Source organism: Nocardia sp. NBC_01329 (assembly GCF_035956715.1).
In the GTDB taxonomy this organism is placed as follows: domain Bacteria; phylum Actinomycetota; class Actinomycetes; order Mycobacteriales; family Mycobacteriaceae; genus Nocardia.
The window spans coordinates 1,436,545-1,551,887 of sequence record NZ_CP108381.1 but is presented as its reverse complement, the minus strand read 5'-3'; the positions used below and the strand labels follow the sequence as shown (position 1 = coordinate 1,551,887).

Sequence of the window (115,343 nt, the reverse complement as noted above, 5' to 3'; positions counted from 1 at the left end):
CCTCTTCGCTCATTTCCAGAGTCGGAGCGGGGCTGGAGATACCGGCATTGGCGACCACGATATCGAGGCGGCCGAACGCGTCCACGCCCGCGGCGACCGCCGCGGACAGGGCGGTGAAATCGCGAACGTCGGCGTCCCGGGCGACGATACGGCGACCGGTGGCCTCCACCAGCCGCACCGTTTCCGCGAGGTCATCGGCACCGGCCAGCGGATAAGGGACTGTGTCGACCCGGGCGGTCGTATCGACGGCGACGATATCGGCGCCCTCCTGAGCGAACCGCACAGCATGCGTCCGTCCCTGGCCCCGCCCGGCGCCGGTGATGAAGGCGACTTTGCCGTCCAATTTGCCCATGAGTTACTCCGTATCCGCACCGAATGCTGATCGTCTACCGTAGAACCGACGATATGACAGCCACTGCCGAAAGTCGATGGCCCGCTGTGCCCACGAGCGGCAACCCGGGCGCAACCTTTCCGGCGCCGAATCACCTATGCTCTCGGTGCCCGCAGCGCAGCGGAACCGGCCGAACCACCACCCGAGCCGACGCTTCTCGATCGCCCCTGCCGTTATCTGCCGAACTGCTTGGAGCAATACCATGAACACGCCGCCCGACCCCGTGCCCCCGCAGGTGCCCGGACGGGGCGACGAACAGCGTGTCGCGCTGTATTCCGCCGAATTCGCCGCCGATCCACACCGCGGGTACCGGGAGATGCGGAAGCGCTACGGCGCACTGGTTCCCGTGGACCTGGCACCCGGAGTACCGGCGACACTGGTGATCGGCTACCGCGCCGCACTGCGCATTCTGAACGACCCCGCACGGTTCCCCGCAGATCCCCGCCGCTGGGAGAAGACCGTCCCCGCCGACTGTCCGGTACTGCCGGTACTGCAGTGGCGCCCGAACGCTCCGCGCAGCGCCGGCGCCGAACACGCGCGCTACCGGGGCGCCACCACCGCCGCCCTGAACGGGGTCGACCTGCACGCGCTGCGCGGTACTGTCGAACGCTTCGCGGTACCGCTGATCAATTCGTTCTGCGCGGCCGGTTCGGCCGATCTCGTCGCCCAGTACGCGTTTCCGCTGACCTTCGAGGTCATCAATGCGATGCTCGGCTGCCCGCCGGATATCAGCGCCCGCGCCGCCGCCGCGACCGCCGCCATCTTCGACGGGGTCGACGCGGAGAAGGGCAATCTGATGTTCGGGGAGGCGGTGCAGGAACTGGTGGCCGCCAAGAGGACAGAACCGGGCGACGATGTCACCACCCGGTTGCTGCACCACCGGGCCGGACTCGACGAAACCGAGATGACGCACCAGGTGGTCGCCCTCTACGGCGTCGGTATGGGTCCGATGCAGAGCCTGATCATCAACACACTGTCGCTGATCCTCACCGACGACAGATTCGCCGACGAAATGCACGGCGGCGCGCTGGCGACCCGGGACGCCCTCGACGACGTGCTCTTCGACGACCCGCCCCTGCCCAATGCCAGCGTCACCTATCCCCGCCAGCCGATCCTGGTCGACGGTGTCTGGCTGCCCGCGCACCAACCGGTGGTGATCAGCCTCGCCGGATGCAACGACGATCCGGAGATCCGCGCCGGCGACCATACCGGTAACCGGTCCCATCTGGCCTGGGGCGCCGGGCCGCACGCGTGCCCGGCGCAGCCCACCGCCTACCTGATAGCGCAAGAGGCCATCGACCAGTTGCTCGACGCACTGCCCGAGATCAGGCTGGCGGTGCCGGCGGACGAGCTGGTCTGGCGGCCGGGCCCACTGCATCGCACCCTCGTGGAATTGCCGGTCACCTTCCCGCCGACACCACCACTGCTGTTCGGCTGAACCCACAGGTCATCTGGCAGCTACCCCGCCACGACCGGGAATCAGCGTCAGGACGGCCACGGCCGCCGCGCCCGCCGCACCCCAGAACAGCACGGATAATCCGGCCCCGTCCAGGACCACCCCGCCGAGAAACGACCCCAGCGCGATACTTCCGGTGAAAGCGCCGACGAACAGGCCGGTGACAGCTTCCCGCCGATCAGGTGCGGCCTGAACCGCCCAGAGGGTGGCACAGACCGAGACACCGCCGTAGGACAGCCCCCACAGCACCAACACCGCGCCGGCACCGAACGGAGCTTTCCCCACCGCTGGTAGCGCCAGCAGCGCACCGGTCATACCGATCGCCAGCACGAGCAGTGTCGGCCGGACCCACCGCGCCGCGGCGGCGCCGGCGGCGAAGTTCGCAACGATCCCGAAAACCCCGTACACGAGCAGCAACAACGAGATACCGGAACCGTGCACACCCGACAGCGTTTCCAGCGCGGGCCGCACATACGTATAGGCCGCGAAATGCGCGGAGACCACGAGGATCACCGCGATCAAACCCCACCGGACCGCCGGAATCGCCAGCAGTGAACGGAAGTTGCCGGTTGTCCCGGCGCCATGTTGCCGCGCCAACGGCGGCAGAAGCGCCGCGAGCCCTGCGGCGAGCACGACAGCGGCCAGCGCAAGCGCACCGAAGGCGCTGCGCCAGCCCGCGATATCGCCGAGGAAGGTGCCGAACGGGACCCCCAGAACGGAGGCCACCGCGACACCGCCGGTGACCGTGGACACCGCGAGACCTACTCGGTCCGCCCTGACCAGCCGGGTGGCGGACGCTACCGCCAGTGCCCATACGGTGGCCATCGCGAAGCCGACGATGATACGGCCGAGCGCGAGCACCGCGAAACTCTGAGCTGCCGCGGTGATCAGATTACCGGTGGCCAGCACAAGAGCCGCCGCCACCAGAACACCACGCCGGTCCAGCCCGCCGATCGCCCGAGGGACGAAGGGAGCCGCGAACGCGGCCACGACACCGGTGATCGCCAGGCTGAAGCCCGCGGTTCCCGGCGAGATACTCAACCCTTCCGACATCGGGGTCAGCACGCCGACCGGAAGCATCTCCGAGGTGACGACCATGAAGGTGGCCAGGGCCAGCACCACGATCGCGGGCCAGCGGTCGGTGGGATCGGCGGGGCGTGCCCGCGATTCACTCATAGTGGACATGAATCCAGTCAAGAGCGACCGCCGTCGCGGAACAACAGCGATCATCTCATTGTTCGATCAGTTGAACTGATCGATCCCGCGACGGAAGGAGCGGCATGCCGGACCTTCCCGTGCGTGAGCTGGAGTGCCTGCTGATACTCGCCGAAGAACTACACTTCGGCCGGACGGCACAGCGACTGCGGGTCTCGCAGAGCCGGGTCAGCCAACTCGTCGCCGCGCTGGAACGCAAAATCGGGACGCAGCTCGTGGACCGCACCAGCCGCCGGGTGGCACTCACCGATGCCGGCGCCGAATTCGTGGACCGGATGGGCCCTGCGTACACCCGGTTGGCCGAGGTAGTCGACACTGCGCGGCAGCACGCCGTGCGGGCCGACCCGATCCGCATAGGTTTCCAAGGCATCGCCTACGAGACGATCACCGCGGGTCTGACCCGCTTCGGCCGGGAGAACCCGGATGTGGCGCTCTCACTGCGAGAGCTACCGCTCGGCGATCCCTTCGGGGCTCTGCAACGCGGTCACATCGATGCCGCCGTAGCGCTGCTGCCGGTGCGGGAGCCGGAGCTTTCGGTCGGCTACATCTTCCCGCCCGCGCCCCGGATGCTGGCCGTCGGGAACGGTCACCCCCTGGCGGGTGTGGAGCGTATCGACGCCGAAGCGCTGGCCGCTGTCGATCTCGTAGCGGTGGACGGCCCCGCCCCCGAATACTGGCAGGATGTGCACTTCCCGCGTTTCACGCCGCTCGGGAAACCGATCACCGGAACGGTCGATGCGGCGACGCTCCAGGAAGGGCTGACTCTTGCCGCGACCGGACGGTACGCGATGCTCGTCTGTAGCCCGGTCGCCGAGCGGAACCCGCGGTCCGACCTGCGCTACGTCCACGTCACCGGATTCGACGAAGAATCGCGACTCGCGTTGATCTGGCGGACCACACCCCCGTGCGCGCACCTGACGAAGCTGGCGGCATTGCTCCGGAAACCGATGCGTACACCCGGACCCGGGCAGCTCGCCACGGCCGGCGCGGTACCGTCGGCCTCGGATAACGGCCACCGGCAAGATCCGTGAGCGGCGCGTACCGATCGGCGTATGTGACGTCGTACCCCATTCACACGTATTCGGCCCGGATCCGGCCGGCTACCGCACCGTAGCGGCGTCGTATCGATCACGAGTTCCCCGGCTCAGTGCGTACTCGTCCGCACCGGCACGGCATCGGCAACGCCCCGTGCCGGTGCGGGGACGAACCGCGGAATGTACCGGTACATCACCGCCGCACCGGTCGTCGACACCATGCCCAGCCCGACGACCGCGAGCCCCAGTGCGACCACCGTCGCGGCGACGCCCGCGGCCAGTGGACCCAGGAACATTCCGAAATCGTGGGTGAGCCGCCAGGCCGCCAAGAATTGCGCGCGGGTGGCGGCGGGTGCGATATCTGCCCCCAATGTCATGATCACGCCGTTACCGAACCCGTTACCGATACCCATGATCACCGCGACCGCACCGATAGTCCACACATTGTGCGAGATCGGGAGCAGGAAATAGGACAGCGCGATGATCAGCAGCGAGGGCACCGCGATGAACCGGCGACCGTAGCGGTCCATCAATTGCCCGGCCGGATACGAACAGAGCAGATCGAACGCGGCCCCGATACCGAACACCATGGAGGCCGAGGCGGCGTCCAGGCCGATATGGTCGGCCCACAACGGTAACGCCGCTTCCCGTGCCGCCCGGGCCGCCCCCATCAGCATCGATCCCGCGCCCAACGTCACCAGCAACCGGCGATGCCGGCGCAGGATCGTCCCCAGCGAGACCCCGCCCACCGGCGCATCGTGGGCGCGGGACGGGTCGGGAACCCGCGACATCAGGTAGCCGGAAATGACCACACCGGCCAGTTGAACAGCGAATCCGCCGCGGGTCCCGATCCCGAGGATCACCAGCGCACCGGCGAACGGCCCGATGAGAAAGCCCAGCCGCCACATGAGCGCGAATGTCGCCATGGCCCGCGCCCGCATGGGTACCGGTACCACTTCGGCGAGATAGCTCTGCCGCGCCAGTCCCCACACCGCGTTCGACACCCCGGTCAGCAGGGCGCCGAGCGCCAGCACCACGGGCGTCCACGCCAGCAGCGACAGCAGCACACCGACGGTGCCGATCATCGATCCCGCGATGATGGACCGTCGCTCCCCGAACCGGGCCACCACCCGGCCCGCCGGAAGATCGCCCAGTACCGCGCCGAGACCGACGAGGGCCACGATCACTCCGGCCACACCCACCGAGGCACCGAGATCACGGGCCGTCAGGGCGATCACGGGGGAACCCGCACCCTGACCTATCCCGAATACGGCGGACGGGAGGAAAACAGTGGGTAGCAGTGGTCGCAGAGTTGTCCAGGTGGAGGTCATATGTTCTGCTCGGTCGCTGCGCTCTCCACCTCGCCGTTGCGGACCAGTCAGTCGATCCACAACTGGATCTCCCGCTCGCGCGTGACACCACCGGATCCGGCGACACCGGTGCTCTTCCAGTAGTTCGCCTTGTCCGGGCTCTCGCCTTCGCGTCCCCGCCGGGTGATGATGTCCTTGAATTGCGCGACCACCTGATCGCCCGGTGTGGTCTGCGCCCAGCGGATCGCGCGGGCGGTGCCCTGGGTCAGATCGGCCACGGCGTCGCGGTGACGGGCGAAATCGTCGCGGACGATATAGGTGCCGTGGCTGAAGGCACCGGTCGTCCTGGCTTCCGACGAGGTGCCGCACGCCGAAATCGAGGAGACGGCCGCGAGCAGCGCGAAGAGCAGAGCCTGCACACGTTTAGGCATTGCGTGATCATGACGACACCGCCGAGCGGCAACGAGATTTGCGCTATTCGCGATTCCAAACGTTGTCCGCCTGCGCTGCCCGGTGCAGCCTGGCATTCGTCACTGTGACCCGCGCCGACGCGGCAGTCGCTCATAAACAAGGGGTTCGAATGACGGATGCGCACGACTCGAGCACCGATGTTCTCGTGATCGGCGGTGGCCCCGCTGCCACCTGGGCCGCCCTGCGGGCCGCCCGCGCCGGCGCGGACGTGGTGCTCGCCGACAAGGGCTACTGCGGGACCAGTGGCGCCACCGCCTCTGCCGGTACCGGCGTCTGGTATGTCCCGCCGGACCCCGTCGAACGTGAGGCCGCTATCGCGAGCCGTGAGAGCCTGGGTGGCTACCTGGCCGATCGACGCTGGTCGGCGCGGGTGCTGGACGAGACCTACGACCGGCTGAACGAACTCGCCGAGCAGGGCCGCTACCCGTTCCCGGTCGGGCCGGACGGTAGGCAACTTCGCAACGGACTGCAGGGCCCGGAATACATGCGCCGGATGCGGATTCGCGTCCATCGTGCCGGTGTGCGGATCCTCGACCACAGCCCGGTCACCGAACTACTCGTCGATGCGGCGGGTGCCGTCGCGGGAGCCGCGGGCTATCGGCGGCAAGCCGGGGAGAATTACCGGGTCCGGGCCGGCGCGGTGGTACTGGCGACCGGTGGCTGCGCCTTCCAGTCCAAGGCGCTGGGCTGTGACGTGAACACCGGTGACGGCGCACTGTTCGCCGTGGAAGCCGGGGCCGAACTGTCCGGGATGGAATTCTCCAACGCCTACGGCATCGCGCCGGAGGGGACCTCGGTGACGAAGACAGCCTTCTATCATTTCGCCACCTTCTACCGTGCCGACGGTAGCGTGCTCGAAGGCGCCAGCGGACGCAACCGCTCCCCGATCGCCGCGGAGCTATTGCACGACAAGGTTTTCTGCCGTCTCGACCGGGCCGACGAACCGGCCCGCGCGGCCATGCGCCGCGCCCAGCCGAACTTCTTCCTGACCTTCGACCGGCTCGGAATCGACCCGTTCGCCGATAAATTCCCGATCACGCTGATCGCCGAGGGCACCGTTCGCGGCACCGGCGGGATCCGCCTCGTCACCGACGAATGCGGCACCAGCGTGCCAGGTCTCTACGCCGCCGGTGATGCCGCGACCCGCGAACTGATCTGCGGCGGCTTCACCGGCGGCGGCAGCCACAATGCCGCGTGGGCGATCTCCTCGGGCACCTGGGCCGGTGCGGGAGCCGCCCGATACGCGCTGGCAGTCGGCGCCGGCGCGGCGGGCCGGCGGCTTACCGGAATCGGAACGGCCGGTGCCCGGCCGGAGGGCCGCCGGATCGACCGCGATCCACGCCGCGTGGTGGAGGCCGTACAGCGGGAGGTCCTGCCGTACGACAAGAACTATCTGCGCCGCGGCAGTGTGCTGACCGAATCGCTGACGACACTGGACACGATCTGGACCGATATCCGCGAATCCCTGGGCGGCGACGGTGAAGAACGCGTGCGCACCCGGCAGGCCGCGGCGATGACCGCACACGCGCGGTGGATGTACCGGGCGGCACTGGCGCGCACCGAGACCCGCGGAATGGCGAAACGACTCGATTTCCCCGACCAGGATCCCGGTCAGCACCATCGCCTGATCACCGGCGGACTGGACCGGATCTGGGTCCGCCCGGAGCAGGCGGCGATCCCCGTGGCGGTGGCGTCGTGATCGAACTCGTCTCCGCGCAGCGTTGCATCGCCTGCGATAAATGCGTCATGGTCTGCCCGACCAATGTCTTCGACCGCGGCGCCGACGGTATCCCGGTGATCAGCCGGCACAGCGATTGCCAAACCTGCTTCCAGTGCGAAGCGAACTGCCCGGCCGACGCCTTGTTCGTGTCCCCCCGCACGACCCCGGAACCCGAATCCTCGACAGCCGGTGATCAGGAAGAAATGGTCCGCAGCGGACTGCTGGGCAGCTACCGCGCACAGATCGGGTGGGGCAAGGGCCGCAAACCCGGCACCCTCCAGGCGCTCGGCCCGGCACTCCAGCCCAACGGGGCACCGCTCACAAGTTGATCGCTTCGCTCTGGATACGGTCGAACTGCGCGGCCATCGCCTCGGCCGACGCTACCGGGACCCTCCATTCACGTCACTGGGCCAGCCGGCGAACTCCCAGCGGCCGTCGACGCCGAGACGGAGCACAGGGAGCGGGTCGCCATCATCGTCGTGCGTCGAGTTGGGGTAGCGGATGATGTCGTCGGCGAGGGGGAGCGTCCACGCACGATCGAGAAGGGCAGGCGGGAGGTAGTCCGAGGCGACGGTGAGCGGGAGACCGCGATCGGTCGCGAAGCAGGCCAGTGCGAGCAGATGCCAGGCGACGAAACCGGCTGATATCAGGCTTCTTTCGCTCGTTCCCGAGAAGCTTCTGTACTGCCGCAGGGCGTCGACGAACGCGGTGTTGAACTCGGTTGGCGTACCACCGACGGCAGCCTGTAGCGCCTGGATCGCCGGAGCCGCGCAGAGGGTGGCATACTCGTCGCGCGCCGCCTGGGCGGCATTCTGGGCTGCGTGCAAAGTGTCGTGGACTGCCGGGTCGCCGCAGTGGATTTGTTGCCACGCCAGCCCCCACAGACTCGCGTAGTCATTCGTCTCAGCGAGCGGGTAGCCGGGGTGGTCTGCACTGCCCAGCAGAAACATCAGCAGCCGTGGGTTGCGTGTGACAACGCTGATCCACAGGGCGGACAGAAAATCCGAGGCCGGCAACGGTGGTGACGCGCCGCCCGTAGCCGGGATCTGGAATACGTCGTCATCGATGATCATCGAGACGTAGCCGGCACCTACCGGCCGGCGCGCCGACTGTAACCGGGCCACCAACGCGTTGGCGGCCGAGTCAGCGTGGGAACGGACGATTCCCGAGCCATCACCGAAATCGCCGCGGCTGAAATACCCTGCGAGACCTAGGAAATGGGGGGCGATGTCCCGCAAGGCGGTGAGCGGGCTGTCGGTCAAGCGCTCGGCCAGAATGGTTCGGGCGGTCAGCTCGGAATCGACCACTTGGCGGTACACAATATCGGTGACAATGTCGCTGGTATCGACGAAACGGTCGTAGTCGGTTGTCGAGGTCATGTGGTCCCCCGATGTCGCAACGCTCCGCGGGTCCCGATCCATCGATTCGGTCGCCACAGCCGCCTCGGAAAGGCGGGACCATGCAACAGGGTCGGGCCAGTCGACCGCACTGTATCGAGTCGGCCGAAGCCCGGGGATCGGCGTGATGCCGGTGATCTCCACCGCGGCCTGGAACGGAACCATGAGTGTCTGTTCCCTGTCCTCACATACGAAAGCGATGTAATCCGCCTCGGGCAGCGACGCGTGTGCCCCTTCGCCCCACACCGTCACCATCTGCGGCGAACCATCCTCCTTCTGTTGGCCCACCACGATGTCGGCGACAAAGAGAGACTCAGACTCGTTCAAGTCCCCGTCCATCACCGCGTCGGAGTTGTATTTCTGCTGCAGCCAGTCGCGCTGCGCTCCGTATCGGGTGTAGGCCAGCAGCGTCCGGGCTCGGTCGACGACGGGCGGCAACGGTCCGGTGATCGCCCGATCCAGTGGGACCACCATCCCGTTGTCGTCGACGGTGTAGGCCTGCGGTGACAGAGGTCGGGCGGCGTCACGGACTTCCTGCTCCACGGTCTGATACAGATGCTCGAGCAGTTCCGGATCACCTGGAGCGACGATCAACGACGTGTAATCCGGAATGAATGCCACCGGCCGATGCCGGTAGCCGCGGGTACACGCCGCCAGCCAACCCGGGACGAGCAGCCACGACGGGAGATAGCTCGGGTCGTCTACGACGATACGGACTACGGCATCCTCGTCGAACTCGGTGGTGAAGACCGTTTCAGCGAGATTCCGCCGCGCGGCCTCGAACACCTCCTCCGCGCCCACGCCCCATTCGACCAGCTGCTGTTGTGCCGGGAGTACGATCCGGCCCGGCTCATCGATTGCCACCATCTCGTCGATGAACGGAAAAGCCGGCCGCCGCAACCGGGAATCTGAATCTTCGAGCATGTGCGTGCAGGGCCGCAGAACGGGTCGCAACAGCGGACGGACCTGGTCCCAGCTCGACAGTGCCGGAGCTGGGGCGAGCATCGCGGCGGCGAACCGCTCCACCTCGACCTGTCGTTCCGCGGCAGAGAAATCCCGCACCTGCTGGAAGATGTTGCTCAGATCGAGCACCACGCCGTCGTTGTATCGGATGACGAACTCATCCGGGTCATACGCCACCGCGCTGGCGCCGACCTTCATCATCTCCTGATAGACCTGCAACGCGAACTGCCGTTGCGCAGTCTGCTCCGAGACTGTCGACATCCACACCTACCTTCACGCGACACCCACCGACCCACCCGTAAGCAGATCCCCACCCCGTCGGGGCGAACATTCCGAGCTGCCATGTCGGCACGACCTCAGGTATCCACTTTCCCGCCTCCGGAAACCAACTGGCGGGGCGGGCTCGAGGAAGTCGACAGTGGGACACGCGACCTCACCAGTCCGGAACGACGACGCGAAACCATCCGTGATCACCTGCGTAGGTGATCTGACCTGACCAGGCTCCGCTACCGCTGTTTTCGCCAGATCACGCGTCGAGGGCAGGATTGCGGACCGGGATTGCCGCGGCGGGCGATTCTTCGCGTGCGGCGGTGGCCGGGTGGGCACGCAGGACGATCGCGCCGAGCAGGGCGGCCGCCGCACTGAAGCCGGCACTCACCCACGCTCCGACCGATACTGCCTCGGTGAAAGCGGTCTTCGCGATATCGGAGTACCCGAGTGTGAATGCCGCGCCGATGGATTCACGAGCCGCCGAGGGTGCGTCGGCCGGCATCTGTGTGGTGAACACTCCGGCCAGCACACTGCCCAGGATGGCGATACTCAGTGCCATACCGACCTGTTGGAGGGTGTCGTTGAGCGCCGAGCCCACGCCCGCGTGCCGCAGCGGTATGGCGTTCATGATCGCGGTGTAGGCGGCCGGACCGGCCAGACCACCGCCGATACCCATGACCAGCATGCTCACCAGGACCCACAGATATCCGGTGCCCGTGGCCAATATCGCGAAGGCGACCGACATCACGGCCAATCCCGCGACGATCAGCGTCTTGTTCGCCAGGTTCTTGCCCAGGGTCGCACCGAGCCCGTTGAACACCGCCCCGGCCAGGGCATAGGGCAGTAGCGCGAGACCGGCTTTCATCGGACCGTAGCCGAGAACGAACTGCAGGTATTGGGTGAGCATCAGCATCACCGCGCCCATACCGAACACCATGAGCAGCACCGTAGCGCAGGTACCGGTGAAATCGCGGTTGGCGAACAGTCCCAGCGGCAGCATCGGATGCTCCTGCCGCCGCTCCCACAGCACGAACGCGCCGGCGGATACGACCGCCAGGACGAGCACCGCGATATTCCACTCCCGCTCGATGACCAGGTACACGGTGGAGGCGAGCGCGAGGACGGACAACACCGCTCCCACCCCGTCGATCGGGCGTTGTTCACCGGTGGTCTCGGGCATCAGCACGAGTGCGGCGACGATCGCCAGCACGGCCACCGGAATGTTCAGCAGGAACACCGATCCCCACCAGAAATGCTCCAGCAGCAGACCGCCCAGGGTGGGGCCCGCGACGATACCGAGGATCGAGACGGTGGACCAGGCGGCCAGCGCCATTCGGCGTTCGTCCTCGTCGAAGGTGGTCATCAGGATCGACAGCGTCGAGGGCATCAGCAGCGCACCGCCGACGCCCATGACGGCCCGGGCGCCGACGACCTGCCAGGGCTCGGTGGCCAGCACCGCGGCCAGCGAGCCCACGCCCAGGACCGTCAGGCCCAGGATCAACATCAGCCGGCGGCCGAACCGATCGGACAGGCTACCCGCGGTGAGCAGTAGTCCGGCGAAGACCAGCACATAGGAATCGAGGATCCACTGGATATCGGAGGGGGTGGCGTCGAGTTCGCGGATCAGGGACGGGATGGCGATGTTCAGCACGGTGCTGTCGATCATCAGCACCATCAGCGCCAGGCAGAGCGCGGCGAGAACGAGCCAGCGGCGCGGGTCTCGTACAGTGTTCGAGTTCACCCGCACACTGTACGATGAAATCGCACACTGTGCGACACAGGTTAGGATCGAGAGGTGACCGACCAGTTCAGCAGCGTGTGGACCCGCCCGCCGCGCAAACCGAGGACCGCGGGCCTGGACCGGGAGCAGATCGTGCGGGCCGCGGTCGCGATCCTGGACAAAGAGGGCCTCGACGCACTCAGCATGCGCAGACTCGGCGCCGAACTCGACGCGGGCGCCACCAGCCTCTACTGGTACGTCGCGAACAAGAACGAACTGCTCGAACTCGCGCTGGACGAGATCTGGGGGGCGGTCGACGGCGCGGGCCTGGAACACACAGCCGGTTTGCGCGAACTGCTCAGTACCTTCGCCTACAACTTCCGCGGCGCGCTACTGGCCCACCCGTGGTCGGCGACACTCATCGGCCGGATACCGAGTGTCGGTCCGCAAGCTTTCCGGCTGACCGAACGGCTACGGCAGGCGTTCACCGAGGCGGGCTTCCGAGGATTGGACGTCTACCTCGCCAGCGGCACCGTCACCAGTTTCGTACTCGGCCAGGTCGTTCCGTTGATCGCGATGGAGCAGGCCCACGGCGGTTCCGTCGACCGCGACCAGGTGATGCGGATGCTCGACGAACTCAGCGCGGACTATCCGCAGATGCGCGCGGACTACCGGACACTCATGCCGGAGGATTCCGCCGTCGGCAACGCCATCGGCTTCGATTTCGGGTTGCTGTGCCTGCTGGACGGGCTCGAGGCCCGGCTACGCGCCCAGGGAACCCCGGAACCGGCGGGTGCCGACCCCGTCACCGCAGACGAATCCGACCACCCGTGACAACCGCCGGGCCGATCCGGCAGATATCGGAAGGAAACGTGCTCCCCGACAACGAATTCGCGGCATCGGTCGCCGACCGTCTCGCCGCACTGCCGAACGTCGTCGCCGTCACGCTGGGCGGATCCCGGGCGCAGGGCACCCACGCGCCCGACAGCGATTGGGACTTCGCGCTCTACTACCGCGACCGCTTCGAACCTGCCGACCTGCGCGCGGTGGGCTGGGCCGGAGAGGTGTCCGAGCTCGGGGCATGGGGTGGGGTGTTCAACGGCGGCGCATGGCTGACGATCGACGACCGCGCGGTCGATGTGCACTACCGGGATCTGACCGTGGTCGAACACGAACGCGCCGAAGCGGAACTGGGCCGATTCCGGTGGGAACCGCTCGCGTTCCACCTGGCGGGGATTCCGGCCTATCTGGTGGTGGGCGAACTCGCGCACGCACAGATGCTGCGGGGCAGACTGCCGCGACCCGGATTCCCGGCGGCCATGCGGGAGATCGCACCACCGATCTGGCGCAGACAGGCCGCGCTGACCCTGCACTACGCCCGGACCGCCTACGTCCCGCACGGGCGGCTCACCGAAACCGCCGGCGCGCTGGCCACCGCGGCGATGCAGACGGCGCATGCGATCGCGGCCGCGCGCGGTGAATGGGTCACCAACGAGAAACGGCTGCTGGATCGGGCCGGGTTACGTGATATCGATGAGATCGTGGGCGGGTTGACGAACGACCCGGCAGTCCTGGCTCGGGCAGTGGATGCGGCCCGAGAACTCTTCGCCGCGGCCGACGGCTCCTGATCGCCCGGCCCGGGTCACGGTATGGACTCGGCAAGATCGAAAATCACATATTCGCGAAGTTCCGTTTTCCGGGATGCGGGGGTAGCCGGCTGTCTTCTAGGCTCGCGGAGGGCCGCCGCCCGAGTACCCGGTACCAGGAAGCGGCTCATCGGGACGCGTCGTTCCCACGGCGCCTCTCGCAGCGCCCGGCCAACGGCGTGCCGGTACCGATATCGCGCCCGAGGGCCGACGACTCCGAAGGATCCACGTGAAAAAGACCGTCATGGCCGCCGCTGCCGTCGTTCTACCGCTGTTCTCGGTCACCGCCGCGGTCGCCGAGCCGGTACCGGTGCTACCCGGACCGCCGTCGGCGGTCGCCGAGGATCCGGTTCCCGCCGGACCGCTGGGCACTACGTTTCCGGTCCGCACCGGGGGCGATATGGCGGTCACCGTCCGGCCCGCCGAAACCGAGGTCGCGCCGCGCGCCGACGGTCAGCAGGTCCTGGTCTACGACGTCGCCGCCGAACAGACCGCGGGCAACCCCTACTTCCTGCCGACGCTCGACCTGCGCATGGTGACCGCCGACGGCACGACGGTGTATCCGTTGACCGACGTGCCCGGTGCGTACCCGTCCGGATTCCTGGAGCCCGGCCGACCGCGCCACGGACTGGTCGCCTTCGGCATCGACAACCAGCAGACAGCGGCGAAGATCCTCTTCGCCACCAGCGACTACTTCATCCAGAGCAGCTGGACCCTCTGACGCGTACCGGCGCCTATTCCAGTTCGCCCTCGGTCTCGAGATACACCTGGCGCAGCCTGTCCAGGGTCTCCGGTTCCGGGCTCGCCCACAGTTGACGTTCGGCCGCTTCCAGCAGCCGTTCGGCGATACCGTGCAACGCCCACGGATTGGACTGCTCCATGAACTTACGGTTGGTCTCGTCGAAGACATAGCTCTCGGCGAGCTTCTCGTACATCCAGTCGGCGATCACATCGGTGGTCGCGTCGTAGCCGAACAGGTAGTCGACGGTGGCCGCCATCTCGAAGGCGCCCTTGTAACCGTGCCGGCGCATGGCCTCGAGCCAGCGCGGATTGACCACCCGAGCCCGGAACACCCGGGCGGTCTCCTCCGACAGGGTGCGAGTACGCACCGCGTCCGGGCGGGTGCTGTCACCGATATAGGCCTCCGGGTTCTTCCCGGTCAGGGCGCGCACCGTGGCGACCATGCCGCCGTGGTACTGGAAGTAATCGTCGGAATCGGCGATATCGTGCTCGCGAGTATCGGTGTTCTTCGCGGCGACCGCTATCCGGCGGTACGCGGTGCGCATATCGTCGGCCGCCGGTGCGCCGTCGAGATCGCGCCCGTAGGCGTAGCCACCCCAGGTGGTGTAGACCTGCGCGAGATCGTCGTCGGTGCGCCAGCTCTTGGAATCGATCAGCTGGAGCAGGCCCGCGCCGTAGGTACCCGGTTTCGACCCGAAAATACGGGTGGTGGCCCGGCGTTCGTCACCGTGCTCGGCGAGATCGGCGCGGGTGTGGGCGCGCACGTAGTTCGACTCCGCGGGTTCGTCCAGTTCGGCGACGAGCCGCACCGCGTCATCGAGCATCGCCAGGACATGCGGGAACGCGTCGCGGAAGAAACCGCTGATCCGCACCGTCACATCCACGCGCGGGCGGCCCAGCTCCGCGAGGTCGATCACCTCGAGAGTGGTGACCCGGCGGCTGGCCTCGTCCCAGACCGGGCGCACCCCCAGCAGCGCCAGCACCTCGGCGATATCGTCACCGGAGGTCCGCATCGCCGAGGTACCCCAGACCGAGAGGCCCACCGAACGCGGGTATTCGCCGTGATCGGCGAGGTAGCGGTCGAGCAGTGATTCCGCCATGGCCTGGCCGGTTTCCCAGGCCAGTCGCGACGGGACGGCCTTCGGGTCGACGGAGTAGAAATTGCGGCCGGTGGGCAGCACATTGATCAGCCCGCGCAACGGCGAACCACTCGGACCGGCGGGGATGAAACCACCGTTCAGCGCGTGCAGCACCCGGTGGATCTCGATCCCGGTCCCGCGCAAGCGCGGCACCACCTCGGTCGCGGCGAAGCGCAGCACCGAGGCGACGGCAGCGCGGTCCGCACCGGCGGTGTCGAACAATTCGGCCGCGTGCGCGTCGACGAGCCCGTCCACCGCGTCGGGCGCCCACTCGGCGGCCTGCAACGCGACGACCAGTTCCCGCGCCCGCGCCTCGACGGTATCGACCCGCCCCCGGGCCTCGCCACCGGCTTCGCTGAGCCCCAGCGCTTCCCGCAGACCCGGCACCGACATCTCCCCGCCCCACAGCTGCCGCGCCCGCAGCATGGCCAGGACCAGGTCCACCTCACTGTCACCGGCCGGGGCGCGGCCGAGGATATGCAGGCCGTCGCGGATCTGGACATCCTTGATCTCGCACAGCCAGCCGTCGACGTGCAGCAGCATGTCGTCGAAGGTTTCCTCGTCCGGACGTTCGGCCAGGCCCAGATCGTGGTCCATTTTCGCGGCGCGCATGAGGGTCCAGATCTGCTGCCTGATCGCGGGCAGTTTGGCCGGGTCCAGCGCGGAGATATTGGCATGCTCGTCGAGCAACTGTTCGAGCCGGGAGATATCGCCGTAGCTCTCGGCGCGCGCCATCGGCGGAATCAGGTGATCCACCAGGGTGGCGTGCGCGCGGCGTTTGGCCTGCGTACCCTCCCCCGGATCGTTCACGAGGAACGGGTAGATCAACGGCAGATCCCCCAGGGCGGCATCCGTACCGCATGCCGCGGACATACCCAGCGTCTTCCCGGGCAGCCATTCCAGGTTGCCGTGCTTACCCAGATGCACCATCGCGTCGGCGCCGAAACCGCCGGCCGCGGGATCGGTGGAGAGCCAGCGGTAGGCGGCCAGATAGTGGTGGCTGGGCGGGAGATCGGGGTCGTGGTAGATCGCGACCGGGTTCTCCCCGAAACCGCGCGGCGGCTGCACCATCAGCACCACGTTTCCGAAACGCAGTGCGGCGATAACGATTTCACCGCGTGGGTCGGTGGACCGGTCGAGGTACAGCTCACCCGGCGGCGGACCCCACGCCGCCACCACCGCGGTGCGCAGTTCCTCGGGGAGGGTGGCGAACCAGGCGGTGTAGACCTCGGCACCGATCCGCACGGGATTGCCCTCGAGCTGTTCGGCGGTGAGCCAATCGGGATCCTGACCACCGGCCGCGATGAGGGCGTGCATCAGGGCGTCGCCGTCGCGTTCCTCCAGGCCCGGAACCTCGCCGACGGCGCCGAGATCATATCCGGCGGTGCGCATTTCGGTGAGCAACGCGATAGCGCTGGCCGGAGTATCGAGTCCGACGGCATTGCCGATCCGGGCGTGCTTCGTCGGATAGGCCGACAGCATCAGCGCCAGCCGTTTACGTTCCGCGGGGATATGCCGCAAACGAGCGTGGCGCACCGCGATCCCGGCGACCCGGGCGGCGCGCTCGGGATCGGGAACATAGGTGGACAGCCCGTCGGAGTCGAACTCCTTGAAAGAGAACGGCACCGTGATGAGACGGCCGTCGAATTCGGGCACCGCGACCTGGGTCGCCACATCCAGCGGAGACAATCCGTCGTCGTTGGCCTCCCACTGGGCGCGACCACTGGTCAGGCACAGACCCTGCAGGATCGGTACATCCAGTTCGGCGAGGGCACCGATATCCCAGGCCTCGTCGTCACCGCCCGCCGAGGCGAGTGCCGGTTTACTGCCGCCGGCGGCCAGTACGGTGACCACCAGTGCGTCGGCCTGCCGGAGCGTGGCCAGCAGATCGGGTTCAGCGGTGCGCAGCGACGCGCAATAGACGGGGATCGGTACCGCGCCGGCGTCCTCGATCGCCCCGCAGAGGGCATCGATATAGCCGGTGTTCCCGGCCAGATGCTGAGCCCGGTAGTAGACGACGCCGACGGTCGGCTTCCCGGCCACCGATTCCGGATACCGGACAGCGCGTTCCAGCCGGCCCCAGCTGGGCAACTGCACCGGCGGTTCGAATCCGTGCCCAGTGAGCAGGACCGTATCGGACAGGAAATTGTGCAGCTGCCGCAGATTCTGCGGGCCACCGGCCGCCAGATAGTTGTGTGCGTCGGAGGCCACACCCACCGGAACGGTCGAACATTCCATGAGTTCGGCGTCGGGAGCCATCTCACCACCGACCGCCACCACCGGCACACCGCTCGCGCGCACCGCGGCCAGACCGTCCTCCCAGGCCCGCTTACCGCCGAGAATTCGCACGATCACCAGATCGGCATCCGCGAGCAGACCGGGCAGATCGTCCACCAGCAACCGGGCCGGATTACCCCACCGGTAGCCGGCGCCGCTGGCGCGCGCGCTCAGCAGATCGGTATCGGAGGTGGACAGCAGCAGAATCACAGCGATGACCTTCCTGGGTGACGCGCCCGTGGGGGGTTGTGTGCTCGCCGGAGAGGGTCTGGCTGTATCAGTGGCGCGACCGCACCGGAGTTCCACCGGTTTCCTCGTCACCCGTCGAGCCCCCGGATGCTACCGCGACCGCCCGAGCCGGTCGTCACCACACCGGCCGGGACCGAAACCTGGACCATCCAGGTCCCGGCGATCGACCATCGCGGCACGTGCTTACTCTGATGAGGTCATGGCACGTACCGATCCCGATTCCTGCCCCGGTGTCCTGCGCTTGCACGCGGCCGCCGACGGCCCGCTGGCCCGGGTCCGGGTCCCCGGAGGAACGCTCGCTCCCGAACAGCTACAGGCCCTCGCCGGGGCGGCCCACGATCTCGGGGACGGCGCGATCGAACTGACTTCCCGCGGCAATGTGCAGATCCGCCGAGTCCGGGATGCGGGTGCACTCGCCGAACGCCTGGCCGCCGCGGGGTTGTTGCCGAGCCGCACTCACGAGCGGGTCCGCAATATCATCGCCTCCCCCTTGTCCGGACGGGCCGGTGACCACCCCGATATCCGGCCGCTGGTGTCCGCGCTGGACTCGGGTCTGCTCGGTTCGCCGGCGCTCGCCACGCTTCCGGGCCGAGTGCTGTTCACCCTCGACGACGGCCGGGGCGATGTGAGCCCGCTACGCCCGGATATCGGTCTGCACGCGCTCGGCGGCGAACGATCCGCACTCCTGCTCGCCGGCCGGGACAGCGGAATCCGCGTGACCACCGCCGATGCGGCCGAGGTGCTGCTGGCGGCCGCGCACGGATTCGTCGAACTCGCCGACGGGCAGTGGCGGCTGCACGAGATCGAGGACGGCCTCGCGCGACTGGCCGCACTGCTGGGGCTCGAACCCGGACCCGACCGGCTGGAATTCACCGGCCCCGCCGAACCGCCGATCGGCTGGATCCCGCAACACGACGATCTCGTCTCGCTCGGCGCGGGCATACGCCTGGGTTCGCTGCCCGCCCGGACCGCTGAATTCCTCGCCGCGGTCGAACGCCCGATCCTGCTCACCCCGTGGCGCAGTCTGATCATCGCCGACCTCGAAGAGGGGCCGGCCGAGCAGGTTGTCCGCGTACTGGCGCCGATGGGCCTCATCTTCGACGCCGCCTCCCCGTGGCTGCGGATCACCGCGTGTGCGGGGCAGCCCGGCTGCGCCAGATCGCATACCGATGTCCGTGCCGACGCGGCGGCCGCTGTCGAATCCGGCCGGACGGATCTCCCCGATGCCACGGCCACGGATGCTCCGATCCCCGCCGTGGCAATCACGACGGCCGGACGACAGCACTGGTCCGGTTGCGAGCGCCGCTGCGGCCGGCCCGCTGCGACGGTCACCGAGGTCACCGCTGGTCCCGAGGGTTACCGAGTCGGACCGCCGCGCACCTGAGCAGCTGTACCGCGGAGTGCCGGGGCCGCCCGGCGGACTCGCTCTACTGCTGCTGAGATGTCGAGGTCTTCTCGATGGGTCTCGAACGACGGTCTCCGTCATCCTGTTTGCCATGGCTGGCCAGCAGGAGCACGATGATCAACAACCCCATGACGCCCGCGACTGCCAGTGAAGCCGACGGCTTGCGCAATTGCTCGGCTTCCTCGCGTAACGACATCTCCTCCGGCAACGGCGGGACCGATCCGGCGGCGTGGTGTTCGGGTCGCGCCGCGGCTGCCGTGCATCGGTTCAGCCGATTCGAATCACCGGTGACGAATGACGAACTGCGTTGGGGGGCCTGAACTGTGAGCATGCGAAAATGGTATCGGTGTCCGAAAGCCGAACATTCAGAAACTTCCCAATAATGGGGAATTAACTTCGCATTACCGCGAGGGTGCTCCAGGTCACGTCTTCGCCGGTCAGCGGCCTAGAGCCGGGATCAGCAGGCCCGCAAGGCAAATCGACACGTTGTGATGTGCGGTACGCTGTCCGGCCCTTTCCCGGCCTGTGTCGAACACCATAGGTCAGCCGGCCTGGACGCGCCGGATACCCCGCATAGGCCCGAGGGGCATACCGCAGCCGGTTGGGCAGCAACGGCCAGACCGTGCGCACCATCGCCGCATTGTCGGCGTCGTAGATCATGCCCTGGATCTGCGGGAGCGACCGGATGAGGCGGTCCCACGGGCCCTGGAAGAAGTTCGAAAGGTCCCCCAGGGCGGCACCCACCGCCGGATGCATGTTCTACAGGATGCCGATACGGCCGAGGAACAGCACGTTCCGCAGATCTCCGGCATATTCCCAGGTCAGCGACCCGGGCCCGATCGGCGCCCCGACAGACGTGGTGGGGCGGCAATTTCCGGAGCAACCACGATCCGACCTCCTCGTCGAACAGTGCGAAATTCTGAGATGAATAGAAGGTGATCATCTCAGCGTCCCGACGCGTGGGGCGGCGACCGCTTGCCGAGGGTTTCCAGTACGCCCGCCGCCGCCGTGTCGTATCGTCGTCTGGACTGATGTCCATACACTTGTGCATACACCCGGGGTCGAGACCGCAGGGAGCCGGCGCCGGTAGGAGAAAGCAGGTTCACCGATGAAGACCAAAGGCGCTCTCATCTGGGAATTCGACCAGCCGTGGCATATCGAGGAGATCGAGATCGGCGATCCCCGCAAACACGAGGTGAAGGTCCAGCTGGAAGCGGCCGGGATGTGCCATTCCGACCACCACCTGGTGACCGGCGGGATCCCCATGATGGGGTTCCCGGTACTCGGCGGACACGAAGGCGCCGGCATCGTGACCGAGATCGGCGAAGGCGTGGAGGATCTCGCGGTCGGCGACCACGTCGTCCTGTCGTTCATCCCATCGTGCGGGAAATGCAAATCCTGTCAGGCGGGACTGCGCAACCTCTGCGACCTCGGCGCGCTCCTGCTCGCCGGCACCTCGGTGACCGACGGATCGTTCCGGATCCGGGCCCGCGGCCAGGATGTCTATCCGATGGCCCTGCTGGGCACCTTCGCTCCCTACCTGGTGGTGCACGAGAGCTCGGTGGTGAAGATCGACCCGTCGATCCCGTTCGAGGTCGCCTGCCTCGTCGGCTGCGGTGTCACCACCGGATACGGATCGGCCGTCCGCACCGCCGATATCCGGCCGGGCGAGGATGTCGCCGTCATCGGCCTGGGCGGGGTCGGCATCTCCGCGTTGCAGGGCGCCGTCCACGCGGGCGCCCGCTACATCTTCGCGGTCGACCCAGTGCCGTGGAAACGTGAACAGGCCCTGAAATTCGGCGCCACCCACGCCTACGCGACCATCGAGGAAGCGACGGCCGGATGCGCGGAGATCACCTGGGGCGGTATGGCCAAGAAGGTGATCGTGACCGTCGGCGAGGTCCACGGTGCGGACGTAGACAGCTGGATGGGTATCACGGCCAAAGCCGGTACCTGCGTGCTCACCGCCATGGGCAATCTGACCGACAACAAGACCACCCTGAACCTGGCCATGCTCTCGCTGTTGCAGAAGAACCTGCAGGGCACCATCTTCGGTGGCGGCAACCCGCACTACGACATCCCCCACCTGCTGTCGATGTACCAGGTCGGCAAGTTGAATCTCGACGATATGGTCACTCGGCAGTACCGGCTCGAGGACATCAACGACGGCTATCAGGACATGCTCGCCGGGCGCAATATCCGCGGCATCATCCGCTACACCGACGCGGACCGCTGATCCGGCCGACCACCGGGCCGGGAACCGCACCACGACCGAGGCCGGGACACGACCAGGAGGAAGTATGAGGTATCGGGTCGTCCAGTGGGCCACCGGATCGGTCGGCCGGGCCGCACTGGAATGCATCATCGATCACCCCGAGCTCGAATTGGTGGGCTGCTGGGTCCATTCCCCCGACAAACGCGGACGCGACGTAGGCGAACTCATCGGCCGGCCGGCCCTCGGGGTGACGGCCACCGACAGCCTCGACGAGATCCTCGCACTCCCCGCCGACGCGGTGATCTACGCGCCGCTGCTGCCGCACCCCCGAGAAGTAGCGGCCTTGCTGCGGTCCGGGAAGAACGTGGTGACGCCGGTCGGCTGGTTCTACCCCACCGACGAGCAGGCCGCGCCGCTCCAGCAGGCCTGCCTGGACGGCGGGGCCACCCTGCACGGCACCGGAATCGACCCCGGTGGGGTCACCGAAGTGTTCCCGCTGCTGCTGTCGGCGATGTCCGCGGCTGTCACCTTCGTCCGCGGCGAAGAGTTCTCCGATATCCGGACCTACGGTGCGCCCGATGTGGTCCGCCACATCATGCGGTTCGGTGCCACACCGGCCGAGGCCGCCGAGGGGCCGATGACCCAGTTGCTCGACGGCGGGTTCCGCCAATCGGTCCGGATGATCCTGGACACTCTGGGCTTCACCGGATTCCCGCAGATCCGCACCGCACACGAGATCGCGGTCGCGACCGCGCCGATCGAATCACCCATCGGCACCATCGAACCCGGGCAGGTGGCCGGTCAACGCTTCCACTGGGAGGCGGTGGCCGACGGTGAGACCGTCGTCCGGATCGGGGTCAACTGGCTGATGGGCCAGCAGCACCTGGATCCACCCTGGACTCTCGGCGTGGAAGGTGAACGCTTCGAGATCGAGATCGACGGCGATCCGGGCACTTTCGTGACCATTCGCGGCTGGCAACCCGAGCCTGGCGATCCGCCGGAGGCCAAGAATCCGGGTATCGCCGCGACGGCGGCGCACTGCGTCAATTCCATCCCGTACGTCTGCGCGGCCGAACCCGGTATCCGGACCTCGGTCGAACTGCCGATGGTGGCCGGCCGCGCCCATCCGAGGTTCACGAAGGGTCCGCGCTAGGCGCCGGATCTCAGGCGCGGCGCAGCGCCAGCACGGGGATGGTGCGGAACCCGGCCGCCTTCTGCTCGTATTCGGCGAATCCCGGATAACGGCGCGCCTGTTCGCCGTAGATCCGGTCGCGCTCCGCACCCGTCAGTTCCGTCACGGTGACCGGGTAGGTCTCCGTGCCCCGCTCCACCGTGGCCTGTCCGGCGGTCGTGAGGTTGTGAAACCAGTCCGGGTGAGTGGGGGCGCCGGCTTTGCTGGCGAATACGTAGACCAGGTCCTCCGGGGCCTGTTCATCGGCCATGTACATCATCGGCGTCACCGATTCACGGCCGGTACGCCGACCACGGTGGTGCACCAGTGCCATCGGTGCACCCTCGAACGGCCCGCCGACCCGGCCCTCGTTGGCCCGGAATTCCGTGATGATCCGGTCGTTCCAGTCGTCTGCCATACCCGGCATTATCCAGCGGGACACCGGCGGCGCCCGTACTACTGGTCACGCGGCGGGTCATCGCGGCGACCGCCTGTCTCGATTCGGAAAGTAGGCGGGCCGCTACCGCAGGCACAGCGGCGCGATATCGGTGAGACCGCCGGTGGTCGGCGAGGTCAGGTACATACACGGCGACTGGCCCGCCGCGGTGATGGCGGACTTCACCTGATCCCAGGTCGATGCGTCCAGTGCGGCCGAGCGGGAGAGCACGAACCCGGACAGCCGGGTCGGGTCGGTGACCAGCGCCCACGAGTAATCGGGCGCGAGGGCGGTGACGATGTAGTTCGTCGGGCCGTCGAGCATGTCCTGGCTCGGCACCCCGGGGAAACTGACGTGCAGCTGGGCTCCGGTCACCGGATCGTTCACCTTCGCGGTTCCGCGGATCTCGTTCGTACCGCCCGACCAGGTGGTGCAGGAGTTGTGGACGGCGATATTGCCCTGCGGATCGAGTGTGTACTCCGCGCGGGTATCGCGCGCACACTCGAGGTTGAACGGCTGAGGCACGGCGGCGAGCTGGTTCCAGACACCGAGGTACCTGTTCAGGTCCAGTGCCGGCACGGGCGCCGGGCCGGGGGGCAGTGCCGGTTGGGCGATCGCCCCGGCGCCCGAGGCGAGGGCGCCGAAGGTCATGAGGGCGGCCACGAGGCCGGCGGTGCGGCGAACTGCGCGATGTGCTGTCACGGAAAACTCCTAAGTGTTCGGCGATGTGTGACCACACTAACCAATATGGATGCATAATCGATGCGTACCCAGTCGGCACAGGAGGAACGATGGTAGCCATTGGATTCGCCCGGTTCATGGGAGCGGCTACGGCGTGTTACGGACTTATCGTGGCCATCCGCCCCGCCGTGCTGTTAGGGCCCTGCGGTTGGCACGACGACGACCCCGGCCGCCGCGCCTTGGCGCGCACCACCGCCTGCCGGGATCTCGCCTCGGGTCTCGGCATAGCCCTCGCACCCACCCCGGCCGCCCTGCGGGTCGCCACGGGCTGCCGGGTCCTCGCCGATTTCTCCGACGCCGGCGTCCTCGCCGTGGCGCTGCGCGGGCGGCCGCAACGCACCAAGGCCGTGGCGGTGGCCGCGGGCTGGGGCCTGCTGTGCGGCGCGGCAGGCCTGACCGCGACGAGGACGCGGTGAGCGCGGCCGACCGGACGCCGTTCCTACGCCGACGTCCCGGGTCGGCCCGGGACCGCGAATCGGAACAGGCAGAATAAGACGATGCCCGACGGTTCCGCCTCCGCCACCGACGCGGCCGGCTACACCGTCCGCGCGGTCGCCGGTCGGCTCGGTATCCCCACCGCGACCCTGCGCAGTTGGAACCGTCGCTACGAAATCGGCCCCACCGCGCACCGGCCGGGGACCCACCGCCTGTACACCGAAGCCGATATCGCCCAGCTGAACCGGATGCTCGAACTCATCCGTGGGGGCGCCACCGCGGCCGGCGCCGCCGCTGCGGTGCGATCCCCGGCACCAGCACCCGGCGACCCGGCCTCGCTGCTGACCGCCGCGTTCGCCCTCGACTACCGCTCGGTGACGGCACAATTGACCGCGAACCTGCGAGCGGACGGCGTGGTGGACACCTGGGAACGGCTGTGCCGCCCCGCATTCGCCGATATCGTCGCCCGCCAGCTCGGCGGCGAGGGCTGCATCGATGTCGAGCATCTGCTGTCGTGGTGCATCACCTCGGCATTGCACCGCAACAACCCGCCGGACCGGTTGCGTCCCAGGCCTATCGTGCTCGCCTGCACCGGCGGCGAAACGCACGCCCTTCCGCTGGAGGTGCTGCATGCCGCGCTCGCCGAACGCGAGATCGGCGCGCAGATGCTCGGGGCGGATGTGCCCACCGCCGCCCTGACCGACACGCTGGCCCGGCTGGACCGCCCCGCCGACCTGGTGCTGTGGTCGCAGCACGAGTCGACGGCGCTCACCTCCAGCGTGCGGGCGGGCACCGCGGCGGGGGCCCGGGTGTTCGTCGGCGGCGCGGGCTGGGACGCGGTCATCCTTCCGGCGGCGGTCGAACGCCTGACGAGTCTTCCCGAAGCGGTCCGGCGACTCGGCTGAGCCTCCCGCCCGCACGCTTCCCACCACACCCATCCGTCGCCCCGGCCAGGGCGAACCACCTCGCGGCACGGTACCCGTTCGGTCGTGTATTTGCCCCCGAGGTCGCCATCATCCATGAAACGATGCATACTCGATGCAGAGAAGCGGCCCGCGGCCGCCGAGCGGAGGAGTGTGATGGTCGAGCAGGGCAGAACGGACCGGTCCGTACGACGGGTCGCGGTGGTAGGCAGCGGCGTGGCCGGTCTCACCGCCGCCTGGGTCCTCTCCGGCTCGGCGCGCGTGACCCTCTACGAAGCCGATCCCCGGCTCGGCGGCCATGCCGACACACATTCGGTTCGGATGAGCACGGGCCGCGAAGTCGGGGTGGATACCGGGTTCATCGTGCACAACGACCGCACCTACCCGACCCTGCTCCGCTTGTTCGCCGACCTGGGGGTCCGGACCCAGGAGACCGATATGAGCATGTCGGTCCGGTGTGACGGCTGCGGCCTGGAATACGCGGGCGCCCGAGGTCTCGGCGGCCTGTTCCCCCGACCGGGCACCCTCACCAGCGGCCGGTATCTCCGGCTGCTGGCCGAAGTGCCTCGATTCCACCGGCTGGCGCGAGCCGAACTCGACGCCGACCCCACGCGAGAGCTGACACTCGGTGAATTCGGCCGGCGGGGCCGGTTCTCTGACTATTTCATCAGCCACTTCCTGACACCACTGGTCTCGGCGGTCTGGTCCTGCGATCCGGTGACCGCCCTGCGGTACCCCGCCCGCTACCTGTTCACCTTCCTCGAACACCACGGCATGCTGACCGTCTTCGGCTCACCCACCTGGCGCACCGTGACCGGCGGATCGGCCACCTATGTCCGAGCCGTCGCCGAACGACTCGACACGGTCCGCACCGCCACTCCGGTGCGTGCGGTGACCCGACTCGCCGACGGAGTCGCCATCCGCGACGACGGCGACGAGGTCGGCGTCTTCGATGCGGCGGTGATCGCCACCCATCCCGGCCAGGCGCTGCGGATGCTCGCCGAACCCAGCCCGGCCGAAGGCGCGGTCCTGTCCGCGCTGCCCTATTCGGTGAACCGGACCGTCCTGCACACCGACGACTCGGTACTGCCCGCGGCCACGCGGGCCCGCGCTTCCTGGAACTACCGCCTGCCCGGCTGCGACGCGACACCGGACCGGGTCCTGGTGAGCTACGACCTCACCCGCTTGCACCGGCTCGGCGAATCCGCCGAACCCCGATTCCTGGTCACTCTCGGCGACGAGGACCGGATCGACCCGGCCGCGGTGCTGAACCGGATGGTCTACGAACATCCGCAGTACACCCCTGATTCCGTAGCCGCTCAGCGGCGCCTGGGTGAGATCGGCTGCGACCGTATCGCTTTCGCGGGTGCGTATCACGGCTGGGGGTTCCACGAAGACGGCGCGCTGTCGGGGCTGCGAGCCGCCGAACGGCTCGGCGCCCGCTGGCCCGACCGCGCCCTACGGCCCGTATCGACGTCATGACCGCCCGGCTCGCCTACACGACCATCGACCACGTGCGCCATACGCCGGTGCGGCACCGGTTCCGGTATCGCAGCTACAGCTGGCTCGTCGATCTCGACGATCTGCCGCGACTCCCCCGCCCGCTGCGCCCGCTGGCCCGTTTCCGCGCCGACGATCACCTCGGCGATCCGGATCGCAGCCTGCGCGAGAACATCGACACCTTCCTGGACGCGCACGGAATCGAGCTGCCGGGCGGCCGGATCCTCATGCTGACCAGCGCTCGGGTACTCGGGTTCGTGTTCAATCCGCTCACCCTCTACTGGTGCCGCGACCGTACCGGCACACCGGTATGTGTGGTGGCGGAGGTACACAACACCTACCGCGGCCGGCACCGGTACCTGCTGCGGACCGACGAACACGACCGCGCCGAAATCGGCAAACAGTTCTATGTATCACCGTTCAACGATGTGTCCGGCCGGTACCGGATGGCGCTGCCCGAGCCCGACGACCGGCTGCGCCTGTCCATCACGCTGCACCGTGACCATCCGGTGCTCACCGCGTCGATGACCGGCGAATGCCGGCCCGCGACCACCCGCGCGATCCTGGCCGCGGCCCTGACCATGCCGCTGGCGCCGCTCGCCGTCGCGGCCCGTATCCGCGTCCAGGGTCTTCGGCTCTGGTTACGCGGTCTACCTGTCGTTCCCCGTACTGTCTCGCCGATCGAGGAGCCGTCCCGGTGACCACCGAACTGCCGACCACGACCCCACCGCTCACTCTCCACTGGCCCGAAATCGAGCGGCTCCCCGCAAGCACCTGGGCAGCGGTCACCGCCGCTGTAGCGCGGCGGCTCTTCCGGCGGGCGGTGTCCCGGTTGCCGCTGCGCGTCGAGTATCCGGACGGCACCGTCCTCGGTAAGGATCCCGGCGATGCGGCGGCCCCCGTGCTCGTCCTGCATCGGCCGGACGATTTCGCGGTCCGGCTCGGCACGGCCGGGCTGATCGGTTTCGGCGAGTCGTACATGGCCGGTGACTGGTCGGCACCGGATCCGGCGGCCGTCCTCACTGTGCTCGCCGGGAACATCGAGAACCTGGTCCCGCCGGTCCTGCAGACCCTGCGCGGACTCTACGTCGCGAAACACCCCCGTTCCGAACGCAATACCCGGGCCAACAGCCGCGATAACGTCGCACATCACTACGACCTGTCCAACGAGTTCTTCGGCTTGTTCCTCGACGAGACGATGACTTATTCGAGTGCGCTGTTCCTCTCCACCGAGCCCGCTCCGCGATGGCGGGACCTCACCGACGCCCAGTACCGGAAGATCGATCGCATTCTGGACGCGGCGCGGGTGGGTCCCGGTACCCGGCTACTCGAGATCGGCACCGGCTGGGGCGCGCTGGCTATCCGTGCCGCCCAACGCGGTGCTCGGGTGCGCTCGGTGACCCTCTCGACCGAACAGCGCGACCTGGCGCTGACCCGCATCGAAGCGGCCGGCGCGGCCGACCTCGTCGAGGTGGACCTACTCGATTACCGCCTGGTGGACGGTGAGTACGACGCCGTGGTTTCCGTCGAGATGATCGAAGCTGTCGGATGCGAATATCTCGATATCTACTTTCGGACCATCGAGAAGCTGCTGGCCCCCGGTGGCCGGGCGGCACTACAGGCGATCACCATGCCGGACCATCGCATGCGCGCCACCCGCAACACCTACACCTGGATCCAGAAGTACATCTTCCCCGGCGGTTTCCTGCCGTCCACCCGTTTGATCGCCGATACCGTCGCCCGCGGCACCGGCCTGCGAGTCGCGGAGCGGTTCTCGATGGGCGAGCACTACGCGCACACCCTTTACCTGTGGCAGGAGCGCTTCGATGGGTATACCGACCAGGTGAGCGCGCTCGGCTTCGACCCCGTGTTCCAGCGGATGTGGCGGTTCTATCTGGCCTACGCCGCGGCGGGGTTCCGTAGCGGCTACCTGGGTGTCGAGCAGTTCGTGCTGGCCAGACGAGATGAGGTGTGATCAATGATCCGAACAGTCGATACTCTTCTCGACCGGGCGATAGTGCCCGGCTACACCCGCCTCGGCTACCACCTGCGCAAGGTCTGCTGGACTCGCGACGATCCACCCACCGACGCGCTGGACGGGAAAACGGCGCTGGTCACCGGCGCGAACTCGGGAATCGGCAAATCGATCGCCACCCGGTTCGCGGGACTGGGCGCCCGCACCGTGCTCGCGGTTCGTGATCCGGGCCGCGGCGAGCGAGCCCGGCGCGAGATCCTCGACGCCGTCCCCGGCGCCGAGGTGGAGCTGGCTGTCTGCGATATCTCCGAACCCGCCAGCGTCGACACCTGCGTTCGCACCCTCGCCGAGCGGCACGAGGCGCTGGACGTGCTCGTCCACAACGCGGGTGTGCTACCCACCGACCGGGCCGAGAACTCCGCCGGGAACGAACTGACCTTGGCCACCCACGTCCTCGGACCGTTGCGGTTCACCGACCGGCTCACCCCGCTGCTGGCGGCCTCCGGCGACGCTCGGATCATCTTCGTCGCGTCGGGCGGTATGTACGCCCAGCCGCTGCCCGTCGACGATCCGCAGTACCGCGGCGGCGACTACCGCGGCGCCACCGCCTATGCCCGCACCAAACGCATCCAGGTGGCGTTCGGGCCGCTCCTGGACGGACGCCTGGCCGATCACGGGGTCAGCGTGCACAGTATGCACCCGGGCTGGGTCGACACCCCCGGGATCACCGCGGCCCTCCCCCGCTTCAGTTCCGCGCTACGGCCGGCGATGCGCACCGCCGACGAGGGCGCCGATACCGCGGTATGGCTGGCCACCACCGATCCGGCGCCGCTCTCCGGACACTTCTGGCACGACCGGCGGATCCGCGACGAACACTATCTTCGAAATACCCGCTATCCGGAAAGCGAACTGCTGTCGCTGTGGGAGTACTGCCTCGCCGAGGCGGAGGTGGCACTACACCCGCACTGACCGCGGCCGCGGGGCAACGCCGACGGGGTTACGCAGACCTGATCCGCTCGGGTGGTGATCCGCGGCCGGACCGGCGCCCCGATGCATTCGCTGCGAGTTCTCGTGTCGGCTGCTCTCGGCTGCGTGCCCGGCCCGACCCGCTGGTGCCACCGCCCACCCGCACCGGTCCGGCGCGTGATGCCCGGCATATGGTGTCCGCATGCCCGACACGCGCACCAGCTACGTCACCGACGCGGCCGAGATCTACCGCCGGTCGTTCTCGATCATCCGAGACGAGGCCGAACTGGCTCGCTTTCCGGCCGATATCGCGCAGGTGGTCGTGCGGATGATCCACGGCTGCGGCCAGGTCGACCTGGCCGGCGATGTGCTGTTCACCCCGGGCGTGGTCGCGGCGGCCCGGGCGGCACTGCGCGCGGGCGCGCCGATCCTGTGCGATGCGAACATGGTCGCCTCCGGGGTCACCCGGGCCCGGCTGCCCGCGGACAACGAGGTGCTCTGCCTGCTGCGGGACCCCCGCGTACCGGAATTGGCGGCCGAACTCGGTACAACGCGGTCGGCGGCGGCGCTGGAACTGTGGCGGGAGCGGCTCGACGGTGCGGTGGTGGCCATCGGCAACGCGCCGACGGCCCTGTTCCATCTGCTGGACATGATCGCCGCCGGAGCACCGAAACCCGCCGCGGTGCTCGGGATACCGGTGGGCTTCGTCGGCGCGGCCGAATCGAAAGAGGCGCTCGCCGCGAGCCGCGGAGTCGAATACCTGACGGTGCGCGGGCGGCGTGGCGGGAGCGCGATCACCGCATCGGCATTGAATGCGATTGCGAGCGAAGCGGAATGACAGTGCGTGCGGGAAAACTGTGGGGGGTCGGGCTCGGGCCCGGCGATCCGGAGCTCGTGACGGTGAAGGCGGCGCGGGTGATCACCGACGCCGATGTGATCGCCTTCCACAGCGCGCGGCACGGTCGCAGTATCTCGCACGGTATCGCCGAGCCGTATTTGCGGCCGGGCCAGCTCGAGGAACATCTGATCTATCCGGTCACCACCGAGACCACCGACCATCCCGGCGGTTATCAGGGCGCGATCGACGAGTTCTACACCGCGGCCGCCGAACGGCTGGCCGCCCATCTGGCGGCGGGCCGGTCGGTGGCGCTGCTGGCTGCCGGTGACCCGCTGTTCTACAGCTCCTATATGCATATGCACCGGCGGCTGGCCGACCGGTTCGAGACCGAGATCATCCCTGGTATCACCTCGGTGAGCGCGGCCTCGGCTGCGCTGGGAACTCCGCTGGTGGAGGGCGAGCAGGTATTGACGGTGCTGCCCGCGACGCTGCCCGCCGACGAACTCACCCGCAGGCTCGCCGACAGCGAGGCGGCCGCGATCATGAAACTCGGCCGAACCTACCCGGCCGTCCGGAAGGCCCTCGCCGATTCCGGCCGCCTCGATCGCGCCTACTACGTGGAGCGGGCCAGCACCGGACGCGAGCGGGTTCTCGCCGCCGGAGACGTGGACGACTCCCAGGTCCCGTACTTCGCGATCACCATCGTCCCGGGTCCCGAACCGACCACACCGATCCCGGCCGGACCTGCCGCGACCGGTGCCGAACCGGTCGAGCGCGCCGGCCGGACCCGGATATCCGAGGCCATCTCGGGCAGCGACGCGTCCGGGGTGGGTGAGGTGGTGGTCGTCGGTCTGGGCCCGGGCGATACCCGCTGGACAACTCCGGAGGTGACCGCCGCGCTCGCCGCCGCCACCGACCTGGTCGGCTACGCGACCTATATCGACCGTGTCCCGGTCCGCCCGGGTCAGCGGCGGCACAGCAGCGACAACCGGGTCGAGTCCGAACGTGCCGCCATGGCGCTGGACCTGGCCCGACGCGGCGGCCGGGTCGCGGTGGTCTCCTCCGGGGATCCGGGGGTGTTCGCCATGGCGGCGGCGGTCCTGGAGGAATCCGCGGACCCGCAATGGGCGGGAGTGCCGGTACGGGTACTGCCCGGGATGACGGCGGCGAACGCGGTGGCCAGCCGGGTCGGCGCCCCGCTCGGCCACGACTACGCCACCATCTCCCTCTCCGATCGGCTCAAGCCGTGGGATGTGGTGGCCGCGCGGCTCGCGGCCGTCGCCGCCGCGGATATGGCGATCGCGGTGTACAACCCCGCCTCGAGCAAGCGCACCTGGCAGGTCGGTGCGATGAAGGACATCCTGCTCGAACACCGCGCGCCGGAAACCCCGGTCGTGCTCGGTCGTGATGTGGGCGGGCCGCAGGAATCGGTGCGGGTGATGACCTTGGGCGAACTGGAACCGGCCGAGGTCGATATGCGGACCCTGCTGATCGTCGGGGCCTCCACCACCGCGGTGGTCGACACCGACGGCGAGACCAGGGTCTACACCGCGCGCCGCTATCTCACCTGAGTCCGCCTCATCCGATAGCATTCCACTATGGAATAGAGTCGGTGGAAGGACAACGTGGTGAACGGCAAACAGAAGCGGCCGCTGAACTCCACGGCCGCCTCACTTCTGGGGTTTCTACACGAGGGACCGATGTCGGGCTGGGATCTGGTGACAACGGCCCAGGACACCATCGGTGATTTCTGGACCATCACGCAGAGTCAGGTCTACCGGGAACTCGCCGCCATGGACACGGCGGGTCTGGTGGTCAAGGGCGAAACCGGTGCGCGGGAACGCACTCCGTACCGGATCACCGACGCGGGGCGCGCCGAGTTCGCCGAATGGATCGCCCGCGATCCGAATCCTGAGACCATCCGCTTCCCGCTGTTGCTGACCCTGCATTTCGGTGGTCATCTGGAGGGCGCGCATCTGACCTCGATCATCGATAGTGCCCGCAAGATCCATCAGGAACGGCTGGACCGCTATCGCGCCGAGGCAACAGTCCCGGATCTGCCCTCGCATTCCCGGGCGACACTCGAATTCGGTATCGGATACGAACGCGCGGTCCTGGACTGGTTCGATCGACTACCCGAGATACTCGGCTCGTGAACCCTGCCGTGCACAACCCGGAAACCGGTGGCGCCACCGATCATCGATCTTCGGCGCTGCCGCCTGCCGGATTCTCGGTGGTGCACGCGGACAACGCTTCTCGCACTTCCTCGACCGTGCCCGCCACGGTGACCCCGGACGGGAGGGGCGGCCGGTCCACAACTACCACCGGGATCCCTGCGGTACGCGCCGCAGTGAGTTTCGCGGTTGTGGCCGTACCGCCGCTGTCTTTGGTGACCACCACACCGATACGGTGCCGAGCCAGCAGGCCGGACTCCTCGTCGACGGTGAACGGTCCACGCGCCGAAAGGATCTCGTGCCGCGGCGGAAGCGGGCCTTCGGGCGGGTCGATGGTACGGATCAGATACCAGGGCCGGGGGTAGCCGGCGAAGGCCGCGATCCCCTGCCGGCCGATGGTCAGCAGGATCCGGTCCCCCAGTTCGGTGGACGTGCTCGCGGCGGCGGCGAGGTCGGGGACCCGGTACCAGCGGTCACCGGGCTCGGCGGTCCAGCCCGGCCGGTTCAACCGGATCATGGGGACACCAAGTTGCGCGGTGGCCTGGGCGGCATGCGCGGTCATCGTGGCCGCGAACGGGTGGGTGGCGTCGACGACGAGCTCTGTCCGATTGTCCTCCAGCCATTTCCGTAAGCCCTCGACCCCGCCGAACCCGCCGATCCGCACCTCGCCGACAGGCCGGACCGGGTCGGATACGCGACCGGCGAGCGAGGACACGATCTCGTGTTCTCGCTCGCCGGTGAGCAGTCGGGCGAGTTCCCGGGCCTCCCCGGTCCCGCCCAGCAGCAGAATTCTCAGGGCTGGCCGCTGAAGTAGGCGATGGCCGAATCCAGCAGCGGTGGGCCGCCGGCGACGGCGAGGCCGATACCCGCACCGATGATGGCACCCGGGATGAGGCCGACACCCAGGAACAGGAACCCGATACCCGCGCCGATGGCGGCACCCACGGCAGCGCCCAGCGAGGCCGCCTGCAGTTCACTCATGAACCACTGCTGGGAGCCGATGAACTGCGCCTGGGACGGTGCGCCCGCGACCGGGGTGGCCTGCGGGGTCAAGGTCAACCGGCTGTTGCCCTCGTCGATGGACGCGGCGACCGCGACCACCTGGCCGTTGGTCACCTGGGTGAGCGGGATACTGGTGAGGCGCTCACCGGCAACGTTGCTGAGGACGACCGCGTTGTTGGTGGCATCCAGGCTGAACGCACCGCCGGATACCGTAGTGACCAGGGATTTCCCGGTCTGAGCCAGCGCCAGGTTGTAGTCGACACCGCGATCGTGACCGGTGACCTCCGGAACCGCGTTCTCCTGCTGCTCGACAGCGGGCGCCGCCGGAGCGGGAGCCGCGTAGCCCGTACCCGCGGCGATACCGGTGGCCGCGGCCGCCATGATTGCGGTTGCGGCGAACTTCTTGTATTTCACTATCGATCTCCCCGTCACGCGCGAATCCGCCTGACCCACGCTAGGAACTCCCGTGACCTTACTCCCGATGCCCGATTCGTCCATTCGGGTTGTCACATACGGGAAGTCTTCCCGGACAAGCCCTTCACCACCGACCACTGGGTCACCGGTAGCTGCGGCCGCCACGTGGTGAAGCGTCCCAGCGGTTCGCCGCGATAGACCTGGAAGCGGCGCAGGCCACCGCCGTGCGCCGCCGACCAGTCCAGTAGTAGCGCCTCCGACTCCGCGGTGACCGCGTTGGCCACCAGGCGTCCCCCGGCGGGCAATCGTGACCAGCAGTGATCGAACAAACCCGGCGTGGTCAGGCCACCACCGAGGAAGATCGCGTCGGGGCCGGACAGCGCGGCGCCCCCGGCGAGTTCGGCCACGGCCTCGCCGCGCACCTCGATATCGGGGACACCGAGCCCGGCGGCATTGGCGCGGATCTGGTCCCGGCGCCGCTGCAGGATCTCGAAAGCGACCGCCCGGCAGGCGGGGTGGACACGGCACCATTCGATGGCGATAGTGCCCGATCCCCCACCGATATCCCACAGCGTTTCACCTGGTCCGGGCGCGAGCGCCGCGAGAGTGAGGGCCCGGATCTCGGATTTGGTGAGTTGCCCGTCACCGCCGTAGGCACCGTCGGGTAATCCGGGTAGCCGGGTGAGGCGGGTGCGCCCGGACTCGGCCGATGCGGTGACAGCGACGATATTGAGCGGGTCGCCCGGAGGTTCGCGCCAGGTGCCGGCGATGCCGGACACCAGGCGTTCGGACGGCCCGCCCAGCTGCTCCAACACGGTCAGCGCCGAAGGCCCGAAACCGTTGTCGCGCAGCAATTCCGCAACCTGCGCCGGCGTCGCGGCGTCGGCGCTGAGCACCAGCACCCGCCGCTCCTCGACCAGCTCGGGCAGCAGACGTTCGAGCGGCCGGCCGACAGCACTGACGATTCCCACCTCCGCGACCGGCCAGCCCAGCCGGGCGCATGCCAGTGACGCCGCCGACGCCTGTGGGAAGACCCGCAGCGAGCCCGGGCCGAGCAACCGGGCAAGGGTGACGCCGATCCCGTAGAACATGGGGTCACCGCTGGCGAGCACGCCGAGGTGGGTATCGCGATAATCGGCCAGCAGACCGGGCAGGGCGGGCAGCAGCGGGGACGGCCACGGTTCCCGGCGCGCGGTCACCTCGTCCGGGAGCAGTTCGAGCTGGCGGGCCGAACCGAACAGCACCGCGCAGTCGCGCAGTTCCCCTCGGGACCGTTCGGACAGTCCCGCCCAGCCGTCGGCGCCGATACCCACCACCGGAATCGGCGGCCCCGCCCAGGTGAGCGCGGGGTCGGCGGTCACCGCGGCAGCCGCCGCCAGACGGCCTGGGGTAGCAGGCGCATCCCGAAGAACACCGGGCGCAGGATTCCCGGAATCCACACGCGCGTGGTCCGGCGGCCCAGTGCGGTCACCACCGCGGCAGCGACCTGGTCCGGGGTGCTCGAGAACGGGGCCGGGCTCATCCCCTCGGTCATCCGGCCCGTCACGAATCCCGGCCGGGCCAGCAGCAGATGTACACCGGTGCCGTGTAGCGCGTCGGCCAGACCGGAGGCGAAACCGTCCAATCCGGCCTTGGCCGACCCGTAGACATAATTGGCGCGCCGCACCCGGATCCCCGCCACCGAACCGAACACCACCAACTGGCCGCTGCCCCGGGCACGCATTTCGTTGGCGAGCACGGTCAGCACACTGATCTGGGCGGTGTAATCGGTATGCACCACCGCCAGGGCATGGGCGGGATCGTCCTCGGCGCGGCTCTGTTCGCCCAGCACTCCGAAGGCCAGTACCGCGACCCCGATCGGCCCGTAATCGGCCGCGATCTTACCGAGCAACGCGGGATGACCAGCGGTATCGTCGGCATCGAATTCCACCGGATACACCGCGGTCGCCCCGGCGGCGGTCAGTGCCGCGGTCTCGGAGTCCAGATCCTCGCAGCGCCGCGCGGCCAGTACCACCGCCCGCCCGGGCGCGAGCCGCAACGCGACTTGCAGGCCGATCTCGCTGCGCCCACCCAGCACCAGCACCGTGCCCGGGTCGATCCCTCGTGTTCGACGCACAACCATGCGCTCAGTCTGTCATCCGCCCGAACCGGCGGAGAGAACCGGGAGACGTGCAAGGCCGGTGCGACGCCCGCTACGGTCGATCCATGACGCTGCGTACTGTCGAATTGTCCCCGGCGGCCGTCGAGTTCCTCACCGAACGGCATCTGGCCACCCTCACCACCCTGCGTGCCGACGGCACTCCGCACGTGGTGCCGGTGGGTTTCACCTGGGACCCCGGCGCCGGTCTGGCCCGGGTGATCACCGACGGCGCCTCGGTCAAGGCCCGTAATGTGCGCCGATCGGGCTATGCCGCGGTCGGTCAGGTGGACGGCGCCCGCTGGCTCACCCTCGAGGGCCCGGCCGTCGTACTCGACGACCCGGCCGCGGTGCGGGAGGCCGAACGACGCTACGCCGAGCGCTACCGGGTGCCGCGGGAGAACCCGACCCGGGTGGTACTGGCCATCGAGGTGCAGCGGGTGCTGTGCGGGGTCCGGTTACGCGAGGGCTGACCCGGTCGGCCACCGGTCGCGCGCAATCCGCTAACCGTCGGCCGGGAGGACGGTGAGCCCGTGCGGACGCTCGTTCATCGAGACACATCCGTCCTCGGTGACGACCACGATGTCCTCGATCCGGGCGCCCCACTCGCCCGGGAAATAGATCCCGGGTTCGATGCTGAACGCCATCCCGGGCCGCAACTCCAGCTCGTTACCGGCGACGATATAGGGCTCCTCGTGCACCGACAGGCCGATACCGTGCCCGGTGCGGTGCACGAACGCAGGCCCGAACCCGGCGGCTTCCAGTGGTTCGCGGGCTGCCGCGTCGACGGCCTCGGCGCGGATACCGGGACGTACCGCAGCGACGGCGGCGGCCTGGGCGCGTTCCAGTTCCGCGCAGCGGGCCGCGATCTCCGGATCGGGTTCGCCCAGCACATAGGTCCGGGTGGAATCGGAGTAGTAGCCGGGGTCCACCGGCCCGCCGATATCGATGACCACCACATCACCGGCGTCGATCCGGCGATCGGATACCTCGTGATGCGGGTTGGCACCGTTGGGCCCGCTGCCCACGATCACGAACGCCGCCTCGGTATGACCTTCGGCCACGATGGCATCGGTGATGTCCTTGCCGACCTCGGCCTCGGTGCGGCCGACCCGCAGGAACTCCCCCATCCGGGCATGCACCCGATCGATGGCGGCGCCCGCCCGGCGCAGCGCCTCGATCTCGGCGTCGTCCTTGGTCATGCGCAGTTCGCGCAGCACCGGGGTCGCCGAAACCGGGAGCCCGCTGAAAGTACGCGCCAGCGGCAGCAGATGCAGTGCGGGCATGGAATCGGCCACTGCTACGCGGGAGCCGATATGCAGCGCCGACTGGACCAGCTGGTACGGATCGACCCCGTCCACCCAGTCCAGTACCCGCAACCCGAGTTCGTCCACCGCGGAATCCCGCAGCCCGGACACCTCGAGTTTCGGGATCACCACCGACGGCGTGGCCTTGTCGGAGGTGATCACCAGACAGGTCAACCGTTCGAACGATTGGGCCGCCGATCCGATGAGGTATCGCAGATCCGGGCCGGGGGTGATGAGCAGGGCATCCAGATGGGCGTCGCGGATCAACTGCACCGCCCGCTCCAATCGCTGCCCGTAGACATCCGCCGCGAACCGTGACTCCGTGTGCGCGCTCATGATCTCGAAGGTACCCCGCGCTCAGGGGGCGGCACATCGGATACGTCGGTGGCGCCTTGTAGATTCACCGGGTGACTACGACCGAATCCACGCCGCGTCCGCTGCTGCTGCTGGACGGCGCGAGTCTGTGGTTCCGGGCCTTCTACGCGATCCCGGACAAGATCACCGCGTCCGACGGCCGATCGGTGAACGCGCTGCGCGGGTTCACCGATATGGTCGCCTCCCTCATCACCAAGCATCACCCCGCCCGGCTGGTGGTGTGTCTGGACCTGGATTGGCGGCCGCAGTATCGGGTGGACCTGGTGCCCACCTACAAGGCCCACCGCCTCGACACCTCCGCCACGGCCGAACCGGGCGCCGAGGAAGTGCCGGACCGGCTCACCCCGCAGGTCGAGATGATCCTCGAGGTACTGGCGGCCGCAGGTATCGCCACCGGCGGCGCGGAGGGCCTGGAAGCCGACGATGTGCTGGGCACCCTGGCCTCGACCGAGCGCACCGACCCGGTGATCGTGGTCAGCGGTGACCGGGACCTGCTGCAACTGGTACGCGATACCCCCGCACCGCCGGTGCGGGTGTTGTACGCGGGCCGGGGGCTGGCCAAGGCGGAATTGTTCGGTCCGGCCGAAGTCGCGGCGAAATACGGTGTGCCACAAGAGAACGCGGGCCCCGCCTACGCGGATATGGCGACGCTGCGCGGGGATTCTTCCGACGGCCTGCCGGGTGCTGCCGGAATCGGCGAGAAAACCGCCGCCACCCTGATCGACCGGTTCGGCTCGCTCGAGGCACTACGAGCAGCCGTCGCCGATCCCGGCGCGGACCTCGCCCAAGGGGTCCGCGCCAAATTGCGGGCGGCAGCCGACTATCTGGACGCCGCGGCACCGGTGGTGCGGGTGGTGCGCGATGCCGACGTCATCCTGTCCCGGCCCGATATCCTGCACCCCATTCCCGCCGACGCCGACGCCCTGCAGGACCTGGCCCGGGCCTACAACGCGGAGAGCCCGGTCGCCCGCCTGATCACCGCGCTCGCACACTGCGCCTGATCCGGCACCACACAGTTCGCGCGCCGTTCGTCGCCTTCGACGGCGGTCCGGAGGGTCCTACCGGCCCAGTGTGCTCTGGGTGCTCTGGAAGGTTCTGAATCGCCGTCCGCCACTTCTCCCACTCCGGCGAACCCGACCTGATCCATGGCGGGCCGTGCAGCAGAAAACCGCCGGAGGGCAGCGTCCGGCGGGTCTCTCGATCAGCGGAGTCAGCTGGGGCGGCCGACTTCGTAGGTACCGTCGTCCTTGGTGATCTTGACATTGACCGTTTTGGCTTCGCCGCCGACCTTCAGATCACAGGTGAAAGTGGCGTCCACGGCGACGTCCTGGCCTGCGGGGCACTGGACGTCCTTGACGTCTTCGATGCCGTAGGACTCCGACAGGACCTTCGCGACACCGGTCTGCACAGCGGCCTGATCGAGCTGGTCCTTGGCGGTGAGAGTCAGGAGGCCGACGACGGCACCGGCGACGATCACCACCGCGAGCAACGCCAGGCCGATGATGAGCCCGGTCTTCTTACCGCCGCCGGAAGGCTGCTGCTGCGGCGCCCACTGCTGCTGATTCGGCTGACCCCACTGCCCGGACTGGGCCTGCTGCTGCTGCCCCCACTGCTGCTGATTGGGATCGCTCCACTGCGGTTGCTGCTGGTTCGGATCGGCCCACTGCTGCTGCGGCGGCTGCTGGCCCCACTGCTGCGGGTTGGATTCACCCCACGGCTGGGGCTGCTGCGGCTGTGGTTGCGGCTGGCTCCACTGCTGCTGAGGCGGCGGCGCGGGCTGCCACTGCTGGCCACCCGGATCGTTACCCCACTGCTGAGTGGGCTGCGCCTGCTGCGGATCGGGCGGATTCACCGGGGGCTGCGCGGGTGGCTGATTCCCCCACTGCGGTGCCGCGCCGGGCGGCTGCTGCCCACCCCAGACCTGGGTGGGATCGTTACGTCCCTCCCCGGGGCCCGGGGCGTCGTTCGGTCCGTACGGCCCGCTCATCTGGTTGCCTCCACTCGCCTCGTCGAACACACGGTAGCCCCCCGCGTGCGGTTGAAATCAAATCACAATCGATGGTCTCACGCTGCGTCCACCGCGACGACACCACGCCGAACAGCACGGACGGCTTTGGCCGCGGTGGCCGCGACCTCGGTGTCGTCCGCGGTGCTGTGGATCTGGTCGAGCAGATCGATCACCTGCCGGCACCAGCGCACGAAATCACCGGCCGACAGCGGCGTACCCTGATCGCCGCTCGCCAGCAGCGAATCCGCCAGGGCATCACCCCGTGCCCATTTGTAGATGCCGCCGACGAAGCCGACATCGGGCTCGCGGCTGGGCGCCAACCGGTGCTCGGACTCGTCGTTGCGCAACCGTGACCACTCGGCGATGGTGTCGGCCACCGCGCGCCGGATCGGCGCGGTCGGCCCGGTGGCCCCGAGATAGCCGCCCTCCGAACGCGATTCGTACACCAGAACCGACACCACGGCTGCCAGTTCGGCCGGACCCAACCCGCGCCACAGGCCCTGCCGCAGGCATTCGGCGACGAGCAGATCGCTCTCCGCATAGATCCTTGCCAGCCGCCGCCCGTCCTCGGTGACCTCCCCGTCGTGTACGAATCCGCGTTCCGCCAGCAGGCCGACGATTCGGTCGAAGGTGCGGGCCAGCGAGTTCGTGGTGGTCGCGACCTTCTGCCGCATCGACTCGGTCTCCCGGGCCACCCGGTTGTAGCGCTCCCCGATCCGGGCCAGCTGTTCACGATCCGGCCGGGAATGGGCGGGATGAGCACGCATCGCACGGCGCAAGGCCGACAGTTCGACATCGTCGGCGCCCGCGGCCCGCTTATCGCGGCGGGGCCGGTGCGGTGCGGTGATCCCGGTACTGCGCAGAGCCGCGGCGAGATCGCGGCGGATACGCGCGGTGCGATGATCGACCCGGCGCGGCAACCGCATCCGGCCCAGCGGCTGCGCCGGAATCGGAAAATCGGCGACCGAGACCCGGCCGGCCCATTTGTCCTCGGTGAGTACCAACGGCCGTGGGTCGCCGGGGGTGGCGTCGGGTTCCAGGATCACGGCCAATCCGGCCCGGCGTCCGGCGCCGATGGCGACCACATCGCCGCGACGCAGTTCGGTGAGCGCGGCGACGCCCGCGGTCCGGCGATCGGTCCGCGTCTGCTGGTTGAGCCGGCGCTCCCGCTGCTTGATCCGTTCCCGCAGCCCGAAGTACTCCAGGAAGTCGCCGCCCTCCCCACCCAGCTGGGTGGCGAGCTTGTGCAACTGACCTTCATTGCGCTCGATCCCGCGGACCAGGCCCACCACGGACCTGTCGGCCTGGAATTGGGCGAAGGAACGTTCCAGCAGCAGCCGGGCCTCCTCGGTACCGAGCCGATCGATCAGGTTGATCGACATGTTGTACCCGGGTTTGAAGGAACTGCGCAGCGGATAGGTCCGGGTGGAGGCGAGACCGGCGACCGCGCTGGTATCGACCTCGGGCTGCCACAGGACGACCGCGTGACCCTCCACATCGATACCGCGCCGCCCCGCCCGGCCGGTGAGCTGGGTGTACTCACCGGGAGTCAGTTCGGCGTGCGTCTCACCGTTGAATTTCACCAGTCGTTCGAGCACCACCGTGCGGGCGGGCATATTGATGCCCAGCGCCAGCGTCTCGGTGGCGAATACCGCCCGGACCAGTCCTTTGACGAACAGCTCCTCGACGGTGTGCCGGAACGCGGGCAGCATTCCGGCGTGATGCGCGGCCAGGCCCCGGTGCAGTGCCTCGCGCCACTCCCAGTACCCGAGCACCTCGAGGTCGGCCCGGGGCAGCTCACCGGTGTGCTTCTCGATGATCGCGTCGACCACGGCCGGATCGGCGGAACCGCCCAGATCCAGCCCGGAGCGCAGGCACTGGGCCAGCGCGCCGTCGCAGCCGGCCCGGCTGAAGATGAACGTGATGGCCGGTAGCAGGCCTTCCTCGTCCAGCCGGGCGAGGACCTCGGGCCGCGGCATCGGGCGGAAGAACCGCCGCGGACCGCCGCGCCCGCGCGGACTGCCGCCCCAGCCCTCCATCCGGTCGGCGTTCTCCCGCTGTTTGATGTAGCGGACGAGATCGGAATCGACCAGCACTCGCTGATCGGAGGATTCGCTGTCGAACAGGTCGAACATCCGGCGCCCGACCATCACGTGCTGCCAGAGCGGCACCGGCCGGGTCTCGTCCACCACCACGGCGGTATTACCGCGCACGGTCTCCATCCAGGCGCCGAACTCCTCGGCATTCGACACCGTGGCCGACAGGCTCACCAGCCGCACCTCCGGCGGCAGGTGCAGGATCACTTCCTCCCAGACCGCGCCCCGGAACCGATCGGCCAGATAGTGGACCTCGTCCATCACCACATGCGACAGGGAGCGCAGGGCCTCGGACGAGGCGTAGATCATGTTCCGCAGTACCTCGGTGGTCATCACCACGACCGGGGCATCGGAGTTGATCGACTGGTCGCCGGTGAGCAGACCCACCCGGTCCCGCCCATAGCGCTCGGTGAGATCGGCGAACTTCTGGTTGGACAGCGCCTTGATGGGTGTGGTGTAGAAGCATTTCCCGCCGGAGGCCAGCGCCAGATGCACCGCGAATTCCCCGACCACGGTCTTCCCGGCGCCGGTGGGCGCGCAGACGAGTACCCCGTGCCCCTCCTCCAGGGCGGTACAGGCCTGGCGCTGGAAAGGGTCCAGCTCGAATGTCAGCTGGGCGGAGAACCGGGACAGTTCGGCGGTCAGCGACGCGTTCGGTGTCACGGCTCCGAGACTAATCGAGGAATCCGACACGAGTCGCGCCGATAAATTACGCGGACCGCGCGGCAGCCGTCAGAGTGTGTCCGAATAGTCGGAGGTGGACCGGCCCGTCTGCTCCGGGGTGGGCACCGAATCGGCCGACGGGATCGGGGTCGCCCGACCGACCGAACCCGGGGCCTCGATACGCGATGCTTCCTCATCGTCGAGGGCGGCCAGCTGCTTCTCCTCGATCCTGGCCCGGCGCCGGTCGTTGAACCGTGAGAACTGAACCGCCAACTCGAACAGGACTGTCAGCGCGAGCGCCAGCGCGAGCATCGAGAACGGGTCCTGCGGAGTGACGATCGCAGCGAAGACGAACAGGCCGAAGATGATGCCCCGCCGCCACGCTTTCAGCTTCTCGTAGGGCAGCACCCCGATCAGGTTCAGACCGATGATCAGCAGCGGTGTTTCGAAACTGACCCCGAAGATGATGAGCAGCTGGATGATGAAACTGAAGTACTGGGAACCGCTCAGGGCGGTGATCTGCACATTGTCGCCGATACTGAGCAGGAAACTCAATGCGTGCGCGATGACCCAGTAGGCCAGCACCGCACCACCCACGAACAGCACCGACCCGGTCACCACGAAGCCGACCGCGTACTTACGTTCTTTCGGGTACAAACCCGGTGTGATGAATGCCCACGCCTGATAGAGCCAGACCGGGCAGGCCAACACCACACCGGCCGTGAGGCCGACCTTCAACCGGAGCATGAACTGCTCGAACGGGGCGGTCGCCAGCAGTCGGCACGCACCGTCCGGAGACAGCGAGGCGCGGGTGGAATCAGGAAGCGAACAGTACGGACCGCGCAGGATCTCGCCGAGGCTCTCCAACCCGAAGAACGACTGCGAGTACCACAGGAACCCCACGATCGTCGTGACCAGCACGGCAGCCAGGGAGATCAGCAGCCGGGTGCGCAACTCCCGCAGATGGTCGACCAGGGACATGGTGCCGTCGGGGTTGGTCCGGCGCTTGCTGCGCCGGGGGTCGAACGGAATTCGCATGGTGTGTGGATGCCCTCGTATCAGCGTGCCTCGCTCCGCTCGGCCTGCGGCGCTACCCGGTGCACCGGCGGTCCCCCGCGCGGGCTACGGCCGGCGCCCGGTCGGCAGCGCCGGGTCGACAGCAATCATATCCGGGTCCGGGCACACGCCCGGACCCGCGGATACGAGCTCAGAGCGTTTTCGACTCGCTCCGGGTCTCCGAGGCCTGCGTACCCGTCTCCCGACCGGCCGGCAGTTCCGGAGCGGGCGGCGCGGTGGCGGTGCCCGCGGGCTTGCCGTCGTTGTGCATCTCGCTCACTTCGCTCTTGAAGATCCGCAGCGACCGGCCGAGACTGCGGGCCGCGTCGGGCATCCGCTTCGCGCCGAAGAACACCACGAACAGCGCCGCGATGATCAGCCAGTGCCAGATGCTCAGACTGCCCATTGTGGTTACCTCCCAAGACTGTGGTCTTTTCGATGCTACCCGGCCCAACGGCCGCATCGAACCCAACCTGGGGCAGATGCCCGCACGTCACGCGCCGGTGTACCGCTGTTCACCGCCACATCGGGTGGTAGCAGACGCAGAAGCGGCCGCCGGTTGTCAGGCGGGCTCGTCGAGTCCTGCGGCCAAGTAGGCGGCCAGGGCCGCCTCGGAGCGGTCCCGGACCGCCGCGACCAGTTCGGGCGGGCCCAGCACGGTCACCCCGGAACCGAAGCCGAGCGCCAGCCGGGCCATCCAGTCCAATGTGGCGAAACGCATGGTCGCCTCGATACTCCCGTCGCCGTGTACCGCTACCCGGTGCATCGGATACTGGTCCAGTACCCAGCCGTGATCGGCGGCGATCAGCAACCGGGCCAGCGGAACCGCGGGATCGTCGTGGAACAGATCCAGCCCCGCCTCGGCATCGCGCGCCTCACGCGGCGGGCGGGCCGGCTCGTCGAGTTCTTCCGCCGATTCGATCCGGTCGAACCGGAACAGGCGCACGCCCTCGGCCTGCCGGCACCAGGCCTGGAGATAGCTGTTGTCGTCCACGGCGACGATACGAATCGGATCGACCACCCGGTTCGACACCACATCGCGGCTCGCCGAGTAATACTCCAGCCGCAACGCCCGCCGGGCCGCCACCGCCGACCGCACCGTGGCCACCGCGGGTGCCTCCGCAGGTGGGTCACCGGCCGGACCGGCACCCGACACCCGGGCCGGCGCCGCCCCGGAGATCGCCGACTCCAGTTTCGCGATCGCAGAATGCGCGGCGGTCGGATCCACCATCCCGGGCAGATCGACGATCGAACGCAGCGCCACCAGCACCGCCGTCGCCTCGATCGAGGTCAATCGCAGCGGCCGCTCGATCCCCGCAGTGAACGTGACCTGCACACTCTCCTCGGAGAAGGACAGATCGATGAGATCACCGGGACCGTAACCGGGCAGCCCGCACATCCACAGCTGATTCAGATCGGCCATCAACTGTTTGGTCGTCACTCCCAGATCCGCGGCGGCCTCGACCGCGCTGATCCCAGGATTGGCCACGAAATACGGAACCATGTTCAGCAGCCGCGACAACCGCGCCGACAACCGGGTACTCACAACGCCACCTCCGTCCGGTCGATCACCGAACGGAGCCGCGCCACCACATCGGCCCGCAACTCCGCGGGCTCGAGCACCAGCGCGTCGGCACCCAGTCCGGTGATCAACCGAGCCAGCCAATTCTGCGACCTGACCGGCACCTCGAGCACACTGCCCGGCCGGTCACCGACGACCCGGCTACCCACCACATCGCCGATCCGGCGCAGATCCCGGCCCCGGCCCTGCGCCACCCAGATCGTCGCCGAACCGGTGACCGGCACACTCCCGGTCACCCGGGTGACGATCTCCCGCAGATCCGTACCCGCGGGCGGATGCACAGCATTACGCGGCCCGTACGCCGTGATCTCCTCCCCGATCCGCGACAGCCGAAAAGTCCGCACCGCATCCCGGTCCCGATCGTGCCCGACCAGATACCAGCGCCCCCGCAAGGTCACCACCCCCCACGGCTCGACATCGCGCATCAGATACGGCGCATTGCTCGCAGCGCGATGTTCGAACCGCACCGCCTGACCGGCATCGATCGCCGCCAGCAACTTACCCAGTACCGGCTCCGACCCCCGGGTACGCGCTGGCACCGCCGGAATGGCCGCGAACGCGGTATCGGTTTCGACGTGCACACCCCCCGCCCGCAATTTCAGCAAGGCCCCCGCCGCGGCCGCCGCCAGCTCCGGCGACTCCCACATCTGCAGCGCCACGGCCACCGCAGCCGACTCCTCACTGGTCAGATCGATATCCGGTAGCTCATAGGCGTCCCGATTGATGCGATACCCCTCGACCGTGGAAAAACGCCCCGAAGGGCCCACCTCCAGCGGTATGCCCAGATCCCGGAGCTCGTTCTTGTCCCGCTCGAACATCCGGCTGAAAGCCTCGTCGCTGGCACAGTCCTCGTAGCCCGCGACACTCTCCCGGATACGCTCCGCAGTCAGGAACTGCCGAGTCGACAGCAGCGCGATGACCAGATTCATCAGGCGCTCGACCTTGGATATCGCCACCCGAGCAGGATAATGCAGTGTTTATTTGCGGCGCCTTCGGCGCCGCTGGTCGGGGCCCTCGTGACCCCGGTTCTTCACTCCGGCGCTCAGTCGCTGCGCTCCTTCGCTCTGTCGCTCCAGAACCGGGGCGGGCCCCGACTGCGGAGGGTGACCATCCGGAGTGGAAGGGGAGGTTGCGGCGAAAGTGGGGCTGGATCACCTGGGTCGGACCACAAAACCTTCGGTGCGCAAAGGCCGCCGATCCCCGGCGAGCTCGGCCGCAGGCGCTCTTCTTCCACCGGCGGGCCCTGCCGGTGGACCGGTAACGGTTACCCGGCCATTCGGGTGCTCGGGCAAGGGAGAGGAGTTCCGGGTTGTATTCCATGGCGGGTGTGTTCTGGTGGGGCAATGTCGCCGAAATTCACACCTACGCCTCGGCGTTGCGCGCGTCCGCGATGAGCTCAGCGGGAACGAGATAGGTCGTGCTCGTCTGCGGGCGAGGCGACTTTCGGCAGACCGGCGAGATAATCGCGAACCGCCTGGGGAGAAATCGATCTCGTCCAGCTCGTCGTAGCCGGCCTCGAACCATGCGGTGTTCTCGACCCAGAACCGGTACAGGAACCGCTCGAAGTCATCGGCCACCGAGATCAGCGCGGAGCTCGGCTGAGCGGGGGACGGCACAGGTCCGTCGTCGCGATCGCCCGCAGCGACGACCCGGTGTGTGCTGTCGGATAAACAGCCACGGGGTCGGTCGATCGGCGGAAAACGACACCCGCGCCGGTCGGACCAGGTCCGACCGGCGCGGGGAGAGCCGAGCTACATCGATGCGATCAGGCGATCCACCCGTTCGTCCACCGAGCGGAACGGATCCTTGCACAGCACCGTGCGCTGGGCTTGATCGTTCAACTTGAGGTGGACCCAATCGACCGTGAAATCACGGCCGGCGGCCTGGGCGGCGGTGATGAAATCGCCGCGCAGTTTGGCCCGAGTGGTCTGCGGCGGGGTATCGACCGCGGCGTCCACCGCGTCGTCCTCGGTGATCCGCTTGGCCAGACCCTTACGTTGCAGCAGATCGAACACACCGCGACCGCGTTTGATGTCGTGGTAAGCCAGATCCAGCTGGGCGATCTTCGGATCGGACAGCTCCATGCTGTATCGGTCCTGGTAGCGCTGGAAAAGCTTGCGCTTGATCACCCAGTCGATCTCGGTATCGACCTTCGCGAAATCCTGCGATTCCACCGCGTCCAAGGTACGGCCCCACAAGTCGACGACCTGGTCGACCTGCGGATCCCGGTCCCGGTTGCGCAGATGCTCCACGGCACGGGCGTAGTACTCGCGCTGGATATCCAACGCGCTGGCCTGCCTGCCCCCGGCCAACCGCACCGGGCGGCGGCCGGTGAGATCGTGACTGACCTCCCGAATAGCCCGGATCGGGTTGTCCAGCGCGAAATCGCGGAACGAAACCCCGGCCTCGATCATCTCCAGCACCAAGGCGGCGGTGCCGACCTTGAGCATGGTGGTGGGCTCGGCCATATTCGAATCACCCACGATCACATGCAGGCGCCGATACTTCTCGGCGTCGGCGTGCGGTTCGTCGCGGGTGTTGATGATCGGACGCGAACGGGTGGTCGCCGAGGAGACGCCCTCCCAGATGTGCTCGGCCCGCTGCGACAGACAGAATGTGGCCGCCTTCGGCGTCTGCAGCACTTTGCCGGCCCCGCAGATCAACTGCCGGGTGACCAGGAACGGAAGCAGCACATCGGAGATCCTGGAGAACTCTCCGGCCCTTACGACCAGGAAGTTCTCATGACACCCGTAGGAGTTGCCCGCCGAATCGGTGTTGTTCTTGAACAGGTAGATGTCCCCGCCGATACCCTCCTCCGCGAGGCGCTGCTCGGCGTCGATGAGCAGCTCCTCCAATACTCGCTCCCCGGCCCGGTCATGAGTGACCAACTGGACCAGGCTGTCACATTCGGCGGTGGCGTACTCCGGATGCGAACCGACGTCGAGATAGAGCCGGGCGCCGTTTCGCAGGAACACATTGGAACTGCGCCCCCAGGAAACGACCCGGCGGAACAGATACCGGGCCACCTCGTCGGGGCTGAGCCGGCGGTGTCCGTGAAAGGTGCACGTCACACCGAATTCGGTCTCGATCCCCATAATTCGTCGCTGCACACTATCGAGGTTACAGCGCTGAATGATTCCTGCGGGTCAGTGCGGAAAACCCGATGTATACGGCTTGGCAACGATTCTGTATTTTCGGCGGCGCCTGCGGCGCCGCGGGTCGGAGCCCTCGTGACCCCGGTTCTTCACTCCTGCGCTCAGTCGCTGCGCTCCTTCGCTTCGTCGCTCCAGAACCGGGGCGGGCCCCGACAACGGATGGTGACCATCCGGGGTAGACGGAAGGTGGGTGGGCGGGTGAGCATCGAGGAGCATGGTCAGGCCGCCACGCCGCTGCAGAATCCGGGCGTGGCCCGATCGAGTTTCCGACCGTCACGGAGTAGAAGAAAGATCCAGCGTTCGTGGAGCCGGCGATCGCACCAGGTGTCGTCGCCGTCAGCGCCTTTGCAGAGATGAGCACGGATCGGCCGGCGGTTCACGGCACTGCGCCGATCCACGGACAGCCGAACACAAAGCCGGGTCGCGCACCGACATCCGGTGCGCGACCCGCGAATCTATTCCTAGAGACGAAACCGAACGGCTCAGTCCGGTTTTCCTCCGGTTTCCGGCGCATCCGACCCGGAATCGCCGGTCGAGGCCAGCAGTTCCTCGAGGGCAGTGCGGCCGATGCGGCGGAACGCCCGCCGCGGGCGCGCCTGCTCCAGCGTCGCCACCTCCAGTGAACCGAACCCGAGGGAGCGTTTGTCCTTGTCCGGGCCTTCGCTGGTCTGCAGTGCCGAAACCGCGACGCGTAGCGCCGCGGCCAGGTCCAGTCCAGACCGGTAGGACTCCTTCAGCGCGCTGACGATGGGCTCGGTGGTTCCGCCCATCACCACGTACTCGCGCTCGTCGACGATCGATCCGTCGAAGGTGATCCGGTAGAGGACCGACTCGGGCTCCTGCTCCGGATAACCGACCTCGGCGACGCAGATCTCCACCTCGTAGGGTTTGAGCTGATCGGTGAAGATCGATCCCAATGCCTGGGCATAGGCGTTGGCCAGCGCCCGGCCGGTGACATCGCGGCGATCATACTGATAGCCGCGCAGATCGGCCTGCAGGATTCCGCCCCGGCGCAGGTTCTCGAATTCGTTGTACTTGCCGACGGCGGCGAAACCGGTCCGGTCGTAGAGTTCGCTGACCTTGTGCAGGGTCGCCGACGGATTCTCCGCGACGAACACCACGCCCTTGTCGTAGGCGAGCACAACGACACTGCGGCCCCGGCCGATACCTTTGCGCGCGAGCTCGGTCTTGTCGCGCATGATCTGCTCGGCGGACGCATACAGCGGCAGGGTCATGCCCGGGCGCTCCCTTCCTGTGCGGCCTCACGGTCGGCGGCGATACCGCGCGCGATCTGCTCGAGCCGGGATTCGGCCACCTCCACGGCGCCCTCGTGATCGATCAGGATCGCGGTCGGGTAGATCCCGCGCAGCAGATCCGGCCCGCCCGTGGCGGTATCGTCGTCGGACGCGTCCACCAGGGCTTCGACCGCGATCCGCAGGGCACGGTCGTCATCGAGGCCCTTGGTGTACAGCTTCTTCAACGAGGTCCGCGCGAACATGGAACCGGAGCCGACGGCGGTGAAACCGAACCGCTCCTCGCTGCGCCCGCCCACCACGTCATAGGAGACGATGCGACCGGCCCGGTCCGGATCGGTGGCCTGCTGGTCGTAGCCGACCAGTAGTGGCACCACCGCCAGGCCCTGCATGGCGGCCGGCAGGTTGTCGCGCACCATCTTCGACAGTTTGTTGGCCTTGCCGTCGAAGGTGAGGGAGACACCTTCGATCTTCTCGTAGTGCTCCAGTTCCACCGCGAACAAGCGGACCAGTTCGATGGCCATGCCCACGGTCCCGGCGATACCGGTCGCCGAGTAGGTATCGGTGATATGGACCTTCTCCACATCCCGGCCTGCCAGCAAGTTGCCCTGGGTGGAGCGCCGATCACCGGCGATCAGGACACCGCCGCGATAGGACACGGCGACCACGGTGGTGCCGTGCGGTGCGATATCTCCCGCGGCACCGCCGCCGGGTTTTCCGGCGGCGGTGGGCTGGCTCAGGGCGTCGAATCCGCTACCCGGCAGGAGATCCGGTGCGTGCTGACGCAGATGTTCGGAAAAGGACGATAGGGCGTACCCCAGATGGAGACGCGAGGGGTCACCTGCGGTCACTGGCCACCTTTCTGCACGTAGGCACGGACGAAGTCTTCGGCATTCTCTTCGAGCACATCGTCGATCTCGTCGAGCAGGTCGTCGGTGTCCTCCGCCAGCTTCTCGCGCCGCTCCTGGCCCGCGGCGTCTACGCCGTCGACGCCTTCGTCATCGTCGCCGCCCCCGGCGCGTTTGGTCTGCTCTTGTGCCATCGCAGCCGACCTCCTCTGTTTCCACCGACCGGCCGCGCTCGCGGACCGGACGAATCATGAGCACCCCTGTGCTCGTTCTTCAACACTACCCAGCCGGGACGACACGTAGTCGGATTACGTCCCACCCCGGTGGCAGCGACCGCCGGGGGCACTTCGGGTGAACACTCAGGTGGTGAGCTGTCGCACCAGTTCAGCAGCGGTATCCACACCGTCGAGGAGCTTTCCGACGTGCGCTTTGGTGCCGCGGCGAGGCTCCAGGGTGGGGATCCGGACCAGCGAATCACCGCCCAGATCGAAGATCACCGAGTCCCAGCTGGCGGCGGCGATATCGGCGCCGAACCGGCGCAGGCATTCGCCCCGGAAGTAGGCGCGGGTATCGGTGGGCGGCTTGGTCATGGCGTCGAGCACCTGCTGCTCGGAGACGAGCCGCTTCATCGACCCGCGCGCCACCAGCCGGTTGTAGAGGCCCTTGTCGAGCCGCACATCCGAGTACTGCAGATCCATCAGATGCAGTTTCGGGGCCGCCCAGCCCAAGCCCTCACGGCTGCGCATCCCTTCGAGCAGGCGCAGTTTGGCCGGCCAGTCGAGCAGATCGGCACATTCCATCGGATCGCGTTCCAGCAGATCCAGCACCATCGACCAGTTGTCGAGCACATCGCGCACCCGATCGTCGTCGTTGCCCTGCTCCTCGACGAACTTCGCGACCCGTTCGTGATACAGCCGCTGGATCGCCAGCCCGGTGAGTTCGCGGCCGTCGGCCATTGCGACGGTGGCGCGGAGGGTGGGGTCGTGGCTGATGGTGTGAACCGCGGTGACCGGGCGGGCCAACTGCAGATCGGACAGATCGGCACCGGACTCGATCAGATCGAGCACCAGCGCAGTGGTGCCGACCTTCAGGTACGTCGACATCTCGGCCAGGTTGGCGTCACCGATGATGACGTGCAGCCGGCGGTATTTGTCGGCGTCGGCGTGCGGTTCGTCGCGGGTGTTGATGATTCCGCGTTTGAGCGTGGTCTCCAGCCCGACCTCGACCTCGATGTAGTCCGAGCGCTGCGATAGCTGATAGCCCGCGTTGTCGCCGGACTGGCCGATACCGACCCGGCCGGATCCACAGATCACCTGTCGGGATACGAAGAACGGCGTGAGCCCGAGAATCACCGCGTTGAAAGGGGTTTCGCGGCTCATCAGATAGTTCTCGTGCGTGCCGTAGGAGGCGCCTTTGCCGTCTACGTTGTTCTTGTACAACTGCATCCGGGGTGCGCCGGGAACGCTGGACGCGTGCCGAGCGGCCGCTTCCATCACTCGTTCGCCGGCTTTGTCCCAGATCACCGCGTCCAATGGATCGGTGACCTCGGGAGCGGAATACTCCGGATGCGCGTGGTCGACATAGAGCCGGGCGCCGTTGGTCAGGATCATATTCGCCGCGCCGACCTCGTCGGCGTCGATCACCGGCGCCGGACCGTTCATCCGGCTCAGATCGAAACCGCGCGCGTCGCGCAGCGGCGACTCGACCTCGTAATCCCATCGGGTGCGCTTGGCGCGCGGCACCCCCTCGGCCGCGGCGTACGCCAGTACCGCCTGGGTAGAGGTGAGGATCGGGTTGGCCGACGGCTCGGTGGGGGTGGAGATCCCGTATTCGACCTCGATACCGATGATGCGCTGCATGGGTTCGAGAGTAGGCGACGGACCACGAATCATCCGTCGAGTCGTACTTCCGGCCGATGCCGTGGCGAGCGGTGCGGCCGCATGCTCGCACCATGACCCGCACCGCCGCCGACCCCCGGCTCCCCGGTCCGTCCCCGTCCCGGCCGTCGCGCCTCGTAGCGCTGGATGTGCTGCGCGGAATCGCGATTCTGGGCACGCTCGGCACCAATATCTGGATCCTCACCGACCCGGAGGGCATTGTCGGATACCTGTCCCGGCTCGGCACCGCACCCGCCGACGCGTGGATGTGGACCGAGAAGGTGCTACAGCAGCTGGCGCAGGGCAAATTCCTGGGTCTGCTCACGGTGATGTTCGGGGTCGGCCTGGCGATCCAGCAAGCCTCGGCGCGGCGCGCCGGACGGACGTGGCCCGGCGGGTATCCGTGGCGGGCGGCGCTGCTGTTCCTCGACGGCCTGCTCAACTTCCTGCTCGTCGCCGAATTCGACGTTCTCATGGGGTATGCGGTGACCGGGCTGATCGTCGCGTTCCTGCTCGCCCTGGGGCCACGCGCGCAGGGCGGCTGGCTGATCGCGATGCTGAGCGTCCATCTCGTGCTGATCGCGCTGTACGCCGCCGCGCTACTGGCCGGCGGATCCGCCACCGGTGACTCGGGCTCCGAACCGCTGTCCCCGAATCCGTACGCGGAGGGTTCGTTCCTGGACCTGGTGGTGTTCCGAGCCGAGAACGCGCTGCTGTTCCGACTGGAAGCCGTTTTCATCCTGCCGCTCTCCATCGGGTTGTTCCTGCTGGGTGCACGGCTCTTCGACGCCGGCGTGTTCCGCCCCGACGGTGTCCGGCTGCGCCGGTGGCTCGTACTCGGCGGTTTCGGCGTCGCGGCGCCGCTGGACCTGCTGGTGGGTGTCCTGGGCGGCGGCGACCTCGTACTCATCACCCGGTACCTGGTCGCGCCGTTCGTCTCGCTGGCGATCCTGGCGCTGGTGGCCGAGTTCTATCTCCGCAGGCCCCGAGCCGGATTCGTAGGACGCCGGATGGCCGAGATCGGCCGGACCGCGCTCAGCTGCTACATCCTGCAGAACCTGGTGGCGTCGATCCTGTGCTACGGCTGGGGATTCGGCCTCGCCGCGCGGTTCGCACCGGAGGCCCGAGTCCCGTTCACGGTTGCCATGTATGTGGTGGTGGTCGCGGTGATCGGACTATTCGCGCATATCTGGCTGCGCCGGTTCGAACGCGGACCGGTGGAATGGTTGTGGCATACGAGCTACCAGCGGATCACCCGGGCGCATTGAACCGGCCGGGTACGGCAGAGCACGCCGGGGACGGACCCCGGACCGGCCCATGACACCGGACACCTCTGTTCCGGCCCGACCCGCGCAGTGACCGACACACCAGCCGGCCGTCCCCTTCTCTGGACGGTGAGCTGCCACGATGAAACCCGCGCGGACCCCTGCACACCGCCGGGATCCGGGACCTGTGGCATCGAGGGAGGCACGGATGGAGCCGGACAGCACCGGAGACGAACGGGGCTCACGCACCCAGACGACCGGCCGCTCCGGGGACGGCGCGACACTGGCCGCGAGCAGGCACGGGTTACGGGTATGGGCGGGCCCGCTGGTGGTCGTCACGTTGCTGATGTCGCTGCTCGCAGTCATGTACCTCGGCTACGTCGTCAACCCCGAGAAGAATCTGCACGATTTCCCGATCGCGCTGGTGAACCAGGACGACGGTGATATCCGGGACGGCACCCCGATCAACGTCGGCGATCAGATCACCGAGGGCCTGATCCAGCAGATACCCGCGGACAAGATCGACCTGCGGGTCACCGGGATCGCGGAAGCTCAGCGGCTGCTCGGCAACGGCGAAGTCTACGGGGCGATCGTGCTGCCCAGCGATCTGTCCAAACGGCTGTCGATCCTCGGTACCGGCGCGGTGGTGCCCGGGGATATCCAGCAGCCCGCCGTCACCGTCTGGACCAACCCCCGGACCGGCACCTACGCCACCCAGATCGTGGCCCTCGTGACCCGGCAGGCCCTGGATCAGGTGAACACCGAGGTGGGCCGGCAACTGACCGATACGGTGAACGCCGCGCTGACCCCGCCGCCCGGCGGCAGCGCCCCAGAGGTGTCCAGCGCCGCACGCCTGATGCTGTCCGAACCGATCGAGGTGATCACCGATCAGTACCGCCCGCTGCCCGCGGGGACCGGAAGCGGCCTCTCGGCGTTCTTCGTCACCCTGCTGGTAGTGCTGGCCGGTTTCACCGGCGCGATGATCGTGCACACCATGATCGACTCGGCACTCGGTTTCGTACCCACCGAGTACGGCCCGTGGTTCGTCCATCGGCCCACCGCTGCGCATTCCCGGCTGCGCACGCTGATGCTCAAATGGGGGGTGATCGCAGTCGCGGCGCCGATCGTCTCCGGGCTCTTCCTGGGTATCGGCACGCTCCTGGATATGCCCTTCGACTACGGCTTGGCTTTCTTCCTGTTCAGCACGCTGGCGATCATCGCGGTCGGCGTGACCGCACTGTCGGTGCTGGCGGTGTTCGGTTCTGCGGGCCTGCTGCTGAACCTGATCCTGTTCATCGTGCTGGGCCTGCCCTCGGCCGGCGCCACCATCCCGCTCGAGGCGACCCCGAAGTACATGGCATGGCTTGCCATGTTCGAGCCCATGCACCAGATCTACCTCGGGATCCGGGCCATCCTCTACTTCGACGCCCACGGCAATCCCGGACTCTCCCGCGGTGTCGGTATGTGCCTGTTCGGGCTGGCCGTGGGCCTGATCCTGGGCGCGGTGATGACCTTCCTCTACGACCGGAAGGGCCTGGTACGCGGCAGTCGGTGAGCCCGTCGCAGCAGACGAGCGTGGTGCCGGGCGACAGCGCAAAATCTGTCATGCGCGTCGCGGCCGCGATCGCGCAGAATCGGCGGGTGAGCAACCGACGTGACCACCACCGGAACCCGCGAGAGACCGATCCCGGTGCAAAAAACACGGTGCACCCGCAACCGCGCCTCGCTCGCACGGTTCAGGACACCATCGAGATCGTGGGCGCGCGGACCAACAACCTGCGCGATGTATCGGTGACCATCCCCAAAGGGCGGCTCGTCGCCTTCACCGGGGTGAGCGGTAGCGGCAAGACCTCGCTGGCGGTCGACACCCTGCACAGCGAGGCCCAGCTGCGATATCTGGAAGGGCTTTCGCCCTTCGTTCGGCAGTACATCACCCAGCGCAATCGTCCGAAGGTCGACCGTATCCTGGGACTCGGAGCGACGCTCGCGGTCGACCAGCGCCGCCTGAATCGCAACCCGCGATCCACGGTGGCCACGCTCACCGGTATCGACGGGCATCTGGGACTGCTGTACTCGCGTCTACCGGCGATCGGCACCGGGCCGGCGCAGGAAGGCGAGCGGGAGCCGCTGACGACTGCGCATTTCGATCGAAGCACACCGGAAGGAAGCTGCGCGGACTGCCACGGGGTGGGCGGGCGCTGGCAGGCACAGCAGGACCTGATCATCACCCGACCGGAACTTCCACTGTTCGAGGGTGCCTCGCCCTGGTATGCGAAATGGCGTTCCGGAGAACACGCGTTCATACCGGCACTCGCGGAGAAGCGGGGGGTCGATCTCGCTCGGCCGTGGCGGTCCCTGCCCGAGGAGTTCCGCCGCTGCGTGCTGTACGGCACGGGTGGGGAGAGAATCGCGGCGACCGTAGAGATTCCGAACAAGCACGAGACGACCCGGATGACCTATACGTCGAGCCGGCCACTACGAGGTGCACTCGCCGAGGTGGAGCGCGTGTTCGCCAAGGCCGGGACCCCCGCTGCCAAACAGCGCTACCTGGCGTACCTGCGCAAGCTTCGCTGCCGGACCTGCGGCGGCAGCGGCTACGGCCGGACTGCCGGGTCGATCCGGATAGGTGGGCTGACCTACCCCGATCTGGTCGAGGTGGAAATTCGGGAAGTGCGCGGCTGGGCACAGCGCCTCACGCGCGATCTGGAAACCCGGCAGCGGGAAGCGGGCGAGCCGCTTCTGCAAGACCTCGACCGGCGGCTCGGAATCCTCGACCGGCTCGGCCTCGCCCACCTCCAGCTCTCGCGGAGCGCGGCGACACTGTCCGGGGGTGAGTTGCAGCGCACGCGGCTCGCCGCGCAACTCGGCACCGAGTTGAGCGATATCGTGTTCGTCCTGGACGAGCCCGGTACCGGACTGCATCCGGCGGACAAGGCGCACCTGCTCGATATCGCCCTGGAGTTGCGCGCGGCCGGTAACACGGTGCTCCTGGTCGAACACGATCCCGAACTCATCGCGCGCACCGACTGGGTGATCGATCTGGGGCCGGGCGCGGGCCGCCACGGCGGTACGGTTCTGGTGGCCGGAACTCCCGCCGACGTGGCCGCCCACCCGGCGTCGGTCACCGGGCGTTACCTGGCCGGTTCGGGCCCGCGGCTGCGACGGACCCGGCGCCGGATCGGGGGCGACACCGGCTGGGTGTGCCTGCACGGGCCGAGTGCGCACACTGTGAAGGCGGACCTCGTGCGCTTCCCGGTAGGCCGGCTCACCTGCCTGACCGGGGTGAGCGGCAGCGGGAAGAGCAGTCTTCTCGGCGCGTTGGGTACCGGCGTGGAGGCCGCACTCGCCGGGACAGCGACGGATCAGGTGCGTCAGGTCACCGGCCTGAGCGGGTTCGGCTGGGTCGCCGTCGTCGATCAGGAACCGCTGGGGCGGACACCGCGGTCCAACCCCGCCACCTACAGCAAAGCCTTCGATATCGTCCGGAAGCTGTTCGCCGAGACCGAGGTTGCGCGGGAACGCGGGATAGATGCCTCGTGGTTCAGCTTCAATACCGCGGGCGGCGGTCGCTGCGAGGCATGTACCGGTTACGGCCGCACGCTGGTCGATATGCACTTCCTGCCGGACGTGTGGGTGGTGTGTGATGGATGCGAGGGCCGGCGCTACAAGCCGGAGGCCGCGGAGATCCGATACCGCGGATCCACCATCGACGAAGTGCTTCAGCTGACCGTCGCCGAGGCCGTACAGGCTTTCCCCGGACCGCGGCAGCTCGCGGAGATCTTGCAGGCGCTCGATCAGGTCGGGCTCGGTTATCTGCGCCTGGGGCAGAGCGCCACGGAGTTGTCCGGCGGGGAGGCGCAGCGACTGAAGCTGGCCTCCGCGATCCGACGTGGCGCCACCAGCCGTAAGGCCGGGCTCGTCGTTCTCGACGAGCCCGTGTCCGGCCTGCACCCGTCCGATATCCAATGCGTGGTGGATGCACTCGATGTGCTGCTGGATTCGGGTAACACGGTCGTCGTGGCCGAACACGATATCCCGGTGGCCGCGTCCGCGGACTGGGTCATCGATCTCGGCCCGGGAGCCGGGCCGGACGGCGGTGAGGTGGTGGCGACCGGCCCCCCGGAGGTCGTCGCGACGGCCGACACCCCTACGGCCGGCTACTTCCGGCGGTATGCGGCAGGACTACCGCTGTTGGTGGCTGCGAACACACCGGGCCCCGCGCCGGAGCGAGTCGTCCGGCCGGGGTCCGCGCAACGGCCGTCTATCGCTTCGCAGTGACCTTCGACCGGACTTGCGCAAGATCGGTCAAGCGCCTCCGGACACCCAGCGGCCAGACTCTACGAGTGAGCAACCGACGTGACCGTCTCCGGGAACTGCTGGACGCCGTACTCGACGAGGACAACTCGACACTCGGGGAGATGGCGGCCGGCGCTTATGCTTCCCCGTTCCATTTCTCCCGGCAGTTCAGCCGCGCTACCGGGGAGTCTCCGGTAGGGCTGCGCCGGCGGATCCTGCTCGAACGTGCCTGCTGGCAGCTCGGCAAAGGGGCATCGGTGACCGAGGTGGCCTTCGCTGCCGGGTACGACAGTGTGGAGGGATTCAGCCGGGCCTTCGCCCGCGCATTCGGCCATCCGCCGAGCGCGACACCGCCACCGACCGGCCGGGCCGCGCGCTGGCTGCCTTCGGTGAACGGGATCCATTTCCATCCGCCCATGTCGCTGTGGGTCGAGGGCGAACCGAAAGGACGGTCCGATATGGACCCGACCGCACTGCTGCTGCACCACGATCTCGAGGACACCCGGTTGCTCCTGGAAGCGGCGTCCGGGCTCTCCGACGAGCAGTACCGGCGGATCCGGTCCGCCGGCGCCGTCGTCCTGCCGTGGGACGGTCCCGAGGAATCGATCGCCGCGATGCTGCACCACCTGATCCAAAGCAAAGAGGTCTGGCTGGCCTCCATCGACGGCGCCGATACCCCGGCCCCCGCCGGGGACGATCCGGCCGCGCTCACGGCCCGGCTCGACAAGGTGGGGCCGCGCTGGCTGGAGACGGTGCGCGAGATCGATCGCCGGGGCGGATGGGGCGACACCCTCATCGACGCGCTGTGTGATCCGCCCGAGAGTTTCGTCCTGGGCAGTGTGATCGCCCATGTCCTCAGCTATGCCGCTTATCGGCGCCAGCAGATCCGGTACTGGCTGCACAGCGAATCGTCCGAAGAAAAAGTCGGTTGGGGCGACCCGATCGACTGGCTGCGAAAGCGCAGCTCGACGTGACCTCACCGGACCGACGGCGATGTGCGGTTCACCCGGAACCGGTGCCGGCCTCGGGCGAGGCGGCGGGTGGTAAGGATCTGTGGATCGTCGGCGGCGGGGATCCGGCCGGGCAATTCGCCGAGCACGGCCTGCTGAAGGAGGTGATCGTGTCCATCGCGCCGGTGACCCTGCGCAGCGGGGCGCCGCTGCTGCCCAGAGCACCGCTCTATCCTGAGGAAACCGATGCCGTCCAAGAGGCGAACGCGCTGGGGTTACGGGTCTGTAGCAGGACCCGCCCGGGGCCGACGAAATCGAAGACCAGGCCCTCACCGGATTTCAGAGACTGCAGCGAGCGACCGGAGACCGCGCGCCGGACGGTGAACCGGATCGACAGGTCGTAGGCCACCACATGGCCGGTATCGATGGTGACCGGTTCATCGGGAGCAAGGTCGATGACATCGATGGCGCCGAAGACACCGACCGCGACCTCCCCCTGTCCGGACGCGCGCAAACCGAAACCGCCCTCACCGCCGAACAGGTTGGCGAAACCGCCCCATTTGCTCTCCACCTGCACGCCGGAGGAATTCGCGATCCAGCCCCCACGACTGATGAAATACGGCCGATCCGGCGCGACCTGCAATGCCAGCATGTCCCCGGGGAGCGACGGCGCCACATCTACCCAGCCGCCCTCTTGCGGTGCGGTGAAAGTGGAGACGAAGAAGGACTCACCCGACAGCATCGAACGCTTCAAACCGGCCAGGATGCCGCCCTCGGCCTTGGCCTCGAGCGTCACTCCCGCCGAATGCGCCACCATGGCACCGGATTCCACCCGGACCGGTTCATCACCCGCGAGGACACACCGGGCAACCGTCGACGACGGATTGTGCCGCAGTTCAACTTTCATGAGCCGACACTACCGCCGGGCCGGTGGCTGTACGGCACCGGCGGCGAACCTGCCGGTGCTCCGGGCACGGTCCGGTACCGCGGAACCCGGTGCGGGATATCGGCCGATGTCAGGGTCGCCATGGCACGCGCATGAGCTACGCGCGCGCAAACGGGAGCGGGCTCAACCCAGCGAATCCAGGGCATCCTCGTCGCGGGCGACCACCGCACCACCGGCGGTGAACACGATGGGGCGCTGGATGAGCTGCGGATGCTCGGCGAGCGCTCCGATCCAACGGTCCCGGTCGGCATCGGTCCGGCCCCAACCGGCCATACCCAGTTCCTTCGCGATGTTCTCGCCCGTACGGGTGATATCCCAGGGTTGTGCGCCGAGGCGGTCGAGCGCTGCGCGGATCTCCACTCCGGTCGGCGGATCCTCGAGATACCGGCGGACCGAATACTCGATTCCGGCGGCATCCAGGTGCGCCAGGGCGGCCCGGCTCTTGGTACAGCGCGGGTTGTGCCAGATCTCGGTTTCGGGAGTGCTCATGGCAGCGAGCGTAGTCCGCTACAGATGCATCCATTCCGGCCACACCTGCGCCCACGGGCGCCGGGGCTGGGCACATTTCCACAAGGTGACATCGCGGGTGTTGCCGAGAAAGCCGAGCCGAGTGTCGACGTGCCCGATCGGTTGCAGGGTCGCGAACTGAGCACGCAGCCGGTCCTCCGCACCACCGACACACACCATGACGGTGGCCGAATCGGCGGGTGCGCCGAAATACCCGAAGCCACGTGCCGGGCTGTGTATCTCGGGTAGTTCCGTGCGGGCGAGCTGATCCAATGCTCCTGCCTGCCAGTAACTCTCCGTGATCACCGCCGACCGCGCCTGCTCCGCGGGTGTCAGTGATCGATGGGCGGCCATTACCGCCGCCGCGAGTTCGGGCCAACCGAATTCACCGAACAGTCCGATTTTCATCGCGGCCTCGGAATCGTTCGCGGGCGGGGCGATATCACCGGGATCCTGCCAGGGGGTGGATCCGGCGATCAGCACGAGCGACAACGCGACCAGGCCCGCCCCCGATCCGAGGAGCACGCGCCGGCGCCGCCGCGATCCGATGCGCCGGGCCGCCGACACCGAGGCGACAGCTCCGGCGGCGAACACCGTGCCGTACATCCCGGCCAGATAATAGATACGGCTACCGGAGACCAGGAACACGAACAGCAGTAGCACCGTGGACACGCCCAGAAAACGGTACGGGCGAAGCCCTTCGTGCCGCAACAACGCCCAGAGGCCGTAGCACAGCAGCACCGCGCCGAGTGCACCCGCGATGAGCACCACCAGCGGGACGAACGTGACCGGACCGCCGGTCGCCTGCTGCTCCCCGCGGACCACCGCGCCGAGGCCGAGCTGGGGCCAGCCGTGGTCGGCCTGCCAGAGCAGCGAGGGGATCGAGGCCGCGAGCACGATCAGACCACCCGCCCACAGCAGCGGTCGGCGCAGAAGTTCCCGAGGGCCGAATACCAGGGCACTGATTGCCACAGCCACCCAGAAGAACGGGATCAGCCATTTGACCTGCATATCTATCGCGGTGACGACTCCGGCGGCCAGTAGGAGCCCATCCCGGCGGGTCCGGACCCAACGCACCACCAGCCAGGTGATCAGTACCCACAGCGCGGAATCGATGGCGTTGGTGGACAGGTTCTTGGCCTGCATGAGCAGGAACGGCGAGGTCGCGTATCCCACCGCCGTGAGGACCTGGGCACCCCGGCCGCCGCCGAGCTCCCGCGCGATCAGGGCACTGATCATCACCGCCGTCACCGTGACGACGATCGCCGGCAATCGCAGTGCCACCAGAGAACCTGGTGCGAAGGTATCGGCGAGCGCCGCGAGCAGAGGTAGTACCGGACCTTGATCGGCATAACCGAACGACAACCGTCGACCCGCGGCCAGGAAGTACAGTTCGTCCCCGAAATAGCCGTAGCGGGTGGCCGAGAGCACCAGGACGACGGCGGCCACCGCGACGACGCCGAAGACCGGACCTGTGGCGAAGGGACGATCGCGGGATGGCTCCGACGGCGGCGCGACGGTGTCGGTCTTCGTGGTCACGGGCACTCCTGGTCTTCGTGAGCCGGACCCCGGAACATAGCCGCGTCCGGGATACGGCGGCATCCACCTCCCGGAGGATTCCGGGTACGCGATGTCCGGCGGGCGCTGCCCATTGCGGAGTACCCGGGATACGTCCACGGAGGTACCGCCACACGACCGAGGCCGCGCTTCCGGCGGAAGCGCGGCCTCGGTGATCGTGCCGGCTTTTACAGGTACTGGCCGGTATTCGATTCGGTATCGATCGCCCGGCTGGCACTGGCGTTCTTCCCGGTGACCAGCGTGCGGATATAGACGATCCGCTCACCCTTCTTACCCGAGATACGGGCCCAGTCATCCGGATTCGTGGTGTTGGGCAGGTCCTCGTTCTCGGAGAACTCGTCCTGGATCGAATCGTAGAGATGCTGGATCCGCAGACCCGGATTGCCGGTATCGAGCACCGCCTTGATGGCGTACTTCTTGGACCGGTCCACGATGTTCTGGATCATGGCACCGGAGTTGAAGTCCTTGAAGTACAGGACCTCCTTGTCACCGTTGGCGTAGGTGACCTCCAGGAAGCGGTTGTCCTCGCTTTCGGCGTACATGCGGTCCACGACCCGTTCGATCATGGCGCGGATGCAGGCCACCTTGTCGCCCTTGAACTCCTCGAGATCATCGGCGTGCAGAGGTAGCCCTTCGGTGAGGTACTTCGAGAAGATGTCCTGCGCGGATTCGGCATCCGGCCGCTCGATCTTGATCTTCACGTCCAACCGGCCCGGCCGCAGAATCGCAGGGTCGATCATGTCCTCGCGGTTGGAAGCGCCGATGACGATGACGTTCTCCAGCCCCTCCACACCGTCGATCTCGCTCAGCAGCTGCGGGACCACGGTGGTCTCCACGTCCGAGGAGACACCGGAACCACGGGTCCGGAAGATCGAGTCCATCTCGTCGAAGAACACGATCACCGGCGTACCTTCCGACGCCTTCTCCCGGGCGCGCTGGAAGATGATCCGGATATGGCGTTCGGTCTCTCCCACGAACTTGTTCAGCAGCTCGGGACCCTTGATGTTGAGGAAGTAGGACTTCGCTTCCTTGGCATCCTCCCCGCGCGCCTCGGCGATCTTCTTGGCCAGCGAATTCGCCACCGCTTTGGCGATCAACGTCTTACCGCAGCCGGGCGGACCATAGAGCAACACACCCTTGGGCGGGCGCAGCGCGTATTCGCGGAAAAGATCCTTGTGCAGGAACGGCAACTCCACGGCATCGCGGATCTGCTCGATCTGCCGGCCGAGACCGCCGATGTCCTCGTAACCGACGTCGGGCACCTCCTCCAGCACCAGATCCTCGACCTCGGCCTTGGGGATGCGTTCGAACGCGAACCCGGCCTTGGTGTCGACCAGCAGGGAATCACCCGGCCGCAATTTGCGGATCGGGGAATCCGGATCCTCCAGATCGTCGGCGTCGGCGAGTTTGGACAGGGGCCCGGACAGCCAGACCACCCGCTCCTCGTCGGCATGCCCGATGACGAGCGCGCGCCGGCCTCCGTCGAGGATCTCCCGTAGGGTGCCGATCTCCCCGATCGCGTCGAACATTCCGGCCTCGACCACTGTCAGCGCCTCGTTGAGGCGGACGGTCTGGCCGTAGGCCAGGGTCGTGGTATCGATATTCGGCGAGCAGGTCAATCGCATCTTGCGGCCGGAGGTGAACACGTCGACGGTCTGATCCTCGTACACACCGATCAGAATCCCGTAGCCGCTGGGCGGCTGACCGAGCCGGTCGACCTCCTCGCGCAACGCGACGAGTTGCTGCCGCGCTTCCTTCAGGGTATCCATCAGCTTGGTGTTGCGAATGGTCAGCGAATCGATACGGGCTTCCAGTTCCCGTGAGCGATCCGGTGAGTCGGCCAGTTGCCTCCGGAGTGCAGCCGCTTCGGCGCGTACTGCCTCGAGTTCTCTCCAGGCCGCCGAATCCGAATTCTCGATGGGGCTCATGTGCTGCTCCTCCCAGTCCCGGTCTACCAACGCTACCGGGCGCGGCCCGTTTGCGCTGTCCGACACGGTTTCGTCGTGATCACATCTGGTCCGCGGCCGTCTGCTGGTCAAACCATGTTAGCCTGCCCTAACCCACTTACGGTGGGCATGCTCACCAACTAGCCGAAAGGTTGCCAGCTATGCAACTTCCCGCACGGACACTGCGGCTGTCCCGCGTCGCTGCGGCCACGGTCGCAGCCGCCGCACTGGCGCTGGGCCTGACGGCCTGCGGGTCCGACGAAGACGGCACCGGGACCGCCGCGAGCAGCGCCGCCCCCAGCAGCGCCGCGGCCACCACCAGCGCTCCAGCGCATGATCACGACCACGGGGATACCGCGGAGGCGCCCACCGCGCAGAGCCTACAGTCCAACCTGGAACAGATCACAAACCCGGATGTCCCGGTCGACGAGAAGGTGAAGCTGATCGACGACGGCGAGGACCGGCGGGGGATCCTCGAACAACTCAACGCCGCACTCCAGACCTACCGCGGAATCACCTTCCAGGTCGGCGAGATCACAGTCGACGGCGATACCGCCACCGGCCAGACCACCATCACCAGCCCCACCGGCCAGAGCGCACCGCCCATGCCGCTGACCTGGGAGCACGAAGACGGCACCTGGAAACTGTCCGACGCCAGCGCCTGCGTACTGTTCGGGTTCGCCCAGATCCCCTGCTCCCCGGCCTAGGCGTACCTCCGCATTCGCTCCGGCCGTGCGCGTCCGCATCCAGCCCCACACAACACACGAACACACACCCCCAACCCTCGGCGTACCTCCGCATTCGCTCCGGCCATGCGCGTCCGCAAGCAGCCCCACACAACACACGAACACACACCCCCAACCCTCGGCGTACCTCCGCATTCGCTCCGGCCGTGCGCGTCCGCATCCAGCCCCACACAACACACGAACACACACCCCCAACCCTCGGCGTACCTCCGCATTCGCTCCGGCCATGCGTTGATGGCGGATGGGCGCGGGCCGGCGGCGGGGTGGGGTGGGGTGGCCCGCGGGACCACCGAGCCGCCGGTGAAACCGGTTCGTCTCGTGGTCCCGCGGCCGTCCGTAGCGCCCGCTCAGCCCTTCGACGGCCGACGCTGCGGCTTCGGGGTCACCACCCCCTCGGCGAGCCGCCGTGCGCTCACCAGGAAGGCTGTGTGGCCCTGCATCCGGTGTTCGGGCCGCACCGCCAGGCCCACGACATGCCAGCCGCGCACCATCGACTCCCAGGAGCGTGGCTCGGTCCAGCACTGCTGCTCGCGCAGCGCCTCCACCAGCCTGGAGAGCTGGGTGACCGTCGCGACGTAGACGATCAGCACCCCGCCGGGCACGATCGCCCGCGAGACGGCCGGCAGCGCGTCCCACGGCGCCAGCATGTCCAGCACCGCGCGGTCCACCAGTTCCCCGTCGTAGTCGGCCACATCGCCCACAGTGAGCTGCCAGTTCGCCGGCCGTTCGCCGAAGAAACGCTCCACATTGCGGACCGCGTGCTCGGCATGGTCCTCGCGTATCTCGTAGGAACCCACAGCTCCCTCCGGCCCGACCGCACGCAGCAGCGAACAGGTCAGCGCACCCGAACCCGCGCCCGCCTCCAGCACCCGGGCCCCCGGGAACATATCGCCCTCATGCACGATCTGCGCGGCGTCCTTGGGGTAGATCACGGCCGCTCCGCGCGGCATGGACATCACGTAATCGGTCAACAGGGGGCGCAGGGCCAGGTAGGGGGTGCCGTTGTTGGAATGGGCGAGAGTGCCCTCGTCGGCGCCGATCAGCTGGTCGTGGTCGATGGCGCCGCGGTGGGTGTGGAACTGTTTGCCCGGTTCCAGCAGCACCGTGTACAGCCTGCCCTTGGCGTCGGTCAGCTGCACCCGGTCGCCGACGACGAATGGCCCGGTCCGTCTGGCCGTCATGGATCTCCGTTCGCGATGAGGACTGCGCCCGGGATGATCACCGGGCGCGGCACCGTGTCGGTGCCGCCGGATAGCCTGCCAGGTATGTCCGCGCCACCGAGCACGCCCCCGGCCGGTTCCGGCCTCGACCCGGCACCCGCGTCCGCCCGACCGGCGCTGTCCCCTTCGCGCGCAGCCGATTTCAAACAGTGCCCGCTGAAGTACCGGTTGCGCACCGTGGATCGGATACCGGAGCCGCCGACCAGGCAGGCGGTACGCGGCACCGTGGTGCACGCGGTCCTGGAAGATCTCTACGGCCTCCCGGCCACAGAGCGCGATCCCGAGCACGCGACCGCACTGGCCGAAACGGCCTGGGCGCGGGTGCTGACCGAACGATCCGAAGCGGCCGAACTCCTCGCCGGCGGACTCGATGTCGCCACCTTCCTCGACGAGGTCCGGGATCTGGTGCGCACCTACTACCGACTCGAGGATCCCCGTCGGTTCGAGCCCGAATCGTGTGAGACCCGGTTGGAGGTGCGGCTGCCCGACGGCGTCCCGCTCCGCGGTTTCGTGGACCGCATCGATGTGGCGCCCACGGGCGAACTGCGGGTGGTGGACTACAAGACCGGGCGTGCACCGGGACCCACTCAGGAGACCCGGGCACTGTTCCAGCTGAAGTTCTACGCCCTGATGCTCTTGCGCACCCGCGGGGTGGTTCCGGCACAGCTCCGGTTGATCTACCTGGCCGACGCCGAACTGCTGACCTACACCCCGGATGAGGAGGAACTGCTCCGGTTCGAACGCACCCTCACCGCCCTGTGGAACGCGGTGCGGACAGCGGGCCGGACCGGAGATTTTCCACCGAATCCGAGTTGGCTGTGTGATTACTGCGCCTACAAAAGTCTGTGCCCGGCGTTCGACGGAACTCCCCCGCCGTATCCCGGCTGGCCCGCGGACGACGATTCCGCGGCCGGGACCTTCGCCGAATCGGTATAAAAATGTGTTGATGTGTTTCGGCGCTCTGCGGCGGCGGCACGGGGCCGAGGCCTGAAGTCTCGCCGTTCAGGCCTCGGGACTCGCGCTCCGCACATGCGAAGTGCAGTCGGCCATCCGGGGAAACTGAGCACCTCCGGCAAACCGCGAGAAGGCCTCGACCCTGTGGTGTCTCGCATAACTCGACTCGGTTGGTTGCGTCGGCTTCGAGGCCCGGGACGCATGCGAACCCCGCATGCGTCCCGCACCAAGGCGATTCGGCCCTTACCCGACCAACACCCGGAAACATTCACCTCCGTGGTCGGGGCCCGCCCCGGTTCTGGAGCGACAGAGCGAAGGAGCGCAGCGACTGAGCGCCGGAGTGAAGAACCGGGGTCACGAGGGCCCCGACCGCCCAGCCGAAGGCGGGGCAATCGAACACTGTCGGGGCCCGCCCCGGTTCTGGAGCGACGAAGCGAAGGAGCGCAGCGACTGAGCGTAGGAGTGAAGAACCGGGGTTAATAGGGCCCCGACCGCGGCGCCGAAGGCGCCGCCATGAACTCAGAAGGCGCGGCAGGAGCGGATATCGGTGGCCAGGATGGCCTTGGCGCCGAGCTCGGCCAACTGGTCCATCAGCTCGTTGCCCTGTCGGCGCGGCACCAGAGCCCGCACCGCCACCCAGCCGGGATCGGCCAGTGGGGCGACCGTCGGCGATTCCAGGCCGGGAGTCAGTTCCGCGGCGGCCTCCAGCAGGCTCTTCGGGCAGTCGTAATCGAGCATCAGATACTGCTGAGCGAACACCACACCCTTGACCCTGGCGATCAGCTGGTTACGGGCCCGGTCCCGCTGATCGGAACCGGCGCGTTCGATCAGGACGGCCTCGGAATCGCACAGCGATTCTCCGAAGGCGACCAGATTGTGCTGGCGCAGGGTCCGGCCGGAACCGACCACATCGGCGATCGCGTCGGCCACCCCGAGCTGAATGGAGATCTCGACGGCGCCGTCGAGGCGGATCACCTCGGCTTCGATCCCGCGCCGGGACAGATCGGCCAGCACCAGGTTCGGGTAGGAAGTGGCGATCCGCTTGTCCTGCAGGTCTTCGACGTTCCAGTCCTGGCCCTGTGGGGCGGCGTAGCGGAAGGTCGAACCGCCGAAGCCCAGTGAGAGTCGTTCGTCGACGGGGGCACCGGAGTCGAGCGAGAGGTCCCGCCCGGTGATACCCAGATCGAGTTCGCCGGAGCCGACGTAGATGGCGATGTCCTTGGGCCTCAGGAAGAAGAACTCCACCTGGTTGGCCGGATCGAGCACGGTCAGGTCGCGGGAGTCGGTGCGTTTGCGGTAACCGGCCTCGGTGAGGATGGCGACCGCGGATTCGGAGAGTGCGCCCTTGTTGGGTACTGCGACGCGCAGCATGGCTGGTCCTTTCGGCTGGGAGGGATGGTCGGGGCGTCTACAGATGTCGGTAGACGTCCTCCAGCCGCAACCCGCGACCCACCATGAGGACTTGCACCCAATAGAGCAGCTGTGAGATCTCCTCGGCGAGCGCCTCGTCGCTTTCGTGTTCGGCGGCCAGCCACACCTCACCGGCCTCCTCCAGCACCTTCTTGCCCTGGGTATGGACGCCCGCGTCCAGTGCGGCGACGGTACCCGACCCGGCGGGACGGGTGGTTGCGCGATCCTGGAGCTCGGCGAACAGGGCCTCGAAAGTCTTCACGGCAGGTCATTGTTTCAGACTCCCGTGGCACGACTCCGCCCGAGTGGGCGCCACGGTGTCGTGGCGCGCACTCGGGCGGCGAACGCGGGTACGGATCAGGCCTCGGAGAGCAGGGCCTCCAGTTCGGCGACCGCGGTGCGCAGGTGGCCGGCGAAGGCGTGCATCTCGTCGGCGACGGCAGCCGGAGTGGCCAGATACAGGTTCCACCGGTCGGGCAGCAGGACGTAGGCGATACCGATGCATTTCGGGCTGGTGGACCCGAAACCGAAATAGCTGATATTCACCGACGGTGCGGAGCTGGTGCTGAGGTAATCGTCACGCATGACGGTCCAGCCCGGGCTGGTGTACAGCGGGATCGGCTCGGTGACCCCCAGTTCGGCGCCGCGCCGCCGCTGGATCCATTCGAGTTCCCACAGGTGCTGTTCGGGCGCCGCTCCCGACTGGCACTGTTTGGCCCGTTCCACATGCGCGGCGGCGGCGGCGCGCGCGGCGGCCAGTTTCGTGGCGGTATCGGCCGCCGGGTCCTGCAGGGTATCGGCGAAGGTCACCATCTCCGGGGTCACCACGCGCATCGCCTCGGTACGGCCGTTGCGGTACTGCCTGGTGGCGATGGATTCGTAGGTGGCGCCGGTGAGGCCTTTGCTGCGCCGGTGCGCGAGCTGATAGCTCAGCTGGGCGAACGCGTCCGGGGAGATACCGAGCTGTTTGGCGCGGGCGGTTCCGAAATCCTCGAACGACACCGTGGTGGTGGCGTTGTCGGCGGCGTACTGCGCGAATGCCGCGCCTGCCGCGACCACGTCGGCCTGCTGATCCGCGTCCAGCCGGAACTCGATCTGTTCGGCCGGCGGCAGTCCCTGCCCCCGTGCGCCGGACCGCTCGGTGTGTTCACCGACGGATGTCTCGAGCAGGGTGTCGACGAAGGACAGGATCGTGGTGCCGTCCAGTCCGCAGTGTTCGACATTGATCCCGGTCCGGCCGTCGGCGAAAACGATGAACGAGACGGATTTGTCGAACCACCGGTTGGCGCTGTTCCCGTGCAGCAGGGTGTCGGCGGCGTGGAGATCGTCGCGTGGGGCGAAATCCTCGAGGCAGACGGCGAACAGTGCGGTTTCGATCGTGTCGAGTGCCGCGGCGTTGTGCGGATCGCCGAGCAACCGGGCGCGGGACCGGGCCCAGTCGCCGCGCGCCCCGGTGGTCAGCTGCCCGACCGAGGTACCGGCCGGGGCCGGTTCGGTGGCGGATTTCAGGATGCCGCGCAGACCGGCGGTCACATCCTCGAAGGCGTACGGATCGCCCTCGGGTGCGACGACCTCCAGGCGGAACAGCCACCCGCGGTGCAGCACGAGGATGTGCCGGGCGGTGGACGGCCCCGGCTCTGCATCGCTGTAGGGCACCCGCACGGTGTCCTGTTCGGTCCCGGGGATCCGGGTCTCGGAGAACAGGTACTTGTTCTGCCACATGGACAGGCGCTGACCCCGCTGAGTGACCGGCGGGATCTCCTCCCGGTCCAGTGCCAGTTTGTAGTCGACCGCGGCGGAGACCAGGGCGGCGGCCCGCTCGGCCTGATCGGTCGCGGTCGAACGCGCCAGCACGGTGTCGTCGCGGAAGAGGAAGAAGAAGTTGGCGTTCAACGCGATCCGGTCCCGCCGGCCCAGATAGCGCGACGGCCAGAACCGGTCGAGCCAGCTGCCCACGCCCGGGGTCCGGTCGTATTCACGCAACGCGTCGTGCAGCACGCGGCCGGGGCCGCCGGTACGCAGCAGATCCGCGACAGCGTCCTCGGTGGTGGCCAGCTGCTCGGCGGTGAGCAGGGGCGTACACCACTGGACGAAACGCGCGCAGCTGTCCTCGAGGGTCGGCAGCGGGACCCTCGGGAGTTGGTCCTCGGCGGCGAAGGTCGGTTCGGTCAAGTCGTTCTCCGGTTCGGTCGTCGGTCGTCGGGTCGCGCCCGGCGGGCTATTCGGTGGATATGGGCGACGAAAGCGGCCGGGACACATAGAGATCGGCATACAGCCAACCCTCGTCCTCCAGCCCGGTCGTATCGATCCCGTTACTTGCCAGCGTACCGAGCACCTGCTCGCGTTCGGCGGCCGAGGCGAAGCGGCGCTGGGCGAATTCGCCGGGTATCCGCTCGGTGCGGTAGCCCAGCGCCGCCAGGTCTGCCTCGATGGGTCCGAAACCGTACATACGCAGTACGAAGTGGGCCATCCAGGGGCGCCGTTCGGGATGGGCCGTGGCGATGCGCACGATCGTCTTCTCGGTGACGTATCCGATACAGCCGGTCGAGACGACCAGATCGGCCGAGGCCAGCACCGCGCGCTGCGCGTCGGTGGGGTCGGTGGCCTCGAGGTCGGCATGTACCACGGCATCGAGCAACCCGGCCGCGCGCGCGTACTCCAGTGCGGGCGCGGAGGCGTCCATACCGATGAAACGCACCCCCGGCAAGGTGTCCGCCCCGGCGACCCGGGCCCGGTCCCGGGCGATGAGCTCGTCGGTGGCGGTATCCGGGTCCGCGTATGATCCGGCCAGTTCGGCGAGGCTGGTGTCCAGTCGCAGCAGGGCCGCGTTCACCCCGTAGGAGCAGCCGATATCCAGCACATCGGGCGCCGCGCCGGTGGCGGCGCGGTATTCGCCGATCTGCCGGCGCAGATGCGGTTTCGCCAGTTCCGGGATGCGGTAGTCCAGCTCCGACATCCGTGCGTAGTAGTCGCGAGGATCGGGCCTCGAGTAGATATCGTCGAAGGACGCTTTCCCGGTGGTGTGCAACGGAACTGGCACGTCGTGTTCCTCTCCTCGGGCTGTATCCGCTCGATCGCGTTCTCGATCAATCGAGCAGCCGGTCACCCCGGACGGCATCGGCCGCCGCGTGATGATCGGTGAGCACCCGTCCGAACAATTGACGGGTGCGTTCCACGGTGCCGATGACACCGGGACGGTCGCTGTAGGCGAAGATCGCCGTATGCCGCGCGGCCGCGCCTTCCACCGGCGAGACCCGGTGCAGGGAGAAGCGGCCCTGGAACAGTTGCAGATCGCCGGGGCGCAGTGCCAGCCGCCGGACCAGGCCCTCCCCCGACCCGGTCAGCACCGCGTGCACATCAGCCAGGTTCTCGGCCTGCGGGGAGCGGATGCCCGGGCAGTATTCGAAGACACCACCCGATTCCGGGGTGGCGGTGAGCATGCTGACGGTGAATTCGTTGGTATCGAAATGCCAGGGGTGCGATTGCCCCGGTGAGACCACATTGAGCACCAGTCCGGCCAGCGGGTCGGCGAATTCGTGCAGCCGGTCCCGGCCGAAGCAGTCGGCGAGGAACCGCTGGAAGAGGTCGTCGGTGTAGAGGCGCTGAATGAGCGCGCCGGCAGGGATCCGGTCGCGCGGGACGAAGGCATTACCGCGTTCGAAGACGATCCGGCCGGGATGACCGTCGGGTAATTCGCTGTCGAGCGGAATGTTGTAGGCATTGACCTGTTCGGTGCGGTAATAGGCGTGCGGTGCCATCCGCGCACCCTGTTCCGCGAGCATCCCGTGCAGTTCGGGCCGGATGAACTCGCGCAGGACAGTGCAGCCGTCCTCGGCGAGATCGGCCCGCGCCGCCGCGACCGCGGCGCGCCACCCGGGAGCACCGGGCTCGGCGAGCGGGTAGCGGGAAGTGTCAACGATTTCGTCCAAGGTCACCGTGGCGGCCATAGCGATATTGTTATCGGACTGTCTGCGACTCGCCCGGCGTTTGCCTGAGATAGCAGGTGAGTCCGGTCACGGACCGTTCGGTCTTGTTGATACAAGACACCGTTCGGGCGGGCCGAGACTAATCAGGTCGCGGCAGGACCGCTCGCCGCGACCGCGCGACCGGTGCGCAGCACCTCGTCGAGGTCGTTTCGCGACAATCCGATCAGGCTCTCGCGATGCACCCGGGACAGGTGAACCGGCACCGGGATCTCACACGGCACCACCAGCACCCCGCAGCCCGCGGCCGCCGCGGCGGCCACGCCGGTGACCGAATCCTCCACGGCCACGCAATCGCCGGGGTCGAGGCCGAGCAGCTCCGCCGCCCGGAGATAGACAGCCGGATCGGGCTTTCCGTGCCGCACCTCGTCACCACAGACCGATACGTCGAACCGGTCGCGACCCAGTGTCTCCAGCGCCAGTTCGGTCAGCGACCGCTTGGTATTGGTCACCAGCGCACACGGCAGACCCGCGGCGCGCACCATCTCCAGCGCCTCCACCGCGCCCGGCCGCCACGGGATCGGCCCGGTCATGAGTTCGGTGACACGCTCTTCGAGAAAACGTCCGGCCTCCGCCACAGCCGCGGGCTCCGGCGGCAGGCCGAGCTCGGTGAACATGATCCGCAGCGCGTTAGCCCCGGAAGCGCCGATCAGCGCGTGCCGGATCTCCTGGGTCATCTCCCGGCCGAGTTCCCGGGCCAGCTCCCGGACACCGACATCCCAGAGCTTCTCCGAATCGAGGAGGGTGCCGTCCATATCCCACAGAACCCCGGCCAGCGGAGTCATACGCCGATCCCTTTCTTCGCGATGGAACACACGGCCCGGTCCGGCAGCCGACGCCGGAGCGCGACCGCTCGACACCCGGCCGACCGTATCGGCACCGCGGAAACCGATGTGCACCGGCCGCGACGGGGTCACTGCAGCTGGGACGCGGTGATCATCAACTGGCCGCCCTCGGGCACCACCTGGAACGACCGGCTCTCCGACTGCGTCGCACCGTTGCTCATCGTGTAGGTGATCGTGGCCACGGCCGAACCGTTGGCCGCCGGCGTCACCGCGCCGATGCTCACCGCCGAGATACCCGACCAGAAGCGGGTGTACTCGGCGTAACCGCCGGCGGTGCCCTGATACGCGGGCGACAGCTGCGCCCAGGCGGCGGACGGATTGCCCGGCAGCAGGCCGTAGTACCCGCGAACGAACTGCTCCACCCGCGCGGGCGTCGGCGGGCCGGTCTCGGCCGGGGTGGTCGTCGGCGGCGCGGTTGTGGTGGTGGTCGACCGGGCCGTGGCGGTATCGGTTTCGGAGGTATCCGGGGCGAGAGCCTGGGAGGTGCCGGGCGCGAGCGCGGACGGATCTTCGGCGTCCTCACCACCGGTGAAGTTCGCCAGCACCAGACCCGCGATCACCACCAGGACCAGCGCGGCGACACCCGCCAGGAGCGCGGTCCTGGTGCGCTTCCCGGATCCGTCACCGGCCGGCGGACGTTGTGGTGCGGGCGCGGTGGGGCCGGAAGGGGTGACACCGGGGCCGCTCGCCCCCTGACGCGGACCACGGAACGCCGGCGGGGTGCCACCCACCGGCGGAACCGGTGCCGGGACGGTCGGAGACAACGAGGTGGTCGCGGTCGGATCGGCCGGCAGGATCTTCGTAGCGGCGGGCGACGCCGGTTCGACCGGTTCGACCGCCCGTCCGGCTGCCACATCTTCGAGCATCGCGCGAGCCTCGTGCATGGTGGGCCTGGTCGCGACCTCGGTCGCGAGCAGCCGCATCAGCACCGGCCCCAGCGCGCCCGCCCCGGCGGGTGGTTCGACCTGCCCGCCGGCCACCGCGTGCAGCACCGCCAGCGGGTTGTCACCGTCGCCGAACGGCGGCCGGCCCGTATGCGCGTGGTACAGCGTGGATCCCAGCGCGAACACATCGGAGGCGGGTATCGGCTGCTCGCCCCGGGCGACCTCGGGGGCCAGGTAGGCGGGTGTACCGGCGAGGAATCCCGTGGCCGTCACCGTCACATCGCCGGTGGCACGCGAGATTCCGAAATCGGTGATCTTCACCGTACCGTCGTCGCCCACCAGCAGATTCGCGGGTTTCACGTCGCGGTGCACAATGCCGGCGTCGTGCGCGGCGGCGAGCGCGGCCGCCGCTTGGGCACCGAGTCCGGCGACTTCCAGCGGCTCCATGGTGCCGTCGAGGTTCAACCGGCTCGCGAGGCTCGGCGCGTTCATGTACTCCATGACCAGCCACGGCTGGCCGTCCTCGTCGGCGACGTCGAACACCGAGATCGCATTGGGGTGGTGCAGACGGGCGGCGATACGCCCTTCGCGCAACGCGCGTTTGCGCGCCTCCGCGGTCTGCTGCTCGGTCAGATTGGGTCCGAGCAGCACCTGTTTGACCGCGACGGTGCGCTGGAGCCGGATATCGAGTGCCCGCCACACCACACCCATGGCGCCGGTGCCGATGGGATCCGTGAGCCGATACCGTCCGGCGATCAGCCGATCCTTGGTCATCTCTGTCGTGGCCCCTTCTGTTCGCCGCCGAGTCTGCCAGCACTCCGCGCGTCACAGGCGGTTGCCTACGGCTCCGCTCCGGCACGGCGCAACCGAACTACCCGACAACTCTGTCGGGACACCTGATTCGGCCGGGAACCTCAGCGGAAAGTCTCGGAAATCCTACGCTCCGGCACCTGGAAGCCGCGCGGGCAGTAGGGGTTTACCGATACCGAAGAACCCCGCTCACCTGCAATTTTCGTATCCGAAGCCGGGTCGGATCGGTCGGATCCACTCGTAAGTGACGACAATCACATCGCCGACAGGTTTACCGGGGCTCAGGCATTGAAGTACTTCGCCTCCGGGTGCAACAGGACGAACGCGTCGGTGGACTGCTCGGGATGCAACTGCAGTTCCTCCGACAGAGTCACCCCGAGTCGCGCGGCGTCGAGCAGGTCCACCAGTTTGGCTCGGTCCTCGAGATCCGGGCACGCACCGTAACCGAACGAGTAACGCGCGCCGCGGTAGCCGAGTTTGAAGTAGTCGGCGACCTCGGTGGGATCGGTTTCGGCGATCGCGTGACCGTCGAGGGTGAGTTCTTCCCGGATGCGCCGATGCCAGTACTCGGCGAGCGCTTCGGTCAACTGGACACCGATACCGTGCACCTCCAGGTAATCCCGGTAGTTGTCCGCGGCGAAGAGTTCGTTCGCGTAGTCGGCGATCGGCTGCCCCATGGTGACCAGCTGGAAGGGCAGTACATCCACCTGTCCGGTCTCCCGGGCGCGCTCGCGCGAGCGGATGAAATCGGCGACACACAGGAACCGGTCGCGCTGCTGCCGCGGAAAGGTGAAGCGGTAACGCTCCGGCGCACCGGGTTCCGGTTCACTGAGGACGACGACATCGTCGCCCTCGGAGACGGCCGGGAAATAGCCGTACACCACCGCGGCGTGCTGCAACACACCCTGGGTGCTGAGCTCGTCGAGCCAGGCCCGCAACCGCGGCCGGCCGTCGGACTCCACCAGTTCCTCGTAACTCGGCCCCTCGCCGCCGCGCTGGCCGCGCAGCCCCCACTGGCCGAGGAACAGCGCCCGCTCGTCCAGCAGCCCGGAATACTCGTGCACCGGCAAGCCCTTGATCACCCGGGTTCCCCAGAACGGCGGCACCGGCACCGGCACATCGGCGGCCACGTCCGACCGGGCGGGCACCTCGATCGGCACCTCCTCCGCGCGGCGCTGTTCGGCGATCCGGCGTGACCGCTCGTGACGCGCCTTGCGTTCGGCCGCCTTCTCCCGTTCGGCGACGGCGGCCGGGCTGTCGGGATCGGGGCCGCCGCCGCGTTTACGCGACATGATCTCGTCCATCAGGCGCAGACCCTCGAAGGCGTCGCGGGCATAGTGCACATCGCCCTCGTAGACGTCGGTGAGATCGTTCTCCACATACGACCGGGTCAACGCGGCACCACCGAGCAGGACCGGGAACTGGTCGGCCACGCCGCGGGAGTTGAGTTCCTGCAGGTTCTCCTTCATCACCACCGTGGATTTCACCAGTAGCCCGGACATTCCGATCACATCGGCCTTCTTGTCCAGTGCGGCGTCGAGGATGGTCGCGATGGGTTGTTTGATCCCGAGGTTCACCACCTCGTAGCCGTTGTTGGAGAGAATGATGTCCACCAGGTTCTTCCCGATATCGTGCACATCGCCCTTGACCGTGGCCAGGACCACCCGGCCCTTGCCGCTGTCGTCGGTGGCCTCCATATGCGGTTCCAAGTGGGCGACAGCGGTCTTCATGACCTCCGCCGACTGGAGGACGAACGGCAACTGCATCTGGCCGGACCCGAACAGCTCGCCGACGGTCTTCATCCCCGACAGCAGGGTTTCGTTGATGATCTTCAGCGGCGGCACTTCCGCCATCGCCTCGTCGAGATCGGCTTCCATACCGCCGCGCTCGCCGTCGACGATGCGCCGCTCCAGCCGTTCGAACAGCGGCAGCGCCGCCAGTTCGTCGGCCCGGGAGGCGCGGGAATCGGCCGCGGAGACACCTTCGAAGAGCTGCATGAGTACCTGCAGTGGGTCGTAGCCCTCGCGCCGGCGGTCGTAGACCAGGTCCAGCGCGATCTCCCGGTGCTCGTCGGGGATCCGGCTCATCGGCAGGATCTTCGACGCGTGCACGATGGCGCTGTCCAGGCCGGCCTGCACACATTCGTGCATGAACACCGAGTTCAGTACCTGCCGCGCGGCGGGATTGAGACCGAAGGAGATATTCGACAGGCCCAGCGTGGTCTGCACATCGGGGTGACGGCGTTTGAGTTCCCGGATGGCCTCGACGGTTTCCAGGCCGTCCCGGCGCGACTCCTCCTGCCCGGTGCCCAGGGTGAAGGTGAGCGTATCGATGATGATGTCGCTCTCGTGCAGACCCCAATTGCCGGTGATATCGGCGATGAGCCGCTCGGCGATGGCGACCTTGTGCTCGGCCGTCCGCGCCTGCCCCTCCTCGTCGATGGTCAGCGCGACCACCGCGGCGCCGTGTTCGGCGACCAGGGCCATGGTCTGCTGGAACCGGGAATCGGGACCGTCGCCGTCCTCGTAGTTCACCGAGTTCACCGCGCAGCGCCCGCCCAGATGTTCCAAGCCCGCGCGCAGCACCGGCGTCTCGGTGGAGTCGAGCATGATCGGCAGCGTGGACGCGGTGGCCAGCCGGGAGGCCAGCTCCGACATATCGGCGCTACCGTCGCGGCCGACGTAGTCGACGCAGAGGTCGAGCATATGGGCGCCGTCGCGGGTCTGGTCCTTCGCGATGTCCAGGCATTTCGCCCAGTCCCCGACGAGCATGGCCTCGCGGAAGGCCTTGGAACCGTTGGCGTTGGTGCGCTCGCCGATCATCAGCACACTCGCGTCCTGCCGGAACGGCACCGCCGTGTACATACTCGAGATACTCGGCTCGGGTTCGGGCGTGCGGCGCTGCTCGACCGGCGCCAAACCGGTCTCGACCTCCCGGACCGCCTCGGCCACCTGACGGATATGTTCCGGGGTGGTGCCACAGCAACCGCCCACCAGGGCCAACCCGTAATCGGCGACGAAACCACGCAGCGCCGCGGCCAACTCCTCGGGAGTGAGCGGATACTCGGCACCGTTCGCGCCGAGCACCGGCAGACCGGCGTTGGGCATCACCGAAACCGGGATGCGCGCATGCTGGGACAGATACCGCAGATGCTCGCTCATCTCGTCCGGGCCGGTCGCGCAGTTGAGGCCGATCAGGTCGATACCCAGCGGTTCGAGCGCGGTGAGCGCCGCGCCGATCTCACTCCCCACCAGCATGGTGCCGGTGGTCTCCACCGTGACGTGGGTGATGATCGGGATCCGGCGCCCGGCCTTTTCCATCGCCCGGCGGGTCCCGGTGATGGCGGCCTTGACCTGCAGCAGGTCCTGGCAGGTTTCGATCAGTACCGCGTCGGCGCCGCCGTCGAGCATGCCGAGGGCGGCTTCGGCGTAGGCGTCGCGCAGGGCCGCGTACGGGGCGTGACCCAGCGTCGGCAGTTTGGTACCCGGGCCCATCGAGCCGAGGACATAGCGCGGCACCCCGTCGGGGCCCGGCCCCATCTCGTCGGCGACTTCACGGGCGAGCCGGGTGCCCTTCTCCGAAAGGTCCCGGATCCGATCGGCGATCCCGTAGTCGGCCAGGTTGGGCAGATTGCAGCCGAACGTGTTGGTTTCCACAGCGTCGGCGCCGGCCTCGAAATAGGCGCGATGAATATGGCGCAGCACCTCGGGGCGGGTGTCGTTGAGGATCTCGTTGCAGCCCTCGAGCCCGCGGAAATCGTCGAGGGTGAGGTCCACGGCCTGCAGCATCGTGCCCATCGCACCGTCACCGATCACGACACGCCTGGTGAGAGTGTCGAGCAACGTGGTATCGAACTCGGCGGAGTGGGAGGCAGACATGGATTCCAGCCTAGTGGGCACCTCCGTCACGGTGTCTCCCTAGTTCCCGCCATGTGCGGGCGACCACAGCCTGCGGGGCACGACAGGCGCGGCGGAACCGATACTGCGCGCCGGTAGCGGCCCGCACCGTAGGCTGGCAGGGGTGAGCTCGAGTGAATCTCCGGTGGATCGGGAACTGCCCGCATTGCGTGACCCGGTGCTCGTTGCGGCCTTCGAGGGCTGGAACGATGCTGGTGATGCCGCCAGCGGTGCGGTGGAGCATCTGGAGTTGATCTGGGATGCGCGGCCGCTGGCCGAACTCGATTCCGAGGACTACTACGACTACCAGGTGAACCGGCCGATGGTCCGGCAGGTGGAGGGTGTCACCCGGGAGATCGTCTGGCCGGCGACGGTGCTGTCGGTGTGCTCCCCACCCGGGAGCGACCGTGATGTCGTGCTTTTGCGTGGTATCGAACCGAATATGCGATGGCGGCGTTTCTGCGCAGACCTGCTGGAGTTCATCGACCAGCTCGACGTGCAGACGGTGGTGATCCTGGGGGCACTGCTGGCCGACACCCCGCACAGCCGCCCGGTGCCGGTCACCGGTTCCGCCTACAGCAAGGAAGCGGCCGAGCAGTTCAACCTCGAGCAGACCCGCTACGAAGGCCCCACCGGGATCACCGGCGTGCTCCAGGACCAGTGCGTGAAGGCCGGGGTTCCGGCGGTGTCGTTCTGGGCCGCGGTCCCGCACTACGTCTCGCAGCCACCGAATCCGAAGGCGACGATCGCGCTCCTGCACCGGGTCGAGGATGTGCTCGATATCGAGGTGCCGCTGCGCGAACTGCCGCAACAGGCCGAGGAGTGGGAGTCCACGGTCAACGAGATGACCGACGCCGACGACGAGATCGCCGAATACGTGCGTTCACTCGAGGAGCGCGGCGATGCCGCGATCGATGTGAACGAGGCAATGGCCAAGATCGACGGCGACGCCCTCGCCGCCGAATTCGAGAAGTACCTGCGCAGACGAGGACCCGGCGGCTTCGGGCGCTGAGGGGGGTACGCCGGGCCGCCGGGTCCTCGGTTCAGCCGGCCACCGACCAGATGCGGGCGGCGGCATCACTGGCCAGTTTCGCGATGAGCAGTTCGCGTGGAATCGTCTGGCCGGTGAGGTGATCGAGCGAGGGAACCACCACATGATGGGCATCCGCCCGCTGGAGTTCCCGGGTCAGCTCTGCGAATGCCGTCCCATCCCCGGGACGTGATTCGTGGAACGTCGCGGCGAAGCACAGTCCTCGGGCCTCGGCCAGCTCGCGTAGCGCGGCCTCCATATCGTCACCGTCTCCCGCGGCCAGATCGTCGCGTAAATACCCGTATACCAACGCTTCCACCCGAACCTCCTGAATCCTTCCCCACACGGGGGCGGGGAACCATTTGCTGCTCCGGGATCTCCTCCCCGCATTCGCGGGGGTGTTGCTTGAACCGGCACGCAGCCGGTCCGATTCGAGCATGACCGACCGTAGACAGCGGCAGAAGAGGTCATGCGGGGGACATCTGGATGCCCTCTTCGGTCCACGGAAAGTTTGCTGGTGCAATACTGGCGACGTGACTGCTGCTGAAGATCGTCCGCTGTGGGCCATCCGGATGCGCTCGGAACGCGATGCGCGTGGGTGGTCACAGGCGGACGCCGTACGCGCCCTGCGCGCCAAGTCGTCCCATAATCTCCCCACCGACAGCACACTTCTACGCAATTGGCGGCGTTGGGAATCGGGCGAATCACGACCCGACGACTTCTACGCTCCCCTCATCGCGGCCGCATTCGATTCGGTGGCCGCAGCCTTCTTCCCGAAAGCCCGGCCGAGTCGCGACGACGAATTGCTCACCGCCACCGGAATGGACACGCTCGAATTCATGGGACGGCTACGGATGTCCGATATTTCGACCGCGACCCTGGACGCGGTCCGGATCACCGCGCAGCGTCTGTGCTGTGACTACGCCTCTACCGACCCGCATGAACTCCACCTGGAGGCGACGGGCTGGCTGCGCCGGATCGCCGCGCTGCTCGACAGCCGGCTCACCCTGGCCCAGCACAAAGAGGTCCTGGAGCTGGCCGGATGGGTAGCGCTGCTGCTCGGCTGTCTCGAATACGATCTCGGTCGACGAAGCAGCGCCGAGGCCACCCGGCGGGCGGCCCGCTCGCTGGGCCAGGAGGCCGGGCATTGCGAGATCATCGGCTGGAGTTCGGAACTGGCGGCCTGGTTCGCCCTCACCCAGGGCAACCATCGCGGTGTCATCCAGGCGGCCGAGGCGGTCCCGCCCGAATGCGCGGCCAGCGGGGTCGGGGTACAACTGGCCGCCCAGCGTGCCAAAGCCTGGGCGCGGCTGGGTGATCGCGCGGCGGTGGACGCGGCGCTGGCAGAGGGCCGCGCCCTGCTGGACCGGCTGGGACATCCCGACGATCTCGAGAACCATTTCGTGGTCGACCCCCAGAAATTCGATTTCTACGCCATGGACTGTTGCCGTGTCGTCGGCGACGATACGAACGCAGAGATGTACGCCCAGGCGGTACTGGCCGATTCGCTCACCCTGGACGGTTCGGTGCGCAACCCTATGCGGGTTGCCGAAGCTCGGCTGACGCTGGCCGTGGTGGCCGCCCGCGGGCGTGACCTGGAGTTGGCGGTCGAGGAAGGGCGGCTGGCGTTCCAGGCGAAACGGCGGTCTCTGCCCTCGCTGCTGTGTATCGGCAGCGAGGTGGCCCACGAACTGGTCGAGAGCTTTCCGGGTGACCCGCGGACCCGCGCTTTCCTGGACGAGCTCAGGTCGCTGTCAGGAGTCTGAGAACCACCGGTCGTCCGGGGTTCGGCACCGAGCCCCGGACGACGCCGACCTCCCGTCAGCGATGTGCGGCGTCCGGCACCCGCGGCGGGCATGGTGTCCCGGGCAGGGTCTGTAACTCGAAGTGCCAATACTCGTTCTCGAAGGTCCGGCACAAACCCCAGCGGTTGCCGTTGGCCTCCAGCCAGGCGGCCCCCTCACGGGGTGCGATATCCACGGCCTTGCCGGTGACATGGGTGGATTCCTCCGGAGGCAGCACCCAGCGCCGCGTTTCCTCCGGAGTCCCGTAGGTGCGCAGCCCGTCCTCCCACATCGCCCGCTGCTCCTCGGGCGCCCGGTAGCCGGAATTGATCGACATCGGCACTCCCTGCGCGTGCGCCTCCTGCTCTGCCATGGTGTAGGCCAGAGCCAGGAGCGGGTCGAGGCCCTCGGTTCCCGCCGCCGCGACCTCGGTGAGCGGCGCGACCGGGAATCCGGGCGCGGCGGTGGCGGGCACTGTGCCCAATACCAGTCCGGCGGCCGCGGCGGCCAGGATCGCGGCCGTCGCACGGGTGCGGCGGGGCAGAGCCCACGCAGGATCGATCATGCCGACGATCCTATCGGCGCCGACCTACCGTCTCCGAAGGAACCGGTTCTGAGCTGCACAAATGTGACCCGGAAGCCATAGACCCGTCACCTGCCGCGCGCCGGTTCGCGGCCTGCCCGGTCAGTGCTCCGACCGCAACTTCGCGAAGGTCTCCATCAGCACATGGCTGAGGTTGATCACCACCAGGCCCGCGCCCGAATCGAATGCCGCGGCCTCTGCTGTTCGTCCTTGCCGCCGTCGCGGAAATCAGTGGGGCATGGCTGGTCTGGCAGGGCGTGCGCGAACACCGCGGCCGGGCGTGGATCGGCACCGGTGTCATCGCACTCGGCATCTACGGTTTCGCCGCGACCCTGCAGCCCGATGCCGACTTCGGGCGCATCCTGGCGGCCTACGGTGGAGTGTTCGTCGCCGGATCACTGTTATGGGGCATGGCCCTGGACGGTTTTCGGCCTGACCGCTGGGATATCACCCGGACGGTCATCTGCCTGATCGGCGTCGCGGTCATCATGTACGCGCCACGGCCGGCCTGACCGAGAGCGAAGAGCACCGGCCCGCGATCTGCCCCGCCCGGCTCACGTTCAGATGGTTGGGCCTGTCTCTCACAAGTGTCGGAAAGAAACCGGAGTGCGCCCGACTCGGTCAGTGCAGCAGCCCCGACATAGCTGCGTACGGCAGCGACGGATTTGCCGCCGCTGCTTCCACCACCTGCCAGTCGCCGTCACTGAGCAGTTCGGCGATGACCGAGGGTGGTAGGGCCGGATGGCGGGCGGCCAACGGCCTGGCGTCCGGGTCGGTCAGGCACACGAGCAATGCGGTGGATGTCGCATTGCGGTGCCGAGCGATCTCGCGGAGCGCCTTGCGCACCGGCGGCCGGAAATCGGCCAGACTCTCCAGCAGAGCCGACGTGGCATCGGGATTGGCCGCCACTTTCGCTATCACCCGGACACCGTGTCGCGCGACCGTCGTTCGCAACTGATCTTCGGAAAGCCCCGGGTGCGGTGCGATGGATTTGACGACCTTGGCATCGGGGTCGCGGGCCAGAGTGTCGCGGATCGCGTCGGGCAGGTCCCGGCGTTGGGCGAGGAGCATTCGCACGGTCGGGTTCGGTGAGGCTGCCAACTCCTCGACTTCGGCGGAAGTGGCGGAGGCGATCCGCGGCAGCAGCGTCGAGCCGATCCGGGTGGCCTCGGCGAGGTGGGGCAGGAATTCGAGCGGCAGACCCGGATGGTGCGCCAACCGACGCTGGACCTCATGTCCGGTGTCGCCGGCCAGAGTGTGGATCACACTCTCCTCGATCGCGGGATTGTCCGCGAGCGTTGCGCGGATCCACGGGACGGAATCCCTGGCGAGCCGCGCGTAAACCGATGCGGGCAGGTCGATACGGGTCGCGAGTTCGTGACGTAGCAGCATCGAGGGGTGGTCGACGAAGTCCACAACAGCCGCGACCGGGGTGGCCGGGTTCCGCAGAGCCATCTGCTCGATCTGGCGGACGGTGGATTCATGAGCGCCGGAGCAGGCCGCGCCCGGTGGCAGAGTACAGCCGGGTCGGGCGCAGTGGGGATCGTGGACGAACGGAGTCTCTTCCCGGTCGCAGACCGAACAGGACCGGGCCGGCGGCCACCCCTGGCCGGTGAGCAGCGCGGCCAGCACGGTGGGCGGCGCTGTCTCGTTGGCTGCCAGCGCGCGGCGTACCTCGGCATGTGGGTGTTCGGAAAGATCGGTGGCGACATCCGCCGTCGTCCACAGGGCGAGCTCCGCGGCAACCCGGACCTCGGGGGCGGAAGCGAGCGTTCGCGTTACGTCATCCGGCAGGCCGACGCAGGCCGCCAGCTTCTCCCTGTGCTCCTCGAGTGGGTCGGTGGCGAGCAGACGCGCCCACTCCGGTCGGCCCGAGCCCTGTTCCAGCATGGCGAGCGCGACGCGCGGGCGGGCCGTCGGATCGATGTCATCGGTGGTGAGCCGCCCATCACAAACGAGCCGTACGGCGGCTGGGTCGAAACGGGCGAGTGCGACCACCAGCGCGGGAGTCAGGTCCGCTCGGCACGCCAACACCTCGGCGAGGTCCGCATCCGCGCCCGCAACGAGCCGATCGACCAGTTCGGATGGTAGCGACGGGTTCTCGGCCAGGCCGAGGAGAGCATGCTGCACAAGAAGATTCTGTCTGAGCAGAGCTCGTCGCCGTCTTGCGCCGACCCTCCCGACACACCGACTCGCATGACGTCCCTCAGTCGAGACAGAACTCGTCCCACGTGGCGACCCCTCCGGGGCCATCGGTCCACCATAAGCGCACGTCCGGTCACCGAGAAGACTATCGCTGTGGAGCCGGTGGCCACGATGAACGCACCTTCTCTACGGATCCGGCGCCGAGCCGGTCCAGCAGCGGTTCCAGAAAATCTACGCGGACAGCGATGAGTCCGACGGCGGTGCTCCGTCCTATCCGTTGAACGCGCTACCAACCCGGCGCGACCGACCAGAAGGACAGAAAATGACCACCATCGACCCAACCGCCGACTTCTCCGAGGACCGCGCCTACCGTCCCGGCAAGGTCCGCAACCGCGTTCTCTGGACTCTGCAGATCCTGCTCGGCCTGTTCTTCATCATCGCCTCCGGCGGGCCCAAGCTCGTTATACCCAACACCTTGACCGACAACGCCCCGGAAAACCTGACCATCCCCCTCGGGCTGCTCATCTTCATCGGAGTTGTCGAGGTCGCGGGCGGTATCGGCCTGATGGTGCCACGGCTCAGCGCCCTTGCTGCCGCGGGTCTGTCCGTTCTCACCGTGCTCGCCGCCGGGACGCAGGCTTTCATCGCCGACAAGCCCTCGATGGCGATCTTCCCACTGGTACTCGCCGCGATCTTCGCCTGGATCGCCTACGAGCGCCGCGCAACGATCACCGATCTGCGCAACTCGCTCACGCGATGACAAATCCATGAGCACGCCAGGCGATCGGTGGCCCACCCACCGATCGCCTGGGGTGCGTTCTCGCATCGATCGCTCGTCGGGTTGGCAGCGATCGATCCAGCGGCCACCTGGTCGGCGGCGCCCGGACCGCGCCGCCCCAGGTGGCCGTCGTTGTATCCGATCCCCTCCCCGCTCGGCTGCCACTCCCCTGGCGGCTACTTGTTGCGGCCCTGGTCATGCTCGGTGTGCCGTTGCGCCGCGGCTCGCCGTTTCCGCTCGGCGGCCGGTTCACGTTCAGGGGCCGGACTTACACGCGGCAGAGGAAGGATTCGTCGACGCCGTTCCGGGCCTACGATGAGCCGGCCGGCGCGTCCATCTGGGACTCCTCGAAGAGCGTGCGGTCTGGGCCTGGGCCACGATCTAGACTCCGCATCATGACCGGTGATCTCGGATTCCGCTGTTCGTGCTGTTCGACCTTCGCTCGCTGCTCATGAGTGCCGCGCGCGTGCCACTGTCCCCTCGAACGCCGGAAAGCCTGAGCCGCCGGGCCCGGTACTTCGTCGAAACCCACGGGATGCGTCTGCCCTGCCGGGATCTCCGCCCCTACCGGGACGTATGGCTCGACAACGGGATACCCGCTGCGGAGATCGACCGGGCCGTGGCCTTCCAAGAAGTCTGGGGCGGCCTCGCCCTGCCCCCTGCCCCCGCGTACGAGGGCGGCCCGCGTGTTCTCGAAGCCGATGCCCCCGAGACCCTGGTCACGGACGGGTGGCACTTTCCGGCCGGCGACTGCCGCGTATCCATGGCCTACGGATTCATGATCGGGCCCGGAGGCGAATTCGGAATCGACGCCGACCACTGGACACCCCTGCACGCCGGCACGCAGGGATGGGTAGAAGCCCTGGCACTGGCCCACCACGCCGGCCACTGGGCCCGGACCGTCACGAAGATCAAGGGTGACGCCGTCGAAGAAGTGAATCTCGACGGATTCGAGCCCGTACCCGAGGTTCAGGGACTCGCCGACACCTGGTGGCGGGGCAAGGACTCACTCATCGCCATCTACCGCGGGGAAGCTGTCGGCCTGGCCGCGCCTCACTGCCGGGAGGCTCATATCTACGGCGGACTCGACGCGTGGGGCCTCGGCGGCCACTGACTCGTGGAGACCCGGGGCCACGTCGTCGGAATTCGCCGATACAAGAATTTCCCGATCCCGGCCGACGTCGACATCCACCGATGAGTGACGTCACAGTTGGCGGATAGACCATCCTCAGTTCATGAAGAGAGGAGCATAGGGCTCACCCTCAGGTGTGAAAATGAGGGTGACGTCCTTGCCTACGTCAACGGCCACCTCCCGCAAACGCGCCGATACCTGTGCCTCCTGAGGAAGCTGGAGTTCAAGGACCGCGGCCGCATTGTCCCGGCGGGCCACAAGATCTGGTATGTCGGCCAGATACTCGGCTGCGAGCTCCCGACTTTCCTCCGGTGTGAACATTTGGCAGTCACGCCACCATGGAACTACCAATAGGAGCCGCAGAAGTTCAGGCAGGCCGATCGCGATCAGCGCCGCTCCGCCTTCGGAATCTGCGTAAAGGACGGGACGCTCCTCGCCGCCTTCACCACAGAAGAAGAAGGTCCCCCCAGCACCGTCGCCTGCAAGGCCCTCCAGCGCGTCGCCCGAGGCCAGATGGACAGCCTCACTGTGATCGCCTCGGTCCAGGTCGGAGTCGGCCGGCCAGGCCAGGAAAACGGGCAGCCGCTTCCCGTTCGCGGACTGCAGTGATCGACGAGTACATGCGCAGCACCCTAAGGCCACTCACTGACAAGTGCCTTCGGCACTCGTTGGTCTCCCCTGCCCTGAGGGTAGGGCTACTCCGGTAGTTCGGAGAAGGCATCTGCCTCAGCCGGAGTCGGCTGCCCACCGCTGTGAGTCGTCCCCGGACCTGCCCGGCCATCGCCTGCAGCCATGCCTCGTGGTTCGCATCGTCGTGGGCGATACGCCGATCCCCATCCCCCTTCCAGGTTATACACGATCCGGGGCCCTCATGCGGATTCGGATTCTGGTCCATAATCGCCGACGAACACCGGAACCTACAGGTCAGGAGCAACGAAATGGGTTACGTGCTGAGCTTCCAGGAGATCGACCGGACACAGGTCGCGGTCGTCGGCGGCAAGGGCGCGAACCTCGGAGAGCTGTCGCGAATCGACGGCACCCGGGTCCCGGACGGCTTCTGTGTGACGACGGCCGCCTTCCGGCGGGTCATGGCCGAAGTGCCCTCGATCGCGGAGCGGCTCGATCGGTTGTCATCGGTCGAACCGGATGACCGGGAATCGATTCGCGTGCTCAGCGCGGAAATCCGGCGCGTGATCGAAGAGGCCGTCATTCCCGGCGAAGTGGCGGCGGAGATCACCGGCGCACTCGGTCGGCTCGGTGCGGACGAGGCCTGTGCCGTGCGATCCAGTGCGACCGCCGAGGATCTGCCGACCGCCTCTTTCGCCGGTCAGCAGGACACCTATCTGAACGTCGCCGGAGCGGCCGCGGTGCTTCGGCACGTCGGCCGGTGCTGGGGTTCGCTGTTCACCGAGCGAGCCGTCACCTACCGCCTGCGCAACGGCTTCGACCACCGGAAAGTACAGATGGCGGTGGTTGTGCAGCGGATGGTGTTTCCACAGGCGTCCGGGATCATGGTCACTGCCGACCCCATCACCTCGAACCGGAAGATCATTTCCGTGGACGCCGGCTTCGGTCTCGGCGAGGCCCTGGTCTCCGGTCTGGTGAACGCCGATGTCTACAGGGTGCGCGACGGCGAGATCACCGACCGGACCGTCCCCACCAAACGGGTCGCCGTCGCACCCGCACCGGCGGGGGGCACACGCATCGAGGAGATCGAGGACGAATGGCAGAACCGGCAGGTACTGACCGATGCGCAGATCGTGGACCTCGCGGCCCTGGGCCGCCGTATCGAGGCGCACTTCGGTAGCCCACAGGATATCGAATGGTGTCTGGTCGACGAGGGGTTCCGCATAGTGCAGAGCCGGCCGATCACCACCTTGTTCCCTGTTCCCGAGGCCGCCGACGACGGGAACCGCGTCTACGTCTCCGTCGGCCACCAGCAGATGATGACCGACCCGATGAAACCGCTGGGAATCTCGATGTGGCAGCTGACCAGCCGGGCACCCATGCGACATGCGGGCGGCCGGCTGTTCATCGATGTCACCGAACGGCTGTCGTCGCCGACGGCCCGGGAGAGCATGATCGAGGCGCTCGGTAAATCCGATCCGCTCATCGGGGACGCGTTGCGGACCGTCGTCGAACGGGACGAGTTCGCCCGGACGGCCGCGGCAGCCGGACCTGTCGCCGTACCGGCCGCCGGCACCCCCGATCCGATCGAGAACGATCCCGCGATCGTCACCGAACTCATCGCGGACAACCGGGCCTCGGTCGAAACCCTGCAGCGCGATATCGGAACCAGATCCGGACCGGAACTACTCGACTTCATCCAGGAAGATATCGGGGAGATGCAGCGGCTCCTGTTCGACCCGCGCAGCTACCGCGCGATCACGGCGAGTATGGACGCCGCCTTCTGGCTCGACGACCACCTCCGGGAGTGGCTGGGCGAGAAGAACAACGCGGCCGATACGCTCGCACAATCGGTTCCGCACAATGTCACCTCGGAGATGGGCCTGGCGCTGCTGGACGTGGCCGACGTGATCCGCCCGTACCCGGAGGTGGTGACCTTTCTGCGGCGCGTCGAGGACACGGGTCGTGAGGACCGGAGCTTTCTGGACGAGCTGGTGGAGGTGCCGGGCGGACGCGAGGCACGGGCCGCCATCGAGGCCTATCTCGACGAATACGGTATGCGCTGCGCCGGCGAGATCGACCTCACGCGGCCGCGCTGGAGCGAACGCCCGGCCGCACTCGTGCCGACGATTCTGGGGAATATCAAAAACTTCGAACCGGGCGCGGCCGCGCGGCACTTCGAGGACGGCCGGCACGAAGCCCGACAGAAAAAAGAGGAGCTGCTGACACGTTTGCGCGCGCGGCCGGACGGGGAACGGAAGGCCGAGGAGACCGCGCGGATGATCGAGCAGCTTCGCGCCTTCTCGGGATATCGGGAGTACCCGAAGTACGGCATGGTCAGCCGCTACTTCGTCTACAAGCAGGCCCTGTTGCGCGAGGCCGAGCGTCTCGTGGGGGTCCAGGTGCTGCGCCGGCTCGACGACATCTTCTACCTGACCTTCGACGAGTTGTCTCGGCTCGTGCGCACACAGCAGTCCTGTGACCAGCTCATCCGCGAGCGAAGGGACGCCTTCCGCTCCTACCGGGCGCTGATACCGCCCCGGGTGCTCACCTCCGACGGCGAGACGTTCGCCGGAGCGTATCGGCGCACAGATCTACCGGCCGGGGCGCTGGCCGCAATGCCGGTATCCAGCGGGACCGTAGAGGGACGGGCCAGGGTGGTGTCGGATATGGCGCGAGCCGATCTCGAACCGGGCGACATACTGGTCACCGCCTACACCGATCCGAGCTGGACGCCTTTGTTCGTGGCGATCAAGGGTCTGGTCACGGAGGTGGGTGGACTGATGACCCACGGCGCGGTGATCGCCCGGGAGTACGGGTTGCCCGCCGTTGTCGGCGTGGAGCATGCCACCCGGTTGATCCGCGACGGGCAGCGGATCCGTGTGAACGGAACGGACGGGTACGTCGAGATCGTGTCGCAGGAGGCCGAGTGAGATAGCCACTGCGCGAGGGGTGCCCGCCGGCGACCGGTCTCACCAGCAGTGCTACATCCAGCAGACCCCGACAAACCGAGCACCGTCCCTGGGAGCACGGCGGGGCCCGGGACGGCGGCTGGGTGGCCCGAGCCCGGTGTGTGCCATCTCTGGACACCGGCGAGCTCAATGATTCCTTAATCTCGGCCAGTAGCGTGACCGGTCGTGCGTTCCCGTGCCATCACCATGTTCATCGCCGCGTCCGGCCTGCTCCTCATCGGAGCAGGCGCCCTGTTCGCCTACTGCGACGCACCCGAGGGGACCGTGACGGCGGCACGTTCACCGGCGCGGGCGGGCGATGCCGGCGGCGGTGTCGCCGCCGTCCGCGCGACCTTGCAGCAGACGACTCTGCCGCTGGCGTTGCTCGATGGTGGTGTCGGACAGCTCACCGACGGTGGCCACCGACTCGACGACGGTGCCCACCAGCTCGCAGACGGCCTTCGGCAGGCCCGAGACGGTGGTCAGCAGCTCGCCGACGGACTCGGGCAGCTCGAGGACGGTGTGGTCTTGCTCGGCGACGGCGCGACCCAGGTCAGTGACGGAGTCGAGGAACTGGTGGACCGGCTGTCCGGGCTCGGCGAGATCCAGGGGGAGGTGACCGCCCAGCTGCGGACTGTCGCAGAGACTCTCGCTGCCGCACCGGATCCGGCGTCACAGCACGCTGGCGACCGGGTGCGCGCGCTCGTCGAACTCTCGGAAACCCAGGGACTGGGGCGCGCTTCCCTCGACCAACTCGCCCAGCTGCGCGACGGCGCACGGCAACTCGCCTACGAACTCACCGATCCGAACGCCGAGTTCGTCGCGGGCACTTCGCAGGCTGCCAACGGGTCCCGTCAGCTCCGCGACGGCCTTGTCCTACTCGACGACGGCGGTCAGGAGTTGACCGACGGTACGGGACAACTTCTCGACGGTGTCGCGCCGGTGTCCGGAGTCGTCGACGGGATCGCCCACAACGTGCGGTCGGCGACGGACGCGATATCCAGTACCACAGTCGTGCAGGAGGAACCGACAGCGGCGCCCGGCGATCGTCAGTGGTGGCCTTACACGGTGGTCGCGCTCGGCGCGGCGATCCTCGCCGCGGGCACCGTGCGCCTGGATCTGCGATGACCACCCGATCGGCTCCATCCTGGCTGCTACTCGACCACCCGCAGGCCGCCGATACCCGATTTCGGGAGGTGTTCTATCTCGACGTGGAAGTCATTATTGGCGGCGCCGCAGCCGCCGATACGCCGCACGGCCTCATCCACGATTCGATTCTCGTCGTCCAGGTACATGACCAATCCGAAAGCGGGGACCCGTACCAGGTACGACGAACCGACGGGAAGAACGGTCAAGCGATAGGTGGGGCCGCGTCGCCGCGCGCTCTCGACGCTCCGGGGGTACACGGGCAGACCGACGGGGGGCGGCCACCCGGGCTGGTGCGTGCCCGTGGAGAGCCCCTCCCCGCTATCCGCGTGATCATGTCTCATTAGTCTCCCTGGATCGTCTGAAAAGACATACCATCAACGCGGCGATTCTATGCCCGAGAAGCCGTTGCGGGAAGTCTGAAAGGACAGATGCGATCATGGAGCTCGTGAGCGGCACGGATGACCGATTCCGCGTGCAAGTGGCGGACGCGATACGGCATGCCCGGGACCGGCGCCGCCTGTCCCAGCGAGACCTGGCGGTCGCCGTCGGCGTCCAACTCCGCCAGATCGGACGGTACGAGACCGGCGAACAGGCACCCAGCCTGGAGATAGCGGTCAAGCTCGCCCGGGTACTGCAGGTGCCGATCGCCGAGATAGCGGGCATGACCCCGGGCGGAATCGATCTGTCCGGTCAGTGGTGGGCAGCATGGGAAACGCAGCACAACGGCGCGAGCCGGGTCGAGGTACACGCACTGTCGGTCACGCAGCAGGGCGAGATCCTGAGCCTGGGCGCTCGCGGACCGGATGCCGGGAAAGACGGTTCTTTCCATTGGCTGGGCGAGGTCCGGATCTGGGACGGTGAATCCCTGGTGGGCTGGTACCGCGCGAGCGACGGACCCTTCGGTTCCAAGGGCACCATCTACTTCGCCCTCCATCCGGACGGGCGCATTGCTTGGGGCGGCTGGTGGGGCCAGTCCTTCGACGGGCCGATGAACCGCGGCTGGGGCGCCATGGCCCGCGACGAGGAGCAGGTCGTGCGCGTCATCGACAAGCTCGTCGAAACCGATGGATCCTGGTCTCCTTGAGCCATTCGCTGCCGCGCCGGCCTCACGGCCCCGCTGGGCTCGACAGGCCGGGCGACGCTACCCGCGACGACGCCCGGACTCGACGCCCCGCACGCGTCAGACGCGCTCTTTGGACCGGGTCCGCACCCGCAGCGCGATCGGCTTCTGGGTTTCGGCGAAGAAATCGTTGCCCTTGTCGTCCACCACGATGAACGCGGGGAAATCCTCGACCTCGATCTTCCAGACTGCTTCCATACCCAGTTCCTGGTATTCCAGGACCTCCACCGATTTGATGCAGTCCAGAGCGAGCCGGGCGGCGGGGCCACCGATGGAGCCGAGGTAGAAACCGCCGTGTTCCTTGCACGCCTTGGTGACCTGGGCGGAGCGGTTGCCCTTGGCCAGCATCACGAACGAGCCGCCCGCCGCCTGGAACTGGTCGACGTAGGAATCCATCCGACCGGCGGTCGTGGGGCCGAAGGAGCCCGAGGCGTAGCCGTCGGGGGTTTTGGCCGGTCCGGCGTAGTAGACAGCCATATCACGCAGGTACTGCGGCATCTCCTCCCCCGCGTCCAGGCGTTCCTTGATCTTGGCGTGCGCGATATCGCGGGCCACGACCAGTGAACCCGATAGCGAGAGCCGGGTCTTCACCGGGTATTTCGACAGTTCGGCGCGGATCTCGTCCATCGGCCGGTTCAGATCGACCTTCACCACATCGCCACCGAGGATCGCGTCGGTCTGCTCGGGCAGATACTGCGCGGGTTCACGCTCGAGCTGCTCCAGGAACACACCCTCCGGGGTGATCTTCGCCTGCGCCTGCCGGTCGGCCGAGCAGGAGACCGCGAGCGCCACCGGGCAACTGGCACCGTGCCGGGGCAGCCGCACCACGCGGACATCGTGGCAGAAGTACTTACCGCCGAACTGGGCGCCGATCCCGAAGGACTGGGTCAGCTTGAACACTTCCTGCTCGAGTTCGAGGTCGCGGAAGGCGTGCCCGGTCATCGAACCCTCGGTGGGCAGATTGTCCAGGTAGTGCGCGGAGGCGTATTTGGCGGTCTTGAGTGCGAATTCGGCGCTGGTGCCACCGATCACCACGGCGAGGTGGTACGGCGGGCAGGCCGCGGTGCCCAGCGAACGGATCTTCTCGTCCAGGAACTCGAGCATCCGGGTGGGATTCAGGATCGCCTTGGTCTCCTGATACAGGAACGATTTGTTGGCCGAACCCCCGCCCTTGGCCATGTACAGAAATTTGTAGGAGGGCTTCGCGGGATCGCCGGGCGCGGAATACAGCTCGACCTGAGCGGGGAGATTGGACCCGGTGTTCTTCTCGTCCCACATGGTGACGGGCGCGAGCTGGGAGTAGCGCAGGTTCAATTTCGTGTAGGCGTCGAAAACGCCGCGGCTGATCCATTCGGCATCGTCGACACCGGTGAGCACACCCTCGGATTTCTTACCCATCACGATGGCGGTACCGGTGTCCTGGCACATGGGCAGGATGCCGCCGGCGGAGATGTTGACGTTCTTCAGCAGATCCAGCGCGACGAACCGGTCGTTACCACTGGCCTCCGGGTCGTCGATGATCCGCCGCAACTGGGCCAGATGCGCGGGCCGCAGATAGTGGCTGATGTCGTGCATCGCCTCGGCGGTCAGCATCCGCAGCACTTCCGGGTCTACCTGGAGGAAGGTCCGGCCGCCGGATTCGAAGGTGCTGACGCCCTCGGTGGTGAGCAGCCGGTACGGGGTGTCGTCGGCGCCGATCGGGAGCAGGTCTGAATAACGGAACTCGGGCGCGGTCACCGATCGCACTCCTTTGGAAGTGGGCTGCTGGTCTAACAGGGCGCAGCCGCGGAGAACGGCCACTGCGCCGGGGTCGAGCACAGCGAGCCTAGCGGCCGACCCCCGCACCACCTGGAGTTAGGCGAACCTAAATCGTAACCCGCCGGGTCCGCTGATAGGCGGAGTTACCGACACCAGCACCACACGGACCATCGCCCCGCAAGCACTGAATCCGACTCCGGCCACCACGATCGGCAGGCCGATGTCAGGTCGTACCACCGCGAAACAGCTGGAAAGTCGATACCGGCGCACCTGTCCGCTCACTGTCGGACAAGGCGCGGAGCCAGTGGTCCTGAACCGCGCGCGCCAGGCCTGTGCCCACTCCGATGGCCGCGGCGGTCTCGACCACATGCCCGGCACCGGCCGCCATCATCCGCAGATGACCGATATCACGCCATCCGTCGGTGTCGGCGGCCATGGCGGCGACACCGGCGTACAACTCCGTCATATCGCCCATCGACTGTTGTGCGAAGGGCAGGAACCGCTCGATCGGTTCGCCCGAACGCTCGATCATGGCCAGTGCTTGTTCGAACGCGAGCAGTCCGGACAGGAACAGCGTGAGGACTGCCTGGTAATAGAGTTGCGCCAGCCCGACATCCGCGCCCAGGTATTCGGGCCGGCCGAGGGGGCGGAGCACCTCGGTACAGGCGTCGAACACCTCGCGTTCGCCGCTGTAGAAGATGAAGGCGTCCGCACCTCCGACGCCCGCGGCATCGGCCATCACTCCACCGGCGAGGAACCGGCCGCCTCGCGCATGGACCCACCGCGCCGCCGTACGTGTCTCTTCCGGCGAATCCGAGGAGAGGTTGACTATCGCCTTGCCCGGCAGGTGATCGCCGGCAGCCCCGAGGACGTCATACATCGCGGCGTATTCGGTCAGGCTGACCAGGATCACTTCGCCGGCGTCGAGAGCCTCGGCGACCGTATCCACAGGGACAGCGCCGTGCTCGGTCATGGCGTGCGCTTTCTCCGGACTGCGGTTCCACACGGTGACCACGGTGCCCGAAGCGCGCAATGTCTCGACCATCGCCCGACCCATCGGCCCGAGTCCGATAACGGTCACCGAACCGGCTGCTGGATTCATGCTCATGCTTCCTTCCGGGGTTCGCGTCCGCCGGCGGCGCGGGCAGCCGGTGCCAGGAGCTCGATCAAGGCGGTGATGCTCTGGTCGCCTCGGCCTTCGGCCACTGCCCGGCCCAGCAGCTCGTGGATCGGATCGTGCCACGTCATATCGACACCTGCCTCCGCACCGAGTTGCTCGTCGTAGGGAATCGCGTCGTGGAACAACGCGATCGACGAACCCAGCCGGGTGAAGTCCCGGTCGTCGATCTCTCCGGCCATGAGCGGTAGCAGAGATTCGATCATCTGTAGCCACTTGACGGAGTAGGACACCATCGACCGCGCCGGGATCCCACGCGCCGCCAGTAATGCCGCCCCTTCGAAGAACCCGAGCAGTGTGGGAAGCAGAGTCGCACCGACAGCCGACTCGTAGAGGGCAGCCAGATCCGGGTCCTCGCCCAGATGGACGAGATCACCGCCGAGAGCCCGCAATACCCCCTCATGGTTGTCGAAGACGGCTCGCTCACCGCCGAAATACAGCAGTGTGTCCGGCTTTCCGACGGCCGCGGGCACATTCTTGATCGCACCGGCGAGGAACCGAGCCCCGCAGTCCCGCGCCCACGCCGCGAATTCCCGCGCATCGGCGGGCGTGCCACTGTTGAGGGTGATCAAGGTGCGCCCGGCCAGCTGGGACTCCGCGCCCGTCAAACTTTCCCGTGCGGCTCGGAATGTGGTCGTACAACTGATGATCAGCGAGCCCGCGGCAAGGGCATCGGCGATGGCGAGCCGATGGTCGGCACCCGCGGTCACCAGCGGGGCCGCTCGGTGCGGGGTGCGATTCCATACGGTGGTCGGGTGCCCGGCCGCGAGAAAGGCCTCGGCCAGAGCACGACCCATCGACCCGGTGCCGAGCACGGTCACCGGAATCGGCCGGTCGGCCGATGAGCCTCCCGTATGCGCTGTTCGGGGCGGTTCTGCGGTCGTGTTCACAGTGATCGAGTGTCGGCGCGGCCGGTGGAGCCCACAAGTACGCACTTTTCAGTGCGATAACTCACCTGTAGGTAAGCGAACTGCTCGCGAAGCCGGCGGGTGGTCGGATGACCGCAATCACTGCGTCGAGGCGTCGGCCCCCAGTCGTCGCTCGAAACCCGCGGGAATCACGATGTCGGACCGGTCCAGCTCGGTGACACCGGTCTTGCGCAGCCCGAGCAGCGCGGAATCGATACCGCCACGCAGGATGTCCAGCACGTTCTCCACGCCGGCCTGCCCGTTCGCTGCCAGACCCCACAGATAGGCGCGGCCGATCATGACCGCCCGCGCGCCGAGTGCCACGGCCTTGACCACATCGCCTCCGCGGCGGATACCGCCGTCGAGCAGGATCTCGATCTCGTGTCCCACCGCGTCGGCGACCACCGGGAGGGCGCGGATGGAGGCCGGGGTGCCGTCGAGGTTGTTACCACCGTGATTGGACACCGATATCGCGGCCACGCCGGCGTCGACCGCGCGCCGCGCGTCGTCCACCCGCATCACACCCTTGAGCATCACCGGGCCGTCCCACTGCGCACAGACCCAGGCCACATCGGTCCAGTCCGGCGGCGTGGTACCCATCCATTCACCGTAGGCGCCGAAGAAACCCGGGGCCGGCGCCTCGCCCAGCGCCATATTGGGCGCGGTGAGATCGGGCAGTGAGCCCGACTTCAGATAGGTGGTCAGCCAGCGCGGTTTGGCGATCACCTGGGGCGCGAAACTCGCCATCGTCTTGAGATCCAGTTTCTCCGGGATCGACGGGCTGCCCCAGTCGCGACCGTGCGAGAACGACCAGTCGAGGGTGAGGATCAGGCCTACCGCACCCGCGGCCTTCGCGCGCGCCATCCGTCCGGCGATATCGTCCTTGCTCCCGCACCAATAGAGCTGGAAGAACGTGGCAGGGTTGGCTGCGACGACTTCCTCCACCGGTTTACTGGCGAACGAGGAGAGCCCCATCGCGGTCCCGCGGGCCGCGGCGGCGCGGGCCACGGCGACCTCACCCTCGGGATGGACGGCCTGGACGCCGGTCGGCGAGATGATCACCGGCATCGAGATCTGCTGACCCAGCACCGTGGTCGACTGGTCGCGCTCGCCGATGGGTCCGGCCACGTGCGGGGCGAAACCGAGCTCGCCGAAGGCGGCCTGGTTGTCGTCGATGGTCAGGCCGCGTTCCGAGCCGGCGACCAACGCGCCGTACACCGATTTCGGCAGCCGTTTCTTCGCGCGCCGATGCGCTTCGGCGACGGTTTCGAACCACGGATTCATAGTCGGATCCTTTCCACTGGTTCCGGCCACCACTGCCGGATCTGTTCGTACAACTGGGAGACGAGCCGTTCGAGCAACTCAGCGCCCTCGGCGGCGGTCGCGCCGCTGGGATCGCCGAGCACCCCGTTGGCGCTCACCGCCGCGACACCTCCGGCCCGCAACAGGGGCAGGATCTCGGCGAGCCGCCGCGTATCACCGGGTTCGGCGCGCTCGAGGCGCACCCGCCCCGGCGTGAGGTGCAACTGCAGCGCGGTCTCGGCCCGTCCGGCATGCGCGTCGCTGTCGTGGCGCGGCAGGAACAGCCGGATATCGCGGGATTCGCCACGTAGCGAGGTCACCGCGCGGCGCAAGGCCTCGATATTGCCGCCGTGTCCGTTCACCAGCACGATCCGTTCGAAGGTATCGGTCGCCGAACGGCACAGTTCGACGATCAGTAGTTCCAGTGCGGCCTGCCCGATCGACAGCGTGCCGGGAAATCCGGCATGCTCACCGCTCGCGCCGTAGGCGATCGCGGGCGCGACGAGCACTCGGGGACACCGCGCGGCCACCCCGGCGCAAAGGGCACCGGCGAGGTCGGTATCGGTGGACAGCGGCAGATGCGGGCCGTGCTGCTCGGTCGCACCCACCGGCACCACCAGCACCGGTGCGGTCGCGCGCAGCGCGCCCACCTCGGGCGATGTGAGGTCCGCCACCATCATGGGCCGAGATTATCGTCAGTGACTGACATAATCAAGCGCCCGCGCCCGCACGACTGCTCCCGCCGCGCGGTGTTCGGGGGTACCGGCCCCGAACTTCACGGTCGCAGCGCACTATTTACCCGTGACGGGACAGCATCCCCGCGGCCGGCCGCGGGGCACCACCAAACGCGAGCTCGAACTGATCGCGATGCGGTTGTTCAGTGAGCAGGGATTCGACGAGACCACCGTCGAGCAGATCGCCGCCGCCGCCGGGATCAGCGGCCGCACCTTCTTCCGCTATTTCCCCGGCAAGGCGGAAGTGCTCTGGTATTCGTTCGACGACGAGGTCACCGCGCTACGGGCCGCGTTCGGCACAGTGCCCGATGCCGAGCCCATGATGGCAGCCGTCCGGCGGGTGGTGGTGAACGCCAATCGGTATCGCGCCGAGGACGTGCCCGAGCTGCGGATGCGGATGAAACTGGTGGCCACCGTCCCAGCGCTGGCCGCCACGGCCGGCACCCACTACGACGCCTGGGAGCGGGCGGTGGGCGAGTTCGCCGCCGGACGACTGGGGGAACCGGCGGATTCACTCCTGCCGATGGCGGTCGGGCGCACCACGCTGGCCGCCGCCCGGGCCGCGTTCGACGCATGGCTCGCCCGGGCGGACGCGGATCTCACCGTGTACCTGGACCGCGCGCTCGCGGCGCTCGAGCACGGTTTCCCGACCCCCGCCGCGACCCCGGTCACACCGGCGCGATAAAACCGGACCCGCAGGTTTCGCCAGTATGTGTGCGTGGGTATGACTAGGCTCGGTATCGGCACGACCGCCGGAAAATCTATGATGTACCCGACCGCCGTCGAAAGGGGCACAAGTTACATGTCCGAGGTGTCCATGGGCCTTTCGGCGGACTCGTTGGCTGCGGGACCCGTAGACAATCTGCTCCCGCAGCTGGTCGAACATCTGCGCCAGAACCGCACCGCGCTCCGCGAGGAGTGGGCCCGACGGATCACCGAGGCGCGCCTGCTGACGGCGATGACGCCCGAGGAGGTCTTCTCCGAGGCGACGTCGGTCTACGACAACTACGTCGAGGTTCTGGAAACCGGTAGCGTCGAGGCGCTGCAGGCCTACGCCCGCGACCTCTCCGAGCGCATCATTCCGCGTGGAGTGGAGACCGACGAGGTCCTCGGCATGGTGCTGCTGCTGCGCGATGTGCTGGCGCGCTCGCTGTTCGAGAAGTACCAGTCCAATTTCGAGTTACTCAACGCAGTGCTCGACGCCTACGAACCGGCGGCCAACCGGATCGCCAATACGGTGGGCGTCTCCTTCGTCCAGGAACGCGAGCGGGTCATCCGGCAACAGCAGGAAGCCATCCGGGAGCTGTCCACCCCGGTCCTCCAGGTACGCGAACAATTGCTGATCCTGCCGATAATCGGCGTACTCGACAGTCAGCGCGCCCGCCAGCTCACCGAGCAACTGCTGCGCGCCATCCGGAACAACCGTGCCAAGGTGGTCGTCATCGATATCACCGGTGTGCCCGATATAGACTCCACGGTGGCCAACCACCTGGTTCAGACGGTGGACGCGTCGGGGCTGATGGGCGCCAGCGTCATCATGACCGGACTGTCCTCGGAGATCGCCTTGACACTGGTCACCATCGGGTTGGACCTGTCGAAGATGAACGCGGTCGGCGATCTGCAGGGCGGTATCGAGGAAGCGGAGCGGTTACTGGGCTATGAAGTGTCCAGAGTGACCGAGCGCAGCGAACGCGATTCGCGCTGACCCGGAACCCACTATGCCAGTACCGATACTCAAACAGGGCACATATCTGATCGCGTCCGTGCAGTCGGCGCTGACCGATGCCGATACCGAGCGACTGCAGGACGACCTGATGAAGCAGGTCAGTAAATACCGCGCGCAGGGCATCATCGTCGACGTGACAGCCATCGACGTGATGGATTCCTTCGCGGCCAGATCATTGCGCACCATCGCGCATATGACCCAGCTGCGCGGCGCGGAGACCGTCATCGTGGGCCTACAGCCCGAGGTCGCTTTCGCGATGGTGCAACTCGGCCTCACCTTCGAGGACATGCACACCGCGTTGGACCTCGAGGAGGGCTTGGCCTGGCTCAACCGCAAGGCTTCGGCGCGGCGCCAGCACCGAGATGGTCGTGACAGTGCCCGCTGAACAGGTGGTTATCGCGGTGAAGATGTCGAACGACATCGTGACCGCGCGCCAGGCCGGACGTGAGCTGGCCGAGGAACTCGGCTTCACCCTCACCGACCGGACCATGATCTCCACGGCGATCTCGGAGGTCGCCCGGAATATCACGAGTTATGCCGGGAGCGGCGAGATCCGGTTGCAGGTCGACGAACGCGACGGCCGACGCGCTCTGGTGGTCCAGGCCAAGGATCAGGGGCCCGGGATCATCGATATCGCCCGGGCGATGGAAGACGGCTATTCGACCGGCCTGGGGCTGGGCCTCGGTCTCCCCGGTGCCAAACGGCTGATGGACGGTATGGCCATCGAATCCGCGCCCGGTGCAGGCACGTTGGTGGAGATGTGGAAGTGGGTACCCCACGGTGCATGAGGACGGGTACATCGGCCGGATCGAATGGGCGATGGCCGGCCGCCCCCTCCCTGGACAGGATGTATCCGGGGATCGCTGCCTCGTTCTGGATACCGGTACCGGCACCGTATTGTTCGCGGTACTCGACGGTCTCGGCCACGGTGCGGCGGCGGCCGCCGCCGTGGACCGCGCGACGCGGGTGCTCGCCGAGAACCGCACCGAACCGCTGGACGCGCTGATGATGCTGTGTCACCGGGCCATGTCCGATACACGTGGTGCCGCGGTCACCCTGGTTTTGTTCGGCGCGGAGGAAACGCAGTGGCTCAGTGTCGGCAATGTCGAATCGCATCTTCTCACCGCGGGCCCCGCCGGTCCGCAGATCAGCGCGACCGTTCTGCAGAGCGGCGGGATCGTGGGATATCGGTTGCCGTCGACGTTGCAGCCGCAGACCGTACCGGTCCGGCCGGGCGATCTGCTGCTGATGTCCACCGACGGGGTGGAGGCCGAACCGGGCCAGGGTGTGGATCTCGCGAAGTCGACCGCGGAGATCGTGGCGGAGTTGCTGAATCGGCACGCCAAGGACTCCGACGACGCCCTGGTGCTCGCGGCCCGGGTGCGCGGCGCGTCGAACGGAGCCGCTCAGCGAGACGTGTCGTGATCCGGCGAGGCCGGCGATGAGCACGGTGCTCGCGGCGTTCCTCGACGCCTACGCCGACGCATTGCGCCGCCATCTCGCCGCACCCGAGGGCGACGGCCTGGCCGAAGGTCACGAACTGGGCCGCCGGGCACTGGTCGAGGGCATCAGCTTGCTCGATCTCACCGAGCACCACTTCCGGGTGGTGAAACAAGTGCAGGCCGCGGCTGCCGCGACCGTGGCGGGTGCGCCGTCGGACTCCGCCCGCCCGGAGAATCCGCTCGCTGAGCAGGCGCTCGAATTCCTGTTGCAGACTCTGATCACGCTGGATGTGGCGACCCGCGGTTACCTCGACGGCACCCGCCGGTACGAACAGCAGCGTTCCCGCGCCGACGATCTCGCCGGACGCGACGAGTTCCGGACCGCACTGGTCGAATCGTTGCAGGACGGGTTCTTCGTCGCCGACGCGCGCGGCACGCTCATCGAGGTGAACAAGGCTTTCGGTGAGCTGACCGGTTACGGCGCGTCCGGAGTGCCCTATCCGATACCGCATCCGTGGGCCATTCCGGAAGGTCCCCGCTATCCCGATCTGGGTACCGAGGCGTCCCGGTTCGTGGTACCGGTCCAGCACCGGGACGGGCGCCGCCGCTGGATCGCGGTGAGCACGAGCGCCCTGGTGCAACCGGACGGCGAGGAACATATCTTCGTCGGCACCGTCCGCGATGTCACCGCCGAACACGACGCTCAGGCCCGTGACCAGGCCGCCAACCGGCTGGCTACCGCGCTCGCCGCGGCGACCACGGTCGCCGAGGTGCTCGAGGTCGGTCTGGACGAGTTGCGGCGCACGGTGGGCGCGGAGACGGCGGTTGTCGCGGTATGGACTTCGCCCACCGCTCCGGAGGTCTACATCTCCGGCACGCCCCCGGCCGCCACCACCACCGGATCCCGGCTCGAACCCGCGACGGAGGCCATTCTCAAACGCGCGCGGGTACGGCCCGGCCGCACCCTGATAGCTGTCCCGGAGGGCGCGGGCAGCGCCCAGGGCATCGTCGCACCGCTCGGCGAGAAGAGCGATGCGGCGTTGTGGTTGCGCTTCGCTGTCCCCCGCGTCGTCGATGCCGCTGACTGGACCTTGTTCTCACTGCTCATCGGGCATCTCAGCCTGGCAGTGCAGCGGGCCCGCAACTTCGATCAGGCGCGCTCCACCTCACTGACCCTGCAGCGCGCGATGCTGGGCCCCATCGAACTCCCGCCGCGGTTCTCGGTGCACTACGAACCCGCGCTGCCACCGCTGGAGATCGGCGGCGACTGGTACGACGTGGTGCCGCTGCCCGACGGCACCATCGGCGTCGTGGTCGGTGACTGTGTGGGTCGCGGTCTGTCCGCAGCCGTGGTCATGGGTCAATTGCGTACGGCCGCCCGCGCCCTGCTGCTCCGCGGCGCCGGACCCGCCCAGTTGCTCACCGAACTCGACCCGGTGGCGGCTCGGATTCCCGGTGCGTTGTGCACCACCGTATGCGCGGCGGTACTGGATCCGGTGCGCGGACTCGTGCGCTACAGCAACGCGGGCCATATGCCGCCCATCCTTGCCGATGTGGACAAGACAGGACGCATGCTGGAGGGAGGCCGGTCGGTGCCGCTGGCGACCTTCGAGACCACCCGGCGACCGGAGGCCACCACGCCGTTGCCGCCCGGCGCGACCCTGGTGCTGTTCACCGACGGACTGGTCGAACGCCGCGGAGAGGATATCGACGAGGGCTTCACGAAGATCGCCGGTATCCTGGCCGATACCGCCGAGAAACTCCCCCGCGAGGTCGCCGATTCGGTGCTGTCGGCGCTGCGGCCGGACGGCGGCTACGACGACGATATCGCCATGGTCGTCTACCGGCAGCAGCCCGCCCCGCTGCGATTGGATGTGCCGGCCCGGCCGGACCGGCTGGCCATGCTGCGCCGTACGCTGACAGCGTGGCTGTCGTCCGCGGCGGTACCGCACAACCTCACCTCGGATCTGGTCGCCGCCACCAACGAGGCGTGCAGCAACAGTATCGAGCACGCCTACCAGAACGGTGGCGGTGAGAACGACCGGGTCGTGCTCACCGCCGAATGCGTAGGCCACCGGGTGGTCATCGAGATCACCGATACCGGGACCTGGCGTCCGCGTCCGGCCGATCCGGGGCCGCGGGGCCGCGGGATCGATATGATGCGGGCACTGACCGAAGAACTCGAGATAGATCACCACCTGGGACCCGGAACCCGGGTACGGATGTCGGTGACGCTTCCGGCGATCACGTTCCCGGTGGCCAGCGCCCTGCGCGGGACAGCGAACCGGTCCGGCGGGGATACGATGCAGCGAGATCGAGAGACTCATGGCAGATTGTGAAGATGTGACCAACACTCCTCCAGACGCGAATCTCACGGATACGATGACGACCTCGGTCGCCGACCACGACGGGGTCACTGTGCTCACGGTTGTCGGAGAGGTCGACCTCGCGACGGCCCCGGCCCTGGAGACCGCGATCGATGCGGCTCTCGATGCCGATCCCGCCGGCCTGGTCGTCGACCTGGCGGCGGTGAGCTTCCTGGCGTCGGCCGGGATGGCCGCGCTGGTCGCCGCGCATCAGCGGGCCGGTGACAAGACCACGATCGCCCTGGTGGCAGACGGACCCGCCACCAGTCGTCAACTGAAGATGACGGCATTGGATCAGGTCTTCGCCCTGCACACCACGCTGGAAGCCGCCCTGGCGAGTTTCCGGGCAGACTGAGCCGGGCACACCTCGGGCTGCACAGGGATGGGCCGGCGCAACGTTCGTTGCGCCGGCCCATCCCTGTGCACGAGGCCGCGTCTCAGTCGCAGATCGCGCGGAACCGTTCGATGAGTTGGACCCGCTCGGCCGGTGTCGCAGCCAGCGGCGCGACATTGAGAACCGTGACCCCGGCTTCGGCGAACGCGGCGACCCGTTCCTTCACATAGCTTGCCGGACCGATCAGCGAGATATCGCGGACCAGTGCGTCCGGAACCACCTGGGTCGCTTCGTCTTTCTTGCCCGCCAGGTAGAGCTCCTGGATGCGGTCGGCCTCCGCGCCGTAACCGTAGCGGGTGGCCAGAGTGTGGTAGAAGTTCTTGCCCTTGGCTCCCATTCCACCGATGTAGAGCGCCAGCATCGGTTTCACGAACCCCAGCAGCGGTTCCACATCCTCGCCGATGGCCAGGGCGGGTCCGGCATAGACGTCGAGCGGGCCGAGTTCGGGGTCCCGCTTCGCCTTTCCGGCGCGCAGTGCGTCACCGAAGACCGCGTCGGCACGCTCGGGCAGGAAGAAGATCGGCTGCCAGCCCTCGGCGACCTCGGCGGCCAGTTCGACATTCTTGGGGCCCAGTGCGGCCAGCAGCACCGGGACACGTTCGCGCACCGGATGATTGATCAGCTTCAGCGGTTTACCCAGGCCGGTGCCGGTCCCCTCCGGCAACGGGATCTGATAGTACTTGCCCTGATATTCCAGCCGTTCCCGGCGCCAGACCTTGCGGCAGATCTCCACGAGTTCACGGGTCCGGCCGATCGGCGCGTCGTAGGGCACGCCGTGGAATCCCTCGATGACCTGCGGCCCGGAGGCCCCCAGGCCGAGCACGAATCGGCCGTCGGAAACAAAATCCAGGCCCGCCGCGGTCATCGCGGTGAGCGTGGGCGTCCGGGTGTAGAGCTGCAGGATCCCCGACGCCAGCTGCAACCGGGAGGTCTTGGCAGCGAGGTAACCCAGCGCGCTCACCGCGTCGAAGGAGTACGCCTCGGGCACGAACACGATGTCCAGCCCGGCACGCTCCAAATCGGCCACTTCGGCCGCCGCCTCGGTGAAGCCGCCCGAGTAGTTGATGCTCAATCCGATCCGCATGCCCTCAACATAATCCCGGTTACGGGGTGGCCCGGCACCGGCCACGCCGGGCGACGCTGTAGGTTGAAGCAGGTAACCCTTGGAGCAATGCAGCTAACTTCGAGCAATTTTGATCGAGAAAGGCCGAATCGTGTCGCAGCCCACCCAATCGCCTCAGCACACCGCCAGCGGTTTCGGGGGTTCGCCGATCGGTGAGTACCTGGGCGAACTCGCGGCGAAGGTGCCCGCGCCGGGTGGTGGCGCAGTGGCCGCGCTACACGCCGCGCAGGGAGCCGCGCTGATCGCCATGGTCGCGCGCTACACCACCCGGGCCAAGGATGCCGACCATCGACCGGCGATCGACCGCATCATCGAAGCCGCCGACACCGCCCGCGCCCGTGCCCTGGCCCTGGCCGACGCCGACGCCCACGCCTTCACCGCCGTCGGCGCCGCCTACAAACTGCCGAGGGATACCGACGGCGAAGTCACCGCGCGTTCGGCGGCGATCCACACGGCACTGCTCGAGGCCGCCCGGGTACCCGCCGCGGTGATCGACGAGGCCCACGGAATCCTGACCCTGGCAACCGAATTGCTGCCGATCGGTAACCCGAATGTTGTCACCGATATCGGTGCCGCGGCCGCGGCCGCACGGGCCGCCGCGGGTACCTCCCAACTGAATATCGAGATCAATGTCGTCTCGCTTCCGGACGAGCACGCCGCGGCTTTCACCGAGGTACTGGTACGGATCGAGGAAATCAACGCCCGAGCGGATTCGCTGCACCAGGAGGTGCTGCGTGCGGTCCGTGGCGGATGATTCATGTGCACATATCAGCACGCGCGAATTAACCAGTTTTATGCCGAACTGGGATTATTCGAGATCAAGTGAACAACGGAGCACGCGTAGAATGGGCCTCGTTCCTGATATTCACACTGCTCCACCGCTCGACCCAGGCTCGCTCAGCTAGACCGGCCGGCGGGGCACCGGCGGCCGGGGAACTGTTTGCCCCAGCTCGACGAGTGCAGGAGGTAACGGTGAGGATCGGGTACACATCGGCGCCATTCGCGGCGGAAGCCCAAGATTCGGGTATCGATGTCATCACCGAACACGGAGTCGTATCCAATATCGCCGACTGTTCGGCGGATCCAGGAGTGTTGACGCTCGGCCAAGCCCAGCGCGCACACGGTATCCATCGACTCTGTTCTCCCGAATGTCTGGTCCTCAGACGGGCCGGTCTCACCTTGGCCATCGCTTCGGCCGCCCCGGATCGACCCGCGTTCGGCATTTCGCCCGGGCGGTCCGCGTACTTCTCCGATTGATTCCTGCGTGGCGGGTGGAAAAAGCCTCTCACCACGCTTCTTTCCGGCGCCGGGTATTCCGGCGCGCTTCCGATAGCAGTACTGCTCTCGCACCGAATGGTTGTCTATCAGCTCCACCCATTGGCCGGGTGGCGATTGTGGTATGCCGCGCGGCCACTAATCGAGGAGGACGAGTTGAGCACCATATTCACGAATGCGGAATCCGATTCGGAAACCCCGGCGCGAAAACCCCGACGCGCCGGTTTCGGAGGAAACGGTCGTAACCACCCGCTGAACATCGTGCTGGTCGCGCCGCCGTATTTCGATGTCCCCCCGGCCGGATACGGCGGTGTCGAGGCCGTGGTGGCCGAACTCGCCGACACGCTGGTCGCGCGGGGGCACCGGGTGACACTGCTCGGCGCCGGAAAGCCCGGTACCGAAGCCGAATTCGTCCCGGTCTGGGAGAACATCCAGGCCGACCGACTGGGTGACCCCTTCCCGGAGGTGGTCAACGCGCTGAAGGTACGGCGCGTGGTCGAGAAGCTCGCCCGCTCCCGGCATATCGACATCATCCACGACCACACTTTCGCCGGCCCGTTGAACGCTCCTGCCTATGAGGTTCTGGGTATTCCCACCGCGGTCACGGTGCACGGGCCGGTCGACAACGATATGTGGGAGTACTACGGCGCCCTCGACGAGCACACGCGCCTCGTCGCGATCAGCGACCGGCAGCGCGAACTGGCGCCGAGTTTCAACTGGATCGGCCGTGTGCACAACGCCCTGAGACCCAGCGAATGGCCCTTCCGGACCGAGAAGCAGGACTATGCGCTGTTCCTCGGCCGCTACGCCTCCTACAAGGGCCCCCAGCTCGCGTTGCGCGCCGCGCACGAGGCCGGGATAAAACTGATCCTGGCCGGTAAGTGCAACGAGCCACCCGAGAAGGCGTTCTTCGCCCAGGAGATCGAACCTTTGCTCACCGATACCGACCACGTCTTCGGGGAAGCCGACGCGGTCGCCAAACGGGAGCTGCTCGCCGGGGCGCGCTGCCTGCTGTTCCCGATCCGGTGGGAAGAACCCTTCGGCATCGTGATGATCGAGGCCATGGCCTGCGGCACCCCGGTGGTGGCGTTGCGCGGGGGCGCGGTGGACGAGGTGATCGAGCACGGTGTCACCGGTTTCATCTGCGATCACCCCGACGAGCTCCCGGCCGCCATCGCCCGGGCCGGTGAACTCGATCCGCACGCCTGCCGGCGCCGCGTCGAAGACTATTTCGGCGTGGATCAGCTGGGTGCCGGGTACGAAGCGGCCTATTACCGCATACTCGATGCGTGGGACGAAGCCCACCACAGTGGCCAGCCATTGACCGCCGTCGGTACGCGCCGCAATTCGGTACCCGAGATACGCGCCGACGCCGGCACGACACCGGTATGGAGTAGGGCATGAACGCACCGCCGAGAATTCTCAACTCCGGCCAGCCCGCCGCCATCAATGGCGGCGGGGGGACGGTGACCCTGGTCGAGGCGAGCACCTTCTGCTTGTCCGACCCTCTCGGCGATATCCATTCCGGCACCTCGCAGGGCCTGTTCTACCGGGACTCGCGGGTGATCTCACGGTGGGAGCTGCGCCTGGACGGGCAACCGGCCGAACACCTCACGGTGCTCACGCCGGAGGCCTTCAAGGGCCGGTTCATCCTGCGCAAACCCCCGCGCGCCGGGGTCGCCGACAGCACCGTACTCGTGGTGCGTCGGCGGCTCATCGGCAACGGACTCAAGGAAACCATCACCGTGCACAACCTCGGACACGAGGACACGGGGATGACCATCACCATGTTCGTCGACTCCGATTTCGCGGATCTGTTCGCGGTCAAGGAGGGGCGCAACCACGGCGGCGGCGCCGAGCACAATGCCGTCGACGGCGATCTGCATCTGACCGACCACAACGAACCCGGCCGCGGCCTGACCATCAGCGCCACGGCCGGGGCGGTCATGCTGCCCGGCACCATCACCTGGCAGGTGGTGGTGCCGGCCCGCGGCCGCTGGGACACCGAGATCCTGGCCCAGCCGATCGTCTCGCACCGCCGGGTGCAGATGGCGTTCGGGGACGACGAGGACAGTCCGATCAGCCGGCTCAAGGCGTGGCGGGCCACCGCCACCGACCTCACCGCGACCGATCCGGCACTGTCGGAGGTGCTGCAGCGCACCGAGAGTGATCTCGGTGCGCTGCGCATCGACGGCAGCTCCGACGGTGCCCCGGCCTATGTGGCCGCCGGGGCACCCTGGTTCATGGCCCTGTTCGGTCGGGACAGCCTGCTGACCTCCTGGATGGCGCTACCACTGGATTCCGCGCTCGCGGTCGGCACCCTGCGCCGGCTGGCGGGTCTGCAGGGCACCAAGGTCAACCCGATCACCGAGGAGGAACCGGGTCGCATCATGCACGAGATGCGGCACGGCCCGGCCAGCAACCAGGTGCTGGGCGGCACTGTCTACTACGGTTCGGTGGACGCGACACCGCTCTTCGTGATGCTGCTGGCCGAATGCTGGCGCTGGGGCGCTAGTGACCAGGTGATCCGCGAACTCCTCCCGGCCGCCGACGCGGCCCTGGCCTGGGTCGACGAATACGGCGACGCCGACGGCGACGGGTTCGTCGAATACCGCCGTAAGACCGATCGTGGGCTGAGCAACCAGGGCTGGAAGGACAGTTTCGACTCGATCAACGACGCGTCCGGTCATCTGGCCGAACCGTCGATCGCGTTGTGCGAGGTCCAGGGCTACGTCTACGCGGCCCGGCTGGCCCGCGCCCAGCTCGCCGAACATTTCGGCGATACCGATCACGCCGCACGCCTGCGCGACCAGGCCGAGAACCTCAAGGACCGATTCGACGAGGCGTTCTGGGTCGCCAAGAACGGCTGGTACGCGGTGGCCCTGGACGGCCAGAAGCACCAGGTCGACTCGCTGACCAGCAACGCCGCCCAATGTCTGTGGACCGGGATCGTCTCCGACGAACGCGCCGCCGAACTGATCGAACGGCTGGCCGACGCGAGTATGGACAGCGGTTTCGGCCTGCGCACCCTGGCCGCCGGGATGGGCGCCTTCAACCCGATGAGTTATCACAACGGCTCGATATGGCCGCACGACACCGCCATCGCGGTGGCCGGACTGCTGCGCTATCGGCATATCCCCGGCGCCTCGGAGCTCGCCGAACGGCTCACCACCGGATTGCTCGACGCGGCCATCGACTTCGGCGGCAGGCTGCCGGAGCTCTTCTGCGGTTTCGCGCGCACCGAGTTCCGTTCGCCGGTGCCCTACCCCACCTCGTGCTCCCCGCAGGCCTGGGCGAGCGCGGCGCCGCTGCTGCTGGTTCGTTCCTTCCTGGGACTGTCGCCCTGTGTACCGCACCGTGTCCTGCGGGTTACTCCGCAGTTGCCGCGGGAATGGGGCAAAGTGGGCCTGACGGATCTGCGACTGGGATCTGCCACGGTCAGCATCCATGCCGAGGGCGCCACCATGCATGTCCACGGGCTACCCGATGACTGGAAACTTGTCACCGAATAGCAATCGCGCGGTGTGTCAACGTCGCAAACGGGTGCCGGGAGGATATCTTGGGTGGTTGAGTTGATCATGGCCCCTTAGGATGGACGTCTGTCCACCAGTCGTCCGTAAGGGGTGGCACCATGAATATTGTTGCCCGGCATCTATTTCTAGCGATCGCGGTCGCACTCTCGCTGGCCGTCGCCCCCGCCGGGGCGAGCGCCATGACGATCGATCGACCCGGCCCCGCACCCGTGGCCTCGGTGACTCCGTCCGACGGCGCCGTCGTCGGAATCGCTCATCCGGTTACCGTCCGGTTCTCCACCGCGGTCACCGATCGGGCCCGCGCCGAGAAGTCGCTGTCGGTCGTCACCGCCGGCGATGCGCTGCCCGGTTCCTATTCCTGGCACGGTGACCGCGAGCTGACCTGGACACCGACCGGATATCTCCCGGCGAATACGACGTTCACCGTGAACTTCGGCGACCGTCGCACGCAGTTCGACACCAACGTCGGAGTTATCGCCGACGCGAACATGTCCACCCACACCTTCACCGTCAGCATGGGTGGCGTGCCGGTGCGGACCATGCCCGCTTCGATGGGCAAGCCCGGTTACGAGACTCCCACCGGCACCTATCCGGTGCTGGAGAAGTTCCGCAATGTCATCTTCGACTCCCGCACCATCGGTATCCCGCTGGATTCCTCGGAGGGTTACCTGATCGACGGTGAATGGGCCGAGCGGCTCACCTGGGGTGGTGTCTTCGTCCACTCCGCGCCCTGGTCGGTCGACCAGCAGGGCAATTCGAATGTGAGCCACGGCTGCATCAACCTGGCTCCCGGCGACGCCTCCTGGTACTACGAGAACGTAGGTATCGGCGATCCGGTGAATATCCACTGGTGAGCTGGGCATCGGGCCGGGTGACCGCGCCCGATGACGCCCCCGCGCTGCGATTCCGACGCCGATCCACTAGAACAATGGAGAGCGATCACGCGTCGTGAACCGAGGAAGGGGGCCGCACCATGGATCGACCGGCCTCGGGTCCCACCGACCGGGAACCGTATCCCCCGGACCCCGTCGGCCCGGCCGCGCGGGACTCGCACACCCGCCCGGAAACCGGATACGAGGACGCGGACTCGATTTCCCGGCAGCCGGAGCTGTATCGGCCGCAGTACGGCAACGCGCCCGGTGCCGTTCCGGTTTCCGACGAGGCGATGCCGACCGAACCCATACCGGTACTCCGCCTGCCGGGATGGGACAGCGGAAACGCCACCTACGAGGGCTCGTGGTCGGATTGGGTCGCGCGGGCCGGCACCGAAGCCGCGGAGACTCGCCCCGACCAGGAGCCGGAACCGTATCCGGCCCGGTCGCCGGAGCCCGATCCGGCGGACGCCGGCGACGAGCACGATCCGGCCCCGCCCGCCGAACAGAGTGCGCCGGCGGGCGCCCGGGAACGCCTACGCCGGCGGCTGACCCCGCCCGACCACACCACCCCGGCACCGGCGCGTGCCGCGGCGCCCACCACCGGCAGTGGCCGGGCGGTTCCGGTATTGCTCGGTGTGGCCGGTGTCGTGGCACTCGGCGCGGCCGCGTATGTACAGTTCGCGGTCGTGGGCGGGGAGGATGCGCGTGCACCCGCTGCGACCGCGCCGAGCGCCACCGCGCCCGCCGCACCCGGCACCGATCCGTACTGCGCGGCCGAGCGGGTCGGCAACACCGTGCAGGGCAACAGTGCGGGCGGCACCGATTCCGGGCCGGGGGCCATCTTCGGATTCCAGCACGCCTACTACGTCGCCCGGTCCGGGGAACAGGCCCGCACCCTCGTCGCGGCGGACGCCGCCGTACCCCCGGCGGCCGATATCCAGCGCGGTATCGACGGCATTCCGGCCGGAACCACCCACTGCGTACGGATAACCCCCGGTGCGTTCGTCGGCCAGTACACCGTCGCCGTCACCGAGTACCGTCCCGGTTCGGCGCCGCTGGGATACAACCCGCAACTGGTCACAACGATGCGAATAGGTGATCGGACCTTGATCACCGGTATCGGCCCCATGCCCTGAGTGCCACGATTCGGCGCGAATCAGCGTACGAGGTGGTCCGGTGGTGTCCCGAGAGGCAGACTCGGGAGATGGACGCCATCGGTACGGCTCGGGTGCCCGACCATCCGACAGTGCAGGCCGCTCTCTCGCTCGCCCGGCGCGCCCCGTCGGTACACAACACCCAGCCGTGGCGCTGGGTTTTCGACGGCCACCGGCTACATCTGCACCGGGACACCAGCAGGCAGCTGTTCTCGGCCGATCCGCAGGGCAGACAGCTGATCATCAGCTGCGGAGCCATCCTGGACCACACGCGGATCGCGTTCGCGGCCGCGGGCTGGGACACCGAGGTGGTCCGGCTCCCCGATACCGTGCCCGACCATCTCGCCACGGTCGACTTCGCTCCCGCACCCGCGGTGTCCGATACGGTCCGGGCCCGGGCCGCCGCCATCGACCAGCGCTACACCGATCGGCTGCCGATGCTGCCACCTCGCAACTGGGCGCGCGTGGAATCGGGCCTGCACACCACCGCCACCGAGCGCGGCGGCACGCTGGAGGTACTCGGCGATTCCGCCCGGTTGCGGCTGGCCGCCGCCTCGGCTCAATCGGCGGCGCTACGCGAATACGATCCGCAGTACCTCAACGAACTGCACTGGTGGGCCGGCAACGACTCCCCCGCCGACGGGGTGCCGATCTCCGCGCTGGTCTCGGCCGCCGAACTGGCACAGGTCGGAGTGGGTCGAGCCTTCCCCACCGCGCCGCCCTCGCTGCGGCGCGGCGAACTGACCGACTCCTCACGCCTGCTGGTCATCGGTTCGGCCGGGGATAGCCCCCTGGACTGGCTGCGAGCCGGTGAGGCCCTGTCGGCCGTCCTGCTGGAATGCACCGCCGCCGGGCTGGCCACCTGCCCGCTGACCCATATCACCGAGGTCCCGGTGAGCCGACGCACCATCGCGAATCTGCTGCACGAACCCGCAGCACCGCAGGTGGTGGTCCGGGTGGGCACCGCACCCACCTCCGCCGCACAGCCCCCGACACCTCGGCGCACCGTCGGTGACTTCCTGGAACTGCATCGCGCCGCCTGACTCCGCCGTTGCGCCGCGGCGCGGGAAAAGCCCCGGATACCGCAGGTTCGGAATACTGTGCTGGCATGACAGCCGCGATCGATATCTCCGGTCTGCAGAAGACATTCGGCCGCACCCGCGCGCTCGACGGGCTCGATCTGCAGGTGGCCTCCGGCGAGGTACACGGTTTCCTCGGCCCCAACGGCGCCGGCAAATCGACCACCATCCGGATCCTGCTGGGGCTGTTGCGGGCCGACGGGGGTACCGCCCGCCTGCTCGACGGCGACCCGTGGTCCGGCGCCGCGCAACTGCACCGCCGGCTGGCGTATGTCCCGGGAGATGTGAACCTGTGGCCCAATCTCACCGGTGGTGAGGTGATCGATCTGCTCGGGCGGCTGCGCGGTGGACTCGACGAGGACCGGCGCCGGGACTTGCTGGAACGATTCGACCTGGATCCCACCAAGAAGGGCCGAACGTATTCGAAGGGTAACCGGCAGAAGGTCGCCCTGGTCGCCGCGCTGGCCTCCGATGTCGAACTCCTGTTACTGGATGAACCCACCTCCGGATTGGATCCGCTGATGGAGGCGGTCTTCCAGGAATATGTCGAGGAGATTCGCCGCGCGGGCCGCACCGTGCTGCTGTCCAGTCATATCCTGGCCCAGGTCGAGGCGCTGTGTGACCGGGTCACCATCATCCGGCACGGGCGGGCGGTCGAAACCGGCACCCTGGCCGAGTTGCGGCATCTCACCAGGACCTCGATCGAAGCCGAAACCCAGCGCCCGATCACCGGATTCGAGGATCTACGCGGGGTGCACGATCTGGTCGCCGACGGCACCCGGATCCGGTTTCAGGTCGATACGGTCGAGCTCGGTGCGGCCATGGAACGGCTCACCTCCTTCGGAATCCGCACCCTCACCAGTCAGCCGCCGACCCTGGAGGAACTGTTCCTCCGACACTACGGCGACGAACTCGCGGCCGCGGGGGTACCGGAATCGTGACCGCCCAGCGCACGGCCCGGACCCCGGGCACACTCATCGGTACACGTGTACTCGCCCGGTTCGCGTTGCGACGTGAACGCTTTCCGTTGGTCGCCTGGATCGTAGGTGGCACGCTCGTGTACTGGTCACAGGCGGTCGCGCTGGACGCCGCCTACCCGAACCAGGCCGATCTGGACGCCCTCGCCCGGAGTATGTCCGGCAACGCGGCGATGATCGCCATGGCCGGGCCACCCCGGGTGCTGGACACAGTGGCGGGCCAGGTCGCGTTCCAGTCCAGCGCATTCGGGATGGTGGTGGCCGGTTTGATGAGCATGTTCCTCATCGGACGGCATACCCGCTCGAACGAGGAGTCCGGGCGCGACGAGCTCATCCGGTCCGCGGTGGTCGGCCGCTACGCGCCGCCTACAGCGGCGGCACTGGTCATGGTGGGCGCGAATATCGTGCTCGGCGCAGCGATCACACTGAGCCTCATCGGCTACGGACTCCCGGTGGCGGGTTCGGTGGCGCTGGGCGTGGGAGCGACCTGCGCCGGTTGGGTGTTCGGCGCGATCGCGCTGCTCGCGGCGCAGATCAGCGCGACCACCCGCGCCTGCTACGCCATTACCGGCGCCGTACTGGCCGTCTCCTATCTACTGCGTGCCGTGGGCGATGTCGGCAACGGGGTGCTCTCCTGGTTGTCGCCACTGGGCTGGGGGCAGGCGATGCGCCCCTACGACGGCGAGATCTGGTGGCCTGCCGCACTGTCGGTGGCGGCGACGGTCGCCATCGGGTTCGCAGCGGCTCGGGTGCTGGATCGCCGGGATTTCGGCGCGGGCCTGGTCCCGCCGCGACCGGGGCCGGCCCGCGCCGCCGGGTCCTTGCACGGCACCTTCGGGCTGGCCTGGCGGCTGCAGCGCGGTCTGCTGTTCGGCTGGGCGATCGGGATGTTCTTCGGGGGTCTGGCGTTCGGCACCATCGGCGACGATGTCGACGATCTGCTCGGTGATATCGATCTGAACGAGGTGCTCGGCCAGAACATGGGCAGTATGGTCGACGCCTTCTATGCCATGGCCGTCGCGATCCTGGCGATCATCGCCTCCGCCTACACCATCTCGGCCACCCTGCGCCTACGCGCCGAGGAGACAGCCGGGCATGCCGAACCGCTGCTGTCCACCGAACTGGGCCGGCTGCGCTGGGCGGCTGGGCATTCGGTGATCGTGCTGGCAGGTTCGGCGATGGTGGTGGCCCTCAGCGGTGCCGGGATGGGTGTCACCTATGGCCTGATCACCAGTGATCTATCCCAGGTGGTCACCCTCACCGGTGCCGCTCTGACCTATCTTCCCGCGGTCTGGGTACTCGGCGGGGTAACGCTGTTCTTGTTCGGCTTCGCGCCACTGATCAACTCCGTCGCATGGCTTGCGATGGCGTTCTGCGTGGTGGTGCTGATGTTCGGCGCGACCCTGAAATTCCCCGGATGGCTGATGAGCGTGT

The 115,343-nt window shown here is 67.8% G+C and carries 101 protein-coding genes and 2 pseudogenes (2 of these 103 only partly in view); 52 read left to right on the top strand and 51 right to left on the bottom strand.

Features of this window, described 5'->3' with window-relative positions:
* A protein-coding gene (locus tag OG405_RS07215) for a mycofactocin-coupled SDR family oxidoreductase (protein WP_327150841.1) crosses the window boundary here: on the bottom strand, nt 1–352 show its start. 476 nt of this gene lie to the left of the window's left edge; the window shows 352 of its 828 coding nt (coding positions 1–352); the start codon lies at nt 350–352; the stop codon falls past the left edge of the window.
* Between the two features lie 241 nt (nt 353–593).
* Between OG405_RS07215 and OG405_RS07210 the strand changes: the two genes are divergently transcribed.
* Nucleotides 594–1,829, top strand: coding sequence for a cytochrome P450 (locus OG405_RS07210; RefSeq protein ID WP_327150840.1), 1,236 nt, complete (start codon nt 594–596; stop codon nt 1,827–1,829).
* Nucleotides 1,830–1,838: 9 nt separating this feature from the next.
* Here the strand turns inward: OG405_RS07210 and OG405_RS07205 are convergent, their stop codons facing one another.
* Entirely contained in the window at nt 1,839–3,032 is a 1,194-nt protein-coding gene (locus OG405_RS07205) for an MFS transporter (protein WP_327150839.1), read from the bottom strand.
* Between the two features lie 95 nt (nt 3,033–3,127).
* On the opposite strand from OG405_RS07205, the gene OG405_RS07200 reads away from it, so the two are divergent.
* Nucleotides 3,128–4,093, top strand: a complete 966-nt coding sequence (locus OG405_RS07200) for a LysR family transcriptional regulator (protein WP_327150838.1) — start codon at nt 3,128–3,130, stop codon at nt 4,091–4,093.
* A gap of 113 nt (nt 4,094–4,206) precedes the next feature.
* On the opposite strand, the gene OG405_RS07195 is transcribed toward OG405_RS07200, so the two are convergent.
* Both OG405_RS07195 and OG405_RS07190 read right to left on the bottom strand, forming a co-directional pair.
* Nucleotides 4,207–5,427, bottom strand: coding sequence for an MFS transporter (locus OG405_RS07195; RefSeq protein WP_327150837.1), 1,221 nt, complete (start codon nt 5,425–5,427; stop codon nt 4,207–4,209).
* 50 nt (nt 5,428–5,477) lie between these two features.
* Nucleotides 5,478–5,744, bottom strand: a pseudogene (locus tag OG405_RS07190) (ABC transporter substrate-binding protein); the annotation flags it as partial.
* 242 nt (nt 5,745–5,986) lie between these two features.
* Between OG405_RS07190 and OG405_RS07185 the strand changes: the two are divergent.
* The gene (locus OG405_RS07185; protein WP_327150836.1) at nt 5,987–7,576 is read left to right on the top strand and encodes an FAD-binding protein; all 1,590 of its coding nucleotides are present in this window, start codon (nt 5,987–5,989) and stop codon (nt 7,574–7,576) included.
* The gene (locus tag OG405_RS07180) at nt 7,573–7,926 is read left to right on the top strand and encodes a ferredoxin family protein (RefSeq protein WP_327150835.1); all 354 of its coding nucleotides are present in this window, start codon (nt 7,573–7,575) and stop codon (nt 7,924–7,926) included. Before OG405_RS07185 ends, OG405_RS07180 begins: the two co-directional genes overlap by 4 nt.
* Before the next feature lie 51 nt (nt 7,927–7,977).
* On the opposite strand, the gene OG405_RS07175 is transcribed toward OG405_RS07180, so the two are convergent.
* Together OG405_RS07175 and OG405_RS07170 are read right to left on the bottom strand one after the other, a co-directional pair.
* Complete coding sequence (locus OG405_RS07175; RefSeq protein ID WP_327150834.1) at nt 7,978–10,218, bottom strand: Imm49 family immunity protein; 2,241 nt, start codon at nt 10,216–10,218, stop codon at nt 7,978–7,980.
* A gap of 265 nt (nt 10,219–10,483) precedes the next feature.
* Entirely contained in the window at nt 10,484–11,968 is a 1,485-nt protein-coding gene (locus tag OG405_RS07170) for an MFS transporter (protein WP_327150833.1), read from the bottom strand.
* Between the two features lie 54 nt (nt 11,969–12,022).
* Here OG405_RS07170 and OG405_RS07165 point away from each other — a divergent pair, with 54 nt between their 5' ends.
* From OG405_RS07165 to OG405_RS07155, 3 genes are all read left to right on the top strand, one after another.
* Entirely contained in the window at nt 12,023–12,781 is a 759-nt protein-coding gene (locus tag OG405_RS07165) for a TetR/AcrR family transcriptional regulator C-terminal domain-containing protein (RefSeq protein ID WP_327150832.1), read from the top strand.
* Nucleotides 12,782–12,819: 38 nt separating this feature from the next.
* Complete coding sequence (locus tag OG405_RS07160) at nt 12,820–13,575, top strand: nucleotidyltransferase domain-containing protein (RefSeq protein ID WP_327150831.1); 756 nt, start codon at nt 12,820–12,822, stop codon at nt 13,573–13,575.
* Between the two features lie 247 nt (nt 13,576–13,822).
* Nucleotides 13,823–14,314 carry a hypothetical protein gene (locus tag OG405_RS07155; RefSeq protein ID WP_327150830.1) on the top strand — a complete coding sequence of 164 codons (492 nt, stop codon included), beginning with the start codon at nt 13,823–13,825 and terminating at the stop codon, nt 14,312–14,314.
* A 13-nt stretch (nt 14,315–14,327) separates the two neighbouring features.
* On the opposite strand, the gene cobN is transcribed toward OG405_RS07155, so the two are convergent.
* Nucleotides 14,328–17,960: a cobaltochelatase subunit CobN gene (cobN, locus tag OG405_RS07150; protein ID WP_327150829.1), complete on the bottom strand. Its 3,633-nt coding sequence runs from the start codon at nt 17,958–17,960 to the stop codon at nt 14,328–14,330.
* 238 nt (nt 17,961–18,198) lie between these two features.
* Here cobN and cobG point away from each other — a divergent pair, with 238 nt between their 5' ends.
* Complete coding sequence (gene cobG, locus OG405_RS07145; protein WP_327150828.1) at nt 18,199–19,383, top strand: precorrin-3B synthase; 1,185 nt, start codon at nt 18,199–18,201, stop codon at nt 19,381–19,383.
* A gap of 43 nt (nt 19,384–19,426) precedes the next feature.
* Here cobG and OG405_RS07140 read toward each other — a convergent pair whose 3' ends face one another.
* Entirely contained in the window at nt 19,427–19,735 is a 309-nt protein-coding gene (locus OG405_RS07140; RefSeq protein WP_327150827.1) for a hypothetical protein, read from the bottom strand.
* A gap of 59 nt (nt 19,736–19,794) precedes the next feature.
* Nucleotides 19,795–20,160, bottom strand: a complete 366-nt coding sequence (locus OG405_RS07135) for an oxygenase MpaB family protein (RefSeq protein ID WP_327150826.1) — start codon at nt 20,158–20,160, stop codon at nt 19,795–19,797.
* Nucleotides 20,161–20,512: 352 nt separating this feature from the next.
* Here OG405_RS07135 and OG405_RS07130 point away from each other — a divergent pair, with 352 nt between their 5' ends.
* Nucleotides 20,513–21,640, top strand: coding sequence for an NDMA-dependent alcohol dehydrogenase (locus OG405_RS07130; RefSeq protein ID WP_327150824.1), 1,128 nt, complete (start codon nt 20,513–20,515; stop codon nt 21,638–21,640).
* Between the two features lie 64 nt (nt 21,641–21,704).
* Nucleotides 21,705–22,772: an NAD(P)H-dependent amine dehydrogenase family protein gene (locus tag OG405_RS07125; protein WP_327150823.1), complete on the top strand. Its 1,068-nt coding sequence runs from the start codon at nt 21,705–21,707 to the stop codon at nt 22,770–22,772.
* Nucleotides 22,773–22,782: 10 nt separating this feature from the next.
* Here OG405_RS07125 and OG405_RS07120 read toward each other — a convergent pair whose 3' ends face one another.
* Entirely contained in the window at nt 22,783–23,208 is a 426-nt protein-coding gene (locus OG405_RS07120; RefSeq protein ID WP_327150822.1) for a nitroreductase family deazaflavin-dependent oxidoreductase, read from the bottom strand.
* Nucleotides 23,209–23,310: 102 nt separating this feature from the next.
* Nucleotides 23,311–23,877: a lipocalin family protein gene (locus OG405_RS07115; protein WP_442790733.1), complete on the bottom strand. Its 567-nt coding sequence runs from the start codon at nt 23,875–23,877 to the stop codon at nt 23,311–23,313.
* Between the two features lie 140 nt (nt 23,878–24,017).
* On the opposite strand from OG405_RS07115, the gene OG405_RS07110 reads away from it, so the two are divergent.
* The 9 genes from OG405_RS07110 to OG405_RS07070 all read left to right on the top strand — a co-directional run bounded on the left by OG405_RS07110 (nt 24,018) and on the right by OG405_RS07070 (nt 32,760).
* Nucleotides 24,018–24,383 (top strand): hypothetical protein, encoded by a 366-nt coding sequence (locus OG405_RS07110; protein WP_327150820.1) that lies wholly within the window; start codon nt 24,018–24,020, stop codon nt 24,381–24,383.
* An 81-nt stretch (nt 24,384–24,464) separates the two neighbouring features.
* Complete coding sequence (locus tag OG405_RS07105) at nt 24,465–25,307, top strand: MerR family transcriptional regulator (RefSeq protein WP_327150819.1); 843 nt, start codon at nt 24,465–24,467, stop codon at nt 25,305–25,307.
* A gap of 174 nt (nt 25,308–25,481) precedes the next feature.
* Nucleotides 25,482–26,807, top strand: coding sequence for an NAD(P)/FAD-dependent oxidoreductase (locus tag OG405_RS07100; RefSeq protein WP_327150818.1), 1,326 nt, complete (start codon nt 25,482–25,484; stop codon nt 26,805–26,807).
* Nucleotides 26,804–27,526 (top strand): DUF1365 domain-containing protein, encoded by a 723-nt coding sequence (locus OG405_RS07095; protein ID WP_327150817.1) that lies wholly within the window; start codon nt 26,804–26,806, stop codon nt 27,524–27,526. Before OG405_RS07100 ends, OG405_RS07095 begins: the two co-directional genes overlap by 4 nt.
* On the top strand, nt 27,523–28,800 hold the full coding sequence (locus OG405_RS07090; RefSeq protein ID WP_442790671.1) for a class I SAM-dependent methyltransferase: 1,278 nt from the start codon (nt 27,523–27,525) through the stop codon (nt 28,798–28,800). Before OG405_RS07095 ends, OG405_RS07090 begins: the two co-directional genes overlap by 4 nt.
* Before the next feature lie 3 nt (nt 28,801–28,803).
* Complete coding sequence (locus OG405_RS07085; RefSeq protein WP_327150816.1) at nt 28,804–29,769, top strand: SDR family NAD(P)-dependent oxidoreductase; 966 nt, start codon at nt 28,804–28,806, stop codon at nt 29,767–29,769.
* 199 nt (nt 29,770–29,968) lie between these two features.
* Entirely contained in the window at nt 29,969–30,604 is a 636-nt protein-coding gene (locus OG405_RS07080) for a precorrin-8X methylmutase (protein WP_327150815.1), read from the top strand.
* Nucleotides 30,601–32,175, top strand: coding sequence for a precorrin-3B C(17)-methyltransferase (cobJ, locus tag OG405_RS07075; RefSeq protein ID WP_327150814.1), 1,575 nt, complete (start codon nt 30,601–30,603; stop codon nt 32,173–32,175). Before OG405_RS07080 ends, cobJ begins: the two co-directional genes overlap by 4 nt.
* 54 nt (nt 32,176–32,229) lie before the next feature.
* A complete protein-coding gene (locus OG405_RS07070) occupies nt 32,230–32,760 on the top strand; it encodes a PadR family transcriptional regulator (RefSeq protein WP_442790670.1) in 531 nt (176 codons plus the stop codon).
* Between the two features lie 40 nt (nt 32,761–32,800).
* On the opposite strand, the gene OG405_RS07065 is transcribed toward OG405_RS07070, so the two are convergent.
* The 4 genes from OG405_RS07065 to OG405_RS07050 all read right to left on the bottom strand — a co-directional run bounded on the left by OG405_RS07065 (nt 32,801) and on the right by OG405_RS07050 (nt 36,316).
* Nucleotides 32,801–33,574: a cobalt-precorrin-6A reductase gene (locus OG405_RS07065; RefSeq protein WP_442790732.1), complete on the bottom strand. Its 774-nt coding sequence runs from the start codon at nt 33,572–33,574 to the stop codon at nt 32,801–32,803.
* Complete coding sequence (locus OG405_RS07060) at nt 33,571–34,194, bottom strand: hypothetical protein (RefSeq protein WP_327150812.1); 624 nt, start codon at nt 34,192–34,194, stop codon at nt 33,571–33,573. Before OG405_RS07060 ends, OG405_RS07065 begins: the two co-directional genes overlap by 4 nt.
* Nucleotides 34,195–34,286: 92 nt before the next feature.
* Entirely contained in the window at nt 34,287–35,555 is a 1,269-nt protein-coding gene (gene cbiE, locus OG405_RS07055; protein ID WP_327150811.1) for a precorrin-6y C5,15-methyltransferase (decarboxylating) subunit CbiE, read from the bottom strand.
* Nucleotides 35,552–36,316: an SDR family NAD(P)-dependent oxidoreductase gene (locus tag OG405_RS07050; protein ID WP_327150810.1), complete on the bottom strand. Its 765-nt coding sequence runs from the start codon at nt 36,314–36,316 to the stop codon at nt 35,552–35,554. Before OG405_RS07050 ends, cbiE begins: the two co-directional genes overlap by 4 nt.
* 83 nt (nt 36,317–36,399) lie before the next feature.
* On the opposite strand from OG405_RS07050, the gene OG405_RS07045 reads away from it, so the two are divergent.
* On the top strand, nt 36,400–36,804 hold the full coding sequence (locus tag OG405_RS07045; protein ID WP_327150809.1) for a pyridoxamine 5'-phosphate oxidase family protein: 405 nt from the start codon (nt 36,400–36,402) through the stop codon (nt 36,802–36,804).
* 30 nt (nt 36,805–36,834) lie between these two features.
* Here OG405_RS07045 and OG405_RS07040 read toward each other — a convergent pair whose 3' ends face one another.
* The gene (locus tag OG405_RS07040; RefSeq protein WP_327150808.1) at nt 36,835–37,974 is read right to left on the bottom strand and encodes a M24 family metallopeptidase; all 1,140 of its coding nucleotides are present in this window, start codon (nt 37,972–37,974) and stop codon (nt 36,835–36,837) included.
* A gap of 71 nt (nt 37,975–38,045) precedes the next feature.
* Between OG405_RS07040 and OG405_RS07035 the strand changes: the two genes are divergently transcribed.
* Nucleotides 38,046–39,014, top strand: a complete 969-nt coding sequence (locus tag OG405_RS07035; RefSeq protein WP_327150807.1) for a 5'-3' exonuclease — start codon at nt 38,046–38,048, stop codon at nt 39,012–39,014.
* A 209-nt stretch (nt 39,015–39,223) separates the two neighbouring features.
* On the opposite strand, the gene OG405_RS07030 is transcribed toward OG405_RS07035, so the two are convergent.
* The 11 genes from OG405_RS07030 to dop all read right to left on the bottom strand — a co-directional run bounded on the left by OG405_RS07030 (nt 39,224) and on the right by dop (nt 52,533).
* Complete coding sequence (locus OG405_RS07030; protein ID WP_327150806.1) at nt 39,224–40,000, bottom strand: DUF4333 domain-containing protein; 777 nt, start codon at nt 39,998–40,000, stop codon at nt 39,224–39,226.
* Between the two features lie 77 nt (nt 40,001–40,077).
* A complete protein-coding gene (locus tag OG405_RS07025) occupies nt 40,078–42,780 on the bottom strand; it encodes a DEAD/DEAH box helicase (RefSeq protein ID WP_327150805.1) in 2,703 nt (900 codons plus the stop codon).
* A gap of 69 nt (nt 42,781–42,849) precedes the next feature.
* Nucleotides 42,850–43,818 (bottom strand): twin-arginine translocase subunit TatC, encoded by a 969-nt coding sequence (tatC, locus tag OG405_RS07020; protein ID WP_327150804.1) that lies wholly within the window; start codon nt 43,816–43,818, stop codon nt 42,850–42,852.
* Nucleotides 43,819–43,987: 169 nt separating this feature from the next.
* The gene (gene tatA, locus OG405_RS07015; protein ID WP_327150803.1) at nt 43,988–44,242 is read right to left on the bottom strand and encodes a Sec-independent protein translocase subunit TatA; all 255 of its coding nucleotides are present in this window, start codon (nt 44,240–44,242) and stop codon (nt 43,988–43,990) included.
* Nucleotides 44,243–44,398: 156 nt separating this feature from the next.
* On the bottom strand, nt 44,399–45,382 hold the full coding sequence (locus tag OG405_RS07010) for a helix-turn-helix transcriptional regulator (RefSeq protein ID WP_327150802.1): 984 nt from the start codon (nt 45,380–45,382) through the stop codon (nt 44,399–44,401).
* Nucleotides 45,379–46,374 (bottom strand): helix-turn-helix transcriptional regulator, encoded by a 996-nt coding sequence (locus tag OG405_RS07005; RefSeq protein WP_327150801.1) that lies wholly within the window; start codon nt 46,372–46,374, stop codon nt 45,379–45,381. The genes OG405_RS07010 and OG405_RS07005 overlap by 4 nt, the downstream gene beginning before the upstream one ends.
* A 795-nt stretch (nt 46,375–47,169) precedes the next feature.
* On the bottom strand, nt 47,170–48,528 hold the full coding sequence (pafA, locus tag OG405_RS07000) for a Pup--protein ligase (protein WP_327150800.1): 1,359 nt from the start codon (nt 48,526–48,528) through the stop codon (nt 47,170–47,172).
* Nucleotides 48,529–49,055: 527 nt separating this feature from the next.
* Complete coding sequence (gene prcA / locus OG405_RS06995; RefSeq protein WP_327150799.1) at nt 49,056–49,808, bottom strand: proteasome subunit alpha; 753 nt, start codon at nt 49,806–49,808, stop codon at nt 49,056–49,058.
* On the bottom strand, nt 49,805–50,677 hold the full coding sequence (prcB, locus tag OG405_RS06990) for a proteasome subunit beta (RefSeq protein WP_327150798.1): 873 nt from the start codon (nt 50,675–50,677) through the stop codon (nt 49,805–49,807). Before prcB ends, prcA begins: the two co-directional genes overlap by 4 nt.
* Nucleotides 50,674–50,868 (bottom strand): ubiquitin-like protein Pup, encoded by a 195-nt coding sequence (locus tag OG405_RS06985; protein WP_030521323.1) that lies wholly within the window; start codon nt 50,866–50,868, stop codon nt 50,674–50,676. The genes prcB and OG405_RS06985 overlap by 4 nt, the downstream gene beginning before the upstream one ends.
* A 165-nt stretch (nt 50,869–51,033) precedes the next feature.
* A complete protein-coding gene (gene dop / locus OG405_RS06980) occupies nt 51,034–52,533 on the bottom strand; it encodes a depupylase/deamidase Dop (protein WP_327150797.1) in 1,500 nt (499 codons plus the stop codon).
* A 92-nt stretch (nt 52,534–52,625) separates the two neighbouring features.
* Between dop and OG405_RS06975 the strand changes: the two genes are divergently transcribed.
* From OG405_RS06975 to OG405_RS06955, 5 genes and pseudogenes are all read left to right on the top strand, one after another.
* Nucleotides 52,626–53,819: a DUF418 domain-containing protein gene (locus OG405_RS06975; RefSeq protein ID WP_327150796.1), complete on the top strand. Its 1,194-nt coding sequence runs from the start codon at nt 52,626–52,628 to the stop codon at nt 53,817–53,819.
* A gap of 205 nt (nt 53,820–54,024) precedes the next feature.
* The gene (locus OG405_RS06970) at nt 54,025–55,371 is read left to right on the top strand and encodes a YhgE/Pip domain-containing protein (RefSeq protein WP_327150795.1); all 1,347 of its coding nucleotides are present in this window, start codon (nt 54,025–54,027) and stop codon (nt 55,369–55,371) included.
* A gap of 86 nt (nt 55,372–55,457) precedes the next feature.
* Nucleotides 55,458–58,094, top strand: a complete 2,637-nt coding sequence (locus OG405_RS06965) for an excinuclease ABC subunit UvrA (RefSeq protein WP_327150794.1) — start codon at nt 55,458–55,460, stop codon at nt 58,092–58,094.
* Between the two features lie 65 nt (nt 58,095–58,159).
* On the top strand, nt 58,160–59,086 hold the full coding sequence (locus tag OG405_RS06960; protein WP_327150793.1) for a helix-turn-helix domain-containing protein: 927 nt from the start codon (nt 58,160–58,162) through the stop codon (nt 59,084–59,086).
* A 56-nt stretch (nt 59,087–59,142) separates the two neighbouring features.
* Nucleotides 59,143–59,283, top strand: a pseudogene (locus tag OG405_RS06955) (dihydrofolate reductase family protein); the annotation flags it as partial.
* An 8-nt stretch (nt 59,284–59,291) separates the two neighbouring features.
* On the opposite strand, the gene OG405_RS06950 reads toward OG405_RS06955, so the two are convergent.
* The 4 genes from OG405_RS06950 to arc all read right to left on the bottom strand — a co-directional run bounded on the left by OG405_RS06950 (nt 59,292) and on the right by arc (nt 64,021).
* Entirely contained in the window at nt 59,292–59,969 is a 678-nt protein-coding gene (locus OG405_RS06950) for a TIGR00266 family protein (RefSeq protein ID WP_327150792.1), read from the bottom strand.
* 162 nt (nt 59,970–60,131) lie between these two features.
* The gene (locus OG405_RS06945) at nt 60,132–60,497 is read right to left on the bottom strand and encodes an arsenate reductase family protein (protein ID WP_327150791.1); all 366 of its coding nucleotides are present in this window, start codon (nt 60,495–60,497) and stop codon (nt 60,132–60,134) included.
* A gap of 18 nt (nt 60,498–60,515) precedes the next feature.
* On the bottom strand, nt 60,516–62,054 hold the full coding sequence (locus OG405_RS06940) for a glycosyltransferase family 39 protein (protein ID WP_327150790.1): 1,539 nt from the start codon (nt 62,052–62,054) through the stop codon (nt 60,516–60,518).
* Between the two features lie 206 nt (nt 62,055–62,260).
* Nucleotides 62,261–64,021, bottom strand: coding sequence for a proteasome ATPase (gene arc, locus OG405_RS06935; RefSeq protein ID WP_327150789.1), 1,761 nt, complete (start codon nt 64,019–64,021; stop codon nt 62,261–62,263).
* A gap of 179 nt (nt 64,022–64,200) precedes the next feature.
* Between arc and OG405_RS06930 the strand changes: the two genes are divergently transcribed.
* Complete coding sequence (locus tag OG405_RS06930; RefSeq protein ID WP_327150788.1) at nt 64,201–64,746, top strand: nuclear transport factor 2 family protein; 546 nt, start codon at nt 64,201–64,203, stop codon at nt 64,744–64,746.
* Nucleotides 64,747–65,132: 386 nt separating this feature from the next.
* On the opposite strand, the gene OG405_RS06925 is transcribed toward OG405_RS06930, so the two are convergent.
* The gene (locus OG405_RS06925) at nt 65,133–65,966 is read right to left on the bottom strand and encodes a tRNA (adenine-N1)-methyltransferase (RefSeq protein WP_327150787.1); all 834 of its coding nucleotides are present in this window, start codon (nt 65,964–65,966) and stop codon (nt 65,133–65,135) included.
* 84 nt (nt 65,967–66,050) lie between these two features.
* On the opposite strand from OG405_RS06925, the gene OG405_RS06920 reads away from it, so the two are divergent.
* Nucleotides 66,051–66,941: a RecB family exonuclease gene (locus tag OG405_RS06920; protein ID WP_327150786.1), complete on the top strand. Its 891-nt coding sequence runs from the start codon at nt 66,051–66,053 to the stop codon at nt 66,939–66,941.
* A gap of 537 nt (nt 66,942–67,478) precedes the next feature.
* On the opposite strand, the gene hisG is transcribed toward OG405_RS06920, so the two are convergent.
* From hisG to metH, 8 genes are all read right to left on the bottom strand, one after another.
* Complete coding sequence (hisG, locus tag OG405_RS06915) at nt 67,479–68,330, bottom strand: ATP phosphoribosyltransferase (protein ID WP_327150785.1); 852 nt, start codon at nt 68,328–68,330, stop codon at nt 67,479–67,481.
* Between the two features lie 37 nt (nt 68,331–68,367).
* Nucleotides 68,368–68,631: a phosphoribosyl-ATP diphosphatase gene (locus OG405_RS06910; protein WP_327150784.1), complete on the bottom strand. Its 264-nt coding sequence runs from the start codon at nt 68,629–68,631 to the stop codon at nt 68,368–68,370.
* Nucleotides 68,632–68,726: 95 nt separating this feature from the next.
* The gene (locus tag OG405_RS06905) at nt 68,727–70,541 is read right to left on the bottom strand and encodes a choline/carnitine O-acyltransferase (protein WP_327150783.1); all 1,815 of its coding nucleotides are present in this window, start codon (nt 70,539–70,541) and stop codon (nt 68,727–68,729) included.
* A gap of 46 nt (nt 70,542–70,587) precedes the next feature.
* Complete coding sequence (locus OG405_RS06900) at nt 70,588–71,409, bottom strand: class I SAM-dependent methyltransferase (RefSeq protein WP_327150782.1); 822 nt, start codon at nt 71,407–71,409, stop codon at nt 70,588–70,590.
* 46 nt (nt 71,410–71,455) lie between these two features.
* Nucleotides 71,456–72,316 (bottom strand): HalD/BesD family halogenase, encoded by an 861-nt coding sequence (locus OG405_RS06895; RefSeq protein ID WP_327150781.1) that lies wholly within the window; start codon nt 72,314–72,316, stop codon nt 71,456–71,458.
* Between the two features lie 122 nt (nt 72,317–72,438).
* Nucleotides 72,439–73,137: an HAD family hydrolase gene (locus OG405_RS06890; protein WP_327150780.1), complete on the bottom strand. Its 699-nt coding sequence runs from the start codon at nt 73,135–73,137 to the stop codon at nt 72,439–72,441.
* A gap of 128 nt (nt 73,138–73,265) precedes the next feature.
* Nucleotides 73,266–74,855, bottom strand: a complete 1,590-nt coding sequence (locus OG405_RS06885; protein ID WP_327150779.1) for a serine/threonine-protein kinase — start codon at nt 74,853–74,855, stop codon at nt 73,266–73,268.
* Between the two features lie 317 nt (nt 74,856–75,172).
* The gene (gene metH, locus OG405_RS06880; protein WP_327150778.1) at nt 75,173–78,769 is read right to left on the bottom strand and encodes a methionine synthase; all 3,597 of its coding nucleotides are present in this window, start codon (nt 78,767–78,769) and stop codon (nt 75,173–75,175) included.
* A 142-nt stretch (nt 78,770–78,911) separates the two neighbouring features.
* Between metH and OG405_RS06875 the strand changes: the two genes are divergently transcribed.
* A complete protein-coding gene (locus OG405_RS06875; protein ID WP_327150777.1) occupies nt 78,912–79,799 on the top strand; it encodes a PAC2 family protein in 888 nt (295 codons plus the stop codon).
* A 31-nt stretch (nt 79,800–79,830) separates the two neighbouring features.
* Here the strand turns inward: OG405_RS06875 and OG405_RS06870 are convergent, their stop codons facing one another.
* The gene (locus OG405_RS06870) at nt 79,831–80,136 is read right to left on the bottom strand and encodes a hypothetical protein (RefSeq protein ID WP_036513657.1); all 306 of its coding nucleotides are present in this window, start codon (nt 80,134–80,136) and stop codon (nt 79,831–79,833) included.
* A gap of 214 nt (nt 80,137–80,350) precedes the next feature.
* Between OG405_RS06870 and OG405_RS06865 the strand changes: the two genes are divergently transcribed.
* On the top strand, nt 80,351–81,583 hold the full coding sequence (locus OG405_RS06865) for an XRE family transcriptional regulator (RefSeq protein WP_327150776.1): 1,233 nt from the start codon (nt 80,351–80,353) through the stop codon (nt 81,581–81,583).
* A gap of 55 nt (nt 81,584–81,638) precedes the next feature.
* Here the strand turns inward: OG405_RS06865 and OG405_RS06860 are convergent, their stop codons facing one another.
* Complete coding sequence (locus OG405_RS06860; RefSeq protein ID WP_327150775.1) at nt 81,639–82,166, bottom strand: M15 family metallopeptidase; 528 nt, start codon at nt 82,164–82,166, stop codon at nt 81,639–81,641.
* A gap of 203 nt (nt 82,167–82,369) precedes the next feature.
* Between OG405_RS06860 and OG405_RS06855 the strand changes: the two genes are divergently transcribed.
* On the top strand, nt 82,370–82,696 hold the full coding sequence (locus OG405_RS06855; protein WP_327150774.1) for a YnfA family protein: 327 nt from the start codon (nt 82,370–82,372) through the stop codon (nt 82,694–82,696).
* A gap of 109 nt (nt 82,697–82,805) precedes the next feature.
* Here the strand turns inward: OG405_RS06855 and OG405_RS06850 are convergent, their stop codons facing one another.
* On the bottom strand, nt 82,806–84,314 hold the full coding sequence (locus tag OG405_RS06850; protein ID WP_327150773.1) for a hypothetical protein: 1,509 nt from the start codon (nt 84,312–84,314) through the stop codon (nt 82,806–82,808).
* A gap of 337 nt (nt 84,315–84,651) precedes the next feature.
* Between OG405_RS06850 and OG405_RS06845 the strand changes: the two genes are divergently transcribed.
* Both OG405_RS06845 and OG405_RS06840 read left to right on the top strand, forming a co-directional pair.
* Nucleotides 84,652–85,089: a DoxX family protein gene (locus OG405_RS06845; protein WP_327150772.1), complete on the top strand. Its 438-nt coding sequence runs from the start codon at nt 84,652–84,654 to the stop codon at nt 85,087–85,089.
* Nucleotides 85,090–85,558: 469 nt separating this feature from the next.
* Complete coding sequence (locus OG405_RS06840; RefSeq protein WP_327150771.1) at nt 85,559–86,221, top strand: hypothetical protein; 663 nt, start codon at nt 85,559–85,561, stop codon at nt 86,219–86,221.
* Between the two features lie 114 nt (nt 86,222–86,335).
* Here the strand turns inward: OG405_RS06840 and OG405_RS06835 are convergent, their stop codons facing one another.
* On the bottom strand, nt 86,336–86,560 hold the full coding sequence (locus tag OG405_RS06835) for a hypothetical protein (protein ID WP_327150770.1): 225 nt from the start codon (nt 86,558–86,560) through the stop codon (nt 86,336–86,338).
* A 617-nt stretch (nt 86,561–87,177) separates the two neighbouring features.
* On the opposite strand from OG405_RS06835, the gene rph reads away from it, so the two are divergent.
* Both rph and OG405_RS06825 read left to right on the top strand, forming a co-directional pair.
* A complete protein-coding gene (gene rph, locus OG405_RS06830; RefSeq protein WP_327150769.1) occupies nt 87,178–89,799 on the top strand; it encodes a rifamycin-inactivating phosphotransferase in 2,622 nt (873 codons plus the stop codon).
* 204 nt (nt 89,800–90,003) lie between these two features.
* Entirely contained in the window at nt 90,004–90,945 is a 942-nt protein-coding gene (locus OG405_RS06825; RefSeq protein ID WP_327150768.1) for a hypothetical protein, read from the top strand.
* Nucleotides 90,946–90,971: 26 nt separating this feature from the next.
* On the opposite strand, the gene OG405_RS06820 is transcribed toward OG405_RS06825, so the two are convergent.
* Nucleotides 90,972–91,112: a hypothetical protein gene (locus OG405_RS06820; protein ID WP_327150767.1), complete on the bottom strand. Its 141-nt coding sequence runs from the start codon at nt 91,110–91,112 to the stop codon at nt 90,972–90,974.
* A 299-nt stretch (nt 91,113–91,411) separates the two neighbouring features.
* Between OG405_RS06820 and OG405_RS06815 the strand changes: the two genes are divergently transcribed.
* A complete protein-coding gene (locus OG405_RS06815) occupies nt 91,412–92,050 on the top strand; it encodes a helix-turn-helix transcriptional regulator (protein ID WP_327150766.1) in 639 nt (212 codons plus the stop codon).
* Between the two features lie 96 nt (nt 92,051–92,146).
* On the opposite strand, the gene OG405_RS06810 is transcribed toward OG405_RS06815, so the two are convergent.
* The 5 genes from OG405_RS06810 to mftE all read right to left on the bottom strand — a co-directional run bounded on the left by OG405_RS06810 (nt 92,147) and on the right by mftE (nt 97,908).
* Complete coding sequence (locus tag OG405_RS06810) at nt 92,147–93,823, bottom strand: fumarate hydratase (protein ID WP_327150765.1); 1,677 nt, start codon at nt 93,821–93,823, stop codon at nt 92,147–92,149.
* Between the two features lie 244 nt (nt 93,824–94,067).
* A complete protein-coding gene (locus OG405_RS06805; RefSeq protein ID WP_327150764.1) occupies nt 94,068–94,946 on the bottom strand; it encodes an NAD(P)-dependent oxidoreductase in 879 nt (292 codons plus the stop codon).
* Nucleotides 94,947–94,948: 2 nt separating this feature from the next.
* A complete protein-coding gene (locus OG405_RS06800) occupies nt 94,949–95,911 on the bottom strand; it encodes an NAD(P)-dependent oxidoreductase (RefSeq protein WP_327150763.1) in 963 nt (320 codons plus the stop codon).
* Between the two features lie 117 nt (nt 95,912–96,028).
* Entirely contained in the window at nt 96,029–97,213 is a 1,185-nt protein-coding gene (mftD, locus tag OG405_RS06795) for a pre-mycofactocin synthase MftD (protein WP_327150762.1), read from the bottom strand.
* A complete protein-coding gene (mftE, locus tag OG405_RS06790; RefSeq protein WP_327152251.1) occupies nt 97,210–97,908 on the bottom strand; it encodes a mycofactocin biosynthesis peptidyl-dipeptidase MftE in 699 nt (232 codons plus the stop codon). Before mftE ends, mftD begins: the two co-directional genes overlap by 4 nt.
* Before the next feature lie 124 nt (nt 97,909–98,032).
* On the opposite strand from mftE, the gene mftR reads away from it, so the two are divergent.
* From mftR to OG405_RS06755, 7 genes are all read left to right on the top strand, one after another.
* A complete protein-coding gene (gene mftR / locus OG405_RS06785; protein WP_327150761.1) occupies nt 98,033–98,650 on the top strand; it encodes a mycofactocin system transcriptional regulator in 618 nt (205 codons plus the stop codon).
* A gap of 117 nt (nt 98,651–98,767) precedes the next feature.
* Nucleotides 98,768–99,670, top strand: a complete 903-nt coding sequence (locus OG405_RS06780; RefSeq protein WP_030521382.1) for an STAS domain-containing protein — start codon at nt 98,768–98,770, stop codon at nt 99,668–99,670.
* Nucleotides 99,671–99,683: 13 nt separating this feature from the next.
* Nucleotides 99,684–100,076 (top strand): STAS domain-containing protein, encoded by a 393-nt coding sequence (locus tag OG405_RS06775; protein ID WP_327150760.1) that lies wholly within the window; start codon nt 99,684–99,686, stop codon nt 100,074–100,076.
* Nucleotides 100,054–100,479 (top strand): anti-sigma regulatory factor, encoded by a 426-nt coding sequence (locus OG405_RS06770; RefSeq protein WP_327150759.1) that lies wholly within the window; start codon nt 100,054–100,056, stop codon nt 100,477–100,479. Before OG405_RS06775 ends, OG405_RS06770 begins: the two co-directional genes overlap by 23 nt.
* Nucleotides 100,472–101,116, top strand: coding sequence for a SpoIIE family protein phosphatase (locus OG405_RS06765; RefSeq protein WP_327150758.1), 645 nt, complete (start codon nt 100,472–100,474; stop codon nt 101,114–101,116). Before OG405_RS06770 ends, OG405_RS06765 begins: the two co-directional genes overlap by 8 nt.
* 16 nt (nt 101,117–101,132) lie before the next feature.
* Nucleotides 101,133–103,472 carry a SpoIIE family protein phosphatase gene (locus tag OG405_RS06760; RefSeq protein WP_327150757.1) on the top strand — a complete coding sequence of 780 codons (2,340 nt, stop codon included), beginning with the start codon at nt 101,133–101,135 and terminating at the stop codon, nt 103,470–103,472.
* A 43-nt stretch (nt 103,473–103,515) separates the two neighbouring features.
* Nucleotides 103,516–103,854 (top strand): STAS domain-containing protein, encoded by a 339-nt coding sequence (locus tag OG405_RS06755; protein ID WP_327150756.1) that lies wholly within the window; start codon nt 103,516–103,518, stop codon nt 103,852–103,854.
* 82 nt (nt 103,855–103,936) lie between these two features.
* Here OG405_RS06755 and OG405_RS06750 read toward each other — a convergent pair whose 3' ends face one another.
* Nucleotides 103,937–104,977 (bottom strand): LLM class F420-dependent oxidoreductase, encoded by a 1,041-nt coding sequence (locus OG405_RS06750; protein ID WP_327150755.1) that lies wholly within the window; start codon nt 104,975–104,977, stop codon nt 103,937–103,939.
* A 130-nt stretch (nt 104,978–105,107) separates the two neighbouring features.
* Between OG405_RS06750 and OG405_RS06745 the strand changes: the two genes are divergently transcribed.
* The 9 genes from OG405_RS06745 to OG405_RS06705 form a co-directional block, all read left to right on the top strand.
* Nucleotides 105,108–105,770 (top strand): cyclodeaminase/cyclohydrolase family protein, encoded by a 663-nt coding sequence (locus OG405_RS06745; protein WP_327150754.1) that lies wholly within the window; start codon nt 105,108–105,110, stop codon nt 105,768–105,770.
* A 218-nt stretch (nt 105,771–105,988) separates the two neighbouring features.
* Nucleotides 105,989–106,273, top strand: coding sequence for a hypothetical protein (locus OG405_RS06740; RefSeq protein WP_327150753.1), 285 nt, complete (start codon nt 105,989–105,991; stop codon nt 106,271–106,273).
* Nucleotides 106,274–106,543: 270 nt separating this feature from the next.
* Nucleotides 106,544–107,695, top strand: coding sequence for a glycosyltransferase family 4 protein (locus OG405_RS06735; protein ID WP_327152250.1), 1,152 nt, complete (start codon nt 106,544–106,546; stop codon nt 107,693–107,695).
* Complete coding sequence (locus tag OG405_RS06730) at nt 107,692–109,803, top strand: amylo-alpha-1,6-glucosidase (RefSeq protein ID WP_327150752.1); 2,112 nt, start codon at nt 107,692–107,694, stop codon at nt 109,801–109,803. Before OG405_RS06735 ends, OG405_RS06730 begins: the two co-directional genes overlap by 4 nt.
* Nucleotides 109,804–109,922: 119 nt before the next feature.
* Complete coding sequence (locus OG405_RS06725; protein WP_327150751.1) at nt 109,923–110,678, top strand: L,D-transpeptidase; 756 nt, start codon at nt 109,923–109,925, stop codon at nt 110,676–110,678.
* 119 nt (nt 110,679–110,797) lie between these two features.
* The gene (locus OG405_RS06720; protein ID WP_327150750.1) at nt 110,798–111,835 is read left to right on the top strand and encodes a hypothetical protein; all 1,038 of its coding nucleotides are present in this window, start codon (nt 110,798–110,800) and stop codon (nt 111,833–111,835) included.
* A 68-nt stretch (nt 111,836–111,903) separates the two neighbouring features.
* Nucleotides 111,904–112,896, top strand: coding sequence for an Acg family FMN-binding oxidoreductase (locus OG405_RS06715; protein WP_327150749.1), 993 nt, complete (start codon nt 111,904–111,906; stop codon nt 112,894–112,896).
* Nucleotides 112,897–112,961: 65 nt separating this feature from the next.
* Nucleotides 112,962–113,873 (top strand): ABC transporter ATP-binding protein, encoded by a 912-nt coding sequence (locus OG405_RS06710; protein WP_327150748.1) that lies wholly within the window; start codon nt 112,962–112,964, stop codon nt 113,871–113,873.
* Nucleotides 113,870–115,343, top strand: partial view of an ABC transporter permease gene (locus tag OG405_RS06705; RefSeq protein WP_327150747.1) — the 5' portion only. It continues 137 nt past the right edge of the window; the window shows 1,474 of its 1,611 coding nt (coding positions 1–1,474); its start codon is at nt 113,870–113,872; its stop codon lies beyond the right edge, outside the window. Before OG405_RS06710 ends, OG405_RS06705 begins: the two co-directional genes overlap by 4 nt.

Bases quoted from the DNA above. Each gene is read 5' to 3' on its own strand.
- OG405_RS07210 (WP_327150840.1), top strand. From the start codon at position 594: ATGAACACGCCGCCCGACCCCGTGCCCCCGCAGGTGCCCGGACGGGGC.
- OG405_RS07205 (WP_327150839.1), bottom strand. From the start codon at position 3,032: ATGTCCACTATGAGTGAATCGCGGGCACGCCCCGCCGATCCCACCGAC.
- OG405_RS07200 (WP_327150838.1), top strand. From the start codon at position 3,128: ATGCCGGACCTTCCCGTGCGTGAGCTGGAGTGCCTGCTGATACTCGCC.
- OG405_RS07195 (WP_327150837.1), bottom strand. From the start codon at position 5,427: ATGACCTCCACCTGGACAACTCTGCGACCACTGCTACCCACTGTTTTC.
- OG405_RS07185 (WP_327150836.1), top strand. From the start codon at position 5,987: ATGACGGATGCGCACGACTCGAGCACCGATGTTCTCGTGATCGGCGGT.
- OG405_RS07175 (WP_327150834.1), bottom strand. From the start codon at position 10,218: ATGTCGACAGTCTCGGAGCAGACTGCGCAACGGCAGTTCGCGTTGCAG.
- cobG (WP_327150828.1), top strand. From the start codon at position 18,199: ATGGCACGTACCGATCCCGATTCCTGCCCCGGTGTCCTGCGCTTGCAC.
- OG405_RS07140 (WP_327150827.1), bottom strand. From the start codon at position 19,735: ATGCTCACAGTTCAGGCCCCCCAACGCAGTTCGTCATTCGTCACCGGT.
- OG405_RS07135 (WP_327150826.1), bottom strand. From the start codon at position 20,160: ATGCATCCGGCGGTGGGTGCCGCCCTGGGGGACCTTTCGAACTTCTTC.
- OG405_RS07130 (WP_327150824.1), top strand. From the start codon at position 20,513: ATGAAGACCAAAGGCGCTCTCATCTGGGAATTCGACCAGCCGTGGCAT.
- OG405_RS07125 (WP_327150823.1), top strand. From the start codon at position 21,705: ATGAGGTATCGGGTCGTCCAGTGGGCCACCGGATCGGTCGGCCGGGCC.
- OG405_RS07120 (WP_327150822.1), bottom strand. From the start codon at position 23,208: ATGGCAGACGACTGGAACGACCGGATCATCACGGAATTCCGGGCCAAC.
- OG405_RS07115 (WP_442790733.1), bottom strand. From the start codon at position 23,877: ATGACCTTCGGCGCCCTCGCCTCGGGCGCCGGGGCGATCGCCCAACCG.
- OG405_RS07110 (WP_327150820.1), top strand. From the start codon at position 24,018: ATGGTAGCCATTGGATTCGCCCGGTTCATGGGAGCGGCTACGGCGTGT.
- OG405_RS07105 (WP_327150819.1), top strand. From the start codon at position 24,465: ATGCCCGACGGTTCCGCCTCCGCCACCGACGCGGCCGGCTACACCGTC.
- OG405_RS07100 (WP_327150818.1), top strand. From the start codon at position 25,482: ATGGTCGAGCAGGGCAGAACGGACCGGTCCGTACGACGGGTCGCGGTG.
- OG405_RS07095 (WP_327150817.1), top strand. From the start codon at position 26,804: ATGACCGCCCGGCTCGCCTACACGACCATCGACCACGTGCGCCATACG.
- OG405_RS07085 (WP_327150816.1), top strand. From the start codon at position 28,804: ATGATCCGAACAGTCGATACTCTTCTCGACCGGGCGATAGTGCCCGGC.
- OG405_RS07080 (WP_327150815.1), top strand. From the start codon at position 29,969: ATGCCCGACACGCGCACCAGCTACGTCACCGACGCGGCCGAGATCTAC.
- cobJ (WP_327150814.1), top strand. From the start codon at position 30,601: ATGACAGTGCGTGCGGGAAAACTGTGGGGGGTCGGGCTCGGGCCCGGC.
- OG405_RS07050 (WP_327150810.1), bottom strand. From the start codon at position 36,316: ATGGTTGTGCGTCGAACACGAGGGATCGACCCGGGCACGGTGCTGGTG.
- OG405_RS07045 (WP_327150809.1), top strand. From the start codon at position 36,400: ATGACGCTGCGTACTGTCGAATTGTCCCCGGCGGCCGTCGAGTTCCTC.
- OG405_RS07040 (WP_327150808.1), bottom strand. From the start codon at position 37,974: ATGAGCGCGCACACGGAGTCACGGTTCGCGGCGGATGTCTACGGGCAG.
- OG405_RS07030 (WP_327150806.1), bottom strand. From the start codon at position 40,000: ATGAGCGGGCCGTACGGACCGAACGACGCCCCGGGCCCCGGGGAGGGA.
- tatC (WP_327150804.1), bottom strand. From the start codon at position 43,818: ATGCGAATTCCGTTCGACCCCCGGCGCAGCAAGCGCCGGACCAACCCC.
- tatA (WP_327150803.1), bottom strand. From the start codon at position 44,242: ATGGGCAGTCTGAGCATCTGGCACTGGCTGATCATCGCGGCGCTGTTC.
- prcA (WP_327150799.1), bottom strand. From the start codon at position 49,808: ATGACCCTGCCGCTGTATGCGTCCGCCGAGCAGATCATGCGCGACAAG.
- OG405_RS06985 (WP_030521323.1), bottom strand. From the start codon at position 50,868: ATGGCACAAGAGCAGACCAAACGCGCCGGGGGCGGCGACGATGACGAA.
- dop (WP_327150797.1), bottom strand. From the start codon at position 52,533: ATGCAGCGCATCATCGGTATCGAGGTCGAATACGGGATCTCCACCCCC.
- OG405_RS06975 (WP_327150796.1), top strand. From the start codon at position 52,626: ATGACCCGCACCGCCGCCGACCCCCGGCTCCCCGGTCCGTCCCCGTCC.
- OG405_RS06970 (WP_327150795.1), top strand. From the start codon at position 54,025: ATGGAGCCGGACAGCACCGGAGACGAACGGGGCTCACGCACCCAGACG.
- OG405_RS06950 (WP_327150792.1), bottom strand. From the start codon at position 59,969: ATGAAAGTTGAACTGCGGCACAATCCGTCGTCGACGGTTGCCCGGTGT.
- OG405_RS06945 (WP_327150791.1), bottom strand. From the start codon at position 60,497: ATGAGCACTCCCGAAACCGAGATCTGGCACAACCCGCGCTGTACCAAG.
- arc (WP_327150789.1), bottom strand. From the start codon at position 64,021: ATGAGCCCCATCGAGAATTCGGATTCGGCGGCCTGGAGAGAACTCGAG.
- OG405_RS06930 (WP_327150788.1), top strand. From the start codon at position 64,201: ATGCAACTTCCCGCACGGACACTGCGGCTGTCCCGCGTCGCTGCGGCC.
- OG405_RS06925 (WP_327150787.1), bottom strand. From the start codon at position 65,966: ATGACGGCCAGACGGACCGGGCCATTCGTCGTCGGCGACCGGGTGCAG.
- OG405_RS06920 (WP_327150786.1), top strand. From the start codon at position 66,051: ATGTCCGCGCCACCGAGCACGCCCCCGGCCGGTTCCGGCCTCGACCCG.
- hisG (WP_327150785.1), bottom strand. From the start codon at position 68,330: ATGCTGCGCGTCGCAGTACCCAACAAGGGCGCACTCTCCGAATCCGCG.
- OG405_RS06895 (WP_327150781.1), bottom strand. From the start codon at position 72,316: ATGGCCGCCACGGTGACCTTGGACGAAATCGTTGACACTTCCCGCTAC.
- OG405_RS06890 (WP_327150780.1), bottom strand. From the start codon at position 73,137: ATGACTCCGCTGGCCGGGGTTCTGTGGGATATGGACGGCACCCTCCTC.
- OG405_RS06885 (WP_327150779.1), bottom strand. From the start codon at position 74,855: ATGACCAAGGATCGGCTGATCGCCGGACGGTATCGGCTCACGGATCCC.
- metH (WP_327150778.1), bottom strand. From the start codon at position 78,769: ATGTCTGCCTCCCACTCCGCCGAGTTCGATACCACGTTGCTCGACACT.
- OG405_RS06860 (WP_327150775.1), bottom strand. From the start codon at position 82,166: ATGATCGATCCTGCGTGGGCTCTGCCCCGCCGCACCCGTGCGACGGCC.
- OG405_RS06855 (WP_327150774.1), top strand. From the start codon at position 82,370: ATGCCGCGGCCTCTGCTGTTCGTCCTTGCCGCCGTCGCGGAAATCAGT.
- OG405_RS06845 (WP_327150772.1), top strand. From the start codon at position 84,652: ATGACCACCATCGACCCAACCGCCGACTTCTCCGAGGACCGCGCCTAC.
- OG405_RS06840 (WP_327150771.1), top strand. From the start codon at position 85,559: ATGAGTGCCGCGCGCGTGCCACTGTCCCCTCGAACGCCGGAAAGCCTG.
- OG405_RS06835 (WP_327150770.1), bottom strand. From the start codon at position 86,560: ATGTTCACACCGGAGGAAAGTCGGGAGCTCGCAGCCGAGTATCTGGCC.
- rph (WP_327150769.1), top strand. From the start codon at position 87,178: ATGGGTTACGTGCTGAGCTTCCAGGAGATCGACCGGACACAGGTCGCG.
- OG405_RS06820 (WP_327150767.1), bottom strand. From the start codon at position 91,112: ATGTACCTGGACGACGAGAATCGAATCGTGGATGAGGCCGTGCGGCGT.
- OG405_RS06805 (WP_327150764.1), bottom strand. From the start codon at position 94,946: ATGAATCCAGCAGCCGGTTCGGTGACCGTTATCGGACTCGGGCCGATG.
- mftD (WP_327150762.1), bottom strand. From the start codon at position 97,213: ATGAATCCGTGGTTCGAAACCGTCGCCGAAGCGCATCGGCGCGCGAAG.
- mftE (WP_327152251.1), bottom strand. From the start codon at position 97,908: ATGGTGGCGGACCTCACATCGCCCGAGGTGGGCGCGCTGCGCGCGACC.
- OG405_RS06780 (WP_030521382.1), top strand. From the start codon at position 98,768: ATGTCCGAGGTGTCCATGGGCCTTTCGGCGGACTCGTTGGCTGCGGGA.
- OG405_RS06775 (WP_327150760.1), top strand. From the start codon at position 99,684: ATGCCAGTACCGATACTCAAACAGGGCACATATCTGATCGCGTCCGTG.
- OG405_RS06770 (WP_327150759.1), top strand. From the start codon at position 100,054: ATGGTCGTGACAGTGCCCGCTGAACAGGTGGTTATCGCGGTGAAGATG.
- OG405_RS06760 (WP_327150757.1), top strand. From the start codon at position 101,133: ATGAGCACGGTGCTCGCGGCGTTCCTCGACGCCTACGCCGACGCATTG.
- OG405_RS06755 (WP_327150756.1), top strand. From the start codon at position 103,516: ATGACGACCTCGGTCGCCGACCACGACGGGGTCACTGTGCTCACGGTT.
- OG405_RS06750 (WP_327150755.1), bottom strand. From the start codon at position 104,977: ATGCGGATCGGATTGAGCATCAACTACTCGGGCGGCTTCACCGAGGCG.
- OG405_RS06730 (WP_327150752.1), top strand. From the start codon at position 107,692: ATGAACGCACCGCCGAGAATTCTCAACTCCGGCCAGCCCGCCGCCATC.
- OG405_RS06725 (WP_327150751.1), top strand. From the start codon at position 109,923: ATGAATATTGTTGCCCGGCATCTATTTCTAGCGATCGCGGTCGCACTC.
- OG405_RS06720 (WP_327150750.1), top strand. From the start codon at position 110,798: ATGGATCGACCGGCCTCGGGTCCCACCGACCGGGAACCGTATCCCCCG.
- OG405_RS06715 (WP_327150749.1), top strand. From the start codon at position 111,904: ATGGACGCCATCGGTACGGCTCGGGTGCCCGACCATCCGACAGTGCAG.
- OG405_RS06710 (WP_327150748.1), top strand. From the start codon at position 112,962: ATGACAGCCGCGATCGATATCTCCGGTCTGCAGAAGACATTCGGCCGC.